This window comes from Treponema succinifaciens DSM 2489 (assembly GCF_000195275.1).
Lineage (GTDB): Bacteria > Spirochaetota > Spirochaetia > Treponematales > Treponemataceae > Treponema_D > Treponema_D succinifaciens.
Genome location: NC_015385.1, coordinates 518,069 through 633,411 on the forward strand (window position 1 = coordinate 518,069; position 115,343 = coordinate 633,411).

Annotated in this window: 108 protein-coding genes (2 of these 108 running past the window's edge); 74 read left to right on the forward strand and 34 right to left on the reverse strand. The window is 37.9% G+C overall.

The features are described 5' to 3' along the window. Together TRESU_RS02425 and TRESU_RS02430 are read right to left on the reverse strand one after the other, a co-directional pair. On the reverse strand, window positions 1-280 hold the beginning of the coding sequence (locus TRESU_RS02425; protein ID WP_013700729.1) for a methyl-accepting chemotaxis protein. It extends 1,826 nt beyond the left edge of the window; 280 of the gene's 2,106 nt are visible here — the first part of the coding sequence; it begins with the start codon at window positions 278-280; the stop codon falls past the left edge of the window. A 70-nt stretch (window positions 281-350) separates the two neighbouring features. Continuing rightward, on the reverse strand, window positions 351-1,079 hold the full coding sequence (locus TRESU_RS02430; RefSeq protein WP_148228239.1) for an integrase core domain-containing protein: 729 nt from the start codon (window positions 1,077-1,079) through the stop codon (window positions 351-353). Between the two features lie 29 nt (window positions 1,080-1,108). Here TRESU_RS02430 and TRESU_RS02435 point away from each other — a divergent pair, with 29 nt between their 5' ends. The 8 genes from TRESU_RS02435 (at window position 1,109) to TRESU_RS02470 (ending at window position 11,538) form a co-directional block, all read left to right on the forward strand. Next, entirely contained in the window at window positions 1,109-1,657 is a 549-nt protein-coding gene (locus TRESU_RS02435) for a hypothetical protein (protein ID WP_013700731.1), read from the forward strand. Window positions 1,658-2,113: 456 nt separating this feature from the next. Then, complete coding sequence (locus TRESU_RS14025) at window positions 2,114-3,277, forward strand: formylglycine-generating enzyme family protein (RefSeq protein ID WP_013700732.1); 1,164 nt, start codon at window positions 2,114-2,116, stop codon at window positions 3,275-3,277. Window positions 3,278-3,306: 29 nt separating this feature from the next. After that, entirely contained in the window at window positions 3,307-5,253 is a 1,947-nt protein-coding gene (locus TRESU_RS02445) for an S-layer homology domain-containing protein (protein ID WP_013700733.1), read from the forward strand. A gap of 217 nt (window positions 5,254-5,470) precedes the next feature. Continuing rightward, the gene (locus TRESU_RS02450; protein ID WP_013700734.1) at window positions 5,471-7,177 is read left to right on the forward strand and encodes a Mur ligase family protein; all 1,707 of its coding nucleotides are present in this window, start codon (window positions 5,471-5,473) and stop codon (window positions 7,175-7,177) included. Beyond that, window positions 7,174-8,304, forward strand: coding sequence for a D-alanine--D-alanine ligase family protein (locus TRESU_RS02455; RefSeq protein ID WP_013700735.1), 1,131 nt, complete (start codon window positions 7,174-7,176; stop codon window positions 8,302-8,304). Before TRESU_RS02450 ends, TRESU_RS02455 begins: the two co-directional genes overlap by 4 nt. 23 nt (window positions 8,305-8,327) lie before the next feature. Next, a complete protein-coding gene (murD, locus tag TRESU_RS02460; RefSeq protein ID WP_013700736.1) occupies window positions 8,328-9,923 on the forward strand; it encodes a UDP-N-acetylmuramoyl-L-alanine--D-glutamate ligase in 1,596 nt (531 codons plus the stop codon). A gap of 500 nt (window positions 9,924-10,423) precedes the next feature. Next, complete coding sequence (locus TRESU_RS02465) at window positions 10,424-10,804, forward strand: DUF6979 family protein (protein ID WP_013700737.1); 381 nt, start codon at window positions 10,424-10,426, stop codon at window positions 10,802-10,804. Window positions 10,805-10,824: 20 nt separating this feature from the next. Further along, window positions 10,825-11,538, forward strand: coding sequence for a hypothetical protein (locus TRESU_RS02470; RefSeq protein WP_013700738.1), 714 nt, complete (start codon window positions 10,825-10,827; stop codon window positions 11,536-11,538). A gap of 236 nt (window positions 11,539-11,774) precedes the next feature. Here the strand turns inward: TRESU_RS02470 and TRESU_RS02475 are convergent, their stop codons facing one another. Both TRESU_RS02475 and TRESU_RS02480 read right to left on the reverse strand, forming a co-directional pair. Then, on the reverse strand, window positions 11,775-12,641 hold the full coding sequence (locus TRESU_RS02475; RefSeq protein WP_273354404.1) for a phosphoribosylaminoimidazolesuccinocarboxamide synthase: 867 nt from the start codon (window positions 12,639-12,641) through the stop codon (window positions 11,775-11,777). Between the two features lie 42 nt (window positions 12,642-12,683). Continuing rightward, window positions 12,684-13,328, reverse strand: a complete 645-nt coding sequence (locus TRESU_RS02480; protein ID WP_013700740.1) for a formate/nitrite transporter family protein — start codon at window positions 13,326-13,328, stop codon at window positions 12,684-12,686. A 186-nt stretch (window positions 13,329-13,514) separates the two neighbouring features. Here TRESU_RS02480 and TRESU_RS02485 point away from each other — a divergent pair, with 186 nt between their 5' ends. Together TRESU_RS02485 and TRESU_RS02490 are read left to right on the forward strand one after the other, a co-directional pair. Beyond that, entirely contained in the window at window positions 13,515-15,533 is a 2,019-nt protein-coding gene (locus TRESU_RS02485; protein ID WP_013700741.1) for a 4-alpha-glucanotransferase, read from the forward strand. Window positions 15,534-15,560: 27 nt separating this feature from the next. After that, window positions 15,561-19,205: an alpha-amylase family protein gene (locus tag TRESU_RS02490; protein WP_013700742.1), complete on the forward strand. Its 3,645-nt coding sequence runs from the start codon at window positions 15,561-15,563 to the stop codon at window positions 19,203-19,205. Here the strand turns inward: TRESU_RS02490 and TRESU_RS02495 are convergent. Both TRESU_RS02495 and TRESU_RS02500 read right to left on the reverse strand, forming a co-directional pair. After that, the gene (locus tag TRESU_RS02495) at window positions 19,171-20,490 is read right to left on the reverse strand and encodes a pyridoxal-phosphate dependent enzyme (protein WP_013700743.1); all 1,320 of its coding nucleotides are present in this window, start codon (window positions 20,488-20,490) and stop codon (window positions 19,171-19,173) included. The genes TRESU_RS02490 and TRESU_RS02495 overlap by 35 nt on opposite strands. A gap of 87 nt (window positions 20,491-20,577) precedes the next feature. After that, window positions 20,578-20,796 (reverse strand): hypothetical protein, encoded by a 219-nt coding sequence (locus TRESU_RS02500; RefSeq protein ID WP_013700744.1) that lies wholly within the window; start codon window positions 20,794-20,796, stop codon window positions 20,578-20,580. Window positions 20,797-20,863: 67 nt separating this feature from the next. Here TRESU_RS02500 and hisH point away from each other — a divergent pair, with 67 nt between their 5' ends. Beyond that, window positions 20,864-21,511, forward strand: a complete 648-nt coding sequence (hisH, locus tag TRESU_RS02505) for an imidazole glycerol phosphate synthase subunit HisH (RefSeq protein WP_013700745.1) — start codon at window positions 20,864-20,866, stop codon at window positions 21,509-21,511. 1 nt (window position 21,512) lies between these two features. Continuing rightward, the gene (gene hisF / locus TRESU_RS02510) at window positions 21,513-22,280 is read left to right on the forward strand and encodes an imidazole glycerol phosphate synthase subunit HisF (protein ID WP_013700746.1); all 768 of its coding nucleotides are present in this window, start codon (window positions 21,513-21,515) and stop codon (window positions 22,278-22,280) included. Between the two features lie 8 nt (window positions 22,281-22,288). On the opposite strand, the gene pyk is transcribed toward hisF, so the two are convergent. Both pyk and queD read right to left on the reverse strand, forming a co-directional pair. After that, the gene (gene pyk, locus TRESU_RS02515; protein ID WP_013700747.1) at window positions 22,289-24,088 is read right to left on the reverse strand and encodes a pyruvate kinase; all 1,800 of its coding nucleotides are present in this window, start codon (window positions 24,086-24,088) and stop codon (window positions 22,289-22,291) included. 19 nt (window positions 24,089-24,107) lie between these two features. Further along, complete coding sequence (queD, locus tag TRESU_RS02520; RefSeq protein ID WP_013700748.1) at window positions 24,108-24,494, reverse strand: 6-carboxytetrahydropterin synthase QueD; 387 nt, start codon at window positions 24,492-24,494, stop codon at window positions 24,108-24,110. Between the two features lie 207 nt (window positions 24,495-24,701). Here queD and TRESU_RS02525 point away from each other — a divergent pair, with 207 nt between their 5' ends. Then, window positions 24,702-25,226 carry a hypothetical protein gene (locus TRESU_RS02525; RefSeq protein ID WP_148228240.1) on the forward strand — a complete coding sequence of 175 codons (525 nt, stop codon included), beginning with the start codon at window positions 24,702-24,704 and terminating at the stop codon, window positions 25,224-25,226. A gap of 56 nt (window positions 25,227-25,282) precedes the next feature. Then, window positions 25,283-25,738 (forward strand): hypothetical protein, encoded by a 456-nt coding sequence (locus tag TRESU_RS02530; RefSeq protein WP_013700749.1) that lies wholly within the window; start codon window positions 25,283-25,285, stop codon window positions 25,736-25,738. A 48-nt stretch (window positions 25,739-25,786) separates the two neighbouring features. Here the strand turns inward: TRESU_RS02530 and argC are convergent, their stop codons facing one another. After that, window positions 25,787-26,731 carry an N-acetyl-gamma-glutamyl-phosphate reductase gene (argC, locus tag TRESU_RS02535; RefSeq protein ID WP_013700750.1) on the reverse strand — a complete coding sequence of 315 codons (945 nt, stop codon included), beginning with the start codon at window positions 26,729-26,731 and terminating at the stop codon, window positions 25,787-25,789. A gap of 106 nt (window positions 26,732-26,837) precedes the next feature. Between argC and TRESU_RS02540 the strand changes: the two genes are divergently transcribed. After that, on the forward strand, window positions 26,838-27,248 hold the full coding sequence (locus TRESU_RS02540) for an outer membrane protein assembly factor BamD (protein WP_013700751.1): 411 nt from the start codon (window positions 26,838-26,840) through the stop codon (window positions 27,246-27,248). Here TRESU_RS02540 and TRESU_RS02545 read toward each other — a convergent pair. Beyond that, the gene (locus tag TRESU_RS02545) at window positions 27,245-28,531 is read right to left on the reverse strand and encodes a vWA domain-containing protein (protein ID WP_013700752.1); all 1,287 of its coding nucleotides are present in this window, start codon (window positions 28,529-28,531) and stop codon (window positions 27,245-27,247) included. The two genes, TRESU_RS02540 and TRESU_RS02545, sit on opposite strands and share 4 nt — an antisense overlap. A gap of 219 nt (window positions 28,532-28,750) precedes the next feature. On the opposite strand from TRESU_RS02545, the gene TRESU_RS02550 reads away from it, so the two are divergent. Both TRESU_RS02550 and TRESU_RS02555 read left to right on the forward strand, forming a co-directional pair. After that, window positions 28,751-29,848 carry a hypothetical protein gene (locus TRESU_RS02550; RefSeq protein WP_013700753.1) on the forward strand — a complete coding sequence of 366 codons (1,098 nt, stop codon included), beginning with the start codon at window positions 28,751-28,753 and terminating at the stop codon, window positions 29,846-29,848. A 28-nt stretch (window positions 29,849-29,876) separates the two neighbouring features. After that, window positions 29,877-30,464: a helix-turn-helix domain-containing protein gene (locus tag TRESU_RS02555; protein ID WP_013700754.1), complete on the forward strand. Its 588-nt coding sequence runs from the start codon at window positions 29,877-29,879 to the stop codon at window positions 30,462-30,464. Window positions 30,465-30,469: 5 nt separating this feature from the next. Here the strand turns inward: TRESU_RS02555 and TRESU_RS15060 are convergent, their stop codons facing one another. Next, window positions 30,470-30,622, reverse strand: coding sequence for a hypothetical protein (locus TRESU_RS15060; RefSeq protein WP_169309727.1), 153 nt, complete (start codon window positions 30,620-30,622; stop codon window positions 30,470-30,472). 315 nt (window positions 30,623-30,937) lie between these two features. Between TRESU_RS15060 and TRESU_RS02560 the strand changes: the two genes are divergently transcribed. From TRESU_RS02560 to TRESU_RS02600, 9 genes are read left to right on the forward strand one after another with little or no spacing between them, the layout of a single operon-like run. Continuing rightward, window positions 30,938-35,512: a 2-hydroxyacyl-CoA dehydratase gene (locus TRESU_RS02560; RefSeq protein ID WP_013700755.1), complete on the forward strand. Its 4,575-nt coding sequence runs from the start codon at window positions 30,938-30,940 to the stop codon at window positions 35,510-35,512. A gap of 39 nt (window positions 35,513-35,551) precedes the next feature. Continuing rightward, a complete protein-coding gene (locus TRESU_RS02565; protein WP_013700756.1) occupies window positions 35,552-36,937 on the forward strand; it encodes a hypothetical protein in 1,386 nt (461 codons plus the stop codon). Continuing rightward, a complete protein-coding gene (locus TRESU_RS02570) occupies window positions 36,924-39,809 on the forward strand; it encodes a tetratricopeptide repeat protein (RefSeq protein ID WP_013700757.1) in 2,886 nt (961 codons plus the stop codon). Before TRESU_RS02565 ends, TRESU_RS02570 begins: the two co-directional genes overlap by 14 nt. Before the next feature lie 18 nt (window positions 39,810-39,827). After that, entirely contained in the window at window positions 39,828-41,465 is a 1,638-nt protein-coding gene (locus TRESU_RS02575) for a hypothetical protein (protein ID WP_013700758.1), read from the forward strand. Between the two features lie 38 nt (window positions 41,466-41,503). Further along, entirely contained in the window at window positions 41,504-42,118 is a 615-nt protein-coding gene (locus TRESU_RS02580) for a MotA/TolQ/ExbB proton channel family protein (protein ID WP_013700759.1), read from the forward strand. Window position 42,119: 1 nt separating this feature from the next. Beyond that, the gene (locus TRESU_RS02585) at window positions 42,120-42,530 is read left to right on the forward strand and encodes an ExbD/TolR family protein (RefSeq protein ID WP_013700760.1); all 411 of its coding nucleotides are present in this window, start codon (window positions 42,120-42,122) and stop codon (window positions 42,528-42,530) included. Next, entirely contained in the window at window positions 42,527-43,528 is a 1,002-nt protein-coding gene (locus TRESU_RS02590; protein ID WP_013700761.1) for a hypothetical protein, read from the forward strand. Before TRESU_RS02585 ends, TRESU_RS02590 begins: the two co-directional genes overlap by 4 nt. 23 nt (window positions 43,529-43,551) lie before the next feature. Next, window positions 43,552-44,223, forward strand: a complete 672-nt coding sequence (locus TRESU_RS02595) for an HAD family hydrolase (RefSeq protein ID WP_013700762.1) — start codon at window positions 43,552-43,554, stop codon at window positions 44,221-44,223. Window positions 44,224-44,264: 41 nt separating this feature from the next. After that, the gene (locus tag TRESU_RS02600; RefSeq protein WP_013700763.1) at window positions 44,265-49,700 is read left to right on the forward strand and encodes a SpiroCoCo family coiled-coil protein; all 5,436 of its coding nucleotides are present in this window, start codon (window positions 44,265-44,267) and stop codon (window positions 49,698-49,700) included. A 40-nt stretch (window positions 49,701-49,740) separates the two neighbouring features. On the opposite strand, the gene TRESU_RS15785 is transcribed toward TRESU_RS02600, so the two are convergent. Further along, window positions 49,741-49,866, reverse strand: coding sequence for a hypothetical protein (locus TRESU_RS15785; RefSeq protein WP_277078990.1), 126 nt, complete (start codon window positions 49,864-49,866; stop codon window positions 49,741-49,743). 450 nt (window positions 49,867-50,316) lie between these two features. On the opposite strand from TRESU_RS15785, the gene TRESU_RS02605 reads away from it, so the two are divergent. From TRESU_RS02605 to TRESU_RS02615, 3 genes are all read left to right on the forward strand, one after another. Next, entirely contained in the window at window positions 50,317-50,568 is a 252-nt protein-coding gene (locus TRESU_RS02605) for a hypothetical protein (RefSeq protein WP_013700764.1), read from the forward strand. A 95-nt stretch (window positions 50,569-50,663) separates the two neighbouring features. Beyond that, window positions 50,664-52,076 (forward strand): hypothetical protein, encoded by a 1,413-nt coding sequence (locus TRESU_RS02610; RefSeq protein WP_041611907.1) that lies wholly within the window; start codon window positions 50,664-50,666, stop codon window positions 52,074-52,076. 29 nt (window positions 52,077-52,105) lie between these two features. Next, on the forward strand, window positions 52,106-52,543 hold the full coding sequence (locus tag TRESU_RS02615; RefSeq protein ID WP_013700766.1) for a hypothetical protein: 438 nt from the start codon (window positions 52,106-52,108) through the stop codon (window positions 52,541-52,543). A 307-nt stretch (window positions 52,544-52,850) separates the two neighbouring features. Here the strand turns inward: TRESU_RS02615 and TRESU_RS02620 are convergent, their stop codons facing one another. Together TRESU_RS02620 and TRESU_RS15065 are read right to left on the reverse strand one after the other, a co-directional pair. Then, window positions 52,851-53,246 carry a GNAT family N-acetyltransferase gene (locus TRESU_RS02620; RefSeq protein ID WP_169309728.1) on the reverse strand — a complete coding sequence of 132 codons (396 nt, stop codon included), beginning with the start codon at window positions 53,244-53,246 and terminating at the stop codon, window positions 52,851-52,853. After that, window positions 53,215-53,487 carry a PIN domain-containing protein gene (locus TRESU_RS15065; RefSeq protein WP_052299484.1) on the reverse strand — a complete coding sequence of 91 codons (273 nt, stop codon included), beginning with the start codon at window positions 53,485-53,487 and terminating at the stop codon, window positions 53,215-53,217. The genes TRESU_RS02620 and TRESU_RS15065 overlap by 32 nt, the downstream gene beginning before the upstream one ends. 274 nt (window positions 53,488-53,761) lie before the next feature. On the opposite strand from TRESU_RS15065, the gene TRESU_RS02630 reads away from it, so the two are divergent. From TRESU_RS02630 to TRESU_RS02660, 7 genes are all read left to right on the forward strand, one after another. Continuing rightward, the gene (locus TRESU_RS02630) at window positions 53,762-55,306 is read left to right on the forward strand and encodes a type I restriction-modification system subunit M (protein WP_013700768.1); all 1,545 of its coding nucleotides are present in this window, start codon (window positions 53,762-53,764) and stop codon (window positions 55,304-55,306) included. 109 nt (window positions 55,307-55,415) lie between these two features. Next, complete coding sequence (locus TRESU_RS02635; protein ID WP_013700769.1) at window positions 55,416-56,681, forward strand: AAA family ATPase; 1,266 nt, start codon at window positions 55,416-55,418, stop codon at window positions 56,679-56,681. Further along, window positions 56,662-57,288, forward strand: coding sequence for an RloB family protein (locus tag TRESU_RS02640; RefSeq protein WP_013700770.1), 627 nt, complete (start codon window positions 56,662-56,664; stop codon window positions 57,286-57,288). The genes TRESU_RS02635 and TRESU_RS02640 overlap by 20 nt, the downstream gene beginning before the upstream one ends. A gap of 31 nt (window positions 57,289-57,319) precedes the next feature. Beyond that, window positions 57,320-58,654 (forward strand): restriction endonuclease subunit S, encoded by a 1,335-nt coding sequence (locus TRESU_RS02645; RefSeq protein WP_013700771.1) that lies wholly within the window; start codon window positions 57,320-57,322, stop codon window positions 58,652-58,654. Between the two features lie 37 nt (window positions 58,655-58,691). Next, entirely contained in the window at window positions 58,692-59,279 is a 588-nt protein-coding gene (locus tag TRESU_RS02650) for a restriction endonuclease subunit S (RefSeq protein WP_013700772.1), read from the forward strand. A 211-nt stretch (window positions 59,280-59,490) separates the two neighbouring features. After that, window positions 59,491-60,600: an AAA family ATPase gene (locus tag TRESU_RS02655; protein ID WP_041612162.1), complete on the forward strand. Its 1,110-nt coding sequence runs from the start codon at window positions 59,491-59,493 to the stop codon at window positions 60,598-60,600. Then, the gene (locus tag TRESU_RS02660) at window positions 60,597-63,692 is read left to right on the forward strand and encodes a type I restriction endonuclease subunit R (RefSeq protein WP_013700774.1); all 3,096 of its coding nucleotides are present in this window, start codon (window positions 60,597-60,599) and stop codon (window positions 63,690-63,692) included. The genes TRESU_RS02655 and TRESU_RS02660 overlap by 4 nt, the downstream gene beginning before the upstream one ends. Before the next feature lie 110 nt (window positions 63,693-63,802). Here TRESU_RS02660 and TRESU_RS15790 read toward each other — a convergent pair whose 3' ends face one another. From TRESU_RS15790 to TRESU_RS15070, 8 genes are all read right to left on the reverse strand, one after another. Beyond that, window positions 63,803-63,991, reverse strand: a complete 189-nt coding sequence (locus TRESU_RS15790; protein ID WP_148228306.1) for a ClbS/DfsB family four-helix bundle protein — start codon at window positions 63,989-63,991, stop codon at window positions 63,803-63,805. Then, window positions 63,988-64,275 (reverse strand): aspartate/glutamate racemase family protein, encoded by a 288-nt coding sequence (locus TRESU_RS15795; RefSeq protein WP_148228242.1) that lies wholly within the window; start codon window positions 64,273-64,275, stop codon window positions 63,988-63,990. The genes TRESU_RS15790 and TRESU_RS15795 overlap by 4 nt, the downstream gene beginning before the upstream one ends. Before the next feature lie 148 nt (window positions 64,276-64,423). Next, on the reverse strand, window positions 64,424-64,900 hold the full coding sequence (locus tag TRESU_RS02670) for a pyridoxamine 5'-phosphate oxidase family protein (protein ID WP_215904938.1): 477 nt from the start codon (window positions 64,898-64,900) through the stop codon (window positions 64,424-64,426). Window positions 64,901-65,081: 181 nt separating this feature from the next. Beyond that, window positions 65,082-65,519, reverse strand: coding sequence for a hypothetical protein (locus TRESU_RS02675; RefSeq protein ID WP_013700776.1), 438 nt, complete (start codon window positions 65,517-65,519; stop codon window positions 65,082-65,084). A 14-nt stretch (window positions 65,520-65,533) separates the two neighbouring features. Further along, window positions 65,534-66,094 carry an AAA family ATPase gene (locus TRESU_RS02680; RefSeq protein ID WP_013700777.1) on the reverse strand — a complete coding sequence of 187 codons (561 nt, stop codon included), beginning with the start codon at window positions 66,092-66,094 and terminating at the stop codon, window positions 65,534-65,536. Window positions 66,095-66,097: 3 nt separating this feature from the next. After that, on the reverse strand, window positions 66,098-67,234 hold the full coding sequence (locus tag TRESU_RS02685; protein ID WP_013700778.1) for a sodium ion-translocating decarboxylase subunit beta: 1,137 nt from the start codon (window positions 67,232-67,234) through the stop codon (window positions 66,098-66,100). A gap of 224 nt (window positions 67,235-67,458) precedes the next feature. Continuing rightward, window positions 67,459-69,345: a methyl-accepting chemotaxis protein gene (locus tag TRESU_RS14035; protein WP_013700779.1), complete on the reverse strand. Its 1,887-nt coding sequence runs from the start codon at window positions 69,343-69,345 to the stop codon at window positions 67,459-67,461. A gap of 336 nt (window positions 69,346-69,681) precedes the next feature. Then, window positions 69,682-69,831: a hypothetical protein gene (locus TRESU_RS15070; RefSeq protein ID WP_169309729.1), complete on the reverse strand. Its 150-nt coding sequence runs from the start codon at window positions 69,829-69,831 to the stop codon at window positions 69,682-69,684. A gap of 350 nt (window positions 69,832-70,181) precedes the next feature. Between TRESU_RS15070 and TRESU_RS02695 the strand changes: the two genes are divergently transcribed. From TRESU_RS02695 to TRESU_RS02725, 7 genes are all read left to right on the forward strand, one after another. Beyond that, window positions 70,182-70,409: a hypothetical protein gene (locus TRESU_RS02695; RefSeq protein WP_013700780.1), complete on the forward strand. Its 228-nt coding sequence runs from the start codon at window positions 70,182-70,184 to the stop codon at window positions 70,407-70,409. A gap of 288 nt (window positions 70,410-70,697) precedes the next feature. Beyond that, on the forward strand, window positions 70,698-70,949 hold the full coding sequence (locus TRESU_RS02700) for a hypothetical protein (RefSeq protein ID WP_013700781.1): 252 nt from the start codon (window positions 70,698-70,700) through the stop codon (window positions 70,947-70,949). Between the two features lie 32 nt (window positions 70,950-70,981). Then, entirely contained in the window at window positions 70,982-71,329 is a 348-nt protein-coding gene (locus TRESU_RS02705; protein WP_245535690.1) for a hypothetical protein, read from the forward strand. Further along, window positions 71,326-72,645, forward strand: coding sequence for a DNA cytosine methyltransferase (locus tag TRESU_RS02710; RefSeq protein ID WP_013700783.1), 1,320 nt, complete (start codon window positions 71,326-71,328; stop codon window positions 72,643-72,645). The genes TRESU_RS02705 and TRESU_RS02710 overlap by 4 nt, the downstream gene beginning before the upstream one ends. Beyond that, window positions 72,638-74,194 (forward strand): AAA family ATPase, encoded by a 1,557-nt coding sequence (locus TRESU_RS14040; protein ID WP_013700784.1) that lies wholly within the window; start codon window positions 72,638-72,640, stop codon window positions 74,192-74,194. The genes TRESU_RS02710 and TRESU_RS14040 overlap by 8 nt, the downstream gene beginning before the upstream one ends. Window positions 74,195-74,414: 220 nt before the next feature. After that, window positions 74,415-75,800, forward strand: a complete 1,386-nt coding sequence (locus TRESU_RS02720; protein ID WP_013700785.1) for an LlaJI family restriction endonuclease — start codon at window positions 74,415-74,417, stop codon at window positions 75,798-75,800. A gap of 314 nt (window positions 75,801-76,114) precedes the next feature. Continuing rightward, the gene (locus TRESU_RS02725) at window positions 76,115-77,329 is read left to right on the forward strand and encodes a hypothetical protein (protein WP_013700786.1); all 1,215 of its coding nucleotides are present in this window, start codon (window positions 76,115-76,117) and stop codon (window positions 77,327-77,329) included. Window positions 77,330-77,335: 6 nt separating this feature from the next. Here TRESU_RS02725 and TRESU_RS02730 read toward each other — a convergent pair whose 3' ends face one another. Continuing rightward, on the reverse strand, window positions 77,336-77,710 hold the full coding sequence (locus TRESU_RS02730) for a hypothetical protein (RefSeq protein ID WP_013700787.1): 375 nt from the start codon (window positions 77,708-77,710) through the stop codon (window positions 77,336-77,338). A 155-nt stretch (window positions 77,711-77,865) separates the two neighbouring features. Here TRESU_RS02730 and TRESU_RS15900 point away from each other — a divergent pair, with 155 nt between their 5' ends. From TRESU_RS15900 to TRESU_RS02755, 6 genes are all read left to right on the forward strand, one after another. Then, on the forward strand, window positions 77,866-78,027 hold the full coding sequence (locus TRESU_RS15900) for a nucleotidyltransferase domain-containing protein (protein WP_425358551.1): 162 nt from the start codon (window positions 77,866-77,868) through the stop codon (window positions 78,025-78,027). A 140-nt stretch (window positions 78,028-78,167) separates the two neighbouring features. Next, entirely contained in the window at window positions 78,168-80,465 is a 2,298-nt protein-coding gene (locus tag TRESU_RS02735) for a hydratase (protein ID WP_013700788.1), read from the forward strand. A 72-nt stretch (window positions 80,466-80,537) separates the two neighbouring features. Continuing rightward, on the forward strand, window positions 80,538-81,038 hold the full coding sequence (locus TRESU_RS02740; protein ID WP_013700789.1) for a hypothetical protein: 501 nt from the start codon (window positions 80,538-80,540) through the stop codon (window positions 81,036-81,038). An 86-nt stretch (window positions 81,039-81,124) separates the two neighbouring features. Continuing rightward, a complete protein-coding gene (locus TRESU_RS02745; RefSeq protein WP_041611910.1) occupies window positions 81,125-81,925 on the forward strand; it encodes a hypothetical protein in 801 nt (266 codons plus the stop codon). A gap of 95 nt (window positions 81,926-82,020) precedes the next feature. Continuing rightward, entirely contained in the window at window positions 82,021-82,236 is a 216-nt protein-coding gene (locus TRESU_RS02750) for a hypothetical protein (protein ID WP_013700791.1), read from the forward strand. Window positions 82,237-82,531: 295 nt separating this feature from the next. After that, the gene (locus TRESU_RS02755; protein WP_013700792.1) at window positions 82,532-83,869 is read left to right on the forward strand and encodes a DNA cytosine methyltransferase; all 1,338 of its coding nucleotides are present in this window, start codon (window positions 82,532-82,534) and stop codon (window positions 83,867-83,869) included. Here the strand turns inward: TRESU_RS02755 and TRESU_RS02760 are convergent. Then, complete coding sequence (locus TRESU_RS02760) at window positions 83,862-84,764, reverse strand: type II restriction endonuclease (protein ID WP_013700793.1); 903 nt, start codon at window positions 84,762-84,764, stop codon at window positions 83,862-83,864. The two genes, TRESU_RS02755 and TRESU_RS02760, sit on opposite strands and share 8 nt — an antisense overlap. A gap of 11 nt (window positions 84,765-84,775) precedes the next feature. Then, window positions 84,776-84,991 (reverse strand): helix-turn-helix domain-containing protein, encoded by a 216-nt coding sequence (locus TRESU_RS02765; RefSeq protein ID WP_013700794.1) that lies wholly within the window; start codon window positions 84,989-84,991, stop codon window positions 84,776-84,778. A 58-nt stretch (window positions 84,992-85,049) separates the two neighbouring features. Here TRESU_RS02765 and TRESU_RS15075 point away from each other — a divergent pair, with 58 nt between their 5' ends. The 3 genes from TRESU_RS15075 (at window position 85,050) to TRESU_RS02775 (ending at window position 87,157) form a co-directional block, all read left to right on the forward strand. Continuing rightward, window positions 85,050-85,199: a hypothetical protein gene (locus TRESU_RS15075; protein ID WP_169309730.1), complete on the forward strand. Its 150-nt coding sequence runs from the start codon at window positions 85,050-85,052 to the stop codon at window positions 85,197-85,199. A 137-nt stretch (window positions 85,200-85,336) separates the two neighbouring features. Continuing rightward, complete coding sequence (locus tag TRESU_RS02770; RefSeq protein ID WP_013700795.1) at window positions 85,337-86,548, forward strand: sensor histidine kinase; 1,212 nt, start codon at window positions 85,337-85,339, stop codon at window positions 86,546-86,548. Window positions 86,549-86,551: 3 nt separating this feature from the next. After that, window positions 86,552-87,157: a response regulator transcription factor gene (locus TRESU_RS02775; protein WP_013700796.1), complete on the forward strand. Its 606-nt coding sequence runs from the start codon at window positions 86,552-86,554 to the stop codon at window positions 87,155-87,157. A 112-nt stretch (window positions 87,158-87,269) separates the two neighbouring features. On the opposite strand, the gene TRESU_RS02780 is transcribed toward TRESU_RS02775, so the two are convergent. Beyond that, on the reverse strand, window positions 87,270-88,520 hold the full coding sequence (locus tag TRESU_RS02780; RefSeq protein ID WP_013700797.1) for an ATP-binding protein: 1,251 nt from the start codon (window positions 88,518-88,520) through the stop codon (window positions 87,270-87,272). 192 nt (window positions 88,521-88,712) lie between these two features. Then, window positions 88,713-89,060 carry a helix-turn-helix domain-containing protein gene (locus TRESU_RS02785; protein ID WP_013700798.1) on the reverse strand — a complete coding sequence of 116 codons (348 nt, stop codon included), beginning with the start codon at window positions 89,058-89,060 and terminating at the stop codon, window positions 88,713-88,715. Between the two features lie 135 nt (window positions 89,061-89,195). Between TRESU_RS02785 and TRESU_RS02790 the strand changes: the two genes are divergently transcribed. From TRESU_RS02790 to TRESU_RS02865, 15 genes are all read left to right on the forward strand, one after another. Continuing rightward, window positions 89,196-89,624, forward strand: coding sequence for a hypothetical protein (locus tag TRESU_RS02790; protein ID WP_013700799.1), 429 nt, complete (start codon window positions 89,196-89,198; stop codon window positions 89,622-89,624). 1 nt (window position 89,625) lies between these two features. Next, window positions 89,626-90,018, forward strand: a complete 393-nt coding sequence (gene tagD, locus TRESU_RS02795) for a glycerol-3-phosphate cytidylyltransferase (protein WP_013700800.1) — start codon at window positions 89,626-89,628, stop codon at window positions 90,016-90,018. Further along, window positions 90,018-90,866 carry a LicD family protein gene (locus TRESU_RS14050; RefSeq protein WP_013700801.1) on the forward strand — a complete coding sequence of 283 codons (849 nt, stop codon included), beginning with the start codon at window positions 90,018-90,020 and terminating at the stop codon, window positions 90,864-90,866. The genes tagD and TRESU_RS14050 overlap by 1 nt, the downstream gene beginning before the upstream one ends. A 17-nt stretch (window positions 90,867-90,883) precedes the next feature. Then, window positions 90,884-92,365 (forward strand): oligosaccharide flippase family protein, encoded by a 1,482-nt coding sequence (locus tag TRESU_RS02805; protein WP_013700802.1) that lies wholly within the window; start codon window positions 90,884-90,886, stop codon window positions 92,363-92,365. Next, on the forward strand, window positions 92,358-93,611 hold the full coding sequence (locus TRESU_RS02810) for a CDP-glycerol--glycerophosphate glycerophosphotransferase (RefSeq protein WP_013700803.1): 1,254 nt from the start codon (window positions 92,358-92,360) through the stop codon (window positions 93,609-93,611). Before TRESU_RS02805 ends, TRESU_RS02810 begins: the two co-directional genes overlap by 8 nt. Window positions 93,612-93,933: 322 nt before the next feature. Continuing rightward, window positions 93,934-95,223 carry an ATP-binding protein gene (locus TRESU_RS02815; protein ID WP_013700805.1) on the forward strand — a complete coding sequence of 430 codons (1,290 nt, stop codon included), beginning with the start codon at window positions 93,934-93,936 and terminating at the stop codon, window positions 95,221-95,223. A gap of 244 nt (window positions 95,224-95,467) precedes the next feature. Next, window positions 95,468-96,682, forward strand: a complete 1,215-nt coding sequence (locus TRESU_RS02825; RefSeq protein ID WP_013700806.1) for an O-antigen polymerase — start codon at window positions 95,468-95,470, stop codon at window positions 96,680-96,682. Continuing rightward, window positions 96,675-97,595, forward strand: a complete 921-nt coding sequence (locus tag TRESU_RS02830; protein WP_013700807.1) for a glycosyltransferase — start codon at window positions 96,675-96,677, stop codon at window positions 97,593-97,595. Before TRESU_RS02825 ends, TRESU_RS02830 begins: the two co-directional genes overlap by 8 nt. After that, window positions 97,592-98,395 carry a glycosyltransferase family 2 protein gene (locus TRESU_RS02835; protein ID WP_013700808.1) on the forward strand — a complete coding sequence of 268 codons (804 nt, stop codon included), beginning with the start codon at window positions 97,592-97,594 and terminating at the stop codon, window positions 98,393-98,395. The genes TRESU_RS02830 and TRESU_RS02835 overlap by 4 nt, the downstream gene beginning before the upstream one ends. A 1-nt stretch (window position 98,396) precedes the next feature. Beyond that, the gene (locus TRESU_RS02840; protein ID WP_052299489.1) at window positions 98,397-98,879 is read left to right on the forward strand and encodes a glycosyltransferase; all 483 of its coding nucleotides are present in this window, start codon (window positions 98,397-98,399) and stop codon (window positions 98,877-98,879) included. Next, on the forward strand, window positions 98,854-99,645 hold the full coding sequence (locus tag TRESU_RS02845; RefSeq protein WP_052299490.1) for a glycosyltransferase: 792 nt from the start codon (window positions 98,854-98,856) through the stop codon (window positions 99,643-99,645). The genes TRESU_RS02840 and TRESU_RS02845 overlap by 26 nt, the downstream gene beginning before the upstream one ends. A 46-nt stretch (window positions 99,646-99,691) precedes the next feature. Next, window positions 99,692-100,345, forward strand: coding sequence for a glycosyltransferase (locus TRESU_RS02850; protein WP_041611912.1), 654 nt, complete (start codon window positions 99,692-99,694; stop codon window positions 100,343-100,345). 116 nt (window positions 100,346-100,461) lie between these two features. After that, window positions 100,462-100,980, forward strand: coding sequence for a hypothetical protein (locus TRESU_RS02855; protein ID WP_148228245.1), 519 nt, complete (start codon window positions 100,462-100,464; stop codon window positions 100,978-100,980). A gap of 175 nt (window positions 100,981-101,155) precedes the next feature. Then, complete coding sequence (locus tag TRESU_RS02860) at window positions 101,156-102,403, forward strand: DUF262 domain-containing protein (RefSeq protein ID WP_013700810.1); 1,248 nt, start codon at window positions 101,156-101,158, stop codon at window positions 102,401-102,403. A 6-nt stretch (window positions 102,404-102,409) separates the two neighbouring features. Continuing rightward, on the forward strand, window positions 102,410-103,165 hold the full coding sequence (locus tag TRESU_RS02865; RefSeq protein ID WP_013700811.1) for a hypothetical protein: 756 nt from the start codon (window positions 102,410-102,412) through the stop codon (window positions 103,163-103,165). Between the two features lie 225 nt (window positions 103,166-103,390). Here the strand turns inward: TRESU_RS02865 and TRESU_RS02870 are convergent, their stop codons facing one another. Together TRESU_RS02870 and TRESU_RS15440 are read right to left on the reverse strand one after the other, a co-directional pair. Continuing rightward, the gene (locus TRESU_RS02870) at window positions 103,391-104,272 is read right to left on the reverse strand and encodes an IS3 family transposase (RefSeq protein WP_013702715.1); all 882 of its coding nucleotides are present in this window, start codon (window positions 104,270-104,272) and stop codon (window positions 103,391-103,393) included. 26 nt (window positions 104,273-104,298) lie between these two features. Then, on the reverse strand, window positions 104,299-104,589 hold the full coding sequence (locus TRESU_RS15440) for a transposase (protein ID WP_041611913.1): 291 nt from the start codon (window positions 104,587-104,589) through the stop codon (window positions 104,299-104,301). 85 nt (window positions 104,590-104,674) lie between these two features. On the opposite strand from TRESU_RS15440, the gene TRESU_RS02880 reads away from it, so the two are divergent. The 4 genes from TRESU_RS02880 to TRESU_RS02895 all read left to right on the forward strand — a co-directional run bounded on the left by TRESU_RS02880 (window position 104,675) and on the right by TRESU_RS02895 (window position 108,266). After that, window positions 104,675-105,121 (forward strand): plasmid fertility inhibition factor family protein, encoded by a 447-nt coding sequence (locus TRESU_RS02880; RefSeq protein WP_013700813.1) that lies wholly within the window; start codon window positions 104,675-104,677, stop codon window positions 105,119-105,121. Between the two features lie 103 nt (window positions 105,122-105,224). Beyond that, window positions 105,225-106,124, forward strand: coding sequence for a hypothetical protein (locus TRESU_RS02885; protein ID WP_013700814.1), 900 nt, complete (start codon window positions 105,225-105,227; stop codon window positions 106,122-106,124). 311 nt (window positions 106,125-106,435) lie between these two features. After that, window positions 106,436-107,707, forward strand: a complete 1,272-nt coding sequence (locus TRESU_RS02890; RefSeq protein WP_013700816.1) for an AAA family ATPase — start codon at window positions 106,436-106,438, stop codon at window positions 107,705-107,707. Between the two features lies 1 nt (window position 107,708). After that, complete coding sequence (locus TRESU_RS02895) at window positions 107,709-108,266, forward strand: RloB family protein (protein WP_013700817.1); 558 nt, start codon at window positions 107,709-107,711, stop codon at window positions 108,264-108,266. 24 nt (window positions 108,267-108,290) lie between these two features. Here the strand turns inward: TRESU_RS02895 and TRESU_RS02900 are convergent, their stop codons facing one another. Continuing rightward, the gene (locus TRESU_RS02900) at window positions 108,291-108,893 is read right to left on the reverse strand and encodes a helix-turn-helix transcriptional regulator (RefSeq protein ID WP_052299492.1); all 603 of its coding nucleotides are present in this window, start codon (window positions 108,891-108,893) and stop codon (window positions 108,291-108,293) included. Between the two features lie 212 nt (window positions 108,894-109,105). Then, a complete protein-coding gene (locus TRESU_RS02905; protein WP_013700818.1) occupies window positions 109,106-112,153 on the reverse strand; it encodes a TOTE conflict system archaeo-eukaryotic primase domain-containing protein in 3,048 nt (1,015 codons plus the stop codon). A gap of 318 nt (window positions 112,154-112,471) precedes the next feature. Between TRESU_RS02905 and TRESU_RS14600 the strand changes: the two genes are divergently transcribed. Continuing rightward, window positions 112,472-112,714 (forward strand): BrnT family toxin, encoded by a 243-nt coding sequence (locus TRESU_RS14600; protein ID WP_081454746.1) that lies wholly within the window; start codon window positions 112,472-112,474, stop codon window positions 112,712-112,714. Further along, entirely contained in the window at window positions 112,677-112,961 is a 285-nt protein-coding gene (locus TRESU_RS02910; protein WP_013700819.1) for a BrnA antitoxin family protein, read from the forward strand. Before TRESU_RS14600 ends, TRESU_RS02910 begins: the two co-directional genes overlap by 38 nt. Window positions 112,962-113,003: 42 nt before the next feature. Here TRESU_RS02910 and TRESU_RS02915 read toward each other — a convergent pair whose 3' ends face one another. Together TRESU_RS02915 and TRESU_RS02920 are read right to left on the reverse strand one after the other, a co-directional pair. After that, a complete protein-coding gene (locus TRESU_RS02915) occupies window positions 113,004-113,948 on the reverse strand; it encodes a hypothetical protein (RefSeq protein WP_013700820.1) in 945 nt (314 codons plus the stop codon). Window positions 113,949-113,974: 26 nt separating this feature from the next. Then, window positions 113,975-114,622, reverse strand: coding sequence for a hypothetical protein (locus TRESU_RS02920; RefSeq protein WP_013700821.1), 648 nt, complete (start codon window positions 114,620-114,622; stop codon window positions 113,975-113,977). Window positions 114,623-114,771: 149 nt separating this feature from the next. Here TRESU_RS02920 and TRESU_RS02925 point away from each other — a divergent pair, with 149 nt between their 5' ends. After that, on the forward strand, window positions 114,772-115,047 hold the full coding sequence (locus TRESU_RS02925; protein ID WP_013700822.1) for a helix-turn-helix domain-containing protein: 276 nt from the start codon (window positions 114,772-114,774) through the stop codon (window positions 115,045-115,047). Between the two features lie 6 nt (window positions 115,048-115,053). Here the strand turns inward: TRESU_RS02925 and TRESU_RS02930 are convergent, their stop codons facing one another. Beyond that, a protein-coding gene (locus tag TRESU_RS02930) for an ATP-binding protein (RefSeq protein WP_013700823.1) crosses the window boundary here: on the reverse strand, window positions 115,054-115,343 show its final stretch. 979 nt of this gene lie beyond the right edge of the window; only the last 290 of its 1,269 coding nucleotides appear in the window; its start codon lies beyond the right edge, outside the window; its stop codon occupies window positions 115,054-115,056.

Here is a 115,343-nt window from a genome sequence, read left to right on the forward strand (position 1 = left end):
GATTTTGCTTTTCTTCAAGTGAAGCATTCTCATCTTTTATTATAGTTAATTCAGCAAGTGCATGTAGAGTCTGAAAGTGTTTCTCATTGATTGCTACAACTTTGTCTACAACATCTGTAGAAGCATCTTCAATTCGGGCATAAACACTTTCTGTTAATCCCTTTGCTGCATTCTTATATGATACCATTCCAACTGAAATACTTGAAAAAACTGTTACTATAATAAACATCACAAAAAGTTTTACAGTAAGTGTAACCCGCAGTTTTCCTTTATTTGCCATATCTTTTCTTCCTTAAGAATGTTCTGCCCAAAGTGAACTTGGACTTTTTTAGGAAAGCTTATAAGGTGGTTTAAGCCTGCTGCTGTTGCAGCCAATAAGCTTTTCTGTTGATATCTGCAGTATGAAGTTTTTCTCTTCGTTCTGCAAGCCTTGATTCTTTTCTGCCTTCAAAATAATCCGCTGGAGTCAGATAAAGAAGTGCGCTGTGAAGACGCCCGTTGTTGTAAAAATCAATCCACTGTGCCATCTTTTCTTTTGCATCTTCATAACTGAAGTATGGAGTCTTACGGACATGTTCAGTTTTCAGCGTTGAATGAAATCTTTCCAATTTGCCGTTGCTCTGCGGATGACAGATTCTCGCTGCCGTTTCGTAAAGTTCCAGCAGAGAAACCAAAGATTTGAAGTCTTTTGAAATGAACTGCTTTCCGTTGTCGTGGATGATTCGTGCTTTTGCTTCCGGATACTTTTCCTTTACTCTTGCAACCAGAAGCTCAATGTTTATTCCCTCCATGTTTTCGCATAATGCCCAGTCCGGAATTTTTCGGCTGTAGCCGTCCATTATGCTGATAAAATAATAAAACACACCAGGAACCTTGATGTATGAAATATCTGTATGCCACTGCTCATGCGGAGCCTCGGGCTGGTCAAAGCCTTTTTTCTTTGCTTCTCCTTCATTCTTAGCCCATTTATGGACCAAATCGTACTCTTTCATGATGTTGTATACGCTTGCAGGGCGGACAAAGGCTACATTTTTTACATAACCACTTGACATCCCCCCCCCCCCGATGTAAAATGCCACATATTTTATTTTTTACAAGGAGGCTTTTTATGAAAGCTTTGAAAAAAATTTGCACAGCGCTTATGCTTCTTGCATTTGCGTTCGTATTCGCATCATGCTCTAGCGGCAGTGATTCAGACGATGATGACGACCAATCAATAACTCTTTCTGACGGAAGCTATACATTAGCAATAACGCAAACTTCTGATGGAATGGTCGAAAAATATGATATCAAAGCAACTGCAAGCAATGAAAGTTGGACTTTTAAGTCTGGTTCAAAAACGCAGAATGTTGATCTTACAAAACAAATGACCACAGACGAGCTTGCAAAGTTTAAAGAAATGGACGATGATGATAAAAAGGCAATGACTAAAAAGGAAATGAGTCTTCCTGATGATGCAGAAATCTCCTTTGCTGACAATAAAGTGATTGTAAAATCAACTCTTTCTGCTGCAGAGCTTACAGAAATGCAGGAGGACTATAAATTATCATCAATTCCATCCGACGCCAAAATCAAAACAATTAAAGATAATGAGTATGAAATAACTATGTCTACTAAAGAATGGGAGACAATTGTATTTCATGTCAATAAAGACTAAAAGCTTTTGCTGATATGTAAAAGGGGCTGTCCAAAAAGAAATGGGCAGCCCTAATTATTTTAAATTTACAAGAGAATTCAAATCTGCTAAAATTTAAATATGAGCAGAGGCGTAAGCGATAAAATCACATACAAACCATATAACCAGGGCGGGCAGTGGCTCCTGCCACCAAGTCTGGACGAACTGGTTCCGCTGTGAAAAGCTGAAAGACTCAATCGAGGAAATATTTGTATCGACAGTGAGGCTTCTGAACAGGAAAGGTTATGTCAGCCTTGAAAAATATTTCGTTGACGGAACAAAAATCTACAAAATTCATTTAAACATAAAAAAGACCGCACTTTTTGAAGTCTGTTAATAACTTTAAGGACAACCCCGTAAAAAAGCCGTTAGGCTTTTCCAATCCGTGTGGCAATCTTTCATTGTGCATTTTATTTTTAGGTGGTAAAATGGCGCATTATGAAAGCAGCAATAAAACAATTAAAACTTTTTGCCGTGTTTGCGGTTATGGTGCTTGCGCTTGCAGGCAATGTGTATGCGCAGAATATAAGTTCTGACTTTGTGAGAATTTCAGCTGTTACCCTTGAAAGGGCTTTTTATATGTGCGACCACGAGGTGACGCAAAAAGAATACAAAGACATAATGGGGACAAACCCGAGCAAATTCAAAACTAATCCAGACAAAGGCGAGATTCAGGAAAACCGCCCTGTAGAGCGGGTAAGCTGGTTTGATGCGATTGAATACTGCAACAAGCGTTCTATAAAGGAAGGACTTACGCCTTGCTACAAAGCCAACGACATCACAGACACAAGCAAATGGGGCATAGAGCCCACAGCAGACACGGGTAAATGGGGCATAAAACCCACAATGACAATCAGAAAAGGTTATATTTTTAACCAGTCGACGTCGACGTGGTTTAATGTTGAGTGCGATTGGAATGCGAACGGTTACCGTCTGCCAACGAATCTGGAATGGGAATATGCCGCAAGCGCAGGAAATTCTTTAGGCAAAGATGTTTACAGCGGAACGGACGATGAGTCAAAACTTGGTGATTACGCCTGGTACATCCGCAACAGCCGCAATAAGACTCACGAAGTAAAAAAGAAGAAGCCTAACGCTTTTGGGCTTTACGACATGAGCGGCAACGTGGAGGAATGGTGCTGGGGAAACGAAGGTTGTGATTATGCCAGCAATCTTCACGGCGGATACTGGGGCGTTAAAAATGGACGATACTGGAAGGTTGGCAATGGAAAGGACGGTATTATGACTTTGCAGGGCATGGATCCTAGCTGGACAGTTCCTGAACAGTTTTATGTTTTAGACAAAGACTATAAATTACCATATAAATACGCAACCGCCTGCTTTGGATTCCGCGTAGTGCGCACAGACACAAGCACTGTTACAGAGGCGCATAAGAAGCAGGTGGCAAATCAAAAAGAAGCGGAGAGAAAAGTTCACGAGGAAGAGCAGAAGCCGCAATCTAGGATAGCTTCTATGGAAGAAATAAGATTGAATACGGCAAAAAGTTATCTATTAAACGGCATTCCTCCGAAAAAAGTTGCAAAGATAATGGGGCTTGAGCTTTCTCAAGTTAAAGAACTTCAAAAATCTATTAAAAAATAGCCGCTTAATTTTTATATAAGGAAAATTCTATGAAAAAGACTTTTAAAATTGCCGCGCTTTCAACTTTGATTATGGGCTTTTTTGTGAGCTGGTCGCCAGCAAAAGATATTAGTACATATATAAATAACGCATATAAAGAGATTATAGAAAAGCAAATCTACACCGAAAAGCAGGCGGATTCCTTATGGTGGAAGACGAACGCGCGTGAAATGATTTTGACTCCTATTGAGGAATACGATGACTTGGGCGACAGATACTATGAATCAAAACTGTGGCAAGAAGATTCCCTTTATATCACAAGATTGCTTGTTGATTATCCTTCAGCAACTGCCAGCTATCTGCATCAACTATATAAGAGAAGATATGACTGCCTTAGAAATGTCAGGGAAGTTTGGCTCAGTCCGCAAGTTGACGCCTGGGCTTTTATAGATGAGTTGCAGTCTGAGTTTATTGAAGATGAATATCAAGCAGGAACTAAGGACGACTTTATAAAATATAAAGATAGATTAATGTTTGATAGCGGCATGATGAACGGTTCCTGCACTATCTACGTGCCGGAAAGTGAACTGCCGAAAGGTCTTTTAAGCTACAGTTCAAAGCCTTTGTCGCCAGTTTATTTTGTAAAAGTCTATTCCGGCGATGTGTACGAGGCGTTCAAAAAAGGGGATTCTGCCGCAAAAGAATGGTGTCCTGGTCACGTCTACACTGGAAAAGCTTACACCGCAAGTCGCATGAAGCAGCACATGACCTGCCAGCAGCCAAACGAGTGGTATTATTCGTGCAAATGGTGCGGAAAGTGCGAGTATAATCCGAAGCATACATTCTCGGATGGTGTGCCTAAGTCTCCTGTCCACGATTTTGCAAGGTTTGACATTTCCGACAAGAACTTTGCCGGAAAAAATAAGCAGGGAGAAAAAGTCTACTATCTTTCATGCAGATGGTGCGGCATTAACAAGCGCGACTCTGACATTTCTGATTTTACATATGAGTATTTTCGTTATGGTGCTGGACACAAGGATACCCCGGAAGTTAGAGCTGCGTACAATATGTACATGGAGCAAAAAAAAGACAGCTGGAAGAAGGGCGGCACGAACTACGAACAGGCACTGGATGTTTCAACAAAAGTCAATTTAAATCCGTGGTCTTTTGCAGTTCCAAAAAGCAAGGACGTAAAAGCAAAGATAAGCGAAAATGCTCAGGACGGAGTTTATTGGGCTGCACGAAACGGCTTGGTGGACGAGTCTGTTCTAGGCGACGATTTTACAAAGCCTCTTACACGTATGCAGGCCAGCGCAATTGCGGTAACTCTTGCAGAAAAACTTTCGGGAAAATCAGTTTCGTCTGCAAAGTCAAAGACATATTCCGACACAAAAAGCAAATATGCGCTAAAGGCGGCAGGGGCTGGAATCTATGGCGGAGCTTCGGAAGGCAAATTCAACCCCGATGGCGCAGTTGACCGTCAGCAGCTTGCAACTTTCTTTTATCAGGCTTTAATGTACGCAAAAAAGAATAAAAATGTCCGCTACACGCCTTATGAGTCAAAACTGGCCCGGTATTCTGACAACGCAAGCATTGCAGACTGGGCAAAAGAGGCAGCGGCGTTTATGGACGCTCTTGGACTTGTTGAAGGCTCAAGCAGAACAAAATTCCTGCCGGAAGAAACATTGACAATTGAGCAGGCATTGGTCATAGCGAACAACAGCCTTGACGCGCCGAATATCGGCTGGTATCAGAGCGGCCCGTCAGATACTGACAAGCTTGAACTTAGGCATTCTACAAATGACTTTCAATTACAAAACTGCGGGGTGGCAACCCAGCTTGAATACCGTTATTACGAACGCTTCTGGCGGCCATTTTCCATTCCAGAAATACCTGCTGCGGCTGCGGTGCTCGAAAGATTTGCCGTCTTAGACCCATACACAAACGAGCGGCTCTACGCGCGGAAAATCAACTTTTTTGCAGTAAAGGCAGATTAGTTCGCAAGCATAATGATAGTATTTGTATCATTCTAATGGTGTGGTGTGAGCCATTAGAATGACATAGTTTTTTCTGTCATTGCCAGAATAACCTTTTGTCATTGTCCAGCTTGACTGGATAATCTCCTGCGCTGTAAAAAGCCGTTAGGCTTTTCCAATCCGTGTGGCAATTACTTTTCATTGTGCATTTCTTTTTAAAGTGGTAGAATGGCGCATTATGGAAAAGAATTTGTGCGTGCTTTTGAAGTCGCTTGGCTCGGAAGAAACTGATTATAAGATTGTGGCGGAAGACGGAATTTCTTCCCCAAAGAATACAGATGCTTGTGTAGAAGGTCTTGCTTTTGACAGCCGGGATGTAAAAGAAAACTATTTGTTTTTTGCCTTGCCCGGAACTCATACAACAGGCAACAAGTTTATAGCGCAGGCTGTTTCTTGCGGGGCTGGCGCAGTTGTTTTTCAGGATGAAATTACGCAGGAAGAGCATTCGCAAATCAAGGAGGCTTTGGCTTCCTCTTCAAAAAAGGTTGTGTTTGTAAAAGTTCCTTCATCACGATTTGCAATGTCGCCTGTAAGCTCGTGCTTTTATGATAATCCTTCTTCAAAGCTTGTTGTCTACGGAGTTACAGGAACGGAAGGCAAGTCTTCCACTGTTTCGTTTATATGGCAGCTCTTGCGCCTGAACGGAATCAAGGCGGGTTTTATTTCCACAGTGCAGTATTCTCTTGGAGGAGACGCTATAGACAATCCGCAGCACCAGACAACGCCGGAAGCTCCTGTTGTTCAGCGCGAGCTTTATGAGATGGTTTGCAACGGATGTACTCACGCTGTTGTGGAATCTTCCAGCCACGGATTGAGCAAAAAACTTAACAGGCTTGGCAATGTTCTTTTTGACTGCGCTGTTTTTATGAATGTTACGCTTGAGCATTTGGAATTCCACGGAACTTACGAGCAGTACAAAAGCGACAAGGCGAACTTGTTCCGCGCTTTGGATTTGCATAATCACGAAAAAACAATTGCCGGAGTTGCGACAAAAATTCCTGCGTTCGGAGTTGTGAATTTGGAAGATCCTGCGGCGTCTTATTTTGCTTCCTGCACCAAGCACAAAACCATAGGGTTCACTACGGAAGGAAAAGCAGGCAAGCAGGCTGCTTTGGGACTTTCATCTCCTCCGCTTCCAGAAATTCCAAAAGATATGCCGTACTTTTCTTGCAGAAATATAGCTTCGGCAAGATTCGGGCTTGCATTCAGCATTCACCGCTTTGAAACACACGATTCCCTTAACAACGAAAATTCTGTTGTCCATGTAAAGGCTTCTGTTCCTGGAGCGTTCAATGCATACAATATAACGGCTGCGATTTTGGCTGTGCACGGAACGACCGGCATTTCAATAGAAAAACTTGCTTTGTGTGCGCAGAAACTTACGAGTGTAAAAGGCCGCATGACTGTAATTGACGAAGGTCAGCCTTTTGAAGTGATTGTGGACTATGCCCATACGCCTTCGAGTTTTGAAACGATTTTTCCGCCTTTAAAAAACCGCGCTATGGGCAAGATGATTTGCGTGTTCGGCTCTGGCGGTGAACGCGACACAACAAAACGTCCTCTTCAAGGTGAAATTGCCGCCCGCTTCTGCGACATTGTGATTCTTACAGATGAAGATCCGCGCAAGGAAGACAGAATGACGATTATTGAGCAGATTGCTTTGGGTGCAAGAAAAGAAGGCAAAAAAGACAACGTGGATTTGTTCCTTGTTCCAGACCGTCCGCAGGCAATCAGAAAAGCGTTCAGCATGGCAAAGGAAAACGACATTGTGCTTCTGCTTGGAAAAAGCCATGAAAATTCTATAATTTACGCCGACAATGCTATAAAGTACGATGAAATTTCAGAAGCAAAGAATGCTTTAAAAGAAATGGGGTTTGCAAAATGAATGTGGTTTTAATATACGGTGGAAAATCAGGCGAGCATGAAATTTCACTTTTGTCATGCGCATCTGTAATCAGAAACATCAGCGCAAAGCACAACGTTTCTCTCATTTCGATTTCCAAAGGCGGAAAATGGTATCTTGAAGACGATTCAGTTTTTAAGGAAATAAGAAACAATCCCGAAGCCGCTCTTTGTGTTCATGAAAATGAAAGCCGTGAAGTAAAAGTTTCGTTTGGGCGTGGAAAAGACAATGTGTTTTTTGCCTGCGGAAACTACATTCCATGCGATGTTGTGTTCCCGGTTCTGCATGGAACTTACGGAGAAGACGGAACTGTTCAGGGGGTATTTGAAATGGCTGGCGTTCCATTCGTTGGCTGCGGAGTTTTGGCTTCAAGCGCGGCAATGGACAAGGAAACTACAAAAATTCTTTTAAAGAACGCAGGAATTCCAGTTGTTCCATATATGTGCATTTCAAGAAGCCAGATAAATTCAAGTTCTCTTTATGACAAGCTTATTGAAGAAGCGATTGAAAAACTTGAGTTTCCGCTTTTTGTAAAGCCATGCGCTGCAGGTTCAAGCGACGGAGCAAGTCTTGCCCGGAATAAAAGAGAGCTTTCTTTTGCGCTCATGGAAGCATTCAGCTGGGACAACAAAGTTCTTATTGAAAAAGCGATTGACGCTCGGGAAGTTGAATGCTCTGTAACTGGAAATTCTGTAACGGCAACTTCGGAATCTGACTGCACGCTTTTAAAGGCTTACGGACCGGGAGAAATTGTTCCAAAGCATGATTTTTATGACTACGATGCAAAATACAACGACCCGGACGGAGCTGAGCTAAAAATTCCCGCTCTTCTTTCAGATGACAAGCTTGAGCTCATAAGGGAAACTGCAAAAAAAGCGTATTCAGTAATAAACGCATCGGGTTTGAGCCGCGTGGATTTTTTTGTGGACCGCAAGACTGGCGAAATTTACCTGAACGAGATAAACACAATTCCGGGATTTACAAAAATCAGTATGTTCCCCAAAATGTGCGATGCAGACGGATTGGAATATTCTGAGCTTATTGATTATCTTCTAAAAGAGGGAATTGAAAATTTCAAGGCGAAACAAAGCCTTTGCACTTCAAGATAGAAAAGTTAAACCGGGAGGAAAAAATGCCGCATATTTATCCGCATGGATGCTATTTTAATTCGCTTGATGAAATAAATGGCAAGAAAATTACAATAATGGGACTTGGTCTTAACGGCGGTGGTGAGGCTTGCGTCCGCTTTTTTTTAAGGCACGGAGCTTTTGTTACCGTTACCGACATGAAGACTGCTGAACAGCTTGCGCCAACTCTTGAGTCTCTTGCAAAAGACAGATTTCTTGACAAGTCCAGGCTTCACTTTGTTTTGGGCGGACACAAGATTGAAGATTTTTCCAATGCGGACTGCGTTATAAAAAATCCCGGCGTAAAAATTGAAGGCAATCAGTTTCTTGCGGCTGCAAAAGCAATTGAAACAGACATCAGCATTTTTCTGCGCTTTACAAAAGCTCCTATAATTGCAGTTACAGGAAGCAAGGGAAAATCCAGCACAGTTAGCGCGCTTTCCTACGGACTGAATCAGGCTGGCTTTAAATGCTTTTTAGGCGGAAACATCACCGTAAGTCCGCTTTCGTTTCTTGAAAAAACAGATGGAACTACTCCTGTTGTTCTTGAGCTTTCTAGCTGGCAGCTTGCGGATTTGCGCGGAAGAAAACTTTTAAAGCCAAAGATTTCTATAATCACAAAGATTGTTCCAGACCACCAGAACTGGTACGGCGACATGGACAGCTACGTGGAAGACAAAAAGCTGATTTTTGCCGATCAAGATAAGAATGATTTTACAATCCTTGACTTTGACGAAGATAACTACCTTAAAGAAACTGCTTCTCCAAAAAGAGGCTGTCGCTGCTGGGGCGATTTATTTGCAAGCGAGACAAAAGCCAAAGTTCTTAGATACAGCAAGGTCCTTTTGCCAAAGGGAATTTTCGGAGCTTATTTAGAAAAAAGCGGTTCTTCCTACAAAGGAGTTGCGCGTGTTCCTTCCGAATTTGTAAAACCAAGTCTAAAGGAAAAAACAGTTCTTGAAGAAGTTGTAATGGAAAGTCTGCAAGTTCCGGGCGAGCACATGAGAGCTAATGTTTTGAATGCCAGTCTTGCCATGTACCTTATGGGAGTTGCTCCGGCTCAGATTTGCACCGTGATGGGGCAGTGGAAAGGAATTCCTCACCGCCTTGAAAAATTCTACGACTGGAAAAGTCCTTCTGACGGACGCAAGGTTGTCTTTTATAATGACAGCTGCTCAACAGTTCCAGAAGCGTGCGCTGCGGCAATCCAGTCATTTGATCAGCGCGTTGTTCTTATTGCCGGCGGAACAGACAAAGAACTGGACTTTCTTCCGCTTGCAAGATGTCTTGATCCGGAAAACAACACAAAGTTTCCGCCTTACGAAATCTACTTGCTTTCCGGCAGTGGAACAGACAAACTTGTTTCTATGCTTGATGAGCGCGGCGTAAAATATGAAGGACCGTTTGATTCCCTGCAGATTCTTCTTGACGTTCTTAAAACCTGTCTTATGTCTGAAAACGCAAGCCGAAACTATGGTGAGGTTTTTTCTGATACTTGGCTGCCGGTTGTCTTTTCTCCGGGCGCAACCTCATTCGGAATGTTCTCAAACGAATTTGACCGTGGCGACAAGTTCAAGTCACTTGTAAAGTCAATATTTTAGGAATAGAAACTGTTAAAAACTGAAGGGATACTTCCTAAGAGGCTAAGTAATACTTCCTAAGAGCCGTAGAGATACTTCCTAAGAGGCTGAGTAATACTTCCTAAGACCCTTAGGAATACTCACTCAGGGTCTTAGGAATATTCACTTAGGGCTTTAGGAAGTATTACTTCAGAATTTTTCTTTATTTTATTTATACTTTCAATTCTCATTTTAAATAGCCCAAATGTCGAGTTTTATAATTTAATGTCATTATCGGGCTTGACCCGATAATCTATTGAAAATTTCCAACAGATTCCTGACCGAGTTTACTGCGTAAACATCGCAGTGTCGTAGCACGGGAATGACACTTAAATTACTGTTCTTATCAAAACTCGAAATTAAGGCTAAATCAACAATTTTTTTTATAAATATTCTAAATATTGAAAACAGGTCTTGACAAAATGCGGGGGGGGGGTACTATTTATTAACTTTTTTGTAAAAGGTCAAGGAGTTAATAAAATATGAGCAAAGAGACTGTTTTTGGAAAAACTTGCATAACTGCTGTAAAGCTAATTGCTGATGAAAAAACAGATCCAGAAAAAGCATGGAAGAGGGCGATTCAAGTTTATACGCATAGTCCCAAAACGCAAATAAAAAGCTGCCCAAAAAATGCCTTTGTTGATTTGTGCGCTTCTGGATATATAAAAGGCATAAAAAAGCAAAATGATATTATCTTGTCTGAAAATGGAAAAATCTCAATAGAAGCTATAAATATATTAGAAACTAATAACTGGAAAATAAGGTCAAAGTCAAAATTTTGGTCTGAAAATTTTAACCGTTCTCATCAAGGGCAGCTGGATGTTATTTTAGCTCTAAAAGAAAATAACTTGCTCGTGGATTAATTTTTAGGAAGGAAAATGTTATGGAATTTTTAACATTAGTGGTTGGTAGTTTGCTTTTGCCTCTTTTATTGTCTCCATTAATAGTTCCAGCGGTTACTACAAGTCAAGTTATTCCTAGTGAAGAGGAAACAAAAATAGAAAAAGAAGCAGAAACAACTACAACAATTACAGAAGATAATGGATTAACGACGACGTATACACTTGAAGAATATGAAAAGAAGGCTGCTGAATACGAAGAAATGAGGAGAAAAGAACAAGAAAAACAAAAAAAACGTGACGAGTTTTATCAAAAATATGGAAGCAAGTATTTTCTTGAGCCTTCTTCTGATAAGGTTTATCCAAAGTTAAATGGAAAAGATCCTGCTATAACTAGGAGCAGTTTTTTGGATGATGATCCGTATTCATATTCACAAGATGTTTATTATAAATATAAGCGTTATAATCATTATGGTTATGCTATGTGGCTCGGTAAAGTTCTTCAATGGATTGATGAGAATATTGTATTATATGATTTTTCAGCCCATGATGCTTTGTTTGATGATGTTCCATATCTTCCTAGTCAAGGAAGCCATCTTGGAATGGTGATTATTGATAGAAGCATTGATGCAAATCCATTTCATAGAAATGATGTTTTTTATCAATATATAGGTGTTTATGATTACACTACAGTTTCGGGCAGGTATAATGTTGTTCCTGTATTTAAAATTGTTTATCCGTTAGATATAGATTACTAGTGAACTTAATTAATGATTGTTTGGCAGGGATAAAATTAGCTTTGCAGCATGAAAAGGAATATCTCAAGAGTATCTTTTGTGTTATTTTAAGATTGCCGTATCAAGTACGGCAATGACATTTAGGGGTTATCAAAACCCTAAAAACGGCTGAGTCAAGGTCTTGAGCGTAAGCGTACCTTGACCAGACGTATTTTGAACTTGTTGGATATTCCTTTAACATTTATTCTTCTTGCAAATTATTTATGGCAAATCTTTTTTTCACATTCCTTGTAGATTGCGCTTGTCTTTGCAACAACATCGGCAGGGATTTCCTTGATGTTCGGGTCGCCGGCAAGGTTGTTTTCTTTCAGCCAGTCGCGCACAAACTGCTTGTCGTAGGAAGCAGGACTTCCGCCAACCTTGTATTTGCTCAAATCCCAGAAGCGGCTTGAGTCCGGAGTCAGAACTTCGTCGCCAAGCACAAGCTCTCCGTTTTCGTCCAATCCGAATTCAAATTTTGTGTCTGCGATTATGATTCCGTTCTTGTATGCGTGCTCGTAGCATTTTTTGTAAATCGCAAGGGCTGCCTTTTCAATCTTTGTTCCAAGCTCCTCGCCAAGGTCTTTTTTCATGTAGTCAAGAGTTACGTTTATGTCGTGTCCTTCCGCCGCTTTTGTGGAAGGAGTTACAATCGGCTCGTCAAGTTTTTCCGCCTGCTGGTATTCTTTTTCAAACTTGTGGCCAAGGAACGGCTCGCCTTTTTTGTACGCTTCGTACATTGAACCGAACATATATCCGCGGACAATCACTTCGTACGGAATCATCTTAAGTTTTTTTACAAGGATTGTTCTTCCTTCAAATTCAGGCTTCTGGAATTCAGCCGGCATATCCTTTAAATCTGAAGAAATCATGTGGTTTTTCACAATGTCTTTTGTGTAGTCAAACCAGAAATTCGCAAGAGCGTTCAAAACCTTGCCTTTGTCTGTAATCATAGTTGGAAGAATAACGTCAAACGCGCTGATTCGGTCCGTTGTGACAATGACCATTCTTCCATCTTCCAAATCGTAAACCTCGCGGACTTTTCCGCTAGCATATTTTTTCATATATTGAACTCCTGTTTTTATAGAACGAAAGTATTATAAATCTTTTGCAGAGTTGAATTCAAGTTAGTTTGTGTTCTGTAAAAATCCTTTCTTTACGAGCGGAACTAGCATTCCTCCGAATGCGTTTCCTAATGTCATTATAATCAGGCAAAGAAAACTGTGAGCTGTCCAAGTGCGGGAAAGTGAAAAATAAAACATATCGGCAATGCTGTGCTCAAATCCGCTTAAAATGAACGCCATTACAGGAAGAAAAATCGCCAGAACTTTTCCAACTGGATTTTCGATTGTCTTGAATCCGTCCGCGGCAATGAACATGAGAATTCCGCAGAAAAATGACAGAACAAGAAGGCTTAGAGGCGTGTCTGCTGATTTTACCGCGCACATTGCGGCTGCCTTTTGTGCTATTGAGCTTGCTCTTGTGCAAAGAATGAGGAAGGCAAAAACAAATGTTCCTGCAAAGTTTCCAAGCCAGATTAATGCGACTTCTGCGATGTATGAAGGCTTTTTTTCAACAATGTAGCCGACTTTTCCCGTGTAAAGATAGAAGCCGAAGTTCAGGATTATAAAAAGCCCTGTTCCGAATAAAAACGCACCTGCGATTTTGCTTTCGCACGAAAGAAATGCTGTTGCGCCGATTCCGATTGCGATTCCAGTCATAAACGAGCGCAAGATGATATTAAGCAATTTTGATTTTATTGAATTTTTCATGCGCCGATTCTACTTTTTTTTGTGATTTTTGTCTTTAGCGGAATATAATAAAATTCTTTTCTTGTGCAAAATAAATTGTAAATTTTTTATTGTATGATATACTTAATGCTATCTCAAATTGTTTCAAATGTTTTCGTCTGTAAGGGCGATTTATTTTTATTAGAATTATTGAAATAGGTTTAAATTATGAAAAAAAGAACCGGTGTTGTAGTTCCGCTTTCTGCATTGTACACAAAAGACAGCGCAGCCTGCGGAGATTTTCTTGCATTGAAAAATCTTGCTGACTTCTGCGAAAAGGCGGGATTTTCTGTTGTTCAGCTTCTTCCTGTGAACGATACGGGGACTCAGTCTTCGCCTTATTCTGGGCTTTCTGCGTTTGCGCTTCATCCGCTTTTTATAAGAATCAATGCGCTGCCGGAATTTGAAGCGGCTTTAAAGGGGTGCAAGCAGTTTGCTTCGGCATACAAAAATTTTGAAAAGAATTTTACATATAAGCGGCGGTTTGACTATGACGCTGTTGTGAATGAAAAAAATCAGCTTTTGCATCTTTTGTACAATTATATAGAAAAAACTTCTGCAAAATCAGAAAACGAATCTATGCAGAAACTTCCGGCGCAAATGGAAAAGTTTATCCGCGCAAACAACTGGATTATTCCTTATGCGGTTTTCAAGAACATAAAAGACGAAAATATGCAGGCTTCCTGGAAAAGCTGGGACGAGCAAGTGCGCAACGTAAGCCGCGAAAAAATCATGCTCAAATGGAATAACAAGGCAAAAAAATCCAGCCACAATTTCTTTGTCTGGTGCCAGATGCGTGCAAGCGAGCAGTTTAAAGAAAGCGCGGAATATCTTCGCTCAAAAGGAATAATTTTAAAAGGCGACATTCCAATTTTGATGAACGAGGACAGCGTTGACTGCTGGACTTATCCTGAATTCTTTAGGCAGGACTTGCGCGCTGGTTCTCCGCCAGATGGAGAAAATCCGCTTGGGCAAAACTGGGGATTTCCGACTTATGACTGGGAGCGGCTTGAAGCAGACGGATTTGCCTGGTGGAAAGACAGAATAAAAGTTTCATCTCAATATTATGACGCATTCCGCATTGACCACGTTCTAGGCTTTTTTAGAATTTGGGCTGCGAAAGAAACTGAAACAACCGCTTATCTTGGACACACAGTTCCGTATTCGGATTTTTCAAGAAAGGACTTGAACGATTTGGGATTTTCTGATGACAGAATAAAGTGGATTTCTGAACCGCACATTCCGACCGGGCTTATTGAAAATATAACTTGGAACCATGACGAGGCTGTTGCGTTCCTTGAGCAGGTTTGCGACCGTGTGAACAACGAGGAGCTTTGGAACTTTAAAAAAGAAATTTCTGGTGACAAGGAAATTTATTCCAAGAAATTTTGCGATGACGAGCGCAAAGATTCCGCAGTGAAAAATGCTCTTGCTGAAAAATGGCGCGACCGTTCATTGATTCAGATAAAAAAAGACAGATTCATAAAAGTCTTTACGTTTGAAAAATCTTCAGCCTGGAAAACTTTAAGCTGGGACGAGCAGGAAAAACTGAAAAATCTTTTTGCCCGGACAGAAGAAAAAGAAAACGGGCTTTGGAAGCAGCAGGCTCTTTCTACTTTGGGCGCTATTGTCCATGCTTCTGACATGATTCCTTGCGCGGAAGATCTGGGCGTTAATTTAAAAGTTATGCCGGAAGTTCTTCAAAAACTTGAAATTCTTTCGCTTAAAGTTGTGCGCTGGTGCCGCGAATGGGAAAAAAACGGACAGCCTTATATTCCGTTTGACCAGTATCCAGCTTTGAGCGTTGCTACAACTTCCGTGCATGACAGTTCAACTTTGCGCCAATGGTGGAATTCTGAAAAAGACAGCGTAAGAGCATTTTTGTCTGCGTGCAAAACTGAAAACTGTCCTGATTCGAATTCTGCCTTTACTCCTGACATTGCGGAATTTATTTTGAAAACTGTTGCAAAGTGCGCAAGCTTGCTTCTTATAAATCCGCTTCAGGATTATTTGTTCCTTGAGCATTGTTTTTACCTTGAAAATGAAAATGACGAGCGCATCAATGTTCCGGGCAGCGTAAACAGTTTTAACTGGACTTATAGGATTCCTGTTTCTATTGAAGAAATGTCTGAAAACAAGTCTTTGTTGAACAAGATAAAAACTGTAGTTCAGCTGCACGACAACTAAAATCAAACTTTTTTATTGGAGTTAAATATGAAGATTTCTTACAATGAATTTCACATCAGCCGGAAAGTAAGAGAAGAATGCGATTTTGAAGATTCGCTTTTTTCTTCTGCCGGAAATGTTATTTTTGCAAACTTCAAGGCTGTGCATAAATTTCAGACAAAACTGAACGGGCTTTTTGATAAACGCGGTCAAAGTGAAAAAAAAGTTTCAGCAGGTTCTTTGAACGCAATGGGACTTATCGATGAAATTTTTCATTACGTCTGCATGATTTATAGAAGAGACAAAGCTCCGGATTGCTTTAAAAATCTTCTTTCTGACTTGGACAGAAATTTTTCAAAAGTAAAAATTGACAAATTGCTTTTGCAGTTCATGGAAGAGTTTCCTCCTGTTAATGTATTTAAAAAGGAAATTTCTGCGGAAGAGTTTTTAGAGCAGAACTGTATTGATGCCGGCACAAAAATGAAACGCTCAAACCGCGAGCAGGTTTTGGAGGAACTTGTGATGCTTCATCTTGCAAATGAAAATCCGGCGTTTCATCCGTTTGCAATTTTGTTTGACGATTCAAATCTTGTTGTCAACGCTGACTACATTAAAACTTGGAATCAGATTAAGGCATTCTTTTTGACTCAGCCTGTATTTGGTCCTAAGAACAATTCGCTTATAAATATGCTTAAAGAGCCTGTTGTTGCTTCTCCGACTTCTTTAAAAGGCCAGTTGGATTATATACGCACTTATTGGAGTGATGTTCTTGGCGAATGGATTCGTCGTCTTCTTGAGGGAATCGATACAATTTCCGAGGAAGAAAAAGCTGCCTGGCATCCTACAAACGGCGGCGAAGTTTCCATGGAAGCCTACACTTATGATGAAGAAAATCTGATGAAAGAATACGAGAGGTTCAGTCCTGACCGTGAATGGATGCCGAAAGTTGTTTTGATGGCAAAGACTGTTCTTGTATGGCTTTATCAGCTTTCTAAAAAATATAACCGCGATATTTCACGCCTTGACCAGATTCCAGATGAAGAACTTGATGCTTTGCGCGATGAGGGGTTTACGGGGCTTTGGCTTATTGGACTTTGGGAGCGCAGTTATGCTTCAAAAAGAATCAAGCAGATAAACGGAAATCCAGAGGCGGCCGCTTCAGCATATTCTTTGCTCGACTATGAAATTGCAGGAAATCTTGGCGGATGGCAGGCTTTGGAAAATCTTCGCTACAGATGTTGGATCCGCGGAATCCGCCTTGCAAGCGACATGGTTCCAAACCACACTGGAATGGACGGAACTTGGGTTACGGAACATCCTGATTATTTTATAACAACAAAGGAATGTCCATTCCCAGGTTACACTTTCAATGGAGAAAACTTGAGTCGCGATGGCCGTGTTTCAATTTATCTTGAAGACCATTACTATTCAAAAAGCGACTGCGCGGTTTGCTTTAAGCGTGTAGACAATGCGACAGGCGATGTAACTTACATTTACCACGGAAACGATGGAACTGGAATGCCTTGGAATGACACAGCCCAAATTGACTTTCTGAATCCAGTCGCGCGCGAAGCCGTTATGCAGCAGATTTTAAAAGTTGCCCGGAACTTCCCGATTATCAGGTTTGATGCCGCAATGGTTCTTGCAAAAAAACATATCCGCCGCCTTTGGTATCCTGAGCCAGGACACGGAGGAGACATTGCAAGCCGCAGCCGTTATGCTTTGACTTCCGCAGAATTTGAAAAACGCATTCCAAATGAATTCTGGCGCGAAGTTGTTGACCGTTGCGCTCAGGAAATGCCTGACACACTTTTGCTTGCTGAAGCTTTCTGGATGATGGAAGGATATTTTACACGTACTCTTGGAATGCACCGTGTTTATAATTCCGCCTTTATGAATATGCTCAAAAAGGAAGAAAATCAGAAGTACCGCGACACTGTAAAAAATACAATAAAATTTGATCCGCAGATTCTAAAGCGTTTTGTAAACTTTATGAACAACCCGGACGAAGAAACAGCTGTGGCTCAATTCGGAAAAGGCGACAAGTATTTTGGAGTCTGCACACTGATGATTACGATGCCTGGACTTCCTATGTTCGGACACGGTCAGCTTGAAGGATTTGAAGAAAAATATGGAATGGAATACACCAAGGCCTACAAAGATGAGAAGGTTGATCAGGATTTGATGAATCGCCATTGGCATGATATTTTCCCTCTAATGCACAAGCGTTATCTTTTTGCGCCTGTTGAAAACTTTTTGTTCTATGATGTCTGGAATAATGGAACTGTAAACGAAAATATTTTTGCTTACTCAAATGTCGTAGGCAACGAGCGCACAATTGTTTTCTATAATAACAAGTATGAACGCGCCCAGGGCTGGATAAAGCAGTCATGCGAGTACGCTGTAAAAACTGGGTCTGACGAAAATGACAAAGTGATGGTTTCAAAGTCTTTGGCTGAAAGCATGGGATTCACTTATGGCTATAATCACTATGTGATTTTCCGTGAGCATAGAAGCGGACTTTGGTTTGTGCGCAGAAGCGATGACTTGATTAACAACGGAATGTTCGTTGCTCTTAACGGCTTTGAATATCAGGTTTATCTTGATGTTCAGCAAGTTGTTGACGGCACGGACGGAAAATACTTTAAACTTAATGAGCTTTTGAACGGTTCTGGTGTTCCTGATCTTGAAATTGCATGGCAGGAATTCCGCTACAAGGATTTGTTTGCCGCTCTTAAAAATTTCGTTACAAAAGAGTTTATGCAGGATATTCACGCCTTGTTCTCTAGCGATTCTTCAAAAGAATTCAAGCTTGAAAACAAAGAGCCAACGTCGCTCAAAAAAGTTCTAAAGTCTGCAAAAGAAGCTGCTCTTGCTTATTACGAAAAAGAAAACGAGTTTGCGCTTGAAGAAGAAAAACTTGCGTCTGAAAATTACAAGAAAAAAGCAAAGTCAAAGAAATCTGAATCATCTCTTGAGCCTGAGCAGAAATTCAGGGCATTTGAGAAGTGCGTTGAATATTTGTATGAGGCTTATTCTGCGCCGGAAGATGAAGATTCAGCAAACAACCTTGAGCTTGAGATTTCTTCTGGAATCAAGTCGAATGAATTCAGTGCGGAAATTCTATGCGCCTTTGCAGCAGTTGCTTCCGCTGGCGGTGAAAACTGCAAGAAGTGGGGCTACAGCCGCAAACTTTCCGAGATAATCGAAAGCGCAGGCTTCTTCAATTCAGAAATGAGAAACAACTTTATCCGCATTTTTGAAAGCATGAAGATAAGCAGCCTGAACTTTGGAACTTCTGGATTTGTAAAGTCGACATACACTGTGGCAAAATCGCTTGTGGATTCTGAAAATTCATTTGTTCTTACTGGTGCAAATGAATACAACGGAGTTCGCTGGTTCAACAAGGAAAAAATGGATGCCACACTTTGGTATGCGTTTGCTTCCAACTGCATGACAAGCAAAAGAATCCTTCGCGAGCAGATTTTCAGGCTTTACAGAACTTTGTTTGCTTCAAAGGAACTTGCTGAATACAAGTGCGAGCAGTTTACAGAAGCCGTAAAGCCCGTGAAGATGCCAGCTCCAAAAACAGAGAAGGCAAAAGCAAAAAAATCTTCCGTGGAAAAAACTGATGCTAAAAAGCCGGCTGCTAAAAAAACTAAAAAAGATTCAAAGAGTTCAAAATCGAAATAACTGAATCTGTATCCTCCGGGGCAATTGGAGCTTTGTCAAGTTTGACAGGCTTAAATGCTTCGGTGATATTGTTCGGCATTGCAGGAGATTCTCCTAAGTTGTGCATAAGAAAATCTTTGCTAAGCGCAGGCGAGTCTCTTGCAACAAGAACAACAGCTCCGTCTTCTTCCGCTGCAACATCGTTTCTTTTTAGAACTGCCGCATAAGCCGCCGCTGTGTCGTGGTCTGCATAGACTTTGTATTGCATAAAAAGTTTTTTGCAGGCTGCTTCAATTTCCTTTTCTGAAACTGCCGCAGGATAGACAAAACTTCTAAGCATAAGTGAATTTGCCTTGAAAATCTGTTCAAGTCTTTCTATGTTTGAAGGTGAAGCCGGATCTGCAGCTGTGCGTTTTTCAAGCGGAATCATGCTGTTCATAACCATGCAGTTTCCGCCGGCATCAAGGGTAAGTTCCGGTGTTGAAGGAACGATGAATCCGTTTACAGGAAGAGCCATTCTCCAGCCGTAAAGTCCCGAAACAAGATTTCCATAGTTGCCAGCAGGAACGGCATAAAAAATATCTCCGTTTGTAATTTCTTTGAGTCTTGAAAATGCGAATGTGTAGAAAAATGACTGCGGTAAAAGCCGGCCGATGTTTGCCGTATTTGCTACAGTCAGGCTGAGTTTTTTTACAAGCTGTTTGTCTGAAAAAATTTCTCTTATGATTTTGTGGCAGTCTTGTTCTGTTCCGTCTATTTCAATCGGATAAATATTTCCGCCGTTCCAAACAAAGCTTTTTTCATCGATTCCGCGTAGCTTTCCTTTTGGAGCAAGAAGAACAGACTTTAGAAGTTTTTTTCCGCCGATAGCTTTTGCCATGCACGCTCCAAGTTCGCCTGTAGTCGCATCGAGCAGAATGGCTTTTTTTCCGTCCATCTGTAGAATCGTTTCCAATGCGGAAGTTAAATAAGAAACTCCGAAGTCCTTGAAAGTTCCAGTTGCGCCGTGATAAAGCTCAAGAATAAAAAGATTTTTGTCCAGCTGTCTGAAAACTGGATCTTTTGGAAATGCGTGTGTTGCAATTGCTTCGCAGATTACAGGGCTGAATTCATCATTTATCATTGCGGAAGTAAGCGCGCCTGCAAGAGAAGCGAATGTTGTTTTTTCATTTGTATAATAAATCCAGCGGCGCAAATCGTCTGTGTCGTCTGGAACGTAAAGCCCGCCGTCAGAAGGAATGCAGTCCAAAACTGCCTGTTTAAATCCTACGATATTCCGGGCATCACGTGTGCTAAAAAATTTCATTTATGTATCCCCAACCATTTTATTATTCAAAATAATAACATTTTTAGGGGCTTCTTTCAATTGAAGGACTTGATATGGAAAATTTTACTATTCCTGCTTTGGCTTTTCTTCTGGTTTTGGAGCTGGTGTGGCTGCAGCGGCAGGTTTTTGTGCGGATTTTTTCTTCTTTGGTTTAGGCGGACGTTTTCTGTATTTTACAACGTAATTTCCGAGCGATATAAAAAAAATTGTAAGAATTGCAGCTGTGATAACGCGTATATCTTTTAAAACTGAAATGCAAAGATTGACAAGAGCCGTAATGTCCATATTGAATTTATCGGCAGTTTTTAATATAAACTTACTTGAAACATTCAATCTTTTGTTGGAGCAAAAAATGACTGGAATCATAGATTACAATGCAGGAAATATAAAAAGCGTGGAGCATGCGCTTGAATACCTTGATGCTCCTTATGTTCTTTCTGGAAATCCTTGCGAGTTAAAAAATGTTGACCGTGTGATTTTTCCCGGAGTAGGAGATGCGGCTTATGCGATGCAGCAGCTTAAGTTGACAGGCTTTGATTCTTTTTTGAAAGACTGGGCGGAATCTGGTAAACCGATTTTAGGAATTTGCCTTGGCTCTCAAATTGTGTTTGACTACAGCGAGGAAGGAGATACAGAATGCCTTGGACTTTTAAAAGGAAGCATAAGGCGTTTTTCATCTTTAAAGGATAAAGGCTTTGACACAAGTTTAAAAGTTCCGCATATAGGATGGAACAATGTTTCGTTTGCAAACGGAGGCTCTTCTCTGTTAAATGGAGTTGCGCCTGATTCGGATTTTTATTTTGTACATTCCTATGTGATTCAGCCGGAAGATTCTTCTATAATAAAAGGCTATGCGGACTACGGAATAAAAGTTCCTGCAATAGTTGAAAAAGACAACATCGCGGTTTTTCAGTTTCATCCGGAAAAATCAGGAAAGCCCGGACTTGGAATCTTGAGAAATTTTGTCTCTTCTGATCTTTCTGCAAAGGAGAAATTTTAAAATGTTGAAGAAACGAATTATAATCTGCCTTGATGTAAAAGATGGACGCACAACAAAAGGAATAAAATTTCAGAACAACATCGACATTGGCGACCCTGTGGAAATGGCTGCTGAATATTACCGCCAGGGTGTGGACGAGCTTGTATTTTACGACATAATGGCAAGTGCGCGCGGAAGAGGTCCTATTCTTGATTTGATTGCAAGAGTCGCTTCTCAAGTTTTTATTCCATTTTGTGTTGGAGGTGGAATCGGAACTCTTGACGACATACGCTCTACAATTCTTGCCGGAGCTGAAAAGGTTTCGCTTAATTCTCAGGCTGTAAAAAATCCGGAGCTTATAAAGCAGGGTGCACGCGTTTTTGGAAATCAGTGCATTGTTCTTGGAATGGACGCTGCAAAAGATTCTCAAATGCCAAGCGGCTACAGAGTTTATATTAACGGCGGACGAATAAAGACAGAGCTTGATGCAAGGGAATGGGCACAGAAAGCTGTTGAGCTTGGTGCTGGCGAAATAGTTTTAAATTCAATTGATGCCGATGGAACAAAAGAAGGCTATGAACTGAATCTTACAAAAATGATTGCGGAGTCTGTGCCGGTTCCTGTAATTGCAAGTGGCGGCGGTGGAACTCCTTCTCATCTTGCGGACGTTCTTACAAAAGGAAAGGCTGACGCTGCCCTGATTGCCTCAATGGTTCATTCAGGAGCGTACACAGTTTCTTCTATAAAGAATGAGCTTTCCAAAGAAGGAATCCCTGTAAGGCTTGTTTAACTTTTACTTTAGCAGATTGCTCCCTCGTAAATAAGTCCCTGCTCTCCGTCTATGGAAACAGAGAGATTGTCCTCAAGAATTTTGCAGGCGTCGGGAACATTCTGTATATAGACAAGGTTCGGATTTACAAGTTTCAGGTTTTCCTCTTGCAAGTCGCTTCCGGATTCTGAAATAACTCCGTCTATAATTCTTAATACCGGAATGAGGTCTTCTGTTATTCTTTCGCAAACAAGAATTGTTTTGTGGTTCAGTTTTACAGTGTCGCGGATTTCAACAATGTCTTCTGCGTGGATTATTCTTCCGCAGATTTTTTGTTTTTCACTGTTGCAGAATCCGAATGAAGTTCCTCTTGCAATTATGTTTCCAACAACAAGTACTCGGATTGTGTTTACCATAAGCGGACTTGAAAGCGGAATTCCTGCGCACACAACAACTCTGTCTGAAAGTTTTACGAGGTTGTTTTCAATTGCAAGTTTTACAGCATTCTGAATCATCATGTCTGAATCTCCTGCGATTCTGCAAAGAACCGGAGTTACACCCCACTGAATCATAAGCTGACGCTGAACTTTTTTATTTGGAGTTACAGCAATTACAATTTGCTCTGGACGAAAACTTCCAATCATTCTTGCAGTGTTTCCATGCAGTGTCGGAATTATTATTGCTTTTGCCTTTATGTTCTTTGAAAGTTTGTATGCGCTGTGTGCAACCATGTGTCCTACTTCTGTTCCGGGAACATAGTCGGAATCTATTTTTCTCATGTGCTCTTTGTATTCAAGAGAATCTTCTGTTGTGCGGGCAATCAGCGCCATTGTCTTTACAGATTCAACTGGATATTTTCCGCCAGCAGTTTCCCCGGAAAGCATGAGCGCATCTGTTCCGTCAAAAATTGCGTTTGCAACATCAGTAAGCTCTGCTCTTGTAGGCCGCGGATTTACAATCATTGAATCGAGCATTTGCGTTGCCGTGATTACAGGTTTTCCGGCGGTATGGCAGCATCTTATAATGGCTTTTTGCGCGAGCGGAATTCTTTCTGTAGGAAGCTGGACTCCCAAATCTCCGCGCGCAACCATTATTCCATCTGCCTCGCGTGTGATTTTTTCAATGTTGTTTAAGCCTTCTTCATTTTCGATTTTTGCAATGACACGGGCTTTTGCGCCTACAGATTTTAAGTATTCTTTAATCTGTACAACTTCTTCCGGGAAACTTACAAAGCTCGCCGCAACAAAATCAATGTCCTGTGTTGCCCCGAACTTTAAATCTTCCTTGTCTTTGTCTGACATGATTGGAAGCCCGGCATGAACTCCGATTAAGTTTACATTTTTTCTGCTTCCAAAAGTTCCGGCGTTTGAAGCCTTGCATATAATTTCTTCGCCTTCAACTTTCTGAACAACAAGTTCAATCAGTCCATCGGCTATTAAGATTTTTATTCCCGATGAAACTTTTTTTGTGGCTTCTTTCCATGAAATTGAAATTCTGCACGGCTTACCTTCCGAAGCATTTACGCAAGTGCAGTCGTCTGTTGTAACAATTACGGTTTCACCTGCGGAAAGATTGATGTTGTTTGTGCCGTCTATAAGTCCAGTGCGGATTTCGGGACCTTTTGTGTCCAAAAGAATTGCAACAGGTACATCTATTTCTGCAGAAACTCTGCGAACCCTGTCCATTGCTTGCTTGTGCCAGTCATAAGTTCCGTGCGAAAAGTTGAATCTGGCTATGTTCATTCCTGCTTTTATCATTTCGCGGATTGTGTCATCGTTGTCGCAGGCAGGTCCGATTGAGCATACGATTTTTGTTTTTCTTGTAAGCATTTTGTTCTCCGATAAAAAATTATTCAGCAATGTATCGCGCGCGGCTTGTTTCTGTTTCAAAAACATCGATTGCATAAAGCCATGCTTTTTTTCCGTCTGTTTTTTTTAGCAAAGGAATTCCTTCTATGATATGATTGTATATGTAAACGGCGATTCTTTCTGCGCTTGGATTTTGCTCAAAGAATTCTATGTCGTTTAAATTTGTATGGTCAATTTTGCCGCAAACTTCACGTAGAGTTTTTTTCAGCTTTGTAAAATCCAAAAGCATTCCACCTCTATCAAGTTCTGTTCCGCGGACGTGCGCATAAACTTTGTAATTGTGTCCGTGAAGATTTTCGCATTTTCCGTTGTAGTCTCTTAAAAAATGCGCCGCGCTAAAATCAGCAGTAACTCTAACTTCAAACATATCGATTTTTATTATACAGTTTTTGCCGTTCTATGAAAATTGAATTTTCAAACTTCTTTCATTTGTTTTTCAAAAATGAAATAGCCAGGCTTTGCAAAAACGGTTATAATTTAATGTCATTATCAGGCTCGACCCCGATAATCTAATGGAGTTCTACAACAGATTCCCATGTCGTGGCATGGGAATGACAATAAAATGTTTGTTTTTATGAAAAAGCTTTTGTTTTTGATTTTAATTCTGTTTGCCTTCGTTTTTTCTTTTGCGGATGATTCTGATTTTTCACAGCCTTATGAAGAAAAAGTTTTAGTGTCTTTTGGAAGTTCCAGAAAAAAATTGCCGGAACCCAAGCAGAAAATTGTGCGTGAAAAGAGTTTTCCGTTTTTCTCTAAATATAACTTTTCAGATAGGACAGAAATTTCAGAAGAGGAAGCCATGAAACTAATCGGCGGAATTTCAGAAAACAAATCAGTCATAAAAAAGGAAAAATTCTGGTACTGGGCAACTGTTGTGAATGCCGCGACTGCAGGCGGACTTTCCGTAGGATGTATTGATGCGGACAGCACAAAAGAACTTGGCGCATTTGGAATTCCTGACGCAATTTTCTTTTTGGGAGCAGTTGCAACAAATCGCATTTCTGCCCATTACGAAAAAAAATCCCTGCAAAATTACAATGATTATGTTGAAGAATATAATAAAAGGATAGCAAATTACGTTGAAAATATAACAGAATGAAATTTTGTTGACAAGAAGAATAACATATTGTTATAATATGGATAAGGAGTATTTTTATGAGAAAGTTTCTTTTAGGTTTTATTTTGCTTCTTTGCTTTTCTGTTTTTGTGCAGGAAAATGAAAACTGCGGAATTGTTTTTTCTACTCAGTCAGTTTTTCAAAAAATGGTTCAGCATGATGGACTTTTTTCTTTGGACAAATTTCAGTTTGCTGGCGGAAAAAATGCAGAAATCAAAACAGACCTTGACGCTTCCTTGCGCATTATTGAAGAAGCTAAGTTTTTGTCAGAAAAAGCTGATTTTTGCCGGAACATGAGTTGGGCTTCTTTTATGGGCGCGGTCGGCTGTACTGCAATTGGCGCATTAAACAACAATCTTTCTTGTGATACAGACAACGCTTTGTTTGACATTGTTTCCAATTGTGTGCTTTCACTTTTTTATTTTCCTTTGTGCGAATCTTCCTACAGAAATGGCGCGGCTGAAAAATATAATCAGTTTGGTTTAATTGATTGACAAAGAAAATAACGCGCGTTACAGAATATGCACAGGAAATTTTTCTTTTTAAAGACCAGTCGCTTCGTCAATACCCATCATTATGTTCATGCACTGGACAGCCGCTCCGCTTGCGCCTTTTCCGAGGTTGTCAAAACGGCTCGTTATTGTAATTCGCTCGTCGTTTCCGCAGACAAAAATCTGCATATTGTTTGTTCCTGACAATGTGTTTGCCGCGATAAAATTGTCCTGCAAAATTCCTTCACCAAGAAAATCCGCGGTTTTTACAAAATGGCAGCCCTTGTAATGCTCCTTGAATGTTTCGCAGATTTCTTTTGCGCTCATTTTCTTTTCCAAAAGCCTTGAATAAAGCGAAATTGTAACTGTCATTCCCTGAAAATAATCGCATACATAAGGATTGAAAATTGGCTTGTAATTTAAGCCGCTTACCTTTTGCATTTCTGGCAAGTGCTTGTGTTCCTGTGTGAGGGCATAAAGGCGCGGACTTTTTAGCTCTGGATTGCGGTTTGAATCTTCGTATTGCGCGATTGCTTTTTTTCCGGCTCCTGAATATCCAGAAACCGCATGGCAGACAATCGGATAATCCGCAGAAATTATTCCATGTTTTACAAGCGGAAAGCAAATTGAGGCGAATCCTGAAGCATAGCAACCAGGCGCTGCGACTCTGCTTGAATTTATAATTTTTTCACGGTGCGCAGGGGAAAGCTCAGGAAATCCATAAGCCCAGTCAGGGTTTATACGGTGCGCTGTAGAAGCGTCTATGATTTTTGTCTTTGGATTTGTGCAAAGACTTACGGCTTCTATGCTGGCGGCATCCGGAAGGCATAAAAATGTAAAATCAGACTCGTTGATAAACTTTGCGCGTTCTGCAGAGTCTTTGCGTTTGTCTTCATCGATAAGCAGGATTTCAATGTCTTTTCTGTTTTCAAAACGTTCAAAAATTTTTAAGCCTGTAGTTCCTTCTTTTCCGTCGATAAAGATTTTGTATGCCATAAGACGCCTCTTTTTGATGTAACTTTATAAAGTTAGTTTTTTTTATAGGATATATAGAATAAAAACTTAGATTGTGCATCAAGTGCTGAAATGATATACTTTAGGAATGAAAGATTCAATATTTATGAAAAAAATTGTTTTTAACTTTTTAGTTGCTTTTGCTTCAGTTTGCTTTTTTTCATGCGTGTCAACAAAGGTTGAAGTTCCAGACAATGCTTCAAGTCTTGAAATAATTCAGCTTGCACAGACTGCATTGGACAAGGGGAGCACAAAAAAATCTTTGCAGTATTATGAAATTCTTTTGCAGCGTTACGGAATGAACACTGCCATTTATATAGAAGGCCGCTACGAAATTGCGCATATTTATGTTAAGCAGAAAAAATACAGCAAGGCAGAGCCAATCATAAATGAAATTCTTGAAATTTATAATGCAAGCCAGCCTGGACAGTTTCCCGGCGCATACAGAAAACTTGTCCAGAAAGACTTTGAAAAAATTCAAAACAGAAAACGCAATTAATCCGCGGATTTTCCTTTTTCATCAGGAACGATAATGCAGTCGAGCGTGATTCCTTTTTCACTTGCAAGCTGCATTACTTTTTCCTGCGTTATTTTTCTTGGACCTCTTGGCTTTGGATGCGGTTCAGCGTCTCCAAGAAGAATGATTTTTCTTTGCGCGTCATTTCTCCATTCATAGAAATTTATTGAAGCAAAAAGAGCTTCATGCACAGCTTCTGGAATGTCGCCGCCTTCGTTTCCGTGGATTATGACGGAATCCAATTGCTTTTTGATTTTTTCAGGCTCTCTTGTAAAGTCAAAGAATTTTACAGGAAGTCCTTTGTGGTTATAGGAGTCGTTGTAATCCCTGTAAAGCAAAAGCGCAATTCTTAAGTCTTCAAATTCCTTTGCCTGTTCGATAAACTCTGGAATCCATTTTTTGCGAAGAACTTCCATGTCGTCTTTCATGCTGCCGGTTGTGTCTATTGCAAGCACGATGTCCGCTCTTGTCTTCGGCGTGATTCTTTCTACGGAATCCAGTAAGTCCTGAACAAGATTTTCCGGCTTGGAATAATACAAAAATCCGCCGCCTTCATTTGCAAGCTGCGAAAATTTTTCTACCGCCAAAGGATTGTAGTCGTCTGTTAAAATCGGCTTTTCTTCTTTCTGCGGAATTATTTGCGGCTCTTCATTTACTTCTGGCTCTGGAATTTCTTCAAGCGCGGCTTCGGCTTTTGTAGGCTCTTTTTCCTTTGGAGCTTTACCTATGTCGAACATAAACGGATTGTCCATGTATTTGCCAGTGTAGTCGCCGTAAGGTTTTTCAAATGTGCGGATATTTATAAAAACACCTTTCCCTATTTGAACAGAACCGTTGCGCGACCAAGGATAGCCAAAATAAATCGTGTTTGGAATAAAAATGTGGAATGCTTGTCCAAGCTCAGGATGATTTTCTACAGTTGAAGAAATCAGGCTGTATTTTGAATATTCAGAATGAAGCTCTTTTCCGTCCAAGTAGCGGATTTCGTTTCCGTTTGTTTCGTTCCATTCTGTGGCGCGGTAAGCGTAGTTTGGCTCTTTTCCGTTTGGATCTTTTGTGGTTTCAACCAGCATTACGCTGCTTATTGCAGGCTTCTTCCTTATAAAAAGATCAACTCCTTCACGTTCGCCCGAATCTGAAAATCTTTCCTTTACTGATATGTCGTTTGCCAGAATTTGCATTTGCGGCAGTTCAACAATCCGAGTCTGCTGTGCAAAGGCAATTCCTAGTGAGATTATGGTAAAGAACAAAATGCGCTTTTTCATGATTTTATTATCGGAGTGTATTTCCTTGAGATGAAGTGTAAAATTTATTTATGCTAAAAGAAGAGAATATTTTTACAAAAATGTTTTGGATTTATACGTTGAAAATTGAAAAATGTGTGATATAATAATAGTCTATAAAAATTTTAGTTTTCAAGAACAGGTTTAGCATTTTAATTATGCCGTAAATAGTTCCAATTTAAAAATAAAGGCGAAGGTATTTTGGACACAAACAAAATTAAAAATTCAGATTTTTCTCAAGTTGATATTTCTTATTTTTTTAACAATGATGAAAATATTAAAAATGAAATTATTCAGACTGGAATTATTGTTTTTACAGATTATCAGCAGAAACTTATAAAAAAACTTCAGGATGCGCTTGAAAAGACTGCTCCAGACAGACTGGCACGGCTTCAGGAAAGGCTTGATGACGTTACAAGTCTTGCTCAAGCGATTGCCCGCTTTCCGTCTTTGCTTGAGCGGGTGAACACAACAACTTCCACAAGAACGCCGATGGCTTTGGTTGAAAGCATTATTTCGTATCAAGAGGAAGGCGATACTGTTCTTCACATGCCGTCAAAAGCTATTCTAGGAAAAGGATTTCTTGTGGCGAAAATACACACTTTTTTTTCAATGTCGAAGCTTGCAAAAAATTACGCCCTAATGGATGAAAAAGAAGTCAAGAAGTATTATGACGAAACTGTTTCCATGATGTTTACACTTATGGCGGAAGATGTCTACATGAACCTTATAAAAGACAAGTCTGTTTCTATTGATTTGCGCCGTGAACTTGCCAATTCCCTTATAATCCTTTGGGAGCACAGAAGCGACCAGACAATTTCTGATATTGCGCCTGTTTTGCAGGCTGTTTGGTCTACTCGCCGCCGTCTTGCTCCCGCTTTTGGCTCCATGATGGGAACGAGTGAGCTTATGATGGTTACGTTCCAGATGGACGATCAGTGGGGCGCATTTATAAAGGAAAAACTTAGCGAACCGGATGTTGCACAGGCAATGGAGGAATTCCTGTTCGGAGTTTCTTATGAGCAAATTTTGCGTCTTAAAGGAATTTTGCGTGATCAAGGCGTAAAGTCGATTGGACGTGATGAAGTAAGTTCATATCTTGGCGAGCGTGTAAAAACAGACATAAACCTTGACTATAGAGATTTTTATCTTTTGTATACAGTTCGCCGTGATAATGCAAGGGCAAGGCAAAGGCTTCATATTGAAGGTCCGAAAAATACGCTTGAAGACCACTTTATCCGTTTTATAATGGAAAAAAATCAGGAAAAGCAGAAAAATGATACTTTTGCAAAAAATTGAATTTCTTTAATATGTTGCGGGTAAAAAAATGAGCGAAGACGAAAATAAAAGACAATATCAGTTTGGAGAAAAATTAAGAGCTGTCCGTGAAAGAAAGCATTTGACATTAAAAGCTGTGGCGGCGCACGCAAAAGTTAGTGAAAGTCTCGTTTCCCAGATTGAGCGGAATAAAGTTTCTCCTGCTATAGATACATTGCTTGATATTGCCGATGCTTTGGATATAAGCCTTGAATTCCTTTTTGAAGAATACAGCCGCCGCCGTCCAGTTTCTGTGATTCACCGTGAAGACCGCCGTAAAATCAACGAGGAGGATGTTGTTTACGAAGAGCTTTCAGATCCATTTTCCGGCAATGGTGAAAATTCATTTGAAAGCTACACGATAAATATTCCTGTTGGAAGCCGTACTCACCGCGGAAGCTACGGTCATCTTGGAAAAGAAATGGGGCTTGTTGTTCAAGGCGAAGGAATTCTTCACTACGGAAACAAAGAAATTGCTTTAAAAGAAGGCGACAGTATCACGTTCAACGCAGGTTCTCCCCATACTTTGGAGAATACAGGCTCTGTTGAATTAAAGGCGATTTGGATGGTTACTCCTGCCCAGAAATTCAACGCGTAATTTTTTTATTTTAGCATTGCCATGTCTGGTTGAATTCTTCCTCTGTACAGGGCAAACGCATTATAAATGTATTCAGCATAAAACTGGCTTTCAGGCACGGTTTCCTGGTTCAAAATCGGGCAATAATGGGGATGTCCAATAAGTATCTTTTTTGTCATTTATAGGCTTTTATAGACTTGACCCGAAATTCTAAATGCATATATTACAATCATTTAGAAATTGTTCAGCAATGACATTCAGAACTTATTGGACATCCTCTGATTGTTGCAAAGTAACTATAGAATTGCCCGCTCACGCGGTCGCAACAATCAGAGTGTTTTTGCCCCAGAAACCGTTCCTTCGCGCAAACTTTACTTAAATTATTTATAATGCGTTTGCCCTGTTCCTCTGTATTTTTCACGTTGAATTTTTGATTGTATTCCTATATATTATAATATGAATTCTTATTTTTAAATAAAAAAGGTAATTTTTATATGGAAAATAATAGCTTAGGTGAGATTTCTTCATTGACCCCTGCAGTCCGTCCAATCAGGATGGGAATCGATGTTGGTTCAACCACGGTAAAAGTTGTTGCGCTTGGAGAAAATGATGAGCTTTTGTACGGAGCTTATGAGCGGCACCGGGCTGATATTAGAAATACAATTATTACTGTTGTAAATAAAGCCTTTGATTCGCTTGAAGAAGTTCTTCCGGCGAAGGAAAATCAGACTGTCAGCGTTAAGGTTACTGGTTCTGGCGGACTTTCTGTTTCTCAGTGGCTGAATATTCCGTTTATTCAGGAAGTTGTTGCCGCTACTACCGCTGTAAGAAAAATTATTCCGCAGACGGATGTTGTGATTGAGCTTGGCGGCGAAGATGCGAAAATCACTTATTTTAAAGGCGGAGTTGAACAACGCATGAACGGAACTTGCGCTGGAGGAACTGGAGCTTTTATTGATCAGATGGCGGCTCTTTTGGAAACTGATGCTTCCGGACTTAATGAGCTTGCCCGCGGAGCAACCACAATTTATCCAATTGCCGCCCGTTGCGGAGTTTTTGCAAAGACTGATGTTCAGCCTTTGATTAATGAAGGTGCGCGCCGTGAAGATATTGCGGCTTCTATTTTTCAGGCAGTTGTAAGCCAGACAATTTCTGGGCTTGCTTGCGGAAAGCCGATCCGCGGGAATGTCGCATTTTTGGGCGGACCGCTTCACTTTTTGGATCAGCTTAGGGAACGCTTTGTAATTACATTGAAGCTTGGGGCGGAGCAGACAATTGTTCCAGAAAACAGCCAGCTTTTTGTTGCTTCGGGTGCGGCTTATTCAGCTGAACGGGAAATAAAATGCGTAACTCCTTCTAGCAAAAATGGAACATTTCCTACTATAAAACAGTTCAGGGAAAGCCTTAAAAATCTTGTTGGCGCAGAAATGCAGGAAGTTCAGCGACTTGAGCCGTTGTTTACAACTCATGAAGAACTTGACGAATTCAATAAGCGCCATTCACAGGAAAAAGCCAGCACTGGAGACTTGGAGTCAACTGAAGGTCCTGTTTTCCTTGGACTTGATGCCGGCTCTACAACAACAAAGGCTGTTCTGATTGATACAAAGGGACGCATTTTGTGGCGTTTCTACGATGTGAATGCAGGAAATCCTGTTGACTTGGCTGTAAAAGTTCTAAAAAGCCTTTATAAAATTCTTCCTGAAAAATGCTATATTGCGCGTTCTGTTTCTACAGGTTACGGCGAAGCTTTATTTCAGGCTGCCCTTGGAGTTGATGCTGGCGAAGTTGAAACTATAACTCATTACCGGGCGGCGGATTTTTTTGTTCCTGGCGTTGAATTCCTTTTGGACATAGGCGGACAGGATATGAAGTGCCTTAGAATGAAAGACGGCGCGATTGTTTCCATTCAGCTTAATGAAGCCTGCTCTGCGGGTTGCGGTTCGTTCCTTGACAATTTTGCGCGCACAATGGGAATGAGCGTTCAGGAATTTTCAAAGATTGCGCTTATGGCAAAAAAGCCAGTTGACCTTGGAACTCGCTGCACGGTTTTTATGAACAGCCGTGTAAAGCAGGCTCAAAAGGAAGGCGCGGAAGTTGCGGACATTTCAGCGGGACTTTCTTATTCGGTAATAAAGAACGCGCTCTTTAAAGTAATAAAACTTCGCAAGGCAAGCGATATTGGCAAAAAAGTTGTTGTTCAAGGCGGAACTTTCTTTAATGATGCGGTTCTTCGTGCGTTTGAAAAAATTGCCGGTGTAAACGTTTATCGTCCTGATGTTGCGGGGCTTATGGGAGCTTACGGTTCTGCGCTTATTGCGATGGATCAGTGGGAAGATTTACGCCGTCCAAAGCCGGATGATCCTGACCAGACTCCTAAATTTGTAAAAAGCGGCATTGCGACTTTGAATCAGCTTGAGTCATTTAAAGTTGACCTTGAGCTTCGCCGCTGCGGAAAATGCTCTAACAATTGTCTTCTTACAATAAATACATTCTCTACTTCTGGAACTGAAGTCGGAGAAAAACGCGCTGTAAGAAAATTTGTTACAGGAAACAGATGTGAGCGCGGAGCAGAACTTGAAGAAAAAACTTCAGTTGTAGATGCAAGCAACAAGCCTTCCGAAGATGAAACTGAAAAAAATCTTCCGAACCTTTTTGAATGGAAATACAAGAGGCTTTTTGGACATTATATTCCGCTTAAGCCGGATGAAGCTGTTATGGGGGACGTTGGAATTCCGCGCGTTTTGAATATGTATGAGAATTATCCGCTGTGGTTTACTTTCTTTACAAAGCTTGGATTCCGTGTGCGCCTTTCTCCTCGTTCTAGCCGTGCAATTTATGAAAAAGGCCTTGAGACAATTCCCTCGGAAAGCGTTTGCTATCCTGGAAAAATTTCCCACGGTCATGTGGAAAGTCTTCTTCAGCAGGGGATAAAATTTATTTTCTATCCGTGCGTTCCTTACGAAACAAAAGAGGATCCGGGAGCTGGAAATCATTACAACTGCCCGATTGTTACAAGCTATCCTGAAGTTTTGCGCAATAACGTTGAGCAGCTTCGTCAGGACGATTCTGTTTTGTTTATGAATCCGTTCCTGCCGGTTTATGACAAGCAGCGTTTAAAGGAGCGTCTTTTTGAAGAGCTTTCCCTTAAGTTTAAAAAGCTTACCCGTCAGAAAATAAATGAAGCTGTGGATGCAGCTTGGGCTGAGCAGGAAAAATTCAGGAAAGATGTTCAGGAAAAAGGCGAAGAAGCCCTAGAAGAGACAATCCGCCGTGGTGCAAATGGAATTGTTCTTGCAGGACGTCCTTATCATCTTGACCCGGAAATCAACCACGGAATTCCAGAAATGATAAACGGCTTGGGAATGGCTGTGTTCACGGAAGATTCGGTTGCGCACCTTGGTTCTATTGAGCGTCCGTTAAGAATTATTGACCAGTGGACTTATCATAACAGGCTTTACCGTGCAGGAGCTTTTGTAAGCGGAATGGCAAACTTGGAGCTTGTTCAGCTTACATCTTTTGGCTGCGGACTTGATGCCGTTACTTCTGATCAAGTTGATGAAATTATGAAGTCAAAAAGCAGAATGTACACGCTCATAAAAATTGATGAAGGCTCGAATCTTGGCGCGGTAAGAATTAGAATCCGCTCTTTGATTGCCGCTGTAAAAGCCCGCGAAAGGAACAGAACAAAGCTTTCTATAAAACCAGCTTCGTATAAACGTCAGGTTTTCACCAAGGAAATGAAAAAGAAGCACACAATTATCGGACCGCAGATGAGCCCGATTCACTTTAAGCTTCTTCAGAAAGCGATGGAGTATTCCGGCTACAATTTTGTTGTCCTTGACGCTGTAGATCCGATGGCTGTTGAAACTGGACTTAAATATGTAAACAACGACGCTTGCTATCCTTCGATTCTTGTTGCAGGTCAGATGATTGCTGCTCTTCAAAGCGGAAAATTCGATTTGAACAATACGAGCCTGATTATTACGCAGACTGGAGGCGGATGCCGAGCTACAAACTACATTGGATTTATCCGCCGTGCCTTGAATGACGCAGGGTTCAGCAAGATTCCGGTTATTTCTATGAGCACTCAGGGATTTGAAAAAAATCCGGGCTGGACTTATACTCCGGGAATGCTTATTAGGCTTGTCCGTTCCATTATGCTTGGCGATTTGCTTATGCGCGTTTTGTATAGAACCCGCCCTTACGAAGCTGTTTCTGGAAGCGCAAATGCTCTTTATGAAAAATGGAATGCAAGATGTGAAATCGCATTGAAATCGCTTTCCGTGTTTAAATATAGAAAGCTTATCCGCGGAATTATAAAGGACTTTGACAATCTGCCTCTGCTTCCTGTAAAAAAGCCGCGTGTCGGTGTTGTTGGTGAAATTCTTGTTAAGTTCCATCCGACTGCGAATAACGACATTGTAAATGTAATTGAAAGTGAAGGCGCGGAATGCGTTATGCCGGATTTGGCAGACTTTTTGTTTTATACTTTCAGCACTGGAATTTTCCGGCACAGACAGCTTGCGTTCGACAAGAAAACTGAAAAAAATGCGCGTCTTATGGTTTGGGCTGTTGAGCTTTTCCGCGGATACATAAAAAAACAGCTTAAAAAAAGCCACCGTTTTGATCCGCCGAATTTGATTTACGACATGATGAAAGGCGTTGACGATATTGTTCAGCTTGGAAACATAACTGGCGAAGGTTGGTTCCTTACTGCGGAAATGGTCGAGCTGATTCATTCTGGCTGCCCTAGCATTGCGTGTGTTCAGCCTTTTGCTTGTCTTCCGAACCACGTTACAGGAAAAGGAATGATAAAGGAATTGCGCCGTCGTTATCCTGAGTCGAATGTTTCTGCGATTGACTATGATCCGGGCTCAAGTGAAGTTAACCAACTGAACCGTCTGAAGCTTCTTCTGAGCAACGCACCTGTTGGCAAGCATCCGGACGAAGAGGCGGACGGAATGATTCATCAGCCGGATAAAAAAGTTGTTAAGCCGGAAATTCAAATGGCGGAAGGCGCTTTCATAGATCCAGAGCCTGTTGAAATGAAAGATGTGCCTGTAATCTAAAGGCTTTTGCATTGTTTATAAAATTGACTGGAGCTTATTTTGAAAATAAAAATTTTAGCTTTCTCTTTTGTCTTTTTATTTTTTGGAATTGCGTTTGCTGAATACAACTCTTTTGCAATTCCAGATTCTGCGGAAATTCGGCGGACTATAGTTGACTCATGGATTTCCGCACCAGTTTCCGAAGTTAGAAATTATAAAGAAGACTTAAGAAAAAACAGAATCGGCGAAACTTTTCAAATCCGAATGGAAGAAAACGAAACTGAAGTTTCAGTGATTGTTGCTCCACGTTCGGAACTTGATGTTGATTTGATAAACGGAGACAGCCACAGAATTGTCCGTGCGGCAGTTTATCCAAAAGGGGCGGCAGGAGGCTGGGTTCTTTTTAGGGAAAAAAACAGCGGAAAGCCTTTGCGTGTTGAATGGCATTTTAATCCTGATCCGGATGTTTTTCTTGTATTCCGTCCGCAGGCTCAGAAAACTTTGGTTGACATGAGCGTGTTTGGCTCTTTCGCCGCAAAATCTGTTCCGCTTGGAGTTCCGTTTGAGCGTATTTATACAGCTGGATTTCAGGATGTAAAAAACTGGACTCAAAAGACTCTTCCATGGGAAAAAGTTTCTGTTGAAACTGGACTCTACCGTGATTCACTTATGATGGCGGGAATTATAAAATCGAATTTGGATTCAATTGTTTTTACTGAAGATGCTTGCTACGATTCCAAAGGAAAACTGAAATCTGTTATTACCGGCAAAGATTACATTTTAAAAGATGAAAGTGGATTTGAAATTTCGCTTGATGAAAAAAAACTTTATTTGTCGGGTGCAGGATTTTTAAAATGGATTGTCGATGGAATTGTTGAGCCTGCAACTGGGCTTGGAACTTCGATTTCTGATTTGACAGAGCCGACTGTTGAATTTGATTCTGTTGGAAAAATCGGAGTAATGTCGCAGGAATGGAATTTGTATTTTACTTTGGACTGGTGCAGAAATCTTGCGGCAAAGGCATATTCAGTCCGCTCAAGAAGAAATGTTGATTTTAAATCTGCCGGGCTTGACGTGAATAAAAATTATTTTGCATCTGAAGTTTCAGGCGGAAAAATTTCAACTTCTTCTGGCTACATAAAAAATACAGGATATTCAATTGAAAAAATAAAATCTGTGCTTTACGTTCTTGCGGTAACAGAGCCATCTTGGTTTTACCTTGCCGCAATTCGCCAAGGTTCTTGCTTAAAGCCTGATGAGCTTGTATTTAATAATTGCGCGGTTTTCTTTCCTTATTTTGACAACAATGGAAAATTCGGCTGCTTTGTTTTTGAGCAAGGAAAAGAAATTTCATTGGAAAAATTTGTGAAAAAATATAAAGACGCATACATCCATCTGGAGCGAGTAAAGTCGTTAGAGGCTTTTTTCCCTTATGAAAAAAAATAAAGTTCTAAAAAATTTATTCTTATGTTTTTTCGTTGTGGCTGGCGGAGCTTGCTTTTCTATTTCAAAAGACTCCGCATTGTTCAAGAAAATACATTCGGCTTATTCCGGCGCGGATTATCCTGCTGTCATTGAATACTCTTCTCGTCTGCAAAAAGATTTTTCTTCTTCTCCATTTTTGGAAAAAGCCTTGCTTTGCAAAGGTGAAAGCTTTTTTTATCTTGGACGTTTTGAAGACTCGATTCAAACTTTGAATGAATTGTCTTCATCTGAAAAAAATGAAACGAAAATTTTTTCCAATTACTGGAAAGGCCGTTCAGAATTTTCGTTGGAAGATTTTAATGCGGCATTGAATTCTTTTTATAATTCTTCTTCAATTTCTTCTGGCTTCAATAAAAAAAACAAAGAAATAAATTTCGTTTATAGAAATTCAATTTATTATGCAGGACTTTGCAATTACTCTTTGCATCAATATGAAAAATGCATTCCGATTTTTGAATCAATAGTTTCTAGCAACGAATACGAAAATGATATTTTTTGCAGCTCATTGCAAATTCTTTTTGACTGCTACACAAACGAAAATGAATATTCAAAGCTTGTAAAAAAATATGAAGAACTTTCGCCGCAAAATATTTCTTGCTACTGGAATGTTTCTTTTGCCGCAGGAAATGCTTTTGAAAAACTTGGACAAAAAAAAGATGCTTTTGCTTGTTATGAAAAAATCGCTTTAAATGCGGAACTTCCTTTGTCTGCCCAGGCATTGCAAAAAGCGTGTTATGTTTCTACAGAAGACTTTCCGTTGCTGCTTGAAAAAGCGAAATCTGCATTGTCATGTGAAAATTCACTTTTGTCAGAATTTTGGATTCGGCTTGGAATTGACTCTTTTGAAAAAAATGATTTTGATTCCGCGCAAAAATATTTTTCAAATGCGGAGGACTCTGATTCAGAAAAAAAATATTCGTCGCTGATAGGGCTTTATAAAGCCGAACTTGCTTCTGAAAATAAAATTGCAATTCTTGATTATTATTCAGCAAAAAGAATTGACAAAAAATATTATGCGGAATATGAGCTTGCTTATGCACAACAGTATGCGGTTTTGAGTGATTTTAAAAATTCTCTTGTTCATGCAAAAAATGCTTATGAAAAAACTTCTCCAGAAAAAAAGCAGATTAAGCAAAAATCGTTATATTATTATTGCCTGGGACTTTATTCAACAGGAAAATCAAAACAGGCAATTTCTCTTATAGAAAAATCAAAAGAAAATTCTGATGCAGAAAGCAAGTATTTTTTTGCACAGAAAATTTTATATGCAAGATGTCTCGCTGAAAATGGGAATCTTGAATCTGCTGAAAAAATTTATAAAAACTTTTTTGAGAAATCGCAGCTGAACAATGAACAAAAATATGATTACGCAAAAATACTTTTTTCACTTGGAAATATGAGCGAATGTAAAAAAGTTGCGGATTCTTCTTCTGTTTCTGATGCAGTTTACATTTCCGCTTTGGCTTCATTTAATATGCAAGACTGGAAAAATTCTTCAACTGGATTTTTTAAGTTTATTGCAGAAAATTCAAAGTCTTCTAAAATTTCATTTGCGGAATTCTATTACGGATATTCCTTGTATAAAATGGGAGAATCTGCAGAAGCTTTTAATGCTCTTAAAAATTTTTCTGAAAAATATCCAGAAAGTTCTTTGTGCTATTCATCTTGTATTGTATCTGCAAATTCTGCGTTAAAAAATTTTGATTTTGAAAATGCAATTGTTCAGGCAAAGAAAGCCTTGAGTTTTTTTTCATCGCAGGAAGAAAAAGAAAATTCAGTTTTGCTTTGCGCTTCTATTTATTCTGATTCAGAAAAATATCAGGACGCTATAAAATTTCTTGAGCCTTATGCAAAGAATACTTCTGTGTTTTCTATTCGTTGCCGTTATCAGATTGCGCTTTTGAATTCACGTATTGGAAAAATTTCTGAAGCTGACAAAATTTTTTCTGAGATTCAAAATAAATTTTATAATTCTCCTTTTGCGGATGAAAGTTCTTTTAGACGCGCGGATTTGTATTACAATTTAAGGAATTATGAAACTGCAGCAATGCGTTTTTCCGAATATCAAAGAAAATTTCCTAAAGGAAAATTTATTGATGCCTCGTATTATTGTTCCGCTGATTCGTATAGAAAACTGGCGCAAATTGAAAAATCAGTTTTGCAATATAAAATTCTTGTGGAAAATTTTCCAAAAAGCACTTTCATTTATAATGCTAGAAAAAATCTTTCAGAAATTTTTGAAGAGCAGAAAAAATACGAAGATGCGCTTGAACAGCAGAAATTTATTCTTTTAATTGCTGATTCTGAAGAGCAAAGAAAGACTGCGGAACAAAAAATCAGTTTCTTGAAGAATTTGATTTCTGGAGAAAATTCAGACCTTGCATTGCTTGAAAAGCGTTACGTTGAAAATTCTAAAACTGCAACTTTTGAAGGTAGAATGGCAGGAACTGAACTTGCAGAATTTTTAATCCAAAATGAACAGCCGAAAAAAGAAGTTTTTGAACTTGCGGAATCTCTTTTTAAAATTCAATCATCTGAAAAAAATCAGGCTGCTGAAAGTTCTTATGCTGCAAGAACTGCATTTGTCTGCGCAAGATATTTGAGGTTTCTGAATAAAAATAAAGAAGCCGCGCAAAGATTTTTGGTATGTGCCGAGTTTGCTAGAAAGTCTGAAAATGATGAGCTTGCGCAAAAAGCAATTTATGGAGCGGCAGAATCTTTTGATGCCGCAAAACTTTATGCTGATTCTGAAAATTCCGCAAAAACTTTGCTGGAACTTTATCCGAAAAGCAGTTACAAATCCGCTGCCCAGAAGTTTATAAAAAATAATTAGGAGCAAGTGAAAGTTAAAATGAAAAATGTTAAGAATATATTTTATTTATTTTGTGTTGCTTTTTTTTCTGCGCCTTTATTTTCTCAAACTGAAAATGTAACTTTGCCAGATATAACAACGACTGTTTCTGGCGAAGTTGTTGCAGCCGGAAAAGATGCGTTGCCCGATTTTTCTAAAATTGTTCCAGATGATAAGAAAGTTGATTCTGTTCTTCCTGTTTTTGCAGAAGAAAATGTCAGTTTTGATGAAGAGCCGGTTGCTGATTTTTCTTTTGGAGAGGCAAAGACAATTTTTGCGCAAGGACTTGTTGGAGGCGGATTCCCGGGAGATTTTATCGGAGATTTTTCTGTTTATAAATCCATTGGAGAAAATCCGTTTAAAATTGAATTTTCACATCTTAGCAAAAATGGATATGGAAAGCACAAGGCTGGTGATGGATTTTTTAACAGCAGTACAAGGCTTTTCGCTGAAAAAACTATTACTGCAAAAAGTACGGATTTTGTAATTGGTGGCGAATACAAAAAAAATGAAACCGGTCTTCAGTCCGTAAGTCCGTTTTTTTATGATTTGAATTCTCAAGAAGCTTTTGGAAATTTTTCTGTAAGAAAAAAATTTTCACATGGATTTGGATTTGAATCTAAAACTGGCGGCTCTTGGTACAACCGATATGCTGGAATCGCTGACGGTAAAAATGATTTTTTGAAACAAGAAAAAAATATTGATGTTGTATATTTGAATCAAAATTTAAATTTTTCATGGAGCGGAAAAAACTTCTTTTTTGGTTTGAATGGCAAACTTGATTATGGAACTCTAGCTGGAAATTTTGATTCTGTTGAAATTGAAAATATTTTTAGAGCGGAAGCTTCTGCGTCTGCTGGATGGAAGAATGATTTTCTTGAAATTTCAGCATCGGGAGGAATTGCTAGCGGAACTGAAATGGGAACAAGAAATTCTGTTCCGTTCTTTGATGCAGGAATTTCTTTTGCAGGAAAAGATTCTCCTTTGAAAAATAGTTTTTCTTTTGAAGTTCACGGAGGTCTTGACACGTATTTGAATTCACTTTCAGAACTTGAAAATAAATACAAATTTTCGCAGCTTGTTTCTTTACCTTCTGAAGTTTCTGATTGGTTCGCAAATGCGAAAATTTCTGTTCCTGTTTCAAAATTTGCTTCAATTTATTCTTCTGCAGAATTTAGAAAAACTGCTTTTGAAAACGGAACTTGGGAAGCCGTTTATGATTCGAAAATAGATTCTGGAATTTTTGAGATAGCTTCGTCAGATAGAACTCTTTTTTCTACTGATTCAGGATTTTCTTATTTGTGGAATGTTTTTACTTTGACTGCAGGATGGAAATCGCATTGGATTCATGTTCCGGCTGATGAATTTAAAAATTATATTTCAACTTCCATTTCATTTGATTCAAAAGAAAAATCTTGGGGCTTTTCAGTTTCCTTGCAGGAAGATATTGGTTCAGATTCCGATAAATGTCCTTTGCTTGGCGGTGAAGTTTATTACAATGTAAAAGAGTCTATAAAACTTTCTTTTGAACTTTCCGATGCCATAAAATTGTTTGCCGGCAAAGATAGAGATTTTATGAAAACTGATTATCTTGTTCGTGCTGGCTGCGCATCTTTGTTTGCAAAATTTTATTTTTAATTTGAAACTTTTATTTTGATTTTTTATAGGAGCTAAAAATGTTTGAGATTTTAAAGAGCGGCGGAATTGTTATGGTTCCGATTATTGCTTGCGGATTGGTTGCTGTGTTTATTATTGTTGAGCGGTTTCATTATTTTTTTTCAATAAAGAAGCGTGATGAAAAATTCAACAGTGATATTGAAAGTTGTATTTTGAAAAATGATTTTAAGACTGCGGAGTCGGTTTGTGTTCTTGCAGATACTCCTTGTGCAAAGGTTGTAAAAAGTGCTGTTGAACATAGAAATTTTTCAGAGCGTGATTTGAAGGAATTTATTCAGTCGAAACTTGATCTCGCTGTTCCTGAATTTGAAAATAATCTCTCTGCATTGAACACAATTTCAAATGTTTCAACTTTGCTTGGATTGCTGGGCACTGTTACTGGAAATATCAAGGCTTTTGGTGTGCTTGGAAATGGTGGCACAATGGGAGATCCCGCTTTGCTTGCCGGTGCGATTGCTGAGGCTTTAGTTACTACTGTTGCCGGACTTGTTGTTGCAATTCCTGCGATTATTTTTAGCAGCTATTTTAATTCTCAAGTCAATCACAGCATTACGAGAATGGAGCAGACTGTTACTTCTGTTTTGTTCCGTCTTACAAAAAAAGGCGAGGCTTAAAATGAAAGTTTCCGCGCGAAAAAAAACAAACCCGGTGGTTGATTTGTCTCCTATGCTTGATGTTATTTTTCAGCTCATTTTGTTTTTTTTAGTTTCCACAACATTCAATTTGCTTCCTGCGATAAATGTTAATTTGCCAAAAAGTTCTACTTCGTCCGGAGCGGAATCAAGCGGTATAACAATTTCAGTAGAAGAAAATGGAGCTCTTTGGTTTAACGATGAAAAAGTTTCTGAAAAAGAATTGGCAGCTTTGCTTTCAAATTTTGACACAAAAGAAATTGAGCGCAAAAATTTTCCTGTTTTAATTTCGGCGGATAAAAATGTAAAAAACGGAAAAATTGTTGAGCTGTTTGATATAATCAGAATGAGCGGCTTTGCTTTTGTCAGTTTGAGGACGAGCGGAAAAAAATGACAAGTCTTGAACGGCGCGGAAATGCGATTGCTTTTGCGTTTACTGCATTTTTCTTTTTGGCTTTTTTGATTTTTTCTCTTGCTGTAAAATTTAAACCTCAGGAAAAATTTCAAGTCTTGACGATAAATCTTGCCTCTTTTCCTGTTGAAAAAAAATCTTTGCAGGAAACTACTTTACAGAAAAAAGATGTTCCTTCAAAAAATCAAAGTTCTAAAGATGTTGAAAAAATAAAACCTGTTGAGCCAAAGAAAATTCCTGAAGAAAAATCAAGTTCTCAAAAAAATAAAATTGTAAAAAATGGATTGCCTGTTTCTTCTGAAAAACAAAAAACTTTTGAAGAGCCAAAAATTAAAAAAAGCGTTGAGCAGCTTATGGCGGAAAACAATTCTTATGCAAAAAAAACTGCTGAATGGAATGAAAGTTTTTTTGACGATTCGCAAACTGTGCAAAGCAAAAATATTTCCGAAGCGCAAAATAAATCTTCTGTAAAAAGTTCAGTTGAAGGAACTGCTGCAAAAAGTTCAGCTGAAAAAACTTCTGGAGTTTCATCTTCTTCCGAATCGGCTAGAAGTGGAAATGCAGATGTTTCAGAAGAGACAAAAAGTTCTTTGGCTAATATTAAAAATACTTTTTCTTCATCTGTTTCTGGAAATATAAAAAGCAAGACATCTGTTGCTTCTCAAAATTCAGGCGGAAAGCTTTCTATAAAAATGTCAGACGGAAAATCAAGAGAGCTTTTGTATCCAAAAAATCCTGTTATATTTATTTCAGAAGAAAACGCAAAACTTGTTGATGAAACAAAAAAAGTAATTGTCCGTTTTAAAGTTCGTGCGGACGGAACTGTTCCTGTAACAGGAATTTCCATACTACCGTCATCGCTTTTGCCTCTGCAGATTCAGGCTGAAATAAAAGAACAAATTCAACTTTGGAGATTTTCCGAGGAATCTTCCGGACTGGACGGAACGGCTTCTTTTGATTATACGCTTGAGATTCGATAATTATTTTTATATAATTGAAATGTATGTTCGAAGAAATAGAAGCAGTCGCATTTGATATTGACGGAACTCTTTATCCGTCTTGGAGACTTTATCTTCTTATGCCGCTGTATGTGCTCAAGCATTTAAAGTTTTATCTTCATTATAATAAAATCCGCAAGATTCTTCATAGGACTGCGCCGCTGTCTGATTTTTATGAATTTCAGGCAAGGCTTTTTGCGGAGGAAACAAAATTTCCTGTTGCTGAATCAAAAAAAATCATAAATGATGTTTGCTATGAAGGAATAAAAAAATTTTTCAAAAAGATAAAACCGTACAGTCATGCTTACGAATGTATAAAAAACATGAAATCTGCCGGATTAAAAATCGGAATTCTTTCTGATTTTCCGCCGTCACAAAAAGGTGATATTTGGGGAATAAAAGAACTTTGCGATGTTTGCATTGGCTCAGAAGAATCGGGAGCTTTAAAACCTTCTGTTTATTCTTTTGGAATTTTGAGCAGAAAACTTGATGTTCCGCCGGAAAAAATTCTTTATGTGGGAAACAGCAAAAAATACGATGTTCTTGGTGCAAACAATGCAAAAATGAAAAGCGCATATATTTTAACTGGTTTTCGCCGGATGTTTGGAATAAAACTTCCAGAGGCTGATATTTCATTTAAAAATTATCGTCAGCTTGAAAAAATTGTGTTAAAATAGATAAAACTTCTTTTTAAATAAATTTGGGCGGGAAATAAAAAGTGATTACTATATTAGGAATTGTCATTGCGGTAGTTTTGTCTGCGATTGTTTCTGTTGTTATTCAGCAGACTGGTAAAAATGAAAATTCAATGGAAAAAGTCAAACGCTATGCAAACCAGCGTCAGGCTGAATTTGATGAGTATTTTGAAAAGCAGACGGAATCTATAAAACTTCTTGCAAACGATTTGGACACAAAAGATATTCAAGTTAAGGCTGCGATAAAAAGAATGCAGATGCAGATTGACGAGTGCCGCCAGACTACAGAAAATTTTGAAAATCCTGTTCAGAATATTGAGAACATAAAAAATAAAATTGAAGCTTATGATAAAGTTTTGCAGAATCTTATGGAAATGACAGCCGCAGTTGAACAAAATCTTGATTCTGTAAAAAAAGAAGCCCTTGTTGTGGACAAAGTAAATTCCAGGCTTTCCCGCCAAAATCAAATTCTTGAAGCTGTAGAGAAAAAAGTTTCTGATGTTACAAAACAATTCTCTGTAAAAAATTCTGAGCAGCTCAAGACGATTGGTTCTGATTTGCTGAATCAGTATGAGCAGCGCGCTTCGGAAATTGATGCGACAACAGAAAAAGCCATAAAGCAAAATCAGGCTATTATGGAAAAAATTGAAGACGACATCCGTCAGGCATATTCCAAGGCGATTGAAAATGCAAAGCGGCTTGAAGACGAGTCGTTTGCAAAACTCAAAGATGAATCTCAAAAAAGAACTTCCGCTTGTCTTGATGAAGTTGAAGCTCAGACAAAACAAATCACTGCGATTATTGATTCAAGAATTTCTGAAACGCAAAAAAGCCTCGATGATAAAACAAAAATATTCAGTGATTCTTTGAAAGAGCAGACTTCCGCAATTGAAGAAAAATTCAATGAGCGCACACAACGCATTTCAGAAATGATTGACGCGCGTACAAATGTTCTTACCGGCACTTGGACTGAAAAAATTGAATCGCTTGAGCAGGACTTAAAAGAAAGTTCTGAAAACTTTGATTCACGTTTGGAAGATGCCGTTGCTGGTCTTGATAATTCTCTTGCTGAAAAAACTGGTGCGCTTGAAGATAAAATAAATGAATCCGCAGGAACTTTTGAAAATGAGTTTGCTGACAAAATAAAAGAACTTTCTGACATTGTTGAAAATTCTACTTCAAGGATTGAAGACGAATGTTCTGGAAGAATTTCTGAAATTGAAGAAAAACTTGAGCAGTCATCGTCAGGCATTCAAAATAAATTTTCAGAAAAACTTTCACAGATTGAATCTTATTTCAATGAAACTTCAAATTCTATTGAAGCCGGTTATAAAGAGCGCGCTGATTCTCTTCAAAATGAATTGGAAAATAAATTTTCTTCCTTGCTTGAAACTTTCACAAAGCAAGCGAAAATTTTTGAGGACAAGACTTCAGTCTTTGAAGACAATGTGAAACAAAAATCTGATATTTTCTCTTCTGAACTTGAGTCGAATATTTCTGATTTTTCGGAGCGGCTCAATTCTGAAATTTCTTCACTTGATTCTCAGTTGGAAGAAAAAACTTCACGGTTGGAAGAGTTTTTCAAAACTAACGTGGCTTCCCTTGAAACTGAATACAACTCAAAAACTTCTGACCTTGAAAATTCTTTAGAGCAAAGCTACTCCGATATGTTCTCGAATATTGAAGAAAAAATGAAGGATCTTTCAAAATCTTATGAGGAAAAATGTTCTTCCATGGATTCGACCTTTGCAGATAAAAGCCGTAACGTTATTCAGTTCTTTGAAGATAAAACACGAGAGCTTGAAGAAAACTATGATTTAAAAACAAAGAAGCTGAAAGAATCTTTGGATTTAAATAATGAAAATGCAGAATCCGAAATGAAGAAAAAATCCCAGGCGCTTATTGCTTTGTTCAATGAAAAGTCTTCAAATTTGGATTCAAAACTCAAGGAAAAAATGCGTTCCCTTGATGCTGATTTGGATAAAAATGTTGATGAGCTTAATGCAAAAATAAAACAAAAAACAGGAGCTTCAAACACTTCATTTGAAAATTCTATTTCAAAAATTGAAAATGAAATCCGCCAGAAAACAGCAGCACTTAATACAAGTTTAATTGATAAGTTTGATTCGATTGACAGCATATTTAAAAAGAAACTTGAAGACATAAATAACAAGGCTCTTTCAATTTCCACTGAAATTAAAAACCGCACAGACGGACTTGAAGATGATGTCCGCAGAAAACTTTCAAATCTTACAGAAGATGTAAAAAATCAGACAGCGCAAGCCATTGAAAAATACAAAACGACGACTTCAAGTTATACGCAGGATATTGAAGATAGAACTGATGTTTTGCGCAAAGAACTTGCGGAACGAACAGAGGCTCTTGAACGTCAAATTCATGAACGTGCTCAGGAAATTGAAAAGAAACTTGCTGATCTTGAAAATAATGTTGAAACTCAAACTTACGGAGCGATGGAGCAGTATAAGTCCACAACTTCTGAGTACACGCAAAAAATTGAGCAGAATACTAACTCTTTAAAAGAAGAGCTTGAAAACAAAACCCGCGATTTGCAGGAACTTATTAATCAGCGCACAAATGAAATTCAGTCTCTTTCAGAAGATGCGATTGTAGATGCAAAGAGTCGTTTTGAAGATGTCCAGAAAATAATTTCTACAAAAACGGATGAAGTTTCTGGAAACGCTCTTGCTTATGTTGAAGATGCTCAAAAGCAGATTGAAGAAAAAACTGACAGCCTTGTTTTAGATGCGAAAACTGCAATTGAAAAAGTTCAAGAACAGATTTCAAGAACAACAGAAAATGTAAATCAAATTACATTGGCGTTAAAGCAGGATGTGAAAGTTAATTCTGAAAAATTGGAAGCTTTGCAGAATTCTGTTGAAAATCAGTCTTCTGAACTTGAAAAAAAATACAACGGAATATTTTCTTCTATACTTGAAAAAGCAGAAAAAGATGAAAACGATGCTTATGAAAAATTCAGCAGTTTGAGTTCTGCAAATCTTGACAAGTACAAAGGCGATGTTCAAAAGCGCGTGGACGAAATGCATTCCGATATAAAAACTTCCCTTGGTTCTCTTGATGCGCAGACAAAATCGATAAAGGAAAATATTGACGAAACGCTTTCTTCTATTCTTTCCCGCTACGAGAAAATTGAAAATAATGCAAAAGAAATTTCCGAGCGAATTGAAAATGAAAATGAAAGCAATTCTGAAAAACTCAAGGAATTTTCTTTGTCAATGCAAAATCAGATTGATGAACTTAATGGAAGTTTGCTTTCCTCTACAAAAAATGTTGCCGCTGAATGTGATGCCCGCCAGACAAAATATCTTGAAGCCTTGGACAAGCAGCTCGATGCTTACAAAAAAGAAATGGAGTATAGGTTTAAAAAATTGAATACTGCCGGAGCTGACGTTGACAAACTTGAATCATCTTTAAGAAAACTTATGGATCAAAGCCAGAAAAAAGTTATAGGCGACTTTGAAAAATTTTCTGAAGGCGCGGAAAAAACTCAGGCTGACTTTGAAAAATCAATTGTTGCAAAATATGAAAAACTAAAAGTTGACTTGGATTCTGTTCAGACTTCACTTGATGAAATTAAAAAAGATTCCGCTGCTAAACTTAGCGCAAAAGTCAAAGTGTTCGAAGATTCATTTACAACTGATCTTGCAAAACGTCAGGATGATGTTGTTCTAAAACTTTCTGACTGGAAAAATAAATTTGACGCGCAGTTTTCTGATTTTACAGCTGAGTATGAAGTTAAACGTGCAGCTTTGGAGAAGCAATATGATGATGCTCTTGTAAAACGAATTTCCGAACTTACAAAGAAAACACTTGAACAGGAAAAGAAATTCCAGACAGCGTTGCTTTCCGGTCAGACAACTATTCAGGAGCAGATTAATACAGTGAATCAGAAAATTCATGATTTTATTGAGCAGTATAGAAACGAAATTCAAAAAACGATTGAAAATGCGGATGAATATTTAAAGACAGAAACTGACAGTTATAATGAGCGCATGAATGGTCAGCTTGATAAAATTGAGAATGATTTGAATTCCAAGTTTGAAAATTTCCGCGAGATTCTTCTTTCAAAGCAGGAATCTCAGTCGGCAACAATCGATGCGGCTGTGCAGGAATTTACAGCTTGGAAAAACAGTCTTAAAGGAAAATACGAGGATGCCTCGCAGCAAATTGAAGATCAGCTCAAGCTTCTTGCCGATACAAATGATCAAAAAATAAATGACTTGCAAAAAGATTTTTCTGTTGCGGCAAATAAAGCTACAGATGTTCTTGATGATTACGATAAAAAGTCCAAGGCGGCTCTTGCTGATTTCCGTGAGCAATATGAAAATATGCTTGCAAATGTAAAGAAATCAACGGCTGACCAGGAAGATTATGCTGACAAAAAAAGCAAGGAACTCAAAAGCAGATTTGACAAGCAGACTGACGAATATATGCGTGTTTACAACAATGCCTTTGATAAAATCGGCGAGGAGGCGAATAAGCTTCAGTTCCAAATTGATGAAATCAACAAAAGCATTGGAACTTTCAAAACTGAAACGGCGGTCTTTGACAAAGCAGATATTTTGAAAAAACAGCTTGAAACTTCTATTGATGATTTAAACAAAAAAATTTCAGCAGTGAAAAATTTTGAAGAAAAATTAAATGACTTGTCTGCTCAGGCGAAGCGTCTTGAAAAGTTCGGCGATGATGTTAATTCACGTTTGAATGCGTATAGCTTGGATAAATCTCGTTTGGACAGCATTGAATATAAATTCAATACGCTTATGAATTTGAGCAGTGGCATGGATTCAAAGATTCAGGAACTCACTTCTATGAGCGATGATATTTTAAATATGCAGGCAAAGGTTGGAAAATTTCAGGACAGCATTTCAAATGTTCAGTCAAAACTTGAGCGGATAGAAAATAAAAAAGAAACTTACGATCGTGTCGCAGAAGAAGTTGACAGGTCTTTTGAAAATATTTCACAGCTTGAAAAACGTCTTGAAGAATGCTCAGGCAAAGTTAATTCTCTGCCGGATGAAATCAAGTCAATGCAAAACCATATTGATAAGATTATGAAGAACAGCGGAAAAATTAATGATGCCGTTGATAAAATAACTTCTTTGCAAAGTTTGATTGATGATGCGGAAGAACGTATTGCGAAAATCAAAGATTCTCGTGATGGAATTCTTAACACAGAAGTCAGGCTGCAAAAACTTTATTCTGATGCTGATAGCAAGTTGAAACTTCTTCATGATATTACAGCGAAGGAAGTTGGAAGCAAGCCATCTGCTGTAACTGGTTCAAATATTACTCCGCAGCTAAAATCGAATGTTATTAAGCTGAAAAAAGACGGATGGAAAAATGCTGAAATTGCAAAGCGTTTGAAGATTGAAGAGAATATAGTAAATCTTATTCTTGAAATGGGAACTGACGAGTAAAAAGGGATTCCGCTTTATACGGACTGTTTTTTAATATTTATTATCCAATTTCTTCAATCTGAAGCGTCATGTTGGCAAGTCCGTGGTAATAGTTTACGCTTTGTGCGGTGAAGCGGTAGACGCAGTAACCGGGATTCTCCATGCTTTTTCGGATAGTACATTTCAAATCCCTCACGCCAAAGTATTGCCTTAATTGTATCTTGAGAAAATTCTTTATTTACTTCTGAAAATATGACAACAGGCAATAGTTAAAATTATCAAATAGCTGATTATAATAAAAGAAGAATGTTTTCAGGAAACTACTTGAGCGAAAATCAAAGGCTCAAATTGCAGAGGAACTGAACATAATCCCCCATTCTGTAGATATTTGTTTTATCCGCATTTTTTAAAGACCAGCTACAAGCGTACACAGAAAATGTTTTCTAAATTCTGAGAATAAGTAGCGGTTTAAATTGCGGTGTTTTGCCTATAAGAAAACGTTGCTCATGAATTTTTCACAATTTTCTATGTGAAATTTCATAATCTTTCTTGTAGGATTTCATGCAAAAATTTCCTTTTCGTAGCATATAATTTCGCTACTGATATAAGTCATGCTGAAAAAATGGAGGCAAAAATAATGAATGTAAATCAAAGTGCATTGTCGGCTCTGCAACAGTCAGTTACAGCATCAAATGCAGAGGCAGGAGCAAAGTCGGCTCTAGCAACTTGGAAAGGAATGTGCGTTAGTTGGGAGCAGGAAACGGCTGATGCAGTGGGAAAGGCTTCGGCAAACTATGCAATAAAATGGAACAATGCGGTAATGCCCGAAATAGAGGCGAAAATTCAAAAATTTCAGGCTGAATATGATGAAAAAAAAATCCCAGTATGATGCTGTTAAAGACCAGTATGACGCTGCAGAACAGGCAGTCAGTGATGCTCAAAGAGATATGGATGCCTGCATGGATTATGAGGATAATGAGTGGCATGTTTAATGGTATGCAAACTGCTGGCAGAAAAGGTGCCGCTCCCCGCCAAAAAATTATTGTAGACCGACTAGGTTATAATGAAGCAAAAAAGTGTGAGGCTATGGCAAAAGCAGAATTAAACCGCTATAAAGGGCAGGTTGACAATTGGAAGAGACAAATGAATGCGGCTGAATCCTGCTTAAAAAAGGCGGAAAACGAAAAAGAAGTCCTTGCAAATAAAATCGAAAATTTCATTCTTGATGTTTACGAGCTTAATCTCATGAACGAAAGCGTTGAATTCTTGAGCACAATCAAAAATTCCCAGATAACATTGTCGCAGGGTACAAAAGACGAGCTTTTCTCAAGGCTTTTCTTTATTCAGAACGTCTACAGAAAACAGTTTGAAAAATTCGAGGAACTTATAAAGAAAGAAGGCAAAACTTATGAAAAGCAACAGTTTGTAAAAACACCTAAAAGCATTTTGTATTCAGCCGCACGCAAAATCAAGGCGAAAAAATTCAAGGGAAAGATTGCCGCTGCTTTGACTTCAAATGATATATATTCCGCAAAACTATCTTATTCAGCAAAGAGCGAATTTATTGTTCCGAAAAAGAAGGTGGAAATAGCAACACAAAAAATACAGGCTCTCTGCAAGAATTTTGTGCTTAGCATAGACCGGAAGAATTTTAAAATAGAAATGAATAAAAATTATGAAAACGATGAAATTGCATCAAATCTTGAGCAGTTTGGTTCACAGTTTGAAGAATATTGTTCCGAATACACAGCCTTGCTCGGCGAATTCCATGCAAATAGAGCTTCAAACAGCAAAGTCAAGATTCTGATTGGGAAAATCGGGAACTGGCATTTGAACCACTGGCCTAAACTTTGGTATAAAATTGTTTCTATTCTGTCTGCTGTTCTTGTTGCAGCAGTGCTTGGTTTTGGAATTTTTATAGGAATTGATACGGTAAAACGAAATGACAAATACAAAAAATCATTTGTCGAATGGACTGTTACTAACAATAGTGAAACGAATGAATTCTCTTCGGCAAGTAAAAACTTCAAACTTGAAGAATCATTAATGAGGCATGTTTATATGTATGCCATAGCAGAAAACGAAGTTCAGGACAAAATTCAATCTTGTAAAACGAGAATTGAATCAAATCCTGATAGATGCCTTCCATTCTCTGACGAACTTAACGTCTGGCTCAAGGAAAATCTTTCGGGCTGCCTTGCCGTAGGAAAAACAACAGTGGTTTTTCTTACCATCGACGATTATACTGGCGAAATTACAAAGCGAACTGGAGAGCGAAATTCGCATCATAGATACTATGGTGTTTTTGAGATTGCGACTGCGGATGACGGCTCTATAGTCTCAATTACTGATTTAACTGGTTTAGGATTATATGAACAATACAATTTACATGCATAAAATGTAAATAACATGGCAGGAGTTTTTTTATGTCAGAAAACAATTATGGATATTGCAATTACTGCGGAAAATACAGACCGCTAAAATGGAATGGCGGATACTGCTCAGAAAAATGCTATTGCGAATCAGGACAGCAGGAACAGGACACAATTGATGAAGAACGTTATCAGTTAATGTGGTATTACAGGGATGATGTGGGCGCATTTATATACCGCTCGATAGTAATGTCCGTCGGCTGGCTAATCTATATGATTGGGGCAAAATGGTTCATGGAGGGCAATCCCGAGAGATTGGAAAGATTTCTTTGGATTTTTCAATTTCCACCGACTGTAATAATTCCTGTGGTTCTTGCCATTGTACAAAATATCATAGTACGAGGCAAAGGAGAAAGTTTCCGTAAGTTCATTAAGAATGGAATTCCAATAGTGCTTTCAATAGCTATTATCATCTACACACATATCCTATAGGTTTTATTCAACGGCCGTAAGTTTTTCTTGCGGTCGTTTTTTTTATATTCAAACTGACATATATTAAAATAGAACAACTTACAGAATGCATAAAAAGGAAAATTTCTAGCTTGAAAGAATCATTTGCAATCAACTCAAAACATAGGCAGAAGCTTGTGAAATGAAATCTCCCAAAAGTACTTTTTATGTCATCTTCGGACTTGACCCTGCAATGTTTTTGAAAGAAAATTGGTTGATAATCCGTGCAAAGAAATTCCCCTGTCAAGCACGGCAATGACTAGTTTAAGCGAGTTCGATAAGCACCGATTCAGCAGTTTGAAAATTCCAGGACAGTTTCATCGTCATTAATGTGATGAACCGCAGGATTGTATTTTTGCGTGACTTTTTCCCACAGTTTTTTTGCGCCCAAGTTGTTCCCGTTGAATTTGATTTCCCATTTGCCCGGATGTTTTTTCAAGATAAATTCACTGGCTTTTTGGGCGATGTGCTGCCTGCGGTATGCCGGAAAAACGCAGAATTCCGCAATCACAAAATCCACCTTGTGCCCGATGTACGAGTGCGGATTCAGCATTGCGAACCCTGCCAGATTCTGCCCGCTGTAGATTAAATACGCCTTACGCGCCGGCTCGGTAAAATACGCTTCAAAATATCCGTAGTGATAATTTCCGTTCTCATCCATCTCGTCCGGATAATATTTTGTCATCTCGTACAAATACTTTTGATTGATGTTCCAGAGAAGTTCCTTTTCGTTTTGCGTTACGGGTTTTAGTGTAATCATGGGGAAGTCCTGTTGAAGTCGGATTTTGTATTCCGTAAGTTCTTCTGATTTTGATAGCCTGCCTTTTTACATTCTCATCAAGAGAAATTACATCGCAGTTTTCAATCATTCTTTTGAAAAACATTTCTTCTATATCTGTTATTTTGGGAAACGAAAGAAGCTCCATTTCGGTTATTACAGAAATTCCGATTGATTTTTCAAGATAAGGAATCCTGCAGGCGTTTTTCTTGAAAACATAGAGAAGTGTTCCAGGAATGTTTCATAGGACATGGCTTGCCTCCGTTCTGATTATTATAGCATGATTTTGAAGAAAATGCAGTGATTCATTTCGGCAGGCTCAACATTCAGTGGCAACCCTATTCATTTTTGAACTTTATAAATCCTAATTTTTCTTCTATAATAAAGCAGTTTTATTTATTGTCTTTTTATTGGGGGATTTTATGTCCGGCATACAGCAAAGAGCGGAGCTGCAGGCTCAAATCTGGAAAATAGCGAATGAAGTCCGGGGAGCAGTTGACGGATGGGATTTTAAACAGTTCGTTTTAGGAACGCTTTTCTATCGTTTTATCAGCGAGAATTTTTGTGCATATATAGAGGCTGACGATGAAAGCATTGTGTATGCAAGCCTTGAAGATTCAATAATCACTCCGGAAATAAAGGACGATGCGATAAAGACAAAAGGATACTTTATCTATCCTAGCCAGCTTTTTGTGAACATTGCGAAAAATGCGAATGACAATGAATCTTTGAACACAGATCTGGCGGAGATTTTTTCTGAAATTGAAAAATCCGCGACAGGCTACGATTCCGAGCAGGATATAAAAGGGCTTTTTGCTGATTTCGACACGACAAGCAACAGGTTGGGAAACACGGTAAAAGAAAAAAACTCCAGGCTTGCAGCGGTTATAAACGGAGTTTCTGGACTGAATTTTGGAAATTTCCACGACAATCAGATTGACCTTTTTGGCGACGCCTACGAATTTTTGATTTCAAACTACGCGGCAAATGCAGGAAAATCGGGCGGAGAATTTTTTACTCCTCAGAATGTCTCAAAACTTATCGCGCGCCTTGCAATGCACAAGCAGGAAAACGTGAACAAGATTTACGACCCTGCGTGCGGTTCAGGCTCGCTCCTCTTGCAGGCGAAAAAGCAGTTCGAGGAAAACAAAATAGAAGACGGCTTTTTCGGGCAGGAAATCAACCATACAACATACAACCTTGCAAGAATGAATATGTTCCTGCACAACATAAATTACGATAAATTCAACATAAAACTCGGAGACACGCTCACAAATCCGCAGTTCAAGGACGACAAGCCTTTTGATGCGATTGTCTCGAATCCGCCGTATTCAATCAACTGGATTGGAAGCGACGACCCCACATTGATAAACGACGATCGCTTTGCTCCGGCAGGAGTCCTGGCTCCAAAGTCAAAGGCGGATTTTGCGTTCATTCTTCATTCGCTAAATTATCTTTCAAGCAAAGGCCGGGCTGCGATTGTCTGCTTCCCTGGAATTTTCTACCGAGGTGGCGCAGAACAGAAAATCAGAAAATACCTTGTAGACAACAACTATGTGGAAACTGTAATTTCACTTGCGCCGAATCTTTTTTACGGAACTTCAATCGCTGTAAATATTTTAGTTCTTTCAAAGCACAAGGAAGACACAAAAATCCAGTTTATAGAAGCCGGCGAGCTTTATCAAAAAGAAACAAACAACAATATTCTTACAGATGAGCATATAGAAAAAATCATAGAAGCGTTTGACTCAAAAAATGACATTCAATATTTTGCAAAGTCCGCAGAATTAGAAGAAATTGCAAAAAACGACTACAACCTTTCCGTTTCAAGTTATGTCGAGGCCAAAGACACACGCGAAAAAATCGACATCATGGAACTGAACGCAAAAATCAGGGAAATCGTAGCAAGAGAAAACGTTCTCCGCGCCGAAATTGACAAGATTGTTGATGAGATTGAGGGAGAATAATTGCCTTAATGACAAAAATATGATTAAATTTGCAAAAAATATGCAAATTTAATCATAGAATTTATATCTTATTCCGATATTGATTACAAGAATAAAAAATGAGGAATATATGATTTTAGAATTTTCAATTACAAATACATATTCAATTGGAGAAAAACAAACTATTAGTTTTGAGCCAGCTAGTTATGATAAAGAAAATAAGAATCACTATATTGATATAGATGGAATAAAAATACTAAAACTTGCCTGTATTTATGGTTCAAATGCAGCCGGCAAAACAAATATGGCTGTGGCTCTAAATTTTTATTTACGTTTTATGGCTTATTCATTTTATACTACAAAGCCAGAAGAGAAAATTCCATTTGTACCGTATTTTTTTGAAACAGAAAATCTTGATGATGTTTGTGGAGAATTCGATTTAGTTTTTTTTGCATACAGCACAGAAGAAAAAAAATATATAAAATATCACTATTATTTAAGAATCAATAGAAATGAGGTTTTGGAAGAGTCCTTAAATTATTATCCTAAAAGATTGCCGCGCCTGATATTCAACAGAAATAAAATGAATATTGAATGGGGAAACTCTGTAAAAGGAGCAAAAAAAGCAATAGAAGATATTCTTATTTCCAACTGTTCTTTAATTTCTGCAAGTTCTAAAACAAAAATTTCTGTCCTTAATGATGTATTTTTTTATATTGTTAATAGATATAAAGGCTTTTTTAGCCCTTTTAATAATGAAATCCCACAATCTTTGCTTGAAAAACTTGATAATGATGAATCCTTGAAAAACAAGGCAACTGGTTTTCTTTCATTTGCTGATTTCGGTTCTATATCAGATATTTCAATAAAAAAAGAAATCAAAGAGTCGAATGAAAATTTGTCATTAACTGCTTCAAATAATAAAGAAAAAACTAATAGAAGAGCTTCACTGGTGCATAAATATAATCAAAAAGAATATCCATTGCCATTGGGGCTTGAATCTGCTGGTACAATAAGAGTCTTGGAGCTGATAGAGCCACTGGTGAATTCGAGCGAATCTAGTTTGACGATTATAGATGAAATAGAGGCATCGTTGCATCAGGACTTAATAGAAGCCTTTTTAAGATTGTTTTTGGAACTGTCTAAAAATGCTCAATTGCTTTTTACAACTCACAATCAGGAATTATTAGATTCTGGATTAATTTTAGATGATGAGGTTTGGTTCTGTACAAAGACTCAAAATGGAAACAGTGTGTATAATTCCATCTCAGATTTTACAGGTTTTAGAAAAGAAGTTTCTCGAAAAAAACTATATCAGGCAGGAAAATTTGGCGGCTTACCTAACATTGATATTCAAGGTCTAAAGGAGTTGTTCTATGGCAAGAAGAAAGATTAAAACTCCTGCATATAAGACAATTCTTCTTGTTGTTGAAGGAGAGACTGAGCAGATTTATTTTGAACGGTTAAAGGCTTTTGAAAAATATCCGAACTTACGAATAAAACCTGAGATGCCAAAGCATAGTAACATTGGTACGTTGCTTGATTTTGCGAAAAAAGAAGCTAAGTCAAAAGCTTATGATGCAGTGTGGCTATTATTTGACCGGGATGTTTTAAAGACGCAAAATATTTCTAAAGATATTTTAAGACAAATTAATGATAAAAAAGCTTTGGCTAAATTAAAAATAAATTTGGCGGATTCTTTTCCGTGTTTTGAAGTCTGGTTTTTGCTGCATTATTGTTTGCCAAAACAATATTACAGTTCTCAAAATGAATTGATAAAAGATTTATGCAAATATCTGCCTTCATATACTAAAAATAATGTCTGGTTGTCTAGGAATGATATTTATAAACTGTTGAAAAACAGAATTGACAATGCATATGTAAATTCAGAAAAACTTCATTCAAGAAATGCGGGCTTTGATTCAATGGAATCAACAATGTGCAATGTTGATTTGTTAATGGAAGAAATTTCAAGCCTTGCAGGTGATGCTAATAATCTATAAATTGCAATTTTGATAAAAAGGAAACTGACAAATGACTAAACTAGACGAGCTGATAAATGAACTTTGCCCTGATGGGGTGGAATATAGATTGTTTTTTGATGTATGTAATTACATACGTGGAATTACATATAACAAGAACGATGAAGTAAATAATGATTCTTATGGAATAGAGGTTTTACGAGCGAATAATATTACTCTTGAAACAAATACTTTGAATTTTGATGATGTAAAAATAATCTCTGAAAATGTAAAAATAAAAGAAACGCAATGGCTCAAGAAAAATGATATTCTGATTTGTGCTGGAAGTGGAAGCAAAGAACATATCGGAAAAGTCGCATATATTTTTGCTGATACAAACATTACTTTTGGTGGATTCATGGCTGTTGTTCGACCAAAAATTGAAAATTTTTCAACAAGATTCTTATTTCATATTTTAACAAGCGATATGTTCAAAAGACATTTAGCAAAAGTTTCTGCAGCTTCAAGTTCAACAATTAACAATATAAATAATGATACTTGGAAAAATTTCCAAATCCCTGTTCCTCCCCTCCCTGTGCAGGAGGAAATTGTCCGCATACTCGACAGTTTTACGGAGCTTACAGCGGAGCTTACAGCGGAGCTTACAGCGCGCCGCAAGCAGTACGAGTACTACCGCGACGCGCTGCTGACACCTCCGTTCGGTTCGGCAGGCTCACCGATCAATGGAACTTTTCCTGTTGTGAAGCTGAAGGACATTGCGACAGAGTTTTACAGAGGTTCCGGAATCAGGCGTGACGAAATCACAGCGGAAGGCGTTCCATGCGTGCGTTACGGCGAAATCTACACGACCTACAACATCAGCTTTGAAAAGTGCGTTTCCCACACAAAACTTGAATACGTTCAGTCGCCGAAATATTTTGAGCATGGGGACATTCTTTTTGCAATCACTGGCGAGAACATCGAGGACATCGCAAAGTCTGTCGCCTACACAGGAAACGAAAAATGTCTTGCCGGCGGCGATATTGTTGTAATGAAGCACAATCAGAATCCAAGATATTTGGCGCACGTTCTTGCCACGACAGAAGCGAGAATTCAGAAAGGCAAGGGCAAGGTAAAAAGCAAGGTTGTGCACTCAAGCATTCCGTCAATTCAGGAAATAGAAATTCCGTTGCCGTCGCTTGACGTGCAGGAACGCTGGGCAAACGTTCTCGACAACTTCGACGCCATCTGCTCAGACCTGAAAATAGGACTTCCGGCGGAAATCGACGCGCGCAAAAAACAATATGAATATTATCGCGATTTGCTCTTGACATTCGCAGAACGCGGTAACACAATCTTCACAGAACAGAACAGAACAGAACAGAACAGAACAGAACAGAACAGATGAAATAAAACTGCTCCAGTATGTTTTTGGATATGCTGTTGTGCAGCTGGGAGAAATTGGAGAACTTTGTGCAGGTGCAACTCCTAGTACATCAAAACCCGAATACTGGGAAAACGGGACAATTTCTTGGATGAGTTCTGGAGAAGTTAATTTAGGACAGGTTTATCAAACTGAAAAGAAAATTACTAAAAAAGGGTTCGAGAATTGCAGTACGAAAATGGTTCCAAAGAACACTGTTGTTGTGGCATTGGCAGGACAAGGAAAAACAAGAGGAACTGTAGCAATAACAAGAATCTCTTTATGTACAAACCAGTCGCTTTGCTCTATTCTTACAAAAGATTTTGTGGATAGTTACTATCTTTATTTTTATCTGAAGAGTCAATATCAAAGACTTCGTGCTATTTCTTCTGGAGAAGGAACAAGAGGCGGTTTAAGTTTAAGAATATTAAGAGATTTTGAACTCCCCCTTCCTCCTCTTTCCGTTCAGCAGCGCATTGTAAAAATCCTCGACCGATTTGATAGCCTTTGCAACGATATTTCTAGTGGTCTTCCGGCAGAAATCGAGGCCCGCAAAAAGCAGTATGAATATTACAGGGATAAACTTTTGTCATTTCCACACTGTTCCTGAGCCTGCCGAAGAATAATGACTGCATTGCGACCGCTTCGCCCACTTCGACAGGCTCAGTATCCGAATGATTAATCCTTTTTCACCGGTTGATGTACTTCGACAAGCTCAGCAATCAAGCTTTTGACAGTACCTCTGCCACGGTTGGTGAGCGTAGCCGAACCAACAAGAATTTGTCTTTTAAACAATAATGAATCGTGTTATAATATATTTTATGGGATTAAGTTTAACAGGAATTGCAGAGCAACTGAAAAATAACAATAAAAAAGTCCAATTGATTTATGCATTTAATGGAGTTGGAAAAACTAGACTTTCCCGTGAATTTAAAGAATTAGTAAATCCAAAGCATAGTGAAGAAGAGGATAATTCTCCTATTAAATTTTTATATTACAATGCATTTACAGAGGATTTGTTTGTTTGGGACAATGATTTGGATGGTGATGAAAACAGAAAAATTATTATACAACCAAATAATTTTACAAATTTAGCATTTGGATTTTTGAAAGAACAAGGACAAGATGGTAATATTGCCAATCATTTTAAGCATTACACACATTCTTCAATTACGCCAAAAATCAACGATGATTTTTCAGAAGTAACGTTCTCCATACTCCGTGGCGGAGATGACAGCATAAATAATATAAAAATTTCAAAAGGTGAAGAAAGTAATTTCGTTTGGTGTATTTTTTATAGTCTGATTGAACAGATTGTAGAAGTTTTAAATATTGCAGATGCAAATGATAGAAGCACAAATGATTTCGACCATTTGGAATATATTTTTATTGACGACCCTGTAACATCACTGGATGAAAATCATTTGATTGAACTTGCCGTTGATTTAGCACAATTGATAAAAAACAGTAAATCTGAAGTGAAATTTATAATCACAACGCACAATCCGCTTTTCTATAATGTTTTGTATAATGAACTAGATTTAAAGAATGGATATATGCTAGAACTTCAAGATGATAATACTTATAAACTAACAGAGAAAAAAGGCGATTCAAACAAATGCTTTTCTTATCATCTTTTTTTAATACAAACAATAAAAAAAGCTATAGATTCTAATAATGTCCAAAAATATCATTTTATATTATTAAGAAATCTTTATGAAAAAACTGCAAATTTCTTAGGCTATCCAAAATGGTCTGAATTATTACCAGATGACAAAAAATTATATTATAACCGAATAATTCAATTTACAAGTCATTCGACATTATCTAATGAGATTGTTGCTGAGCCAACAGAACCGGAAAAACAAACTGTAAAATTCTTGCTAAATCATCTTATAAATAATAAATACTATAAGGAATCCTCAAAATGACAGAATACAAGACAATTGCCGAGTCTCCGAATTACATTGTTTTGGACAAATACGTAAAGCCGCTTATGGTCTGCGAGAACGGCTACCAGTCGGAATTTGACTTGGAGCGTGAGCTTGTCGACGACCTGAAAAATCTTGGCTATGAATATCTTCCGGACGTGAAAAACAGCGCGGCTTTGCTTTCAAATGCGCGCACCCAGATTGAAGAGCTGAACAACGTTCATTTTCTTGACAGCGAATGGGAACGCTACGTTCAGACTTACCTTGACAAGCCCGGTGACACAATGGATGACAAGGCGCGCAAGATTCACGATGATTACATTTGCGATTTTGTCTTTGACGACGGACATATTCAGAATATCTATCTTATAGACAGGGAAAAGCTTCTTCGCAACAAGGTTCAGGTAATCCGGCAGTTTGAGCAGACAGGCACTCATCAGAACCGCTACGATGTTACGATTCTTGTGAACGGAATTCCTATGGTGCAGGTGGAGCTGAAAAAGCGCGGTGTTGCAATCCGCGAGGCATTCAATCAGGTTCACCGCTATAGCAAGGAAAGCTTCAATTCCGAACATTCGCTTTACAAGTATCTCCAGGTTTTTGTGATTTCCAACGGAACTGACACACGCTATTTTGCGAATACCACAAAACGGAACAAGAACAGCTTTGACTTTACAATGAACTGGGCAAAGTCCGACAACTCGCTCATAAAAGATTTGACCGATTTTACGCAGACTTTCTTTCAGAAAAACACTTTGCTCAATGTTCTTTTCACTTATTCGGTTTTTGACACGACAAATACGCTTCTTGTAATGCGGCCTTATCAGATTGCGGCTACGGAACGTCTTTTATGGAAAATAAAAAGCTCATACATTGCAAAAAAATGGAGCGGCACGGAAAGCGGCGGATATATATGGCACACGACAGGCTCCGGAAAAACCCTCACAAGCTTCAAGGCGGCCCAGCTTGCTACAAAACTCGATTTTATCGACAAAGTTCTTTTTGTTGTTGACCGAAAGGATTTGGACTACCAGACAATGAAAGAATATCAGCGTTTTTCTCCAGACAGCGTGAACGGCTCGGAAAGCACCGCCGGACTAAAACGGAATCTTGAAAAAGACGACAACAAAATCACCGTAACAACAATTCAAAAACTGAACAACCTTATGAAAAGCGAGGACAATCTTTCAATTTATAAGAAGCAGGTTGTCTTTATTTTTGATGAGTGCCACCGCTCGCAGTTTGGAGAGGCCCAGAAAAATCTTAAGAGAAAATTCAAATTTTATTATCAGTTCGGTTTTACAGGAACTCCGATTTTCACAGAAAATGCGCTCGGTGCGGAAACTACAGCGTCAGTATTTGGAAGGCAGCTTCATTCTTATATAATCACAGACGCAATCCGCGATGAAAAAGTACTTAAATTTAAAGTCGATTATAATGATGTGCGTCCGAAATTTAAGTCAATTGAATCTGAGCAGGACGAAGAAAAACTTTCTGCCGCAGAAAACAAAGCGGCTCTTCTTCATCCTGACAGAATAAAAGAAATCACCCAGTATGTGCTGGATAAATTCAATCAGAAAACCCACAGAAACGCAGGAAGCAAAAACGGATTTAACGCAATGTTTGCAGTCAGTAGCGTTGAATCAGCAAAAATGTACTATCAAATGTTCAAGGATCTTCAGGCTGGACTCGAAAAACAACTGAAAGTTGCCACAATTTTTTCATTTGCCGCAAATGAGGAGCAGAACGCAATCGGAGAAATTCAAGACGAAAGTTTTGAGACAAGCACAATGGATTCAAGCTCAAAAGAATTCCTTGATTCCGCAATAAATGACTACAATAAAATGTTTGCAACAAACTTCAGCACGGAAGGAAAAAGTTTTCAAAATTATTACAGGGACCTTTCTTTGCGTGTAAAAAATCAGGAAATCGACCTTCTTATTGTCGTCGGAATGTTTCTGACCGGTTTTGACGCACCAAAGCTTAACACACTTTTTGTGGACAAAAACTTGCGTTACCACGGACTTATCCAGGCTTATTCACGCACGAACAGGATTTTTGACTCGACAAAGACTTTCGGAAACATTGTTACATTCAGGAACCTGGAGCAGGCAACAATTGGCGCAATCAAGCTTTTTGGAGCAACAAACCATATTATCCTTGAACGAAGCTACAGCGAATATATGCAGGGCTTTAAGGATAAGGAAACAGGAAACTCCTGCCGCGGATATATTGAAGTTGTCAAGGAACTTGAAGAAAAATTCCCGAATCCAGAGGACATTATAACCGAAAATCAAAAAATCGAGTTTATAAAACTTTTCGGTGAATACCTCAGAATAGAAAACGTTCTTCAAAACTATGATGAATTTGCGGGCTTAAAGGCATTTCAACAGATTGACAAAAATGACGAAAAAGAAGTTGAAGATTTTAAGGCGAAATATTATCTGTCTGACGAAACAATCAACTTAATAAAAGATGTGAAAATTCCTTCTGAACGTGCAGTTCAAGACTACAAGTCAACGTACAATGATATCCGGGAGTGGCTCAGAGTTCAAAAGGCCTCCAATCAAAAAGACTCTCTTACGCTTGACTGGAACGATGTAGTTTTTGAAGTAGACCTTTTAAAGTCGCAGGAAATAAATCTTGACTACATTCTTGAATTGATTTTTGAAAACAACAGGAAGAACCAGAACAAAGAGGCTCTAGTTGAAGATGCCCGCCGTCTTATCCGCTCAAGCATTGGAAACAGGGCAAAGGAAAGCCTGCTGGTCGATTTTATCAACAAAACTAATCTTGACGAAATAAATGACAAGGCTGCTTTAATTGACGAATTTTTCAAATATGCCCAGAAAGAGCAGCTGCATGAAGTGGACGAACTGATTGCGGAAGAAAAACTGAATCCGGAAAAAGCAAGGCATTACATAGCAGTTTCCCTGAAAAAAGAGTTCGCAAGCGAGAACGGCACGGAGCTGAATTCAATTCTTCCAAAAATGAGTCCGCTGAACCCGAATTATTTGACAAAGAAACATACAGTTTTTCAGAAGATAACGGCTCTGGTGGAAAAGTTCAAAGGCGTGGGCGGAAATGTGTAGCGGTCATTTAGACAAGCTCAATGACCACATTCCGTGTTTCGACGGGCTCAACATTCAGTGGCTCAACATTTCGGTAAACTCAATGACCACATTTTCAGCGATGATTTTCTCTACTTACTTGCGACAATCTTTCTGTGCACCTTCAGTTTTTTTAGCGCCCAGTCGTAGTGGCTACTGGTCGTGCTGATGAAATATGCGCCGAAGTTCGTTGTTCCAAAAAGTCCGGCATTGAAAGTTTTTCTTTTTTTCAGTTCGGAAGCTGTTGCATCGGCAATATGGATCACAGGAATTTTTATCATTGACTGGATCTGCATATAAACTTGTGCATTGTGTTGGTGCAGACTAAAATAAAATCTGCTCCTGACATTTCAAGTTTTTTTGCAGCTTCTCCAAGAATGAAAGTGCTTTTTTCCCAATTTCCACAGGACTGACATTTTTCAATTTCATCGAAGTCAACACTGTAAAGAATTATTTTTGCAGAATGAAGTCCACCAAGTTTTGTTTTGATTTCTTCATTTATGATTTTATAATATGGAATTGTACTTTCCCAACTCATTCCACCGATAAGTCCGATTGTTTTCATTTTAACCCTCCAATAAAAATATTTTTATAACTGATGTTATTTTTTTTATAGAGTTTACCTTGAAAAGAAAAAACAATCAACCGAAAAATTCCGCTGATTGTTTTTTAGATTCAGATAATTTAAATTTTTTTATATTATAAATGTTTTGTTATTCCACCTCTTCAATCTGAAGCGTCATGTTGGCTAGTCCGTGGTAATAGTTTACGCTTTGTGCGGTGAAGCGGTAGACGCAGTAGCCTGGATCGTCCACGCCTTTCGGGTAGTATATTTCAAATCCGTCGCGCCAGAGCATTGCCTTTGTTTCGTGGTCAGTACAGACTTCGATTGTGCCGGTGAAGAGCGCGCCCTTGTATTTGTCCTTTGTGTCGTCAACATAGTAAACGCATGCTTTGGGATTCGCCCTGAACTGAGCGACTCGCCGTGAGCCTGTGTTCGTCGAAAAATACTGAACCTTCATGCTTTCGCTTTCGAGTACGAGCATTCCCTTGATCTGCGGAAATCCCTCTCTGTTAACCGAGCCGACGTAGGCGACATTCGCGCCTTTTCTGAGCGCGATGATTTCTTCTCTGACTTTTTCTTTGTTCATAAATACCTCCTGATATGTTGTGCCATTTGTCAATGACAAAACAAAATTTAATATAAAAAAGAAAAGGCTTTAGAAATCAAGATTTTCGGCACTAGACCATCCTGATATTCGTGGATTTTGGTTGAAACTTTGTTTCCACCATTACCGACAGGTCAATGATCCGCCAAGCCGAGTATATCACATCCGGCACAGCGGATAAACAAAACTCCTAAACTGAAATTCATCGTTCGCTCATATATTTTTTTATTTCATCGGAAGTCAGTTTTCGCACTTGTGTGTGCGGATATTCTTTGTATTCTTCAACGCTGAAAACAGGGGACATTTGTCTGCATTTTTTGTCCTTGTTCTTTTTGAGGAAGAGTTCCAGATCTTCGCTTGCGGCGAAAATTTTATAAGATAGCCTAGCTTTGCTGTTTTCAATCTCGTAAATGCCGCATGAGCTTTTTGTTGTGAAGTCGGCTGTCCGCAAATAAAGTTTTGCGATTTCCAATGACTTGAAGGGAAAATTCCATCTTTGCAGGCCTCTTTTCGGGTCGCATTCAATGCAGATGCAGCGTCCGCAAGTTCCGCAGATATATTGAGTGTGGTTTTCCAGACAGTCCAAGGGATTCAGCAGCGGAGTAATTCTGTTTTCGTCTGAGTAACATTCTTCGCACATTTTTTTGCTCCTTTTTAGATTTTAACTTCTCCCTTCATTTTATTCCATTTCTCTACAATGATTTGAGCGTTGCTTTCGAGGCTTCTGCCTCCGTCCAGCTCGATTTTTACGCACGGAAGACTTTTCATCCATTCTTTCTGTTCGCCAAGATTCGGAGAGCTGTCGCTTTCGTATCTTCGGTTGCTTTCCAGAAATTTTTGGTGGCTTTCGTACAAATCTCCGCCTTCAAGTATTCTTTTGCCGAACCGTTCCATTGCCCTTTTGTGGACGCGCCGCAAACGGATTTCAGGCTCGGCGTAAAGAAAGACCATCATCTCAAAATTGTCGTCGAACGCCTGATGAAAGGAGCTCATCGAGCCTGCCATTACAAAATGCTCATAAGGCTCAATGCCGCTTTTCAGCAATCTTATCTTTTCCGCCTTTGAATACATCTGAGTGTATGGCGCGCTCGTGTCTTTCTTCCAAATATAATCGTCCACATCAAAATACGGAAAGCCCAGTTTTTCCGCGACGATTTTCCCAAGCGAGCTTTTTCCGCTTCCGGACGGCCCTGCAATCATTATTCCTGTTGACATTGCCTACATTCCGCCCAAAAATCCCATTATTATTCCGCCTATAACAAGCGACCCGATTTGCCCTGAGACGTTCGCGCTAACCGCGTGCATAAGGATAAAGTTCTGGTTGTCTTCCTCAAGGGCAAGTTTCTGCACCACGCGGCTTGCCATAGGAAACGCAGAGATTCCGCACGCGCCAATCATCGGATTCAGCTTGTTTCCTTTTTTGCGGAACAGGTTCAGGAATTTCGCGAACAGGATTCCGCAGACTGTGTCGCCTGCGAATGCAATCAGCCCCAAAAGCATAATCAGGAGCGTCTGAACGTTAAGGAAATTCTGCGCCGTCATGCTCGCTCCCACGCTGATTCCCAGAAGCAAAGTCACAATGTTTGAAAGTTCGTTCTGCGCCGCCGACGAAAGTTTTTCAAGAACACCGCACTCGCGGATTAAATTTCCGAACATCAGAAAACCGATTAAAGCCGCCGCGTCTGGAATCAGAATGCTTACCGCAACCGTAACCGCCACCGGAAAAACGACCATCACCCAATGCGGAATGTTCTTGTTTTTCGCCTGAATTCTAGTCGTGCGCTCTTTTTTTGTTGTAAGAAGCTTGATTACAGGAGGCATTATAATAGGAACAAGGCTCATGTACGAATAGGCGACAACCGTAATCTGTCCCAAAAGATTTTTTGCGAAACGGCTTGCCACAACAATTGCAGTCGGACCGTCCGCCGCGCCAATAACGCCGATGCTCAGCGCTTCGTTTATGCTGAAACCGAATCCCCAGTATGCGACCGCCGCCGCAATAAAAATCCCGAAATGCGCCACAATCCCGAAAACTAAAAGCCACGGACGTTCAAGCAGCGGCTTAAAGTCAATCATCGCACCTACGCCCACAAAAATCAGCAGCGGAAAAAGTTCCGTCATAATTCCGCAGTCAAAAAGAATCTGAAGCGCGCCGGGATGCTCAGCCGTTCCAAGGACAACCGCCAGCGGAAGATTCACCAGAATCGCACCAAAACCAATCGGCAAGAGCAGCATCGGCTCGTACTTTTTGTAGACCGCAAGAAAAATCAGCAGCGCGCCTATCGCAATCATAGCAAAATTCTGCCAGGTCATCGCCCCGATTCCGCTAAAAAAATAATCCAAAATCCGTTCCATTTCAAAACCTCCGTCTGTAAAATCCGCCACCGCAAAAAAAAGACCCTTTGCCCGGTCACCCTGAAACAAACAGGATAATCAGGCAAAAGGTCTTGTTTCTCCGGTCAAGCCGAAGCCTAAGAACCAGACTCAAAGAGCCGGCTGTTGATTCTTAAGGAAGTAACTACTCCCCCTTTGCTTTTTGCAGTATGCACGGAAAAGGGGAGCAGTGTCAATAGCAAAAGTTAAAATTTAAAGTCCGACATTTTTTCGCTTAATGACTTTACATTTGCAGAATTTTCCAGAACGTGTTCTTTTGAATCCGCCAAAGTTTCTGTAACTTTTTGAACAGATTCGTTAATCGAATTTACTTTTGTGTTTGTTTCTGAAGTAACTTTGTTCAGGTTTTTCATTTCAATTGAAATCTGCTCGCCGCCTTTCAGCATTTCCGCCGCGCCGTCCTTTACAGTTGTTGTTGATTCTGTCAACCGGCTGATTCCTTCAAGAATCTGCTTGTTGCCTTCAGTCTGTTCTGTCATTGCGTTGGAAATTATAAGCTCCTCGTTCTGAACTTTCTTTATGAGAGAATAAATATTGTTGAACTGAACAGAAACTTCGTTTGCGTTTGTGGCAACCGAATTGATTGATTCAGAAAGACTTCGCAGGTTTGTTTCAATGGATTTTGCGCGCTCATTGCTCTGCTCGGCAAGCTTTCTGATTTCGTCCGCAACAACGGAGAATCCTTTTCCGAATTCACCAGCATGGGCAGCTTCAATCGCCGCGTTCATGGAAAGAAGGTTTGTCTGGCTTGCAATGTCCTGAATGACTTTGCTTGCGTCCATAAGCAATGTTGATTTTTCCAGAACTTCTTCGGAAAGCTCGCTTGCAATGTGGACTTTTTTCATTCCGGCTTCGGATGCGCTTTCAAGCTCCTGGACTGTGCCGTTGTTTTTCTTAAGGCTTGAAGTTACACCGTTTACGTTCGCAACCATCTGCTCGATCGCGGCCGACGACTGGTCAATTGCAGATGTCTGCTTTTCAATTTCATTGTTCAAATGGCGGATGTGCTTGATGATTTCTTCAACTGTCGCGCTCGTCTCTTCAACAGAAGCAACCTGATTTATCATTTCATTTTTTACAGAATTTGAAATGCTCTTTACGTTTGCGATTTCTGAAATTGACTGGTCAACGTGCTCAGAAACTTCAGATGAAACAGATAGCGTGGAATTTACGTCCTTGCTGATTTCCTGAAAAATCGTTCTTATGATTTTGTATGCGTTGTTCAAGTCGTTTATGATGATTCCGAAGTCGTTTCTTGTAACAACCTGCGCATGTTTTATGGCATAGTTTTTTTCAGCAAGCGCACCCAAAATAGCTTTTTCCTGCTGAAGGTTGTTCTTTATGTCGTAAGCGGTAACTGAAGTTGTAAGTCCTACTGAAATAAAACTGAATACCGCCGCTGGGAAAATAACTTTCAGAACGCCAGAAACCGAAGAGTCGGATGCAACACTGGGAACCAAAAAAGATGCCGTAATAATTAGAAAGCAGCCCAAAAGATTTACAAGCGTCATCAAGATGATTCGCTCGCGGTTTGATGAAGTTACAACGGATTTGTCAAATGGAAGCCAGTGCAGGAAGTGCTCGAAGCGGCTGTTGAAAACTGTGTAAAAACTGATTCCGTAGAGAAGCATAAAGCCTGTGCATATAAGAATGATTGAAAGATACGGAGAACTTCCTTCAAATGCTGCAAACTGCGTGTCTTTTAAATGAATCACAAAGCAGGCAAGAAAAGGTATTGCAATTCCCAAAACTAAATTTATTGCAAAAATTATTTTTCCGGAATATTTCAATAGAAGATTTATTTTCCTAATGACTTCATCTGTTCCGTCATAAGTTTCTATATTTTTCCGAAGAAACCTGTAAAAAGCAAACGGGCACAAAACCGCAATCACGTATGCAAGAATAGTGTAAGGTGAAAGCAGGATGGTAATAAATTCATCAATTGTGGCAATTCCAGTAATATATAGGTAAACTGGAGCCAGCAAGAATGGTGAAAACGAAGATAAAAGCAGCAGAAAAGGAAGCTTTACATAAAATAATTTTCTGTCAGTTTCTGAAAGTTTTTGTTCCATAAAAAATATTCCTCACAAACAGTATATTTTTATAATAAATCTGTATCAAGTAAAATTTAAATTTTTTACAAAAAATAAATATAAAACTAACAATGCGGAAAAAGCATATCTGTTTTCTTCTGACTTTAATAAAATCCAACTAAAACGAGGTGCACAATGAAAAAATCAATTCTTCTTTCTATTCGGATTTTTTACAGATTGCTGGATTTTCCGTTTGGCGATAAAAAGTCGGAGCAAGCCCGATAATGACAGTAAAATATAAAAGTTTACATTCGCCTTGTTATTATTGATTTACGGTTCCGCGACTTTACAGAATCGAAACTAGAATTATACAAATTAAATACTTGTCGGTATTTTTGTATTTTCAGCTTCTTTTTGTTTTCTTTCTATTTCTTTCTGAAGCTTTTCTTCTTCACGCATTTGTTCTCTAATCAGACGTTGCTCTTCTTTTTCCTTGTGTAGTTTTTCTTGATATTCATAGGACAATCTTAATTCTTTTAATTTTAAATCTTTATACTTTTTTGTAATTTCAGTAGTACTACATCTTTATATTTTGCTTGAAGTTTCAAGTATTCATTTTTTATGAAATTTATGTTTTTAAGCAGTACAAAAAAAAACTAACAATAATAACTATGTTTGAATATGCTTGTTATATGAATAATGTATGTGGAATAAAATTTCCAGGATTTGAATGAATATATTTTTAGAGATGTTTTTGGGGGCATTTTGCTGCATTATTTTCCTATGCCACAAAGTATGTTATAATTTGTTTGTAGGAATTGCTTATGTCAAACCAAGACATTATCTTACAATTTAAAAATAGCAGGGAGGAAAATATGCGAAAAGAATTTTGCGAAAAAGACGGAGTACTCATCACTTATACGAATGATAATGTTTGCTTTGAAGACACAAAGACTGCGGAATCTATTTTGCTTTCAAATGACGGAAAAATTTTGCATTCAAACTTTGACGATAAAAAAAATCAGTTCTATATAGAATATTTGAAGCAAATTTATCCTGCGATTACAACTTACAGAACGTTGGATTCTGTGGAGACTGCGTAAATGCCGGTATATATCAGAACTTTAGGATATAAGATTTACATCTGGTCAAACGAAAAAGACGAGCCAATCCATTTCCATATTTTCCAAATATAGTTACTAAATTTACCTGACAAAGTGGGTATGTTTTGCTTATAGCTTGCTGAGAACAAGGAAAACTTGGTAAAAATCATTTCGTTTGAACTGAAAACCTGTCCTTTTTAACGGCGTTTTTTGGGACAGAAATTCCTTGAGTTTTTCAGTAAAATGACGTATTCTATAGATAGTGGGATTTCCCACTACGGAGAAAATATGTCAATGACAGCCGTAAAAACCTACGATACAAAGACAGACATGAAGAAAAGAATAACTCTCAGAAATTCAAAATATGAATACTATCATGTTCAGGAATTTGCGGACGGTCGGATTGTTCTTGAGCCTCGTGAACTTGTTGTTCCTTTTGAAGTCTCACAGGCAACGCTTGACATGATGGATTCTTCAGTTAAAAACCTAAAAAATGGAAATGTTTCCGAACCACTTGATTTAACGGAATTCGAGGCATAATTTTGTTCAATATTCGCCTAGGAATTCCAGAAATGAAAGAATTTTGGGATTCATTAAAGAAAAAAGTAAAGGAAAAGACAGCCTCGAAAGATGAAGTTTTGCTTTATCAAAAACTTGGAAAGGCAATGCGTCTTCTTTCTGCAAATCCGCGCCATACAGGACTTCACACTCATGATATTGAAGCCCTTTCAAAGCGTTATGAAATGAAAGTGTGGGAATCTTATTTAGAAAATAATAAGCCAGCAGCAGGAAGATTATTTTGGGTGTACGCGCCTAATCAGAATGATATAACGATTATTGGTCTTGAACCTCATCCAGACGCAAAGAAAAATGCGTACAAGAAAATTACATTGTCGGCAGTAGATGGAGAAGAAAAATGAACGAAAAACCTGTCCCAAAAAACGCTCGTTTAAATGAGCAGAAAGTTACACGTAAAAAATCAAAAGTTAATTATGCAGTCCTTGATGAATATTTAGGCGAAAAAACTTTCGATGAAAAATATGCTCTCTTAAGCCATTATATTCAGCTTCAATGTTCTGCTTCCGATGAAAAATATAGAAAGATTCTTGAGCAGAATGGGATTGATGTAAAAAATCTTCCTTCTGCAAAAGATTTTAATTCAAAATTTGATGTTCCATTTTGTGCATCTGAAAGCCTCTCTTTTACTTTTATTGATTTGTTTGCAGGTATTGGCGGATTTAGGCTTGCGATGCAGTCATGTGGTGGTCAGTGCGTTTTTTCTTCTGAATGGGATGATGCCGCAAAGCAGACTTATTTTGAGAACTATGGTGAAGTTCCGTTTGGTGATATTACAAAAACAGAAATTAAAGATTTGATTCCAAAAAAGTTTGATGTACTGTGTGCGGGGTTTCCGTGTCAACCGTTTAGTTATTCTGGTCAAAAAAAAGGTTTTGAGGATAAAACAAGGGGAACTTTATTTTTTGAAATCTGTGAAATTTTAAAAGTTCATAGACCAAAATTTATTTTTCTTGAAAATGTTAAAGGCTTAATTTCTCATAAAAATGGAGAAACAATAGCAACTATACGAACTATTTTAAAAGATGAACTTGGATATGATATTCATGAAGTTATTTTATCATCTTTAGATTTTGAACTTCCTCAAAAAAGAGAGCGGTGGTACTGTGTTGGTTTTTTATCGAAAACGGATTTTGTTTTTCCTGCAGGTACAAAGATTCATAAAAATTTAAGAGACATAATTGATTTAGATAATCAAGATGAAAGTCTGAAATTGCCAAAATTTGAGCTTGATAGAATCGCTTATCATTTTGAGATGGCAAAAAATAAAACGGATAGAGTAAAGCATGATAACTCAAAATATAAACCAAATACAAAAAAAGGCAAGTATGGTGTCTATTCATTTCAGAAATCTGATGGAAGTTTACGCTTTCATGTAGGTGATGTTGCAAAAACTCAAATACAAGAAGCTTTTTATTCGTGCTTAGATACTTATGCTTCAACAATAATTGCAAATCGAACTCCAAAACTATGGGATATAGGAAGAAAACTCTCAGTTAGAGAATCTTTGAGACTCCAAGGATTTCCAGAGAAATTCAGAATTCCAGTTTCTGATAATCAAGCTTATAAGCAGCTTGGAAATTCTGTTTCTGTTCCTGTATTGGAAGCAATAAGTAAAAAACTTTTTGAAAAAATAAAAATGGAGAAGTTAAATGTATAATTTTACACCGCAATGTATTTTTTCTGCTTATAAAAAATTAAATGGTTTTGATGATAAAATTGGTGGTCTTATTTGCATTCTATCTGTTTTAGAAGCGAATATTGTTAGTAATAAAGTATATAGAGTAAATTTGAGAAAGTTAAAATTAACTTTACAAGAAATATTTGACATATCAAAAGAAACATTAAATATAAATGAGGAAAATTGGTTTATTGTTTTTTCAAAAAACTGGAGAAACATTTTTTTCTCAAAAATTATAAAAAATAAAATAGATATTCTTTCTTTGGCTATTTTTTTTCTAAGGCGAACTTCATTTGAGAATAAAATTAATCAAAATGAATTAATTAATTTATTCATACAAAGATTTAATTTGCAATCGGTATCAGATTTGTGGTTTGATAATAATGATTCAGTTAAGCTGGAGTATAATCAATTTGATAATGAAAAAAATCAAAAAGATTTTTATGCTCTTAATAATTTTAATTCTACTTCAGGTGCATTAAAATTTAATGGATCTATAGTAGTTGCAAGCGCAACAGAATTAACTCGTTGTGCACAAGTTCAAACTTTATATGCAGGAATGGATATGAACTCAATTTTATTATTAAATAAAATTGAGTTAAATAGAAGTTACGATTTTGAATCAAATGATAAAATAAGTGATTTAATAGCAAAAACTTGTGATTTTGCAAAAAATCATTTTCAGTTAATTTATTACGGAGTTCCCGGCTGTGGAAAAAGCCACAAAGTTGACAAAATAATAAATGCGGCTATAAATGATAAAAATGATAGGGAGCATCAGGTTATCAGGGTTGTATTTCATCCAGACTATACAAACGCAGATTTTGTTGGGCAAATTATGCCTCTTGTCGATGATGGCATAGAGTATCGGTTTAAGGCTGGTCCTTTTGCAAGAATCTTAAAGCATGCATATAAAGAACATTCCAAAAAATTCTTTCTTGTAATTGAAGAATTGAATCGTGGAAATGCTGCCGCCATTTTTGGAGATTTATTCCAGCTGCTTGATAGGGAAAAAGATGGATTTAGTACTTATTCTATAAACAATCCAGATATAAGCTCTTTTATAATGAGCGAAAATGATTATCATAATGATAAAATTTTGCCAGATTCTAAAGATGTTGGCGGAGAAAAATGGATTTTAGACACACCAATCCGTCTTCCACCGAATCTTTCCATTCTTGCCACGATGAATACAAGCGACCAGAATGTTTTTATGCTTGACAATGCTTTTCAGCGCAGATGGAAAATGGAATATATTCCGAACAATATAAAATATGATGATATGGAAGATTCTCAAAAAAATCAGTATGACTTGAAAATAGGGGAGACAAATATAAAATGGGGAGTTTTTCGCGACAAGATAAATGAAAGGATTTCTGACTCTAAAATTTCATTTTCCAATGCTGAAGACAAGCAGCTAGGGCTTTTCTTTGTTAAGGCGGATTCTGAAACTGACAAAGCTGAAGAAATTCCTGAAACAGATAAACTCGAAAAATCCCTGAGTCTGATTTTGCCAACAAAGTACTGAAATATCTTTGGAACGATATTTTCAAGCGTAATCCAGAAGAGATTTTTCTAGCTGAAATAAAAACTTTTGGCGATTTGCTTTTAAACTTCAAAGGCGCAGACGCCTTTAAAAACTGCTTTAATTCAGATTTAGTCAGTGCACTAAAGCAAAGCAACAGTCCGCTGACTGAATCTCCAGAACAAGTTGCGAAGTCTGAATAATTTCTGGAATTTCAATTTTTATGCCGGAAAAATTATTATCTAAAGAAATACAGATTTCTCTAAAAACTGCGCAGAATGGAAGCGACTTTGTGGGAATAAAAATCACGCAGTCGGAACGGACTGTAACTTTTCCGATGGGATATTTTCCTGAAAAACCAAGCTTGTCTGCCTCAAAAATCAAAAAGGAAGAGCGGAACGAAATCCTGAACCTGATAAAGTCAATTGCTCTTTGCACTTCAAATAAAAATGGCGAGCGGGTTTCTGTTCTGAACGGCGAGCTAAAGTGCGATTTTCCAATAAAATCTATGCTTTATGTAATAGAAGATTTTTTAGACAGAGGAACTTATTATTTTGAAAAGGAAAGTTTATACGCAAAATCCAGCAGCGGAAAAATCAGCTGGAGCCGCACAATAAAAAACATAAAGCCTGCGGTTTCAGAAAGCGGACTTGCATTTTTGGATTTTATTATCCGCAAAAACCGCATTCAGGAAAATCAGTTTATAACCGAGATTCACAAATACTGCGTTTACAAATGCTTTGAGATTTTCGGTTTTCTTTACACTCCGTCTGTTCCCGAAAAAGGCCTGCTTGATGAAGATAATGTTTCAAAAAATAAAAAATATTACATACAGGTCTTGCAGGAAAAAATCGACTCTACTTATCTTGAATCGAGCATTGAACTTTTTTCTAATCTTCTTGATTTTATAAACAATTTTGATTCTGAAAGCGAGACAAAAGAAGCCAGCTACGGAACAAACTGTTTTCAGGTTGTCTGGGAAAGTCTGGTTGATTCAGCTTTTGGAACGGTTGGGCAAACGGAAAAAGAAGAATATTTTTATCCTGCTTCAAGATGGAATTTTCCAGGCAGAAAACCAAAGAATAACGCTCCTTTGCGGCCTGATACAATTATGATTGCAGAAAATCCTTTGGAGCAAAACAGGCGGAAATGTTTCATTATCGATTCAAAATATTACAGCTACACAATGCTCCGAAAACTGGATTCTGAAGAAAACGAGAGCGAGCAGGAAAGCATTTTAATTCACGGCTCAATACCCGGAACTGATTCAATCCAAAAACAGATTACTTATGCGCAATACATAGACGCTGACATAAAGACTTTTGATTCCGAGCGGCGCGAAAAATACCAGTTCAAGCACAGCGATATTTTCAATGTGTTCATTCTGCCGGATGATAATATGGAAAAAAAGTTGCAATACATCGGATATGCGGCAAGCAACTGGCACGATGGCAGCAAAAATTACCACACAATCCACGCTGTAACCTTGGACACAAAGTTTTTACTGGAAAACAGAAATAAGAGAAACTGTGAACTGCAAAATAAACTTGCGAGAATGATTGAAAAGCAAAGCGATGAAATGCAGAAAGGGGCTTGCATAGCTGATTGAAAAAAAAAGTCTATAAAAAATAACTTAACTGTCCTTAATTTCGAGTTTTATAATTTAATGTCATTATCGGGCTTGACACGGGAATGACTATACTTTCGCATTTTGTGATAAAGTATATTCAGACACGGTATGTCCGCTGAGTTTATTCAAATTCAAAGGTGCTTGCCGAAAGAAATCTTGTGTAGTATATTGAGCGAATATATTGTCTAGAGTTGCATTCAATTTATGACAGAAATGCGTGCTGATTGTTTTCGTTTTGATACGCTTGTTTTGGACTGTTTTCTAAATTACAAAAGGTTTGGTGTTTTAAATTTATGTTCGGATTAAAGTTAAAAAATTGGAAGGCTTTGGGAGTTTTTTTATTTTTATTTGTTTTTTTGGGAACTGAAGTTTTTTCTCATGCTTCTGGAACTGTAGAAGAGTGTTCATTCGGAGTTTTCCGTTCGCAGTACGGCGATATGTTCGATGTGCGCTACTGGCAGAATCAGCTTGATGACAATTATTATTTTCATACCGGACTTTATGATGATGCGATTAATTTTGCCTGGGCTGCGAATTTTCTTGGGATTTACTGGGGCGCAGGCTACAATGCAAAAATAATGAATCACAAGGCGTGGCCTCACAATCTGACCGATATGGACGTTTGCATAATGGCAGGCATTCCGTCTCTTGGACTTGGAGTGCGCGCAAGCTATTACGACAAAAATGTTTACAAAGGACTTGGCACTGCCGCTCCTAAAGTTGAAATCGGAAAAACTTTTGAATCAGTTCCTATTAAGCTTGGATTTGAGGCGGAAGGAAAATTCAGATACTGGAAATCTCTTTGTCTTGATGTGGCGCAAATTCCTTTTATTTTAAAGCTGGATTTTTCACCGGATGGAATGCGTGGAGTGGGCGGAACTTATACTGTAATGCCGACTCTCAAATATCCTTCCGCTGTAAATGAAGTTTCGGGGCTTGCTCCGATGCAGGGATTTTCTTTTTGGGCTGGCTGGAAATGGAATATTCTTGACAATTTAAAATTTGGCTTGCGTCCGTCATTTATGATGAATTTCAACTGCGTAAACACTGCGGATAATTCCGTAAACAAAAGGATTTCTGAACTTGAAGAAGACGGAGTTGGAAGAGTTGTAGAAAACACAAACTGGATCCCAGAAAACGGAAACACAGAGTGGCGCGTTAGTGTTCCTTTTTCAGCACTTTATGATGTTACAGAAAATGTTCAGTTTATCGTTGGTTTTAAATGCGGATTTTACTGGGCGAATTTTGACCACATGAGCGAAATGCATAGTGGCGGACGAAACTTGCACGGAACTGTAAACGAAACTGGATTCGCTCTTGGTGTTAAAGCCGAAATGAATGAGAATGCGGTTTTCCAGATAGGTGCTTCATATACAAGACAGCTTTCTTTGAATCCAGAAGGAAACACAACCGGCTCGCCTAAAGATTACGAAACAGACGCTCCAAACGTTTCACTTTCAAATCTTTTTGACCAGCCTGTTACAGCCTCGCTTACATTGCGGTTTTAATTCAGATTATTTCACAACATATTTTCCGTCTGAAATTTCTGAAATTGTGAGCGTGGTTGTATGTTTTATTCTGTGGCTGTAGGTTGCCTTTAAATACATTTCTTTAGTCTGCAAATTTATTCCTGAAAAGAATTCGATTTTTGTAACTTCCTGCTCACAGTTTATTGTTGCGATTGTTCCAGGATTAATTCGTGCGTAAGATTTTGTTGAGTCATCAAATGTAAAACCAATTACAAATGCAGTGTCTTTTGTTGTGTCCTTTATGCTCAGTTCAAAACTTTCATCTGTTCCGAAGTGACAGGCAGAAAATACAACTGCGGATGCAATCAGTGTAAAAATTAAAATGTTTTTTTTGTTTTCAGATAAAACATTGTACAACATGATAGTATTTGTTCTTATTCTAGTAAAGTTTAAAATTAAACAGATATATTTTTTATGGAAGAAAAATTGTAATGGTTTTTGGACTGACTTTAAAATAAGAAAAAATCATAAAAAATCATAAATGAAATATTCGCAAAATATCCGCAGATAAAAAAATCGTTGTTTATGAAAGCCGTGCAGAAGGAAATTTCCGCAAAGGTTCCGATATAGATTTGACGATACTTGATGAAGAAATTCCAAGTTCTGTTCTTTTAAAACTTGTAAACGATTTTGACGGTTCCTTGCTTCCAACAAAAGTTGACATATCGATTTTTTAAAAACTCACAATCCAAGATTTGATTGACTACATAAAAAGGGTCGGGCAGTTTTTTTATCAGAAATAACGAGCGTTGAGAAAATCCGCGTTTTATGCTAATCTCTTCTATATATTTATCTTTTTGACAATTCGAGGAATCTTATGAAACTTTGGGAAAAAGGCGCTTTTCTTTCGGGCGGAAAATTAGTTGAGTCCGTGCCGGGCAAAAATCCGGCTGAGTGTGCTAAAAACACTATTTCTTATTCTATCTTGCAGAGGCACAATACTTCGGGCGATGCTTCTAAACTGAAAATCAAATTTGACAAAATTACTTCGCACGATATTACTTATGTTGGAATTATTCAGACGGCGCGCGCTTCGGGGCTTGAAAAGTTTCCGATTCCTTATGTTTTGACGAACTGCCACAACTCGCTCTGCGCGGTTGGCGGAACGATTAACGAGGACGACCACATGTTCGGGCTTACTTGCGCCCAGAAATACGGAGGAATCTATGTTCCTCCGCATCAGGCTGTAATCCACCAGTTTGCGCGCGAGATGCTTGCGAAGTGCGGCGACATGATTTTGGGTTCAGACAGCCACACCCGGTACGGCGCGCTTGGAACTATGGCGATTGGCGAGGGCGGCGGCGAGCTTGCAAAGCAGCTTCTGGGAAAAACTTACGATGTTAATATGCCGGGCGTTATCGCGGTTTATCTGACCGGTTCTCCTGTTCCGGGCGTCGGCCCGCAGGACGTTGCTCTTGCGATTATCAAGGCTGTTTTTGCGAACGGCTACGTTAAGAACAAGGTGATGGAATTTGTGGGTCCTGGAGTTGCGAATCTTTCCGCTGACTTTAGAATCGGCATTGACGTTATGACGACTGAGACAACCTGTCTTTCTTCAATCTGGTCAACTGATGAGAAAATCCGCGAGTTCTATTCAATTCATGGAAGGGAAGGCGACTACAAGGAATTGAATCCGGGCGCTGACGCTTATTACGACGGCGCGATTGAGCTTGACTTGGGCGAAATCCGGCCGATGATTGCGCTTCCGTTCCATCCGTCTTGCGCATATACAATAGAAGAAGTTAACAAGAATCTTATGGACGTTCTTGAAGAGACTGAAAAGCGCGCTAAAGTTTCGTTCGGCGACAAGGTGAACTTTACGCTCAAAAACAAGGTGATTGACGGAAAACTTTACGTTGACCAGGGCGTTATCGCAGGCTGCGCCGGCGGCGGATTTGAGAACATCTGCGCGGCTGCCGACATCTTGAAGGGAAAGGACACTGGAAACGGAAAATTCCTTTTGAACGTTTATCCTGCTTCAATGCCGGTCTACATGGAGCTTATGAAGAACGGAGCGTTCGCCTCGCTTGTTGACGCGGGCGCAATCGTTAAGACTGCTTTCTGCGGACCTTGCTTCGGCGCGGGCGACACTCCTGCCAACGGCGCTCTTTCAATCCGCCATTCTACAAGAAACTTCCCGAACCGCGAAGGCTCGAAAATCCAGAACGGTCAGCTTGCCTCTGTTGCGCTTATGGACGCACGCTCAATCGCTGCGACTGCCGCAAACAAGGGTTTCCTGACTGCCGCCACAGATTTGGCTGACGGCGAGTTCAGCAAGAAAAAATATTTCTTTGACAAGACAATCTACGAAAAGCGCGTTTACGACTCAAAGGGCGTTGCGCATCCGGAAGTTCAGATTCAGTTCGGACCGAACATCAAGGACTGGCCGGAGATGCAGCCGCTTTCTGACGACATTCTGCTCAAGGTTGTATCTGAAATCCACGACCCGGTTACAACTACGGACGAGCTTATTCCTTCGGGCGAGACTTCAAGTTTCCGCTCAAACCCGCTTGGACTTGCGGAGTTTACTTTGAGCCGCAAAGATCCTGCCTACGTTGGAAGGGCAAAGGCTGTCCGCGACAGGTCGGAAGAGGTCAAGGCGGAAGTGAGCCGCGCGGAAAAGATTCTTGAGGAAAAATATCCTGAGTTCAAGGGAAGAATTGAAAAGGCCGGTCTTGGCTCTACAATCTACGCTGTTAAGCCGGGCGACGGTTCTGCGCGCGAGCAGGCGGCAAGCTGCCAGAGAGTTCTTGGTGCTGCTGCGAACATTGCAAGCGACTACGCCACAAAACGCTACCGCTCGAACCTGATTAACTGGGGAATGATTCCGTTCCTTTATAAGCAGGGCGAGTCGCAAAACTCCGTTTTGCTCTCCGAGTTTTCTGGCGAAAACTCGCGCAATCTTCTTCCAAGCGGTCTTCCGTTTGCGAACGGCGACTACATTTTTGTTCCGGGCGCAAAAAAGATGATTGCGGAAAAACTCCCTGGCGTAAAAGCCTACGCAGTACGCGCCGACGGCACAACCGCCGAGTTCGACCTTGCAACCGGCGACATGACCGACGACGAGCGAAAGATTATTCAGGCAGGATGTTTGATTAACTTTTATAGGGGATAAGAGATAGGAGAAAATGGCTCTTCTTTTAAAGGAGAGCCATTTGTGTGTGTGGGGTTGACTAGGAGAATTTTTATGCGGAAATATTGTAATACATTGTTTGCTTTATTTGGATTTTTTGTTCTTACAGTTTTTTCATCTTGTGCCACAACTTCAATGGTTGATGATTCGACTTTATTTGGAAGAGTATTTTCCAGCGACTCAAACGAAAGACAAATCCACCTTTTTGATTCATCTTCAAATGAAGCTATAACTATATCGAGCAATGATACTGATTCTGGTTTTACGACTTGGGAATGTGAAGATTATGGTTTTGGCGGAAAGACTTTGATAGAGTTCGGATATTTTAGTTTAGGCGAAACAACTTATGGTTTTGTGCTTTATGATGGCGGAGATGAAGGTGAAATTACGCATTACAGCAGGCAAGGTTTAGACCGTAGATGGGACTGGGGAGAAAATGGGCAGTACTCGTTTGTGATAACGCCAGATGGCAACGGAAGATATTACGATTTTACGAATGTTCCTGCTGGAGAATCTACAAAGCCTGCTGGCATTTACAAAGTGTACAAGAAGTAGGTTTTTATATGGCAAAAAAAATCAGGTAAAGTCAGCCTCTTGCAGAACTTTGGGACAGTTATAACAAGTCGAATAGAAACAATAATTTGTCTCCAAAAGAATTTATTCATAAATGGATTGATCCTCAGATAATGAATCCATTCATGCCTGACGGAACATTGACGCAAAGAAATATTCTTATTGCTGATTTGTTCTATGCTGATTCTATAAAGGAATTTCTCCATCTATATTTTGTTGATAAGTCGTTGCGAGATTTCTTGGCTGGTCTGCCGATAAGAGATTTTGACGGTCTTAAAAAATTTATTATTGAAAATGGAACTCAGGAAGAGGATGGAATGATAAGCACTTTAGGTCAAGTAAAATGGCTTGGAACAAAGACTACACATCTTGATTTTGGAATTCATATTCCATTTGAAAATAGAATGAAAGGTTATGCTTTCAGTTTTTTATATAAACCTGAAAATGGTAAACTTGTTTTTGTATGGATGGTAGGTCAAAATGCAGGCTTTCTTCCGTTTGAGCAATATAAGCTCTTAGAAAAAACGGAAGATTCCAAAAAATTAATTGAATATTTTAATCTTGCTGTCAACACAATAGTTTATATGAACACATTTCCTGAGTGTGTTGTTGACGGTGTTCCGAATCAAGTAAAAAATGAATATTCAAAAAAGATAACGATAGCGGAAAAAGTTTTGGAAAATATTGAAAACCCTGATTCCAAAAAGATGATGACTCCTCATTTTAGACGAGGTTATTTTAAAAGACTGACTTCAGATTTTTACACACGCAAAAAAGGTCAATGCGTTTTTGTACGAGAAACAATGGTGAATGGCAAGGCGAAAACTGTCTACACAGCTGACAATCTTGAAAAGCTAAGTGAAGAATAAATTTTATAAAATACAATGATGAAACTTTCCCACCTTCACATGAATATAATGCGAAGTTATCCAAAACATGTTACAATGCTCCAAGGAGGTGCAAAATGTCTTATGATGTTGTAATTGAGCAGGTTAAGGCTCTTCCTGAACAGTTGCTTTCATCGGTTTCGGCTTTTATAAAGCTGTTGGAAGCCGAGCAGCCTGAAATGCACGTAACAAAAACATCTTCGGGAACAAAGAAAAATTTCTTTGGTTTGGCAGGAAAAATCCATCTGAATCGTGATTCCGTAACAGAACTTAGAGAGGCGAGCGTTTTATGATTCTTGCCGATACAAATGTTATCATTAAGATTATTCAGGCAGGATGCTTGATTAATTTTTACAGGGGATAACCAGCCGATGTCTAATTGGCAGGCTTGAACCGACAATCTATAACTAAAAAGCTCTGTTTTACTGATGTGAAACAGGGCTTTTTTTTGTATGAAGATGTTGCAATAGAATATTGAAATTTATTGATTTTGCAAAATGGATTTTTGAAAATACTAAAATAATTATTTCGGATTATAAAATGAATATATTGTAGACAATCGGCTACGAGTATGCTATATTTTTTGATATGAATATAAAATCAGTTGGAAGCATTTGTTCAGGAATAGAGGCGGCATCTGTAGCTTGGAAAGACTTTAATTTTGATTTTAAATGGTTTTCTGAGATAGCTGAATTTCAGTCAAATTTTCTAAGAATAAAATATCCGAATATAAAGAATCTTGGTGATATGAATCTTATTGGAAAAAAAATTGCAACTGCCGAGATTGATTCCCCTGATTTGATATGCGGTGGAACTCCGTGTCAGGCTTTTTCTCTTGCAGGATTTCAGAATGGTCTTAATGACGAGCGTGGAAATCTTACACTGAAATTTTGTGAAATAATAGATGAAAATGATAAAGTTAGAAAAGTACAGAACAAAGACGGCACTATTGTATTTTGGGAAAATGTTGAAGGTGTCTTAAAAGATAAGACAAATGCGTTCGGGTGTTTTTTGTCTTTGCTTTCAGGTTGCAACAAAGAATTGGAATTAAAAAAATGGCCTAATGCAGGTTTGTTAAGAGGTCCGAAAAGAAATATCGCATGGCGGATTCTTGACGCAAAATATTTCGGGCTTCCACAGCAACGCCGCAGACTTTATGTTGTGGCTGGCGGAAAAGATTTTTCGCCGGAAAATATCCTTTTTGAAAAACATGAACGAAATTTCGGTGAGTTAAAAAAATATCCATTGATTTTTGAAAAAGACGGACATAGTTATGAAGTTTTCAGAGAGTACACGGACTGTCTTTATTCTGCTTACGGTACAAAATGGAATGGAAATGCGGCGGCATATAATGGCTCTCTTTTTGTTGTCCAAGATGGCAGACTACGCAGATTTACACCTCTTGAATGTGAACGCTTAATGGGATTTCCAGATAATTACACTTTGATTGATAAGGTTCGTCCGACAAATCGTTATCAAGGAGTGGGAAACTCTTGGGCTGTTCCTGTTGTAAAATGGATTGGAGAAAGAATAAAAAATTATAAAGAGATGGGATTTTCTATATCAGAGGATGATTTTTCACTTTGGGGGAGAACGACAAAATTTTATGACTCTACAATATTGTTTGATTTGGGAAAAGAAATTGTGCCTCTCCAAAACGGAATAACTTTAAATGGAACGGAAATCCCTGAAGATATAAATTCTTCTAACATTGCAGATATTATTGAATTCAATGAAGTTGAGAACTTTTTTATTTCTCCTGTCGGTTGCGCTGGAATTCTCCGCAGAAAAAATGAGCGAAATTTAAATATAAATAAAAGGCTGGAACAAATTCTTATTACAATATCCTCTCAATGGTCGGATGATGACATTCAGAAAGTTTCTTTGATTCAGCCAAGAGGAGCTTATAGCAGAATTGCTATTTAAGTTTTTTTATAAGCTCTTGCCGCCATCTTTCTATATCATACCAGGCACAGCCGATACATCCTTTTTCGGCTGATTTCCCATTTTTTGGAATTGAAGAATCCCAGTTTTCTGTTCCCTCATAGAAAAATGGAATTCCATATATTGTGCCACGTTTTCCAGTCTGATAGCAATTTCTGCAGATTTCTCGTTTTTGTTGATTTCTCTGATTTGAAAGAAGCTGAAAATCCCGCAAAATTTCTTTATCAGTTAAATTTTCAAGAGTTTCTCGTTTTGTTTCATCATTCCATCTGATTTCAGAAAATTTGTGGTCTGGAAGCAAGCCTTCTTTTTTTGTTGTTTTTGCTTCAAAGACATCATAAGATTTGAGCAAAGAAACAATTCTTGTTCTTAGTTCAGAACTCCATGTTTCATAGCCTGTGATTCCGCCGCGCTTTATCGGCAGCATGATAAGATGCGTGGTGTTTTTGTTGCAATGTGGACAATATTCAGAAAGTTTTGTTGCTATTGTGTAGCCGAATTCCTTTAAATCCTGAATCCTTCTTGCCCAGTTTGGATTGTTAGGAAGCTGGCAGTTCACACATTTGTATTCAAAATCTTCTGTCAGTTTGTCAAAAAATGATTTTGTTGTATCTGCTTTTGGTTTTGCTTTCCAAAAATCGGCTTGCTCTTTTTTCCAGTTTTCCCAATTGTCAGGATTTACTTCATTATATACTTTTATAAGATAATCTCTGATTTGATTCAGGTCATCTTCTGGAATGTCGATTCCCGTTCTGCGGTATTGAATTGGAACAGACGTGTTGAAGTAGAGTCCATTGTCATAAGAAAATGTTACATCCACATATTTTTCAGATGCTTTTGAATGGCTTCGAATTCCTAACTGGGTTATTTTATTCATATAAAAATTTCCTAAAATAAATCTTTCACAGAGATGTTCAATGATTTTGCAATTTTTAAAAGAATTAGATATGAGGGGTTTCTTTTTCCTCTCTCTAATCCTGAAACATAAGTTCTGTCCAACTGTGTCAAATCCGCAAACTTTTCCTGTGAAAACCCTTTTTCAATTCTGAGTTTTCTTAATCGATTTCCAAAATCTGAAAGAATATCTTGTTCTTCGGTTGTCATAAAACTATTATAGATGTGTTGTTGACATTAAAACAACGGACGATAGACTACAAAAAAGATGATTGCGGAAAAACTTCCTGGCGTAAAAGCCTACGCAGTCCGCGCTGACGGCACAACCGCCGAGTTTGACCTTGCGACCGGCGACATGACCGACGACGAGCGAAAGATTATTCAGGCAGGATGCTTGATTAACTTTTACAGGGGATAACCAGCCGATGTCTAATTGGCAGGCTTGAACCTGACTTTTCTGTACATTCTTACCGCTTCGGTTGTCGCCGGGCTTTCGTGCAGCGTTGTTTCAGGCTTTGTAAATTATTATTTTGCGAATTGCTTGTTCCAAATAGAATGGAATTTCAACATATTTATTTTTGCTTTCAACTTTCATGCAAGCAAAAATCTCCGGATAAAATCTACAACACGGATGTAATCTGCGACTCCTGGAACGAATTTTGCGAAAAGAAGGACTCTTCTTCGCTTGCGTGTTTTATCGACACGCTTAGGCGCTTTGACACTAAAACTTTTAATAACGACATGGCATTAAAAGAGTCGGTGCAGAATCAGATTGCGTTATGTATTTCCCTTGCAGAAGGCTTACAGCCGCTAATATTGGAAAAAGAAAATCATAAGGAAGAGATTTTGCTTGCCGTTCACGAAATGGACAAGGTTTTTATGAGCTTTCTTAAAGACAAAAACGCAAGTCTTGAAGACACGCACCAAAAACTGTACGTTTTCTTCATTTATTTTACGCTTACGATTTTGATTGGCGGAGCGATTCTTGTCGTTTTGAACATAAAAGAAGGGCTTGAAAAAGATAGAATGCTTTACAGTTCGCAAGTCTTTTTGAAACATTCGATTTTGATTCAGGAAGCTGAGCGGAAAAGAATCAGCCGTGAGCTTCATGATAGCGTTGCGCAGAATTTGCGGTATGTTTCTCTTCTTGCAGAAAATATTCCTGATAAAGACACGGCGGCTAAAATTATTGAAACGCAAAATCAAAATATCGAGAACATCAGAAATCTTTGCTACAACCTGACTCCGCCGAGCATTACAAAAGACAATCTGCTTTCTTTGGTGAATGTTTTTGCACAAAAGATTTTTGGCGAATCTTTTCAATTCCGTCTGATTGCGGAAAACGATGTTGATTTTTCTTGCTTGAATGCCGACGAGCTTTTGAATATTTACCGGATTGTGCAGGAAGCGCTGCAGAATATAAAAAATCACGCGGGCGCAAAAGAAGTTACGGTGTTTTTTAAGAGAAACCCATTGGCGGCTGAGCCTGTTGAACCCGCCAGGCAAAAAGCGGCATTGTCAAAGGCTATTTCGGCACGAGCGATGACCGCAAAAAATCCACGAAGCCATCTTAAAATCATAATTTCTGACGACGGCTGCGGAATGGACGAGGAGCTTGTAAAAGAGATAAACTCCGCCATTTTTGAAAAGTCCAAGGAATCCCATTTTGGAGTCCGCAATATTTGTGAGAGGGTAAAGCTTCTTAATGGAAAAGTGACGTTTTCTTCTGCCCCGGATTTTGGAACGCATATAACGGTGGAGGTTTAAAAAATGGCAAAAACATTTTACATTGTTGACGACCACGAGCTTTTGCGCATTGGCACTATTTCTTTCATCGAAAAAAAATCTGACTGGATTTGCAAAGGAAATGCCGGCACCCCTGAATCGGAGCTTTCCGACCTTGCGCTTTTGTCGGGCGGAAACATGCTTCCAGACCTTGTGATTTCTGACCTTAATTTTTCTGGCGACGACGCAGGCTTTGATTTTATTGCAAAGCTTCATACGCTTTATCCAGAGTTAAAAATCATAGTGTATTCAATGTTCTTTTCGGCAGGAATGGTTCAGACGGCAATTCAAAACGGAGCGGCAGGCTATATTTCAAAAAACGCGCCGTCGGACGAGCTTATAGAATGCATGGAAAACGCTTTTGTCCAAAAAGAATTGCGGGAAAATCTTGTAAAATTCAATTCCTTTACAGACGCGCTTACGCAAAGAGAAAAACAGGTGATGGCTTTGATTCTGCAAAATCTTTCAAACATGCAGATTGCGGAAAAACTGCAAATAAGACAGCGCGCCGTAGAAAATTACATTTCAAGCATTTATGAAAAAACCGGCATCAACGACAAAAAGGAATTTATCAGTCAGTTTGGAAAATAATTTAAAAATGCGGCATGACTCTGTGGATTTTTGAATCAAATGCATCTTTATCAAAAGTTTGAGGCAAGTCCGCATCAAGTGGAGATGCAGTTTTCCATGCCTTATTTCTCCGTTATATTTCAAGACTGTTTTCGTTTAAAAGAAAATCAAAAATGCTTAGAACAAGTATTCCTTCTTCGGTATAGTATGAATGAATATTTGTCTTTTCGATGATGATTTTTTTGAATGAATCGCTTATATTCAAAAAAGGCCGCTCTTCCTGTAAAACTTTTTCTCTGTCGGGTAAAGCAAACGCAGACTGGATGTAATATCTTTTAAAACCTTTATTCACTACAAAATCAATTTCATATTGCACGCGGCAAGATTTTCCAGCTTTGTTTCGTTCGCTAATCTGAACAACTCCAACGTCAACATTGTAACCTCTCATTACAAGTTCATTGTAAATAATGTTTTCCATGATGTGAGTTTCTTCCATCTGCCTGAAATTCAGCCGCGCGTTCCGTAATCCGATGTCAGAAAAATAATATTTTAGAGGAGTGTCGATATATTTTTTTCCTTTAATATCGTAACGATAACTGGCAGAAACAAGAAAAGAATCGCTTAGATATTCAAGATATTTTTTTACAGTTTCCTGACTAATTTTTTTCTTATTGCTTACAAAGGTATCCGCGATTTTTTTAGGATTTGTAAGCGAACCTATGCTTGATGAAACCAGGTTGATTAAGTCTTCAAGTTCTGAAGTGTTCTTGACTTTATTGCGTTCTATAATGTCGGTTATATAAGTTTCTGCAAAAATATTCTTTAAATATTCGGCTTTCTTTTCCGGCGATTTTAGAAGCACGACCGCAGGCAATCCGCCGTAAGTGATGTATTCCTTCCAGCCATCCTCAACTGAACCAGAATACACGCTCATAAATTCAGAAAACGAGAGCGGGCTTATATGAATTTCATCTCCACGACCGCGAAATTCAGTTATAATGTCTTTTGAAAGAAATTTTGCGTTGCTTCCAGTTACATAAACATCTGCATTTGGGATGTGGAGAAATCCGTTTAAGACATCCTCAAAATTTTCCAAAAGTTGAACTTCATCAAGAAAAATATAATACTGCTTTGAATCTATTAGTTTACTCTTTACGAAATTATATGCTTCTTCTGCATTCCTGTACTTTCTAAAAGCAAAATCATCAAACTGGATTTCTATAAAATGGGATTCATCAATTCCGTTTTGAGAAAGGTATTCCTTAAAAAGATTGAAGAGCAAAAATGATTTGCCGCAGCGACGGATTCCGGTAATCACTTTTACCATGTTGTTTTGCCTTGCGGAAATGAGCTTGTTTAAGTAAAAATCCCGCTTTATTATCATAAAAACATCCCACTTGATATTTTTGCATACAGATGCAAAAATATCAAGTGGGGGGGCAGGCGAGTCCTATTTTATAAGACAGAAACTTCAATGTTGTCTTCAAAGAATGTTTGTATAGCGCAAAAAAATGAGTCCTAAAATCGGATGTCCGTATTTGTTTGCCGCAAGATGAACTCCAGCATTTCGTTTTTATCAATTCTGCAAGGATTCTGCTGTCTGATGTATAAGATTTTTTATTGTTTTTTGTATGTTCTGAGGAATCGAATCCAAATCGGTTAAAATGGACTTTGTCTCCGGATTAATCTGAGAAAATATCGGCGATTTTGATTTTTCATCCTTTCCTGTAACCAGATATTCAACCGAAACATTCAGAGCCTGCGCGATTTTTACTGCAATGTCGGCAGGCGGAATCACCTGTCGTGCACTCAGGTAACAGTCAAGAGTTGGCTTTGGAATTCCGGTCGCAACGGCAAGCTCCTTGACCTTCATGTCCTGATAATCAAGCTCTTCCCTCAGATTTTCCCTAAAAGTTTTTGGCATAGTTTTATATTAATAACATTTCATAAATTATCTCTTGTTAATAATGATAAATCATAATATAATCAAAAATAATAATGAGATGTCATAAATAGTATTGAGTGATTCTCATTATTATTTTTGATTTTGGAGAATATTTTGCACCGATACGCCATTCTCTGTGGTTCAGCTCCAAGAGGATTCACGCAGAAAAAAATAAACGAAATGTACGATTTTCTCACAAGCAGTTCCGGCGGCGCATGGGCGGAAAAAGAAATTGTGTTTTTTCCGAACGGTGTGGACGATGCGATGCTGGCATTTGTGCTTGAGCGTCTAAAAGCGGATAAGGCTGAGCAAATTCTTCTATATATATGCACTTTAACACCAGTTGCGGATGAGGATAAATCTATCTGGCTTGGCGGATATGAAGTGAGGAGAAGTTTGATAGAGGCGTTCTGTTCGGATGTATGCGCTCAGGTGATTTATGACTGCGGAAGGAAATTGGAGAGAAATGAAAAAATTGAACTGGAAAAAGAGGTTTTTGAAAATAAAATAACTTCTCTTTCATTTGAGAGAGAGGGAGAGTGATATGAAACGCATAATAACATACGGAACTTTTGATTTATTACATTACGGGCACATAAATCTTCTGCGCAGGGCTAAGTCTCTGGGTGACTATCTTGTTGTGGGGCTTTCAACTGACGAATTCAACTGGAACTCAAAGCACAAGAAATGCTATTTCAGCTATGAAAAACGCAAACAGCTTTTAGAGGCAATCCGCTACGTTGATCTGGTTATTCCCGAAGAAAACTGGGAACAGAAGAAAAGCGATGTTGAACTTTATAAAATCGACACATTTGTTATCGGCGATGACTGGAAAGGCAAGTTTGATTTTCTTAAAGAACAGTGCGAGGTTGTTTATCTTGAGCGCACTCCTGAAATTTCCACAACGCAGATAAAGCGTGACTTGGAGAAGCTGTAATGGAAGACTTGAAAAATGTATGGAACGTTGAACTTGACATTCTTAAGAAATTCGACAGTTTCTGCAAAAAACACGGGCTTTCATATTTTGCGGATTCTGGAACTTTGCTTGGAGCTGTCCGTCATAAAGGTTTTATTCCGTGGGACGATGACTTGGACTTTGTGATGTTTAGAAAAGACTATGACAAGTTCATAAAGCTCGCGAAGAAAGAATTTAAGTATCCGTATTTTATTCAGACTGGATATAATGATGCTGGATATGTGGGCGGACTTTGCCATATAAGGAATTCTGAAACGAGCGCAATGTTAAAACGTAATTGGCCACATACAAAATATAATCAGGGAATATTTATAGATGTTTTTCCTTTGGACGGCGTAATTGAAAATAGGGTGTTCAAAAAAACACAGGATTTTTTAAAGAAATTTTTATTTTCGATTTTATGGAATAAATATTATCCAAAAACATGGAAAATGGATTTTTGGAAGAGAGTTTTTCTTATCCCATTAACTTTTTTTCCTCAAAAAATGCTTTTCAGCCTTTATGAGACGGTCTGCAAGATTGGAAACATTCTTCCGCACAGCAAAGTTTGTGAAATTTCGTACTTTGGAACAAATGCGGAGCGGAAAATCAGCGATTATGAGAAAACTGTTTTCTTGGAATTTGAAGACACAAAAGTTCCTGTTCCAGAGAGATTTCATGAGATTCTAGTTTCAATGTACGGAAGCGATTATATGACTCCGAAAAAAGTTTCGAGCGACCACGGCGAAACTTTCTTTGATGTGGGCAATTCATATAAAAAATATCTTTCGGGCGAGCTCGCCTTGCCGGAAACTTTTATAAAACAATAGAAGAGTTTATAGAAAGAATGTCAAAATCAATAAAACTGAATGCTTTCTATAAAAGTGTTCTAAGTGCGCTTAATATAATTTTTCCTCTTATAACCGCTCCTTATGTGGCTCGTATTCTTTCTGTGGACGGATTCACGGAATACAACAAGGCTATAAGCATTATCAGCTGGTTTACGCCTTTTGCTGTTTTCGGCGTTTACACTTACGGAATGAGGAGTGTAAGCCAGATTAAAAATGACAAGAAGAAAGTTTCCGCGCTTTTTACAAAGCTGTTCATATTTAATATTTTTACATCTGTGCTTGTGACGGCTGTATATGTGATTATGGTTTTGCTTGTTCCGTCGTTTTTGAAATACAGGAATATTTATCTGATTCTCGCAAGCCAGATATTTTTCGTCTGCTTTGCGACTGACTATGTGAATGAGGCTTTTGAAAGTTACGGCTTTATTCTTATAAAGACATTTCTGTGCCGTTTTTTATATGTCATAAGCGTTTTTCTTTTTGTGAGAAAAAACGATGACATTTTTATCTATATTCTTTTGGTGAACATTTCTTTGATACTGAATAATGTTTTTACATTTGCTTATGCAAAATCAAAGATAAGGTTTTCAAAAATATGCTTTAAGGATTTAACATCACTTTTTAAGCCGTTGTCGGTTGTGTTTTTGCTTGTTAATTCAAGCATGCTTTACACTATTTTTGACCGCTTTATGCTTGTGTGGTTTTCTGATGCCCTTAGCCTTACTTATTACAATGTTTCCCAAACGATTATTCTTGCAGTTGTGAATGTGACGACATCTGTTTTACTGGTGAGCATTCCTCGTCTTTCGTTTTATTGGGCGGACGGCAAAAAGAATGAATATTGTTTTTTGCTTGAAAAAAGCTCGTCTTCGTTTTTGGCATTGCACACTCCTTGTTGCATAGGAATGGCGGTTCTTTCCTTTGAGGTTTTCTATATTTACGCAGGCCAAAAATATTTGTCGGGCGCACTGTCTTTATGTTTATTTTCTGTGCGCTATTATTTTGGCGCGTTTGACATGATTCTTGCCAAGCAGGTTCTTCTTGCGACCGGCAACGAGAAAATTCTTACAAAAATTTACTATTTCGCAGGCATTTACAACATCTTGAGTAAAATTGTCCTTGTTCTGCTCAATAAACTTACGCCCGAGCTTTGCATTATAACAACGGCATCTTCTGACATTTTGGTTGTTGTTTTGCAGATTCTGTTTATAAGAAAACTCGGATTCAATTTTTCAATATTTTCAAAAAAGAATTTTAAATATCTGGCGACAAGCTTTATTTTTATTCCAATTGTGCTGGCAGTAAAGCATTTTATTTCCTTTGACGGCGCAGTCTCAATTCTGATTAGAAGCGTTGTGTCTGTAGTCTTGTGCGGTTTTTTGTATCTTTCGATGCTGATTTTTACAAAAGATGAATTCTTAAAAAATCTTGCTTTCTGGAAATCTAAAAAGCAAGCTAGTGGAGCAAAAAATGAATAAGAAAAATTTTCCTTTGCCTGTGAAAATTGTGCGGCGCGGCTTTATAACGATTTTTAATATTCTGGAGCTGCCGTTTTATTATCTTTTCGGACTTTTTCCGCGCAACAAAAATCTTTGGATTTTCTGCTCCTGGTTCGGACAGAGGTATTCCGACAACTCGCGTATGTTTTTTGAATATGTGAACAAGGATCACCCGGAGATAAAAACTGTCTGGCTTTCAAAGAACAAGGACATTGTGAATAATCTCCGTGCGGAAGGCAGAAACGCTTTTTCATCTTATTCTATTGCTGGATTTTTGTGTTCCTTGCGCGCGTCAAAAGTTTTTTCAACAACTGGCGGCGAGATGAGCCTTTTTTTCTCTAGAAATGTCGAGCATTACGCTTTGTGGCACGGAATGCCGCTTAAGAAAATCTTGAACGACGACACGAATTCAGGTGGCGAGTCAGCGAACTCCGCATTTAGAAGAAAGACCGCGCATATTCTAAGAAAACTTTTTCCGTGGAAATTTTTTTTGGAACAGAAAAAACTTTTCACAGTAGCAAACTCTGAATTTTTTGTTCCGTTCTTGAAAACTGCGTTCAATCTACTGGATGAGAAAATCCTTCGTACTGGCTCTCCGAGATGCGACGCTCTTTTTGCGCACAGAAAAGAACAGTTGCTCGAAAAAATCAGTGAGCAGTTTCCTGAAAACAGGATAATTCTTTATATGCCTACGTTCAGGACTGCGGAATGGACTGGCGAGGTTTTCAATCCTTTTGATGAAAAATACGGCTTTGACCTTGATGAATTTTTGGCGACGCTGGAGCGTCATAAAAGTGTGCTTGTTTACAAGCCACACTTTTATGACTTACGCTTTATAAAAACCGTAAGTCATAAAAGCTCAGCCTCGCGGTTCATCACGATAAATGATTCTGACTACGACGAGCTTTATAATTTTGCCGGTCAGGTTGATATGCTGATGACCGACTATTCAAGCATTTATTTTGATTTTATCGCGACAAAAAAGCCGGTTGTTCTTCTTCCTTTTGACTACGACTTTTACATCAAATACGCGCGCGGTCATTACTTCAATTATTTTGAGAATATGGAAGGCTCGAAGGCAAAAAACTGGCAGGAATTCTACAGAATTCTTGAAGAGAAAAGCTATTCGCCAGTAAGCGAGGAAACGCGGAAAAAGTTCGCGGAATACTTGGACGGAAAGTGCTGCGAAAGGTTGTGGAATAAAATCACGGAGTTTTCAAAATGAAAGTTTCAGTTGTGCTAACCACATATAACGGAAGTTCTGAAAATCCTATCTGGATTTCATATAAAACTATAGATAAGGAGGAAAACTGAAAAGACAATTGATTTTTGATAAAACAACGGTGTTTTCCTGTTGTTTTATATGTTCTTTGATATTTCTATTTTTGATTTGTGGTTTATCAAAACCCTAAAGACGGCTGAGGCAAACTCTTTATTTTTGCATAATTTTCTTACCGTTTTATCGTATTGAGGATATTTGTAAAAAATGTTATTTTTATTAAAAAGCAGTGCCTTTATGGGCTGAACTTTTTAATAGGAACTCTGCTATGGAAATTAAGCGTGATGTGTATCTGGACAGACTTGTTTCGTCTATGTGGAACGGGCAGGTAAAAGTCATAACTGGAATCAGAAGATGTGGAAAGTCTTATCTTTTGCACGTCCTGTTCAAGAATTATCTGCTTGAAAAAGGAGCAATGCCAGAGAATATCATCTCCATTGAGCTTGATTTGCTTCGCGACATACGATTTAGAAATCCGCTTGAGCTTTCCTCATTTGTTGTCAGCAGGATTAAGGATAAGGCAGAAAAATTTTATCTTTTTATTGATGAGATTCAGCTTTCGGATGAAGTTAAGAATCCTTACAATCCAGAAGGTAAAAAAATCACTTTTTATGATGTTCTGAATGATTTCCGTGAGTATCAAAATCTTGATGTTTACGTTACAGGCTCAAACTCAAAAATGCTTTCATCAGATATTCTTACAGAATTCCGCGGACGCAGCGATGAAATAAGGGTTCACCCGTTAAGCTTTGCAGAATTCTTGTCGGTGTATGACGGCGAAAAATCTGATGCGTTTGAGGAATACTGTTTTTACGGCGGGCTTCCTTTTGTGCTTTCCAAGAGTGATGAAGCGGGAAAAATGGAGTATCTTTCCACGCTTTTTTCTGAGGTTTACATAAAAGATATTGTTGAGCGTAAAAAAATTGAGCGCGAGGATGTGCTTTCCAAGATTCTGAATTTAATCTGCTCTTCTGTCGGCTCTCTTACAAATCCAAGAAAAATTGCTGACACACTCCGCTCAAAAGAGAAAACTGAAGTTTCGGACGTTACTGTTTCTTCATATATAAAGCACCTTGAGGATGCGTTCCTGATTTCTGAGGCGAAGCGTTATGATGTTCGCGGAAAGTCCTATTTTGATTTTCCAAGCAAATTCTACTGCGAGGATGTGGGCTTAAGAAATGCGAGAATTGGATTCAGGCAGCAGGAGATGACGCATATCATGGAAAATGTGGTTTATAACGAGCTTAAAATTCGCGGATTTCTTGTTGATGTGGGTGTTGTGTATTCAAGGGAGCTGAACCAGAATAAAAATTCTGTGCGTGTTCCGCGCGAAATTGACTTTGTGGCTTCAAAAGGCGGAAAGAAAGTCTATGTCCAGTCGGCTTTCGCGTTGCAGACCGAAGAGAAAACAGCGTCAGAACTCAAGCCCTTTTCGCTCACAGGAGATTCATTCCCGAAAATAATTGTGCGCGGCGACATAAGAAAACGCTGGTACGATGAAAACGGCATTCTGAACATCGGAATCACAGATTTTCTGCTGGACAAAAACTTGTTTTAGAAAGGCGAAATTCAAAAATAGAAATCAGATAAAATCAATTCTCTTTTCAGCTAGAACGAGATGGCTGGAACAAAAAAATTAAAAATCGAAATTCTCCCCCTTTGGCGAACAAGCGGCAGTTGCTCTTGTCTGTTGCATGGCTTTGCTTTGCTCAAATATCTTTACAACCAACGCTTTGGAAAATTTCTAAATAATATCGTCCATGTAAGAAAAAGTTATAAGTCATATTCAGGAAGAAAATAGAATGGAACTGATTTTTTATTTATTTTCTTTTTTAATGCTATATATTATTTGGACTCTTTTTAAGGATTATCTTCACCCGGCTTTTATTACAGTTGTTGTATGGTTTGTTATTATATTTTCATATAACTATTTGATAAGAAAAACAGGTATATGGGTTTCTCTGTCTGATGGATTTTATCTTGTAATAATTGCATATATTTTATCATTTTGTATTTTTTCTGGATTTTATTCATCAAGAAAGTTTTGTATAAACACAGTTGAAACAGTTTCTTTTGGACTGATGCAAAAATTTTTTTTGTATGCATCTATTTTATTTTTATTTATTTCAAATGTTTACTATATAAAACTAATTAAGCATGTTGGATTCAGTTTATTGAGAGAAGAAACAGAGTTTGGTTCTTCTCTTCCAATCTATGTAAAACTTTCTTCATATTTTCTGCAGCCAGGAATTATAGTTTTCTTTCTTGGAATTACAAATTCTTCTAATCTGAAAAAATATAAGATTCATCTTTTTGTTCTTGCAGTTATGATTTTAATTTCTTTTTTTACATCAATGAACAAAGGCGGATTTTTTCAGCTTGCTGTTTGTATATTTTATTTCTTAAAAGTAAGCAACAAATTAAACAAAAAAACTTTTATTGCATTGGTATTGATACTCTTAGGATTTGTTATTACTTTGCAGTTTCTTAGGTCTGGAAATGAAACATCTAAGTCAAATTTTTTTACAAGATTTTTATATGTTTATTTTTTATCTCCTGCACCGGCTTTTGATGCTGTAGTTACAGGCAACAAAAATTTATATTCAGAGTATTTTGGATGTTGGACTCTTTCATTTTTTTACAGATTCATTAACAAACTTGGTGTTTGCAATGTTCTTCCTAGCACACTTCTAAAAAGTGAGAAATGGATTGGTGTTCCGTATGCAACAAATGTTTACACAATGCCTGGATATTTTTATATCGATTTTGGAATTATAGGAATTATTATTTGCGCGTTTCTATATGGAAGCATATTCGGAAAATTATATTCAGGAATTAAATACAAAAATTCTATTGATAAAAAAATCTTTTATGCTCTTTATCTTTATTGTCTTGTATTTCAGTTTTTTGGAGATTGGTTTTTCGGCTTTTTTAGTGTTACTTTGCAAACTTTATTTTGGCTTTTTGTTCTTACGTATAAATTTAAAAGTTATGCATTGAGGTTCAGGTATGATTGATATTCTTTTGGCAACATATAATGGAGAAAAGTATATAGATACTCAAATTTCAAGCATTGTGAATCAATCTTATTCAGCCTGGAAACTGTATATTCATGATGATGGAAGTTCCGATTCAACAGTTGAAAAAATAAAGCTTTGGACTTCTCGCGATTCTCGGATTGCTTTTATTGATGATGGCATAACATTTCATAATCCTGGTATGCATTTTATGCATCTTTTGAAGTTTTCTAAATCTGAATTGGTTTGTTTTGCTGACCAAGATGATTTGTGGCTAGAATATAAGCTTCAGAGAATGTTTGAATCGTTTGATAGGCAGACAAAAAATCCATATTTGCTTGTTTCAAACTGTTATTTATGGAATACAGAAAATAAAACTATTATTCCAAAAGTGAATTTTAATCAGGCATATTCTCTTGAAGAATTTTTATTCTTAAATGGCGGTCTTCAAGGGTGCGCAATGATGTTTAATTCTGAGTTAAGAAATATTGCTCTTTCTAGAAATGTTGAAAATCTTTATATGCATGATTATTTGATTTCTTTAATTGCTTTTACATTCGGAAAAGTTAAGTATTTAAGTGAGAATTTGTTTTTATATCGGCAGTATGAAAATAATGTTTCAGTTCATATCGAAATTAACAAAAATCATTACAGAAAGCGAATATTGAGAAACCGCAAAATTCCTGTTGTTTTTGCTCCTGCATACAAAAATATTATGTCATTTTATCAGATTTTTAAAAACGAGATAGATGAACCTAAGAAAAAAGTTTTTAAGCGATATTTGGAATTAAAAGACAAAAATTTAATAGTACGTTTTTTTAAAGTATTTTTTTCGAAATTTTCATTAGGAAAAAATGGTCATAATAAACTAGTTCTAAAAATGATTCTGAGAAAATTTTGGAGTAAATCATGAATAATAAAATAGACGTTTCTGTAGTTATCCCTGTTTACAACGCAGAACAAACTATCGCCGAATGTGTTGATTCTGTTGTGAATGAAATGGTAGCGAATGGTCTGTCCTATGAAGTTATTTTGGTGGATGACGGAAGTACAGATATCTCACTTGTATTGTGCAGACAGTTTGCTGAGACAAATCCTTGTATAAAAGTAATTGCTCAGAAAAATTCAGGTCCTTCTGTTGCAAGAAACACAGGAATAAAAAATGCGAGCGGTGAATTCATTGCTTTAAATGATGCTGATGATAAATGGCTTTCTGGCAAAATGAAAATACAGATAGAAGAACTGCGTAAAAATACTGAAGTTGACTTAGTTTGTGCAAAATACGGCTCTTGTCGGCGGGCTGGAAAAAGAACAGATATTACATATAAAAAAGAGATGTTTCATAATTTTTTCAGCCCGCAGACAAGCGTCTTCCGCTTGTCTGCTCTTGTCTGCGGTTTTAATGAAAGTTTTAGCTATTCTGAAGATATGCGTTTTTTGTTGGATTTTATGCAGCACGGAAAATGTGTGTATCTTCCTTTTTTAGCGACAGTTCCTGTTTTTTCTAAATGTGTTTTTGGCGAGGCTGGACTTTCTTCGCATATATGGAAAATGGAAAGCGGAGAACTTAAAAATATCTTGTTCGCAAAAAAGATTCATAAAATAAACATTCTAGTGATGCTGATTGCGATGTTATGGTCGTTGTTAAAATTTTTTAGAAGAGCCGCAATTTCAGTTTTTATAAAAATCCGAAAAATCTTCAGGAGAAAATAAAATGGGTGAAAATACTAGAAAAGTCCTTTTCCTTTCCAACACTGCCAATTTTTCAAAGTTCAATCTGCCTTATATGCGCTGGTTCAAGGAGCAGGGCTGGCAGGTTGACTATGCTTCCGCAGGCGAGGAGGAGGTTAAGGACTGCGATAATCAGTACACGATAAGCATCGCGCGCTCTCCGTTTTCATTTAGGAATTTCAAGGCGTACAGGCAGCTTAAAAAGATTCTGGCGGAAAATCATTATGATATTCTGCACTGCCACACGCCTATGGGAGGAGTTCTAGGGCGGCTCGCGGCTAAGAAACTCTGGAAGCGGCACAAAATCAAGGTTATTTACACTGCGCACGGATTTCATTTTTACAAAGGTGCGCCGGTCTTGAATTGGCTTTTGTATTATCCAATGGAAAAATGGCTTTCGCACTGCACTGATGTGATTGTAACAATAAACGAGGAAGACTATGAGCGTGCAAAAAAATCATTCTAAAAAAATGTGTCATGCTGAAGCTGTTTCAGCATCTGTTTTAAAAGAGATTCCGAATCCAAGCGAGCAGAAAACTGCTCGAGTTCGGAATGACAAAAGTGTTGAGATTTTCAAGATTGACGGCGTTGGAGTGAACCTTTCAAGATTTCACCCTTGCACTTTTGAAGAAAAAAATACGTTGAGGGCGGATCTTGGATATTCTGAAAAGGATTATATCATCACGGTTGTTGCGGAACTGAACAAAAATAAGAACCAGATTATGCTTGTGAAGTCCGTTCCAGAGCTTGCAAAAATTATTCCGAATCTGAAAATTCTACTGATAGGAAAAGAGACTCTTCCGATTGTACGCGAATTTGTTCAAAAGGAAAAACTTGAAAAATACGTGGAATTCTTAGGCTACAGGCGCGATGTCGAAAAACTCACGATGATGAGTGATGTGGCGTTTTCCGCAAGTCTTCGGGAAGGTCTTCCTGTGAACATTATAGAGGCAATGGCGTGTGGTCTGCCAGTTGTTGTAAGCGACAACCGCGGACACCGTTCGCTGATAAAGGACAAGGAAACAGGCTTTATTTTCAGCCCGAAATCAGAAAAGAAAATGACAGATGCGATTATTCTTCTATATAAAAATCCTTTGCTGCGTGAGGAAATGGGCAGGCGGAATGTTGAGGAAGCGAAGAGATATTCGGTTGATATTGCAGTGGAGAAAATGGCAGAAATATACAACGAGGTCATTTCTGAAAATGTCGGGGGGGGGACAACTGTAGAGTAGTTTTGCAGTTCTGCTTGCCTTCATTCTTGAATGTGGAGGCTGCGTGATGAAAAAACATGCTCAGGTTTTCATGATGGACGGAGTGGGAATAAACCTTGAAAAATTCAAGGCTGTTTCTCCTAAAGAGAAACTTGCGCTCCTCTCAAAATACAAATACGATTCCAGCGATTTCATAATCCTTTACATTGCGGAGTTTATTCCGCGGAAAGACCACGAGTTTTTCATAAAAAACATTCCGGAGCTGAAAAAGCGGATTCCGAATCTGAAAGTCATAATGCCAGGACGAGGCGTTCAGCTGAAGGAAATGAAAATTCTTGCCGTGAATCTTGAGGTTGATGACATTATTTGGTTTCCCGGCTACAGAAAGGACATAAATCTGCTGTGTGCGATTTCCGACCTTTACGTTACGACAAGCCGGCAGGAAGGTCTTCCAATCAGCGTGATTGAGGCGATGGCGAGTGGTCTTCCGATTGTGGCAAGCAGTATCCGCGGTCAGACCGATGCCGTTTTGCCCGGACGGAACGGAGAACTTTATCAGCTGGATAACAACTCTGACTTTATGGAAAAGATTCTGGAACTTTACAAAAATCCCATGCTTAGGGCGGAAATGCGAAAGAACAATATAGAAGATTCTAGAAAATATTCGGTTGATATTGCCGTAAAGAAGATGGCGGAGATTTACGGGGAGTGCGTGAGATAATTCTTTAAATTTAATATCGATTTTACTATCAATTTTATCTTGACTTATAAATAATTTAATATTATTTTGCAACAAAATAATTATAATTCGTAAAAAATAGGAGACTTTCTATGTTTATGGAAATAAAAAATTTAGATTTCTATAATTCATACAATGGTCGTTTTTTAACTAGTTGCCAAATAAAAATCATAAAAGATCCTCAAAAAAACACTGTTGTTGAAATTATTCAGCATCCTATAGCCAAGGTCACTACAATAACCAATACAATTGATTCGTTGGCCAAACATGAAATTAAAGAGTTTAGCGTCAAGAATGAAATTTGCAATAAGATAAAAAATGCTTCGTTTTCTAGCGTGTCGAATTTAATTATAAATTTATTTGATTTTAATATGAAAGTGTTTCTTTGTAATTTACTAAAGCAGTTTTTTTCATTTTTTGTTTCAAGTTTGCACAATAAAAAAAATATAATTTGGGTTGAATATTATCCAGCAGGAGTCTATTTCTTTGAAGAAGACAGATATGCGATAGTTTCTTTTGATAAAAATTATAATAATCCTCAATGGGAGCATTTATCGTTAGAAGATTTGTCTAAAAGAACTGGTTATGATAAATCAAATTTCGCTCTTTCTGCTTGACTATGAGAATTGAACTGTATAATTCTTTCAAGTTTGTGAGAAAAAAAATGGACAGTCTTTCTGTTGTTTTTTTTGCATTGACAATTTAATTACGTGTAGAAAATTATCTGGAGAATCAAATAAATTCTGGAAATGAAACTTTTGACTAGAATACATATCTGAAGAGAGGCATAAAATGGAGAATAGAATATATTATGGGGAATATTCCTTAAAACATTGGATTGAAATGTTGTTAAAAAAGAAAATAACTTTGCCTGAATATCAGCGAAGTTATTTGTGGGATGAAAAAGCTGTTAAAAGATTTATTAAATCATTAGAGGATAAACAATTTATTCCTCCAGTAACTATTGCTCATTATAAAATTGAGAATGATGATAACGAAACTAATCTTATATTGGATGGACAGCAGAGACTCACTTCTTTGTTACTTGCTGCAATAGATTCTTTTCCAGATAGAAATAAATTTGAAAAAGCAGAAGATATAACAAAAAGTGAAGATGACAGTATGGATAATGATAATTCTGATAAAACTACACCTATTAAGTGGACATTTAATCAGCTGCTTGAATTAGGAAATAATATAGAAAGTATTAAAAACAAAGCAAAAGATTCTGATAAGTATAACTCATTAAAAATTAAAGATAAGATTGATAATGAATTCTTGGAAAATACTTTTTTAGGCTTTTCTTACATAGTTCCTGATTCTGATAAAAAAGACGAAGTCCAGAAGTCTTTTTCAAAAACTTTTAGAGAGATAAATTATTTTGGAAAGTCTTTGTCTGCCCAAGAAAGTCGACGTTCATTGTACTTTATGAATGATAAATATAAAGATTTTTTAGATGGCAAGATAGATAATGAAGATGTATTGTGTTCTCTGACTATTACTGAAAATATGCAATCCACTAAAATTGACTTTATACGTTATCTTTCAATTCTATCACAATATAAAGCTCAATGTTCTGCCTGGAATGTTCTGAAATACTATTCATCTTATGCATCACGAGAAGCTTTCTATGTTGATTATGTTTCATTTATTGTTAATCTTGAACAGGAAAGTCATGAAGATAAATTTAATAATTTTGATATGGAAAAAATATTTCCAAATGAATGTTGGAAAGAACGATTTAAAACTCTAAAAGCAACAACTGCTGAATTAAAGAGTAAAATAGATTTATCGAAAGGTAAAAGCAAGAGTAGTTTTGATTCATGGATAGACGCAGATTATTATCTTTTTGGCTTGATTTATTATGTTCTTTTTGAAAACTTAAGAATTAAGCTAAGCAATTCATTGATTAATGAATTACAAACTGCTATAGATGAAAAAAGAAAGGATAATTCATATTCAAGAAGCCCAAATAGATTAGGAAATCTTAGAGCTCGCTTAAATGATTCTATTCAAATATATAAAAATTATACGGAATAGCAGGCTATGAAATGTGGAAAACATACAAAGTTTATACTTACTCCTGTTTCTGAAATACTAAAAGATTGTGTAAACGCAACAAAAGGTCTAAGTATGGGAGTTGAAACATATCCTCTTTGTGATTACATAATGCAAACAACATTTCTAAAAATGACAGGTGCTAGTGAACAGAAATTGAAATGTATTTTATGGGAAATTGCTACAAATGATTTTGAGTTTCGATATGATTTTTTAAAACCTCAAACAAGTTATGGAGAATATTCTCGACTAGAGGATAAAAATAAAGTATTTAGAGATTTGAAAAAGCAAGTAAAAAAAATGACTCCCGACCTGGATTGTTTTAAGAAAATTTATGATGATGATACTAAAACTGAAATTCAGAAAAAGGCAAGCCAAGATTTAATAGATTTGCTTGAGCACTCTGTTTTAGCTATATGGCAAGTAAAGCAATTTAATAATTTTAAAAAACATTCAAAAAAAATATTGGAAAATCATTTTTGCAATGTCTCAAAGGATGGAACTAATGTTTCGTTGATGGAAGAGGTCATAAATTATGATAAGATTATATGGAAACATAGAAACCGTTGTGCTCATAATTTAAAATCATATCAAGAAAATCTTCCAGATTTATCAAATTTAGTAAAAAAGGAATATGATTATGAGAACTATTTTTTTAGATTTTCAATTTTAGTTTTGATGGATGAAATTTTTATGAAGATTTACAAAGAGTATTTGAATTTACTTGAGATGAATATTTTATAAAGTAAATTTATGACAAACTTTTAATAATAAGTTAATTATAAACATGAGTTTGGATTTCGCATAAACTATAGAATTTTTTTATTGACGATTTTCAGTTTAAAAGAGATGATAAAAAAATGCTTCAAAAATATAACAGACAAAGTAAAAACATTATTTTGTCAATTTTAGATAAATGGAGTAAGCTAAGCCCTTTGTCCAGACATTTTGTCTGAAAAATAACGAATTTTATGCAGCCATCTTGTTGATGATTGCCGAAGGAAAACTTCCTTCCCTGTATACTTCGTCAGGAGTCTTGTAATCCAAGCCCTGATGAATTCTTTCATTGTTGAAGAACCTCACGAATTCTCCAAGCAGTTTTCGGAGTTCTTCTTCGGATCTGTAATCCCGGAGAAAAATCCATTCATATTTCAAAGTACGCCAGGTTCGCTCTACAAAGATGTTGTCCTTGCATCTTCCGATTCCGTCCATGCTGATTTCAACATTGTAGGATTTCAGAAGCCCGATGAACTCTCCGCTGGTATACTGGGAACCGCAGTCCGTGTTGAATACTGCCGGAACCCCGTATTTCTCAAAGGCTTCCCTCACGCATTCCAGGCAGAAATCTGTCCTCATGCTGTCCGAGAGCCGCCAGCTCAGAATCTTCCGGCTGTACAAATCAATCACGGCCGTAAAATACATCATGCCCCATGGAGTCTTGATGTAAGTGATGTCTGTCGCCATTACCTGGTTCGGGAACGCGATGAACTTGTTCCGCAAGAGGTACGGGAACTTTCCGTATGGCGCTTTTCCGCTTCTTGTGGTCTTGAAGACAGGCTTCTGGCCTTTGATTCCAAGTTCCTTGTACAGGTTGCGGATAAACTTTTCTCCAGCCCAGTCGTACCCGAGTCTTTTCAGATGCTTTGACATCTTTTTGTAACCATAGGTACTGTGAGTTGACCACTCATTGATTACAATTTTTGCACGATTGAGCCTTGTTTTGTTTTCCCCAGCCTTCTTTTTCTGTCGTTCTGCTTCAAATCTGCGGCGCTCATAGTAAGTTGCCCGTGGAAGTTTCAGTATCCGGCACTGTTCAAGTACAGACAGCCCGACTCCATTTTTGTCATGCATATCTTTTTGAACAAGCTGCCATGATGCTAGTCCAGATGAAGCTTTTTTTTTAGCAAGTCAACCTCGAGCTGTTTCTTTCCTAATGAGGCGAGCATTTCATCCTGCTTTGCCCGTAGCCTTTCATTCTCTTCACGGAGGGCTTTCTGTTCGTCTGTCTCAAGTTTTTCTTCCAGAAACTGCTCCATCCATTCAGACAGTGTGCTTGGTGCAATGCTGTACTTTGCAGCGACCTCCGCCTCTTTAGCTCTCTTTTTAAGAGCCTCTTTTGCGACTTCGAGTTTGAACTTGTCTGAAAAATCCTTTCTTTTTCTTCCCATGAATTTGTCCTACCTTGACCTTAGCACAAATTCGTTGTTTTTTCTCCTCCGTGTCTAAATCTGAGGCTTATTATAGAGGTAAAGATTGATAAAATATGACAGATTAAGAATTTACAGAGATGATTTGAATAGGGCGATTTTTGAAATTGATGGCTCAAAAACTTATTATATGAGTTCTTCATATAATAAGTTTATTATAATCAATGCTGACTATTTTGATAAACAGTGGAAAAAGAGTGAATTTGATATTCAAAAAGTTCTTGCAAATATTGAGGATAAGCACAATGATATAAAATATAAACGAGCTGAAATTGGATTCCAATCAGGCAGGGATAATCCTGTTCCGATTGTAAATGTTCAAATAATGATGGAAGATGAAATAAATATTATTCCAACTCTTGAAAACGGTTTAACAAGAACAAATTACTTATTAGCAAACAATGTTAAATATTTAGTTTTTGGAATAGATTCTAATGAATTTCTAAATGATACAGAATTCTATTTTCTTATTAAAAACAGCGACATAAAATAATTTTACTTTCGTTAAACTTATGACAAAATTCTTTTGAATTTTATTTTGAAGCTGATAAATGATATGATTTAATTGATAAGATGTAATAGGGAAAAATAAAAATATGTCATTAAAAAGAATTCCATTATGTATAAAGAATTTTATAAAAGTAACAAAAAAGAAGCATTTAGCTTTATTCGCATTTGATAGGATTTTAAAAGAAATTGAGTTTAATGATATATCAAAAAATTTTCCGAAAGACTATTTTTTTCGTGATTATGAACCTTTGTTTAAAGTTAAAAAGATTATAAGCAATAATCGTATTTGTTTTCTTACAAATAGACAAAAAGAAGATTTTTACGCATCCAAAATCTTGAAAAAACTTTTTGAAGAAAAAGAAATAGGACATTTTCAAATTCCTTTTTCTAAATTCTCGGGACTGACAAACTCTAAAGCAGACGGATTGACATCTTTTGAAAATTTCAAGATAGAACAATACGAGCAGTTTTTGGTTGATGGAAAAAATAATTATAAGGACTATTCTAGTATTCGATATGTTGTTTTTAACAGAGCCGCTAATGAAGGTGGGCAACCTATAAAAAGAGCATCAATATTGACTTGGTCAAATAAAATTTTTGCAGATAATTCTGATAGAAGTCATAGGTTTTCTCTTTTATGCAAGTTGGATGAAATAAATGGTTTCAATGATTCTGCAGAGTTTTCTGTAGCTGAACATTCAATAAATGAATTATATAAAAATATTTTTTTATCAAATTATTATGGATTCATAGTAAACTCTAAAACAGCATTGGATATTGTAAAAGAATATTCATATATAAAAGATTCATGTTGTCTTTCTTGTAAAGATCCAGTTTCTTCAGATGATGTATATATAATGGTGTTTCATAAAAATACTTTTAAAAATGAACAAAAAGTAATAAATATATTTTTAGAAAAAGAACATTCCATTTATCTGAATGATTTACTTAAAAAATATTGCAAAGCCCTTGAATGCCTATTTTGAAGGTCGTGGCGGGCAGAATTATTCAGTTGCTGTGTTTGACTACGGTGAATCATTCTGCATGGAAATCCCTTTCATAGTTCTTTTTGAAAGCAGAATGTACAAGTTTGATAATTGTTGTGATTAGGGAATAAAGTGCTCGTCAAAACAGATATGTTAGTTTCAGTTGGAATTGTTATAAGCATTTTTACATAGGCATTGCTGGAACAAGTAGCTCTTCTGAAAAATAATGTTCAGTGTAAAATTCATAAAGTTCTATCTTCTTTTTTATAAATGTGTTATATTTGTAGTAAATCTACAAAAAAAGGTGTTTTATGCTATTAAAATTCAGTTTAAGTAACTTTTTCTCGATAAAAGATGAAATTACTGTCGATTTTAGAACTGAAAATATTTCAACTAAAAGTGCAAAGGAACTTTCAGATAATATATTTATTTGCAATGGAAAAAAATATTTAAAAACTATCGGAATTTTCGGTCCAAACGCCTCTGGAAAATCCAGCATAATAAAAGCTCTTGCGTTTTGCTATCAAACAATCCTTTATTCTCATCTTAATAATAATGGTGCGGTTTTTAATTTTATGCCGTTTAAGTTTGACGGTTATCATGAAAAGTCAAGCAGTTTTTCTATCAGCTTTATTCAGAATGAAGTTGAGTATGAGTATTCATTCTCTCTTACTCGTGAAGAAATTGTTTCAGAAAGTTTGTATTATTATCCTGGAAAGCGAAAGGCAAAGATATTCACAAGAAATGAACAGGTTGGAAAAAGGAAAGATGAAATTTATAGTTTTGCCGAGGGTTACCTTATAAAACCGTTTGATGTTGCAAATAGCACTAGCCGTAATACTCTTTTTATAAGCCGGGCAAGTCAAATGGATAGGGAACTTGCAAAAGTGATTTATAATTTCTTTTTGAAGAATTCATTTATTGGTGTTCCAAAGATTAGTACAAATTATGCAGTTTCATTATTCAAGGAAAACAAGCAACTTTTATTAAAAGCCTTGCAGATGGCAGACAGCGACATCGTTGATATTTCCGTAAGGCAAGAAAAAATTAACGTTCCTATTCCGCCTGCGTATCTTCAGATTGGAACGGCGGCAATACCTAGCATTCCTGCTATGCAGCATGAAACGATAGTTAGATTTTTGACTGTACATAAAAAAAACAACAGTATTCATTTTGATCTTTTCTCAGAAGAATCAGACGGAACAATTCAGATTTTCTCGCTTCTTCTTGTTCTTCTTGATGTGTGCAAAAATGGAAAAAGCCTTATTGTAGATGAGTTTGATCAGAGCTTGCATAGTGAACTTGCGGAATTTATTGTCAATATGGTTCATGCCTCAAAAAATGCTCAACTTCTTTTTACAAGTCATAATACAAATCTAATCGATGTTAAAAAATTTAGGCGAGATCAGATTTGTTTTACAAATAAAAAGGAGGATGCATCAACTGATTTTTACTCGCTTTATGATTTTAAGGATTTCCGTGAAAATATGGATGCTGAAAAAGGATATTTGCAGGGGCGTTTCGATGCTGTTCCATATACAACTTCTTCTATTGATTCTATAAAGAAATTGTTTAGGGAATGATATGAAAAAAGAAAAATCACGTGGTTCTAGAAGAATGAAACAGGTAATCCTTGTTTTATGTGAAGGTGAAACGGAAGAATGTTATGTTGATATGCTCAGACAAAAATATCGATTGCCTATAAAAGTTATTTCAAAAATCGTAGGACAAAAGATAAATCAACGCCTTATTGATAGGCATAAAAAGGAACTTAGAATAAATGCTGCAGATAAAATTCAATGTTATCTTATGTATGATGCGGATGTAAAAAAAGTTGTTGATACAATAAAGCAATGTGACGCAACAAGTCTTTTAAGTAATCCTTGCATTGAAATCTGGTTTCTTGCACATATTGAGAAAATTAACAGCCAAATAATAGATGTAAATAAATGTCTTCAGAAATTGCAAATGCATTCAGAATGGAATACCTATATAAAAGGTTCTTTGTCATTGATACAGCAGGAAGTTCTTTGGAAAAATAGAAATGTTGCCAAAGATAATATCGTTTCCAATACAGAATCAGGAAAAGCGTTTTCAAACCTTTCTGTTTTTATTGACGAGTTAAATAAACAACAAGATTAGTAAACTCCTCCGATAAAACCAAAATCATATATCCCGCGCTTCCTCATACATCGCAAGGACATTCTCCCTCCAGGCATCAACTAATTTTTGCGGCGCAAGTGGAGTGACATACATTCCTTTTTCCAGAATCCAGTTCAGGACGGGGTAGTATTGGTTGCTTGTAAAAGTCATTATTGCTGTTCCGTCGCTCTGTTCCTCGAATTTCTGGTCGTCCGCCCATTTGTACATTCGGATGTAGTCGGTTTTTTCCTTGCGGATTTTCAGTTTGAAACTGTAGTTTTCTTTTCCGATGAATTTTCCGAAGCTGCCTTTGCTGTGCTTTTCAAATTCAAAGTCCGGCGGAAGAGTAAAAGTTTTGTCCAAAATTTTTGGATTCGTGATTGCAGGAAGATTATAGAGCCGAGTTTCCTTGTAGAATTTATTGTAGCAGTACAAGCTCCACATTCCCTGAAAGTAGACAAGCTGCCAAGGCTCGACGGTAACTTCATAACGCCTTCCGTTTTTATAATAGTCAAACTGGATGAGGCGGTTTTTCATCATGGCTTCTTCGATTATATTCCACAGATTGTCTTCAATTTTGAACGCGTTCATTTCAAGGAACACAATCAGTTTTTCAAGTTTTGCCACGTTCAGTTTTTCGTTTCCGTCAATCTCGTTTTCAAGGCTCTTGTAGACTTCAATTGCCTGGTTGTAGATGTGCGTATTCTTTTACACAATCAAGGATAATTGTGCAGAACTGATTCATAGGTCCAATTTCTAGTAGATTGCTAACCGAGTTTGCTATGCAAACATCACCGTGTCAAGCACTTTCCTTAGTGTACACTAAGGAAAAACAGAACTTATTCTTCCTCTTTCCCGACCATCTCCGCTTCTATTTCCTGTGCCACCGCTGCGCTGAAAATGCGGATTGTGCATTCTTCGTTTTCTTGTGGGCTGGGCGTGTGGAAATTTGGGGCGCTTAAAAAGTTCACGCTTCCGTACCAGAGAATTTTTTCGTCGATTATTGCAGTTTTTTGGGAAAGCTCATTCCGTTTTTCAACTTTTGCGCCTGCGTTTTCCAGCTGGAGAATCATGGCGTCCTGTTTTTTCCGGTTTTCTGCGGTTGCCGCGCGCTTTGTAAAAACAAGAACCCTTGCTCCGTCTGGAATATTTTTTAAAGCAAAATGAATGAAATTCTGCGTCTGCGTTTTTGTAAGATACGGCAAAAACAGTGTGACAGATTTTTTTGCGCAAGCGAGGTCATTTTCAAAATCTGTTTTATATTCGGCAAAAGAATATATTTTTGAACGCGCATTTTGCTGTTGACCAGCGCTTTTTTCATCATCTACTTTTACAGAATAGCCAAGCTGTCTGTAGCCTTTCAGTCTGTTCTGATACATCCTGTCAAAGACCGGAATTCTAAAATCCACGTAATCATAAATCTGAACCTCGTTTTTGCCTGCGAAATTTCTGTGAAGCCGTCCGCAGTATTGTGCAAGAGTTCCCTTCCAGCTGAACGGAAAAACAAGCATCAAAGTGTCTAGCCGCGGCTGGTCAAAACCTTCTCCTGCATATTTCCCTGTGGCAAGGACAATAAGGCTTTCTTCCTTTGGGATTGAATTGAGTTTTTCAAGCTGCGTTTTCTTCTGTTTTGAAGTTCCGCGTCCTGTAATCAGAATCACATTTTTTGCGGAATTTTTAAGGCGCTTTTCTAATGTTTCAAGATGTTCAATCCTGTCAGACAAGACCAGCGGAGTGCGTCCGTTTTTTACCGCATTTTTTACGTCTTCTGCAATCAGTTCGTTTCGAGCCTCGTTCTTTATAAGTTCTGCATAGTAGTTGTTGATTGAACGGTTTTTGTCTGTCGTGTTTGAGTCGGGGTTAAAATGAAAATTTGAAAATCGGGGAATAAAATAATGGTCGAAATTCTGCATTTTGTTCATCTGTTTTGAGCTTGTAGAAAACAAAATTTTTCCGCATTGATAAAAAATTATTTTCTGATGACCGTCGCGCCTTATTGGAGTTGCTGTCAAGCCGTAAACGTATTTTGCGCAAAAGCTAGAGACAAGATTTTCTGTGCTGAAAGCGGAAACGTGATGACATTCATCTATTATAACCATTCCGTATTTGTGAGTTCGCGGCTTTATTCTGTCAGAATTGTTTTCTGTCAGGGATTTTATTATTGCAATATCGACGATTCCTGTGGACTTGTCCTTTCTTGATGCGATTGTTCCGGGGTCGAAGTCTAAAAAAGTTTTGACGGATTTTTTCCATTGTTCTAAAAGTGCGTGGGTTTGAACAAGAATAAGAGTGTTTGTTTTCCGCCTGGCAATAAGGGCTGCCGCGGTGACTGTTTTTCCGAATCCTGTTCCTGCAGATAAAATCCCTGTGTCGTTTTTGAGCATTTCGGTTAAAGCCAGTTTCTGTTCATCGTAAAGCTCTGCCTTAAATGCCAAGTCGATTTTTGTTCCGCCCTCTCTTTTGTCCGCAATTTCGTATCCGGCATTTGCGGACTTTAAGGTTTCAAGCGTTTCGTCCAAAAGTCCGCGCGGCAAAAGCAGGCACTTCTCGTTTCCTTTGGAACAGTCGATGAACCTTGGAATATTATACAGCGGCAAATGAAGGCGAAGATTTTTATAGTATTCGGGATTTAGAAAAACCGCCGTCCGCCGTAAGATATACAGTGCTTTTTCGGAGATTCCGGCTTTTTGAATTTCAATGCGGTTTGTAAGGGTGATTTTTACCTTTTGCGAAAAATCTGATGAGTTAAGTTCTTCATTTTCTGTGTCTTTGCTTTTAAATGAATTAGAAAGTGGTTTTTTATTTTCAAATGGATTTTCTTCGTTGCAAAGCGGAATTGAGAATCCCAATTTTTTTTGAATCTGCTCTGAAATTTCAATTATTTCTTTTTCTGACAGTTTCTGGACCGAACTTAAATATTTCCACTGGTCGTCATAAGGCAAAAAATATTCATCGGTAAAAACAGAATGTTTTTCTTTAACGGCCCGGCCTTGAAGCGGAAGCGCAATAAGATTTCCGTAGCCGCCATTTGGAATTTCATCCTGGTTCGGGAACATCCGGTCAAAACTTTCAAAAGAAATCGAATGATTTTTCAGCATTGACGCTTGAAGAATCAAAGAGCCGAATTGTCTTGCCGTTTTAGCTTTTATTTTTTCGCTGAAGAAAATCCACAGATGAGCGCCGTTTCCAGAACGCGAAATTTCAACGGAATGAAAAATTGAATATTCACCGCAGGTTTTGAAGACTGCCCGAACATCGTTTTTCCATTTCTCAGAATTGCTGTTGTCATTAGCTGCATCGTCAGATTTTTCTGTATTCTCAAAGTTTTTTTTGTGCGAGTCAAAGTCGAACGCAAGAAAGTTGCAGCAGTTGTCCAAAAGAAGCGGATAAATTCCAATCACGTCGCGGCAGTATAAATCTTTTCCGGCAAGATGATTGTAAATTCTTGAATCGGACAGGCTTTCCGGAAACTTAAAGGGGCAGGCGGCGCACGAATATTTTTTCAAGTCGCATTTTCCCGAAAGCCATTTGTTTTTGCATACCGGCGAATATCCGCTTTTATTTGATTTTTCGTTGTGCCAGCGCAGGGCAAAAACATCAGTCCGCCCTGAAAAAAGTGATTTAAAAAGCGCGATTTTTTCTTCCGGGGAACTAAAACGGTTTATGGCATTGGTGTATGCAGAAATTTCCGCAGCAGGAACTTCCGCATTCATGGCTTTAGGATTTTCTAACAGATTTTCTTGTTTGTTGTTCTGTCCAAAAGCTTCCGCCTGATAGATTTTTTTCTGAATAAAATCACCAGCTTCCCGATTCGTTTCTGAAAAACCGAAAATCAGCTCCACAAGCTCATCTTTTGAAAGCGAAAGAAGAAAATCCCTTTTTGTCATAATTTTTATTCGGTTTATTGTATGTTAAAAATAACAAAGTTTGAAGCGGGGAAGAGTGGGGGCACTTAAAAATCCCATAAAAAATAAAGTAACTATATTTCAAAATTTAGTTACTTTATTTTAAAATATAGTTACTATATTTATCTGACAGACTGGGTATGTTTATCGGTAAGTTCTCTGTTTGTAGCTGCATAAAAATTATTCAGCTTGCTTTGTTTTACAGGCTAAAATCATGCTATACTATAATAGAAAAATCTAAGCATATAAAAAGAAAACAAACATTCTGGAGTAAAATTTTGACAAGCGATCAGATGATAAATAAAGTCCAAAGTTTTTCTTGACCCGCTGTTTCTTGAGATTGCCGATGAGGAACACTCAAAGACAGAGCAAAGGTATCAGGGCTTCGGAAACATCAACGGAATAGCCGTAGTCACGGTGTTTTATACGGAACGGTGTTCAGACGGAAAGGAACGGCACCGCTTGATTTCAGCAAGAGGACTTGATCCGCAGGAAAAGAAAGCGTATGACGAATTTATCAAATCTTACACAGGAACAAATTGACGAGCTGAAAAATCTCGGAAATGCCCCTGTTGACTATTCTGACATTCCAAAGACAACTGATTTCTCAAAAGCTAAATTCAAATACTATAAGATTGAGCCTATAAAACAGACAGTCACAATGAGGCTTGACGCGGATTTGGTTGCAGTTCTAAAGAGTTTCGGAAAAGGCTATCAGTCAAAGACAAATGAAATTCTTCGTTCCGTTGTGATGGAACACAAAATGCCTGTGCTGGATTTTACTGACTAAAAAATCCGCCGGGGAGGGGGCGGACTTGCAGAAGGATCTATATTAACCGTAAACGGGGCAATTTTCATCAAGTAATTTTTGCAAAAGTGGATTATTAGCCTTTGCCTTTACATCCAATTTTGAAATAAGTTCACCGTCAGAAACTGGCTCACCCCTACCCTTCTTTTCCCAAGCTTGGTTTGTAGAAGCGGAAGAAGTTGTTTTAAAAACAGTATCCCTATTATTAGCTAAACTGAAATTAGAACTAGATGCACCATAAACTCTTTTTGTTGCATTTCCAACTTCAATATTTTTCAATAAAGTTTTATCAACACCTGAAAAATCAAGAGTATTAGCAGTATAAATACCTTCATAAGAACCTTCCTTTAAACCTCTTACTATAACTTTTGCACCCACTGCAGTTATTTCGGATTTAGGACCAACAACAGCAAAATCTATTATACCAGCATCTCCGCCTAGTATAAGCTTCAAACCAGAAACATCACCAGAGAAACGAACATTAGAAGGAGTCAAATCTGTATCTACATCGGAGGTTACATTTCCAGAAATATTAACATTTTGAATTTCATTTGTTAATTTTTCAGCCATTAAAAGAGCGGTATTGATGTCAATACCATAAGCATTCTTATTATAATTACCATTTTTATCATACATATAACCGCCATTCAAAGCATCCTTAGCGTTAAAAGGAGCAGATGAAGATTTTACCAAAATTTTATCACTCGCACCGTTCCTGTAGTAATTTTCAAAAATTTTGTCTACACCAGTACCATAAAAATTTTCAGTATCGTTCAAGAAAACAAATTTAAAATTCAAGATTGGAAGATCTGAATCCTTTGTTAATCTTGACATCAATGAATTATCGGATAATCCATTCATTGTTTCAGTATACACATATCCAGTTAGAGTTGCGGAATTAACATCATCAGATGTTATTTTTACATTTGGATTTTCAAGGATTATACCACCCTTGTACGCTTCAGTCATACTATGTTCGTTACCAAAGGTAACCTTTACATTATTAACATTTTGCCAAATTTAAATGCCTGTTGAACAAGACTTCCACTTTCACCGTTGTATATAGGTTTTGTAATAAATTCAACATCAGCAATTTTTATTGTTTCAGTCAAATTTTCATCAGTAATTATGTTTTCTGATTTGGAAATTCCCTTCTTTGATGCATATTCACTTCTGCTTTCAATTTCATCGGTTGTATTTGCAAATGATTTGTTTGAAAAATCAAGTGTGTAATTTACATCAGTGTCCGTAAAAGACAAGTTTTCACCCAATATTTTTTTTGCATACACAAGTTTTGCGGCATCTACAGTTCCGTCAGTCGCCTTGAAGATATATTTTTTTGTCGGATTTAGTTTGCTCATGTCGGTGTCGCTGTCAATTTCAGTTACGCCTTCAGAATCATCAGGAGTGTCGGGTTTAGGCTCGGCAGGCTCTGTTTTTCCTGAATCATCACCGTTGTCGTCTGTGCTGTCATCGTTGTCGGAATTGTCCGGTGCAGGTTCGGCTGGAGCTACAATTGTGTCGCTTGAGTCGGATGAACTTCCGCCTGAGCCTGAGTCCATGCAGCATGGAAAAAGCAGAATAAGCGCGAAGAGCGCGGCGGTGAGTCTTGCGGTGTTCTTTTTGCTGGTTGCCTGTTTCATGATTTTCTCCTGTGAATAAGTTGATAAGGAAATGCATTGTTTTATAGAGTTATTTCTGTTTACTATAAAGTAATTTTATTACTCTATCAAGTAATTATTATTCTGTATAGAGAATCGTTTTATGCTCTAAAGAATAATATCATTTTTGCATGACAAACGAGGAAATTCACAGATATGTAATCGAGAAGATAAGGCTTGCGCGCATTTCAAAGGGACTTTCGCAGCTGGAAGTCTGCACGCGCGGAAATTTCTCGCAGAGTTTTTACACGCACGTGGAGTCCGGCAGAAACCAGCCGTCGCTCATGACCATAATCAGAATCGCAGAGGTTCTTGAGACGAATCCGCGTGAATTCTTCCCCGAGTCAGAAATAAAGTCAAAGTCCGAAATCAAAAAGGAAATCGCCGCGCTGCTTGAGGCGCTGTAAATCCGTTCAATTATGTTTTTCCAGAACCCATTTCCAGGCGGGAAGAATTTTAATCTGCGTGCCTTTGTATTCGGCAGTTTCCTCCGCATCCTTTGAAATCACAAGGCAGTTTTTCAGCTCGTAGCGTCTGTCCAATGAATGCAGGGCGGAAAATTCGCGTTTTCTTGTCTCGTCATCGAAAATGCTGTAGCAGACCTGAATAGCGGTTTTTTCTTCCGGCAGAACAAAATCAACCTCGCAGTCGGCAGAGCGGTAAAAGCAGAATTCGGTTTCGCTCCTCAAAAGCGTTACCGCCA

Coding starts and splice junctions, on each gene's coding strand:
- TRESU_RS02435 (WP_013700731.1), top strand. CDS start 1,109: ATGAAAGCTTTGAAAAAAATTTGCACAGCGCTTATGCTTCTTGCATTT.
- TRESU_RS14025 (WP_013700732.1), top strand. CDS start 2,114: ATGAAAGCAGCAATAAAACAATTAAAACTTTTTGCCGTGTTTGCGGTT.
- TRESU_RS02445 (WP_013700733.1), top strand. CDS start 3,307: ATGAAAAAGACTTTTAAAATTGCCGCGCTTTCAACTTTGATTATGGGC.
- TRESU_RS02450 (WP_013700734.1), top strand. CDS start 5,471: ATGGAAAAGAATTTGTGCGTGCTTTTGAAGTCGCTTGGCTCGGAAGAA.
- TRESU_RS02455 (WP_013700735.1), top strand. CDS start 7,174: ATGAATGTGGTTTTAATATACGGTGGAAAATCAGGCGAGCATGAAATT.
- murD (WP_013700736.1), top strand. CDS start 8,328: ATGCCGCATATTTATCCGCATGGATGCTATTTTAATTCGCTTGATGAA.
- TRESU_RS02465 (WP_013700737.1), top strand. CDS start 10,424: ATGAGCAAAGAGACTGTTTTTGGAAAAACTTGCATAACTGCTGTAAAG.
- TRESU_RS02470 (WP_013700738.1), top strand. CDS start 10,825: ATGGAATTTTTAACATTAGTGGTTGGTAGTTTGCTTTTGCCTCTTTTA.
- TRESU_RS02480 (WP_013700740.1), bottom strand. CDS start 13,328: ATGAAAAATTCAATAAAATCAAAATTGCTTAATATCATCTTGCGCTCG.
- TRESU_RS02485 (WP_013700741.1), top strand. CDS start 13,515: ATGAAAAAAAGAACCGGTGTTGTAGTTCCGCTTTCTGCATTGTACACA.
- TRESU_RS02490 (WP_013700742.1), top strand. CDS start 15,561: ATGAAGATTTCTTACAATGAATTTCACATCAGCCGGAAAGTAAGAGAA.
- TRESU_RS02495 (WP_013700743.1), bottom strand. CDS start 20,490: ATGAAATTTTTTAGCACACGTGATGCCCGGAATATCGTAGGATTTAAA.
- TRESU_RS02500 (WP_013700744.1), bottom strand. CDS start 20,796: ATGGACATTACGGCTCTTGTCAATCTTTGCATTTCAGTTTTAAAAGAT.
- hisH (WP_013700745.1), top strand. CDS start 20,864: ATGACTGGAATCATAGATTACAATGCAGGAAATATAAAAAGCGTGGAG.
- hisF (WP_013700746.1), top strand. CDS start 21,513: ATGTTGAAGAAACGAATTATAATCTGCCTTGATGTAAAAGATGGACGC.
- pyk (WP_013700747.1), bottom strand. CDS start 24,088: ATGCTTACAAGAAAAACAAAAATCGTATGCTCAATCGGACCTGCCTGC.
- queD (WP_013700748.1), bottom strand. CDS start 24,494: ATGTTTGAAGTTAGAGTTACTGCTGATTTTAGCGCGGCGCATTTTTTA.
- TRESU_RS02525 (WP_148228240.1), top strand. CDS start 24,702: ATGAAAAAGCTTTTGTTTTTGATTTTAATTCTGTTTGCCTTCGTTTTT.
- TRESU_RS02530 (WP_013700749.1), top strand. CDS start 25,283: ATGAGAAAGTTTCTTTTAGGTTTTATTTTGCTTCTTTGCTTTTCTGTT.
- argC (WP_013700750.1), bottom strand. CDS start 26,731: ATGGCATACAAAATCTTTATCGACGGAAAAGAAGGAACTACAGGCTTA.
- TRESU_RS02540 (WP_013700751.1), top strand. CDS start 26,838: ATGAAAGATTCAATATTTATGAAAAAAATTGTTTTTAACTTTTTAGTT.
- TRESU_RS02545 (WP_013700752.1), bottom strand. CDS start 28,531: ATGAAAAAGCGCATTTTGTTCTTTACCATAATCTCACTAGGAATTGCC.
- TRESU_RS02555 (WP_013700754.1), top strand. CDS start 29,877: ATGAGCGAAGACGAAAATAAAAGACAATATCAGTTTGGAGAAAAATTA.
- TRESU_RS15060 (WP_169309727.1), bottom strand. CDS start 30,622: ATGACAAAAAAGATACTTATTGGACATCCCCATTATTGCCCGATTTTG.
- TRESU_RS02560 (WP_013700755.1), top strand. CDS start 30,938: ATGGAAAATAATAGCTTAGGTGAGATTTCTTCATTGACCCCTGCAGTC.
- TRESU_RS02570 (WP_013700757.1), top strand. CDS start 36,924: ATGAAAAAAAATAAAGTTCTAAAAAATTTATTCTTATGTTTTTTCGTT.
- TRESU_RS02575 (WP_013700758.1), top strand. CDS start 39,828: ATGAAAAATGTTAAGAATATATTTTATTTATTTTGTGTTGCTTTTTTT.
- TRESU_RS02580 (WP_013700759.1), top strand. CDS start 41,504: ATGTTTGAGATTTTAAAGAGCGGCGGAATTGTTATGGTTCCGATTATT.
- TRESU_RS02585 (WP_013700760.1), top strand. CDS start 42,120: ATGAAAGTTTCCGCGCGAAAAAAAACAAACCCGGTGGTTGATTTGTCT.
- TRESU_RS02590 (WP_013700761.1), top strand. CDS start 42,527: ATGACAAGTCTTGAACGGCGCGGAAATGCGATTGCTTTTGCGTTTACT.
- TRESU_RS02595 (WP_013700762.1), top strand. CDS start 43,552: ATGTTCGAAGAAATAGAAGCAGTCGCATTTGATATTGACGGAACTCTT.
- TRESU_RS02605 (WP_013700764.1), top strand. CDS start 50,317: ATGAATGTAAATCAAAGTGCATTGTCGGCTCTGCAACAGTCAGTTACA.
- TRESU_RS02610 (WP_041611907.1), top strand. CDS start 50,664: ATGTTTAATGGTATGCAAACTGCTGGCAGAAAAGGTGCCGCTCCCCGC.
- TRESU_RS02615 (WP_013700766.1), top strand. CDS start 52,106: ATGTCAGAAAACAATTATGGATATTGCAATTACTGCGGAAAATACAGA.
- TRESU_RS02620 (WP_169309728.1), bottom strand. CDS start 53,246: ATGACAAAATATTATCCGGACGAGATGGATGAGAACGGAAATTATCAC.
- TRESU_RS15065 (WP_052299484.1), bottom strand. CDS start 53,487: ATGGAGCTTCTTTCGTTTCCCAAAATAACAGATATAGAAGAAATGTTT.
- TRESU_RS02630 (WP_013700768.1), top strand. CDS start 53,762: ATGTCCGGCATACAGCAAAGAGCGGAGCTGCAGGCTCAAATCTGGAAA.
- TRESU_RS02635 (WP_013700769.1), top strand. CDS start 55,416: ATGATTTTAGAATTTTCAATTACAAATACATATTCAATTGGAGAAAAA.
- TRESU_RS02640 (WP_013700770.1), top strand. CDS start 56,662: ATGGCAAGAAGAAAGATTAAAACTCCTGCATATAAGACAATTCTTCTT.
- TRESU_RS02645 (WP_013700771.1), top strand. CDS start 57,320: ATGACTAAACTAGACGAGCTGATAAATGAACTTTGCCCTGATGGGGTG.
- TRESU_RS02655 (WP_041612162.1), top strand. CDS start 59,491: ATGGGATTAAGTTTAACAGGAATTGCAGAGCAACTGAAAAATAACAAT.
- TRESU_RS02660 (WP_013700774.1), top strand. CDS start 60,597: ATGACAGAATACAAGACAATTGCCGAGTCTCCGAATTACATTGTTTTG.
- TRESU_RS15790 (WP_148228306.1), bottom strand. CDS start 63,991: ATGATAAAAATTCCTGTGATCCATATTGCCGATGCAACAGCTTCCGAA.
- TRESU_RS15795 (WP_148228242.1), bottom strand. CDS start 64,275: ATGAAAACAATCGGACTTATCGGTGGAATGAGTTGGGAAAGTACAATT.
- TRESU_RS02675 (WP_013700776.1), bottom strand. CDS start 65,519: ATGTGCGAAGAATGTTACTCAGACGAAAACAGAATTACTCCGCTGCTG.
- TRESU_RS02680 (WP_013700777.1), bottom strand. CDS start 66,094: ATGTCAACAGGAATAATGATTGCAGGGCCGTCCGGAAGCGGAAAAAGC.
- TRESU_RS02685 (WP_013700778.1), bottom strand. CDS start 67,234: ATGGAACGGATTTTGGATTATTTTTTTAGCGGAATCGGGGCGATGACC.
- TRESU_RS14035 (WP_013700779.1), bottom strand. CDS start 69,345: ATGGAACAAAAACTTTCAGAAACTGACAGAAAATTATTTTATGTAAAG.
- TRESU_RS02695 (WP_013700780.1), top strand. CDS start 70,182: ATGCGAAAAGAATTTTGCGAAAAAGACGGAGTACTCATCACTTATACG.
- TRESU_RS02700 (WP_013700781.1), top strand. CDS start 70,698: ATGTCAATGACAGCCGTAAAAACCTACGATACAAAGACAGACATGAAG.
- TRESU_RS02705 (WP_245535690.1), top strand. CDS start 70,982: ATGAAAGAATTTTGGGATTCATTAAAGAAAAAAGTAAAGGAAAAGACA.
- TRESU_RS02710 (WP_013700783.1), top strand. CDS start 71,326: ATGAACGAAAAACCTGTCCCAAAAAACGCTCGTTTAAATGAGCAGAAA.
- TRESU_RS14040 (WP_013700784.1), top strand. CDS start 72,638: ATGTATAATTTTACACCGCAATGTATTTTTTCTGCTTATAAAAAATTA.
- TRESU_RS02720 (WP_013700785.1), top strand. CDS start 74,415: ATGCCGGAAAAATTATTATCTAAAGAAATACAGATTTCTCTAAAAACT.
- TRESU_RS02725 (WP_013700786.1), top strand. CDS start 76,115: ATGTTCGGATTAAAGTTAAAAAATTGGAAGGCTTTGGGAGTTTTTTTA.
- TRESU_RS02730 (WP_013700787.1), bottom strand. CDS start 77,710: ATGTTGTACAATGTTTTATCTGAAAACAAAAAAAACATTTTAATTTTT.
- TRESU_RS02735 (WP_013700788.1), top strand. CDS start 78,168: ATGAAACTTTGGGAAAAAGGCGCTTTTCTTTCGGGCGGAAAATTAGTT.
- TRESU_RS02740 (WP_013700789.1), top strand. CDS start 80,538: ATGCGGAAATATTGTAATACATTGTTTGCTTTATTTGGATTTTTTGTT.
- TRESU_RS02750 (WP_013700791.1), top strand. CDS start 82,021: ATGTCTTATGATGTTGTAATTGAGCAGGTTAAGGCTCTTCCTGAACAG.
- TRESU_RS02755 (WP_013700792.1), top strand. CDS start 82,532: ATGAATATAAAATCAGTTGGAAGCATTTGTTCAGGAATAGAGGCGGCA.
- TRESU_RS02760 (WP_013700793.1), bottom strand. CDS start 84,764: ATGAATAAAATAACCCAGTTAGGAATTCGAAGCCATTCAAAAGCATCT.
- TRESU_RS02765 (WP_013700794.1), bottom strand. CDS start 84,991: ATGACAACCGAAGAACAAGATATTCTTTCAGATTTTGGAAATCGATTA.
- TRESU_RS15075 (WP_169309730.1), top strand. CDS start 85,050: ATGATTGCGGAAAAACTTCCTGGCGTAAAAGCCTACGCAGTCCGCGCT.
- TRESU_RS02770 (WP_013700795.1), top strand. CDS start 85,337: ATGGAATTTCAACATATTTATTTTTGCTTTCAACTTTCATGCAAGCAA.
- TRESU_RS02775 (WP_013700796.1), top strand. CDS start 86,552: ATGGCAAAAACATTTTACATTGTTGACGACCACGAGCTTTTGCGCATT.
- TRESU_RS02780 (WP_013700797.1), bottom strand. CDS start 88,520: ATGATAATAAAGCGGGATTTTTACTTAAACAAGCTCATTTCCGCAAGG.
- TRESU_RS02785 (WP_013700798.1), bottom strand. CDS start 89,060: ATGCCAAAAACTTTTAGGGAAAATCTGAGGGAAGAGCTTGATTATCAG.
- tagD (WP_013700800.1), top strand. CDS start 89,626: ATGAAACGCATAATAACATACGGAACTTTTGATTTATTACATTACGGG.
- TRESU_RS14050 (WP_013700801.1), top strand. CDS start 90,018: ATGGAAGACTTGAAAAATGTATGGAACGTTGAACTTGACATTCTTAAG.
- TRESU_RS02805 (WP_013700802.1), top strand. CDS start 90,884: ATGTCAAAATCAATAAAACTGAATGCTTTCTATAAAAGTGTTCTAAGT.
- TRESU_RS02810 (WP_013700803.1), top strand. CDS start 92,358: ATGAATAAGAAAAATTTTCCTTTGCCTGTGAAAATTGTGCGGCGCGGC.
- TRESU_RS02815 (WP_013700805.1), top strand. CDS start 93,934: ATGGAAATTAAGCGTGATGTGTATCTGGACAGACTTGTTTCGTCTATG.
- TRESU_RS02825 (WP_013700806.1), top strand. CDS start 95,468: ATGGAACTGATTTTTTATTTATTTTCTTTTTTAATGCTATATATTATT.
- TRESU_RS02830 (WP_013700807.1), top strand. CDS start 96,675: ATGATTGATATTCTTTTGGCAACATATAATGGAGAAAAGTATATAGAT.
- TRESU_RS02835 (WP_013700808.1), top strand. CDS start 97,592: ATGAATAATAAAATAGACGTTTCTGTAGTTATCCCTGTTTACAACGCA.
- TRESU_RS02840 (WP_052299489.1), top strand. CDS start 98,397: ATGGGTGAAAATACTAGAAAAGTCCTTTTCCTTTCCAACACTGCCAAT.
- TRESU_RS02845 (WP_052299490.1), top strand. CDS start 98,854: ATGAGCGTGCAAAAAAATCATTCTAAAAAAATGTGTCATGCTGAAGCT.
- TRESU_RS02850 (WP_041611912.1), top strand. CDS start 99,692: ATGAAAAAACATGCTCAGGTTTTCATGATGGACGGAGTGGGAATAAAC.
- TRESU_RS02855 (WP_148228245.1), top strand. CDS start 100,462: ATGGAAATAAAAAATTTAGATTTCTATAATTCATACAATGGTCGTTTT.
- TRESU_RS02860 (WP_013700810.1), top strand. CDS start 101,156: ATGGAGAATAGAATATATTATGGGGAATATTCCTTAAAACATTGGATT.
- TRESU_RS02865 (WP_013700811.1), top strand. CDS start 102,410: ATGAAATGTGGAAAACATACAAAGTTTATACTTACTCCTGTTTCTGAA.
- TRESU_RS02870 (WP_013702715.1), bottom strand. CDS start 104,272: ATGCATGACAAAAATGGAGTCGGGCTGTCTGTACTTGAACAGTGCCGG.
- TRESU_RS15440 (WP_041611913.1), bottom strand. CDS start 104,589: ATGGGAAGAAAAAGAAAGGATTTTTCAGACAAGTTCAAACTCGAAGTC.
- TRESU_RS02885 (WP_013700814.1), top strand. CDS start 105,225: ATGTCATTAAAAAGAATTCCATTATGTATAAAGAATTTTATAAAAGTA.
- TRESU_RS02890 (WP_013700816.1), top strand. CDS start 106,436: ATGCTATTAAAATTCAGTTTAAGTAACTTTTTCTCGATAAAAGATGAA.
- TRESU_RS02895 (WP_013700817.1), top strand. CDS start 107,709: ATGAAAAAAGAAAAATCACGTGGTTCTAGAAGAATGAAACAGGTAATC.
- TRESU_RS02905 (WP_013700818.1), bottom strand. CDS start 112,153: ATGACAAAAAGGGATTTTCTTCTTTCGCTTTCAAAAGATGAGCTTGTG.
- TRESU_RS02910 (WP_013700819.1), top strand. CDS start 112,677: ATGACGAATTTATCAAATCTTACACAGGAACAAATTGACGAGCTGAAA.
- TRESU_RS02915 (WP_013700820.1), bottom strand. CDS start 113,948: ATGACTGAAGCGTACAAGGGTGGTATAATCCTTGAAAATCCAAATGTA.
- TRESU_RS02920 (WP_013700821.1), bottom strand. CDS start 114,622: ATGAAACAGGCAACCAGCAAAAAGAACACCGCAAGACTCACCGCCGCG.
- TRESU_RS02925 (WP_013700822.1), top strand. CDS start 114,772: ATGACAAACGAGGAAATTCACAGATATGTAATCGAGAAGATAAGGCTT.